This window comes from Rossellomorea oryzaecorticis (assembly GCF_038405515.1).
Lineage (GTDB): Bacteria > Bacillota > Bacilli > Bacillales > Bacillaceae_B > Rossellomorea > Rossellomorea oryzaecorticis_A.
Genome location: NZ_JBBYAF010000008.1, coordinates 1 through 106,981 on the forward strand (window position 1 = coordinate 1; position 106,981 = coordinate 106,981).

General features: G+C 42.6%; 106 protein-coding genes and 11 tRNA genes. 29 read left to right on the forward strand and 88 right to left on the reverse strand.

The features are described from left to right. Positions 1–245 precede the first annotated feature (245 nt). Entirely contained in the window at positions 246–1,859 is a 1,614-nt protein-coding gene (locus AAEO50_RS05715) for a long-chain fatty acid--CoA ligase (RefSeq protein ID WP_341981424.1), read from the reverse strand. A 361-nt stretch (positions 1,860–2,220) separates the two neighbouring features. Here AAEO50_RS05715 and AAEO50_RS05720 point away from each other — a divergent pair, with 361 nt between their 5' ends. Beyond that, the gene (locus tag AAEO50_RS05720) at positions 2,221–2,553 is read left to right on the forward strand and encodes a hypothetical protein (RefSeq protein WP_341981426.1); all 333 of its coding nucleotides are present in this window, start codon (positions 2,221–2,223) and stop codon (positions 2,551–2,553) included. A 28-nt stretch (positions 2,554–2,581) separates the two neighbouring features. On the opposite strand, the gene AAEO50_RS05725 is transcribed toward AAEO50_RS05720, so the two are convergent. The 4 genes from AAEO50_RS05725 to AAEO50_RS05740 all read right to left on the reverse strand — a co-directional run bounded on the left by AAEO50_RS05725 (position 2,582) and on the right by AAEO50_RS05740 (position 6,875). Then, positions 2,582–4,078 (reverse strand): coproporphyrinogen III oxidase, encoded by a 1,497-nt coding sequence (locus AAEO50_RS05725; RefSeq protein WP_341981428.1) that lies wholly within the window; start codon positions 4,076–4,078, stop codon positions 2,582–2,584. Positions 4,079–4,222: 144 nt separating this feature from the next. Then, the gene (locus AAEO50_RS05730) at positions 4,223–5,092 is read right to left on the reverse strand and encodes an HAD-IIB family hydrolase (protein ID WP_341981429.1); all 870 of its coding nucleotides are present in this window, start codon (positions 5,090–5,092) and stop codon (positions 4,223–4,225) included. Positions 5,093–5,242: 150 nt separating this feature from the next. After that, complete coding sequence (locus AAEO50_RS05735; protein ID WP_341981431.1) at positions 5,243–5,596, reverse strand: YlbF family regulator; 354 nt, start codon at positions 5,594–5,596, stop codon at positions 5,243–5,245. A 109-nt stretch (positions 5,597–5,705) separates the two neighbouring features. After that, positions 5,706–6,875: a DUF445 domain-containing protein gene (locus tag AAEO50_RS05740; protein WP_341981433.1), complete on the reverse strand. Its 1,170-nt coding sequence runs from the start codon at positions 6,873–6,875 to the stop codon at positions 5,706–5,708. A 93-nt stretch (positions 6,876–6,968) separates the two neighbouring features. Here AAEO50_RS05740 and AAEO50_RS05745 point away from each other — a divergent pair, with 93 nt between their 5' ends. From AAEO50_RS05745 to AAEO50_RS05760, 4 genes are read left to right on the forward strand one after another with little or no spacing between them, the layout of a single operon-like run. Next, positions 6,969–8,306 (forward strand): YheC/YheD family protein, encoded by a 1,338-nt coding sequence (locus AAEO50_RS05745; protein WP_341981436.1) that lies wholly within the window; start codon positions 6,969–6,971, stop codon positions 8,304–8,306. A gap of 1 nt (position 8,307) precedes the next feature. Continuing rightward, complete coding sequence (locus AAEO50_RS05750) at positions 8,308–9,399, forward strand: YheC/YheD family protein (protein ID WP_341981438.1); 1,092 nt, start codon at positions 8,308–8,310, stop codon at positions 9,397–9,399. Further along, positions 9,400–10,773 carry a YheC/YheD family protein gene (locus AAEO50_RS05755; protein WP_341981440.1) on the forward strand — a complete coding sequence of 458 codons (1,374 nt, stop codon included), beginning with the start codon at positions 9,400–9,402 and terminating at the stop codon, positions 10,771–10,773. Beyond that, positions 10,770–11,969: a YheC/YheD family protein gene (locus tag AAEO50_RS05760; RefSeq protein WP_341981441.1), complete on the forward strand. Its 1,200-nt coding sequence runs from the start codon at positions 10,770–10,772 to the stop codon at positions 11,967–11,969. Before AAEO50_RS05755 ends, AAEO50_RS05760 begins: the two co-directional genes overlap by 4 nt. 22 nt (positions 11,970–11,991) lie before the next feature. Here AAEO50_RS05760 and AAEO50_RS05765 read toward each other — a convergent pair whose 3' ends face one another. Further along, complete coding sequence (locus tag AAEO50_RS05765) at positions 11,992–12,390, reverse strand: ferritin-like domain-containing protein (RefSeq protein ID WP_341981442.1); 399 nt, start codon at positions 12,388–12,390, stop codon at positions 11,992–11,994. 125 nt (positions 12,391–12,515) lie between these two features. Between AAEO50_RS05765 and AAEO50_RS05770 the strand changes: the two genes are divergently transcribed. Both AAEO50_RS05770 and AAEO50_RS05775 read left to right on the forward strand, forming a co-directional pair. Continuing rightward, positions 12,516–12,725, forward strand: coding sequence for a YheE family protein (locus tag AAEO50_RS05770; protein WP_341981627.1), 210 nt, complete (start codon positions 12,516–12,518; stop codon positions 12,723–12,725). 188 nt (positions 12,726–12,913) lie between these two features. Continuing rightward, positions 12,914–13,108, forward strand: coding sequence for a hypothetical protein (locus AAEO50_RS05775; protein ID WP_341981445.1), 195 nt, complete (start codon positions 12,914–12,916; stop codon positions 13,106–13,108). A gap of 111 nt (positions 13,109–13,219) precedes the next feature. Here the strand turns inward: AAEO50_RS05775 and AAEO50_RS05780 are convergent, their stop codons facing one another. Continuing rightward, entirely contained in the window at positions 13,220–13,480 is a 261-nt protein-coding gene (locus AAEO50_RS05780; protein ID WP_341981447.1) for a metal-sensitive transcriptional regulator, read from the reverse strand. A gap of 209 nt (positions 13,481–13,689) precedes the next feature. Between AAEO50_RS05780 and AAEO50_RS05785 the strand changes: the two genes are divergently transcribed. Together AAEO50_RS05785 and AAEO50_RS05790 are read left to right on the forward strand one after the other, a co-directional pair. Beyond that, positions 13,690–14,604 (forward strand): PucR family transcriptional regulator, encoded by a 915-nt coding sequence (locus AAEO50_RS05785; RefSeq protein ID WP_341981449.1) that lies wholly within the window; start codon positions 13,690–13,692, stop codon positions 14,602–14,604. A gap of 99 nt (positions 14,605–14,703) precedes the next feature. Further along, positions 14,704–15,801 (forward strand): sn-glycerol-3-phosphate ABC transporter ATP-binding protein UgpC, encoded by a 1,098-nt coding sequence (locus AAEO50_RS05790; RefSeq protein WP_341981451.1) that lies wholly within the window; start codon positions 14,704–14,706, stop codon positions 15,799–15,801. 60 nt (positions 15,802–15,861) lie between these two features. On the opposite strand, the gene AAEO50_RS05795 is transcribed toward AAEO50_RS05790, so the two are convergent. Further along, entirely contained in the window at positions 15,862–16,125 is a 264-nt protein-coding gene (locus AAEO50_RS05795) for a hypothetical protein (RefSeq protein WP_341981454.1), read from the reverse strand. A gap of 266 nt (positions 16,126–16,391) precedes the next feature. Between AAEO50_RS05795 and AAEO50_RS05800 the strand changes: the two genes are divergently transcribed. Further along, positions 16,392–16,604: an alpha/beta-type small acid-soluble spore protein gene (locus AAEO50_RS05800; protein ID WP_341981456.1), complete on the forward strand. Its 213-nt coding sequence runs from the start codon at positions 16,392–16,394 to the stop codon at positions 16,602–16,604. A gap of 174 nt (positions 16,605–16,778) precedes the next feature. Here the strand turns inward: AAEO50_RS05800 and fumC are convergent, their stop codons facing one another. The 7 genes from fumC to AAEO50_RS05835 all read right to left on the reverse strand — a co-directional run bounded on the left by fumC (position 16,779) and on the right by AAEO50_RS05835 (position 22,458). Further along, the gene (gene fumC, locus AAEO50_RS05805; RefSeq protein WP_341981458.1) at positions 16,779–18,164 is read right to left on the reverse strand and encodes a class II fumarate hydratase; all 1,386 of its coding nucleotides are present in this window, start codon (positions 18,162–18,164) and stop codon (positions 16,779–16,781) included. Positions 18,165–18,244: 80 nt separating this feature from the next. Next, on the reverse strand, positions 18,245–19,267 hold the full coding sequence (locus AAEO50_RS05810; RefSeq protein WP_341981461.1) for an ABC transporter permease subunit: 1,023 nt from the start codon (positions 19,265–19,267) through the stop codon (positions 18,245–18,247). Then, entirely contained in the window at positions 19,260–19,640 is a 381-nt protein-coding gene (locus AAEO50_RS05815) for a hypothetical protein (RefSeq protein WP_341981463.1), read from the reverse strand. The genes AAEO50_RS05810 and AAEO50_RS05815 overlap by 8 nt, the downstream gene beginning before the upstream one ends. After that, positions 19,637–20,104, reverse strand: coding sequence for a hypothetical protein (locus AAEO50_RS05820; protein ID WP_341981465.1), 468 nt, complete (start codon positions 20,102–20,104; stop codon positions 19,637–19,639). The genes AAEO50_RS05815 and AAEO50_RS05820 overlap by 4 nt, the downstream gene beginning before the upstream one ends. 103 nt (positions 20,105–20,207) lie before the next feature. Further along, positions 20,208–20,942 carry an amino acid ABC transporter ATP-binding protein gene (locus AAEO50_RS05825; protein WP_341981467.1) on the reverse strand — a complete coding sequence of 245 codons (735 nt, stop codon included), beginning with the start codon at positions 20,940–20,942 and terminating at the stop codon, positions 20,208–20,210. Positions 20,943–20,960: 18 nt separating this feature from the next. Continuing rightward, positions 20,961–21,665, reverse strand: a complete 705-nt coding sequence (locus AAEO50_RS05830; RefSeq protein ID WP_175988174.1) for an amino acid ABC transporter permease — start codon at positions 21,663–21,665, stop codon at positions 20,961–20,963. Beyond that, entirely contained in the window at positions 21,649–22,458 is an 810-nt protein-coding gene (locus tag AAEO50_RS05835; RefSeq protein ID WP_341981471.1) for an amino acid ABC transporter substrate-binding protein, read from the reverse strand. The genes AAEO50_RS05830 and AAEO50_RS05835 overlap by 17 nt, the downstream gene beginning before the upstream one ends. 203 nt (positions 22,459–22,661) lie before the next feature. Between AAEO50_RS05835 and AAEO50_RS05840 the strand changes: the two genes are divergently transcribed. Beyond that, the gene (locus AAEO50_RS05840) at positions 22,662–23,273 is read left to right on the forward strand and encodes an NAD(P)-dependent oxidoreductase (protein WP_341981472.1); all 612 of its coding nucleotides are present in this window, start codon (positions 22,662–22,664) and stop codon (positions 23,271–23,273) included. Between the two features lie 69 nt (positions 23,274–23,342). On the opposite strand, the gene AAEO50_RS05845 is transcribed toward AAEO50_RS05840, so the two are convergent. The 10 genes from AAEO50_RS05845 to yfcC all read right to left on the reverse strand — a co-directional run bounded on the left by AAEO50_RS05845 (position 23,343) and on the right by yfcC (position 34,884). Next, positions 23,343–25,361 carry an ABC transporter ATP-binding protein gene (locus AAEO50_RS05845; RefSeq protein WP_341981474.1) on the reverse strand — a complete coding sequence of 673 codons (2,019 nt, stop codon included), beginning with the start codon at positions 25,359–25,361 and terminating at the stop codon, positions 23,343–23,345. Beyond that, a complete protein-coding gene (locus AAEO50_RS05850; protein WP_341981477.1) occupies positions 25,358–27,115 on the reverse strand; it encodes an ABC transporter ATP-binding protein in 1,758 nt (585 codons plus the stop codon). Before AAEO50_RS05850 ends, AAEO50_RS05845 begins: the two co-directional genes overlap by 4 nt. Positions 27,116–27,960: 845 nt before the next feature. Continuing rightward, positions 27,961–28,275, reverse strand: coding sequence for a YbjQ family protein (locus tag AAEO50_RS05855; protein WP_341981479.1), 315 nt, complete (start codon positions 28,273–28,275; stop codon positions 27,961–27,963). Further along, entirely contained in the window at positions 28,276–28,485 is a 210-nt protein-coding gene (locus AAEO50_RS05860) for a sigmaY antisigma factor component (protein ID WP_341981481.1), read from the reverse strand. After that, the gene (locus AAEO50_RS05865) at positions 28,482–28,808 is read right to left on the reverse strand and encodes a YxlC family protein (RefSeq protein ID WP_341981483.1); all 327 of its coding nucleotides are present in this window, start codon (positions 28,806–28,808) and stop codon (positions 28,482–28,484) included. The genes AAEO50_RS05860 and AAEO50_RS05865 overlap by 4 nt, the downstream gene beginning before the upstream one ends. Beyond that, positions 28,798–29,325: an RNA polymerase sigma factor SigY gene (sigY, locus tag AAEO50_RS05870; protein WP_341981485.1), complete on the reverse strand. Its 528-nt coding sequence runs from the start codon at positions 29,323–29,325 to the stop codon at positions 28,798–28,800. The genes AAEO50_RS05865 and sigY overlap by 11 nt, the downstream gene beginning before the upstream one ends. A 417-nt stretch (positions 29,326–29,742) precedes the next feature. Continuing rightward, positions 29,743–31,011: an MFS transporter gene (locus AAEO50_RS05875; RefSeq protein ID WP_341981487.1), complete on the reverse strand. Its 1,269-nt coding sequence runs from the start codon at positions 31,009–31,011 to the stop codon at positions 29,743–29,745. Between the two features lie 120 nt (positions 31,012–31,131). Then, positions 31,132–31,971, reverse strand: a complete 840-nt coding sequence (locus tag AAEO50_RS05880; RefSeq protein WP_341981489.1) for a hypothetical protein — start codon at positions 31,969–31,971, stop codon at positions 31,132–31,134. Between the two features lie 106 nt (positions 31,972–32,077). Next, positions 32,078–33,253: a beta-aspartyl-peptidase gene (gene iadA / locus AAEO50_RS05885; protein WP_341981491.1), complete on the reverse strand. Its 1,176-nt coding sequence runs from the start codon at positions 33,251–33,253 to the stop codon at positions 32,078–32,080. Positions 33,254–33,381: 128 nt separating this feature from the next. After that, complete coding sequence (gene yfcC, locus AAEO50_RS05890; RefSeq protein ID WP_341981493.1) at positions 33,382–34,884, reverse strand: putative basic amino acid antiporter YfcC; 1,503 nt, start codon at positions 34,882–34,884, stop codon at positions 33,382–33,384. A 171-nt stretch (positions 34,885–35,055) separates the two neighbouring features. Between yfcC and AAEO50_RS05895 the strand changes: the two genes are divergently transcribed. Next, positions 35,056–37,098 carry a sigma-54 interaction domain-containing protein gene (locus AAEO50_RS05895; RefSeq protein WP_341981495.1) on the forward strand — a complete coding sequence of 681 codons (2,043 nt, stop codon included), beginning with the start codon at positions 35,056–35,058 and terminating at the stop codon, positions 37,096–37,098. Positions 37,099–37,465: 367 nt separating this feature from the next. Continuing rightward, positions 37,466–37,996, forward strand: coding sequence for a universal stress protein (locus tag AAEO50_RS05900; protein ID WP_341981497.1), 531 nt, complete (start codon positions 37,466–37,468; stop codon positions 37,994–37,996). Between the two features lie 30 nt (positions 37,997–38,026). Here the strand turns inward: AAEO50_RS05900 and AAEO50_RS05905 are convergent, their stop codons facing one another. Next, a complete protein-coding gene (locus AAEO50_RS05905; RefSeq protein ID WP_341981499.1) occupies positions 38,027–38,503 on the reverse strand; it encodes a helix-turn-helix transcriptional regulator in 477 nt (158 codons plus the stop codon). A 169-nt stretch (positions 38,504–38,672) separates the two neighbouring features. Continuing rightward, complete coding sequence (locus AAEO50_RS05910; protein ID WP_341981501.1) at positions 38,673–39,917, reverse strand: dicarboxylate/amino acid:cation symporter; 1,245 nt, start codon at positions 39,915–39,917, stop codon at positions 38,673–38,675. A 364-nt stretch (positions 39,918–40,281) separates the two neighbouring features. Here AAEO50_RS05910 and AAEO50_RS05915 point away from each other — a divergent pair, with 364 nt between their 5' ends. After that, positions 40,282–40,710, forward strand: a complete 429-nt coding sequence (locus AAEO50_RS05915; RefSeq protein ID WP_341981503.1) for a phosphatase — start codon at positions 40,282–40,284, stop codon at positions 40,708–40,710. Between the two features lie 118 nt (positions 40,711–40,828). Here the strand turns inward: AAEO50_RS05915 and splB are convergent, their stop codons facing one another. From splB to AAEO50_RS05930, 3 genes are all read right to left on the reverse strand, one after another. After that, entirely contained in the window at positions 40,829–41,857 is a 1,029-nt protein-coding gene (gene splB / locus AAEO50_RS05920; protein WP_341981505.1) for a spore photoproduct lyase, read from the reverse strand. An 11-nt stretch (positions 41,858–41,868) separates the two neighbouring features. After that, positions 41,869–42,114: a transcriptional regulator SplA domain-containing protein gene (locus AAEO50_RS05925; protein WP_341981507.1), complete on the reverse strand. Its 246-nt coding sequence runs from the start codon at positions 42,112–42,114 to the stop codon at positions 41,869–41,871. Between the two features lie 169 nt (positions 42,115–42,283). Further along, positions 42,284–43,207 (reverse strand): phosphotransferase enzyme family protein, encoded by a 924-nt coding sequence (locus AAEO50_RS05930; RefSeq protein WP_341981509.1) that lies wholly within the window; start codon positions 43,205–43,207, stop codon positions 42,284–42,286. 66 nt (positions 43,208–43,273) lie between these two features. Between AAEO50_RS05930 and AAEO50_RS05935 the strand changes: the two genes are divergently transcribed. Next, positions 43,274–44,176 (forward strand): aldo/keto reductase family oxidoreductase, encoded by a 903-nt coding sequence (locus AAEO50_RS05935; RefSeq protein WP_341981511.1) that lies wholly within the window; start codon positions 43,274–43,276, stop codon positions 44,174–44,176. A 45-nt stretch (positions 44,177–44,221) separates the two neighbouring features. Here the strand turns inward: AAEO50_RS05935 and AAEO50_RS05940 are convergent, their stop codons facing one another. Next, positions 44,222–44,410, reverse strand: a complete 189-nt coding sequence (locus AAEO50_RS05940; RefSeq protein WP_341981513.1) for a Fur-regulated basic protein FbpA — start codon at positions 44,408–44,410, stop codon at positions 44,222–44,224. Positions 44,411–44,559: 149 nt separating this feature from the next. After that, a complete protein-coding gene (locus AAEO50_RS05945; protein WP_341981515.1) occupies positions 44,560–44,889 on the reverse strand; it encodes a hypothetical protein in 330 nt (109 codons plus the stop codon). Between the two features lie 229 nt (positions 44,890–45,118). On the opposite strand from AAEO50_RS05945, the gene AAEO50_RS05950 reads away from it, so the two are divergent. The 3 genes from AAEO50_RS05950 to AAEO50_RS05960 all read left to right on the forward strand — a co-directional run bounded on the left by AAEO50_RS05950 (position 45,119) and on the right by AAEO50_RS05960 (position 48,126). Next, entirely contained in the window at positions 45,119–46,405 is a 1,287-nt protein-coding gene (locus tag AAEO50_RS05950) for a GntP family permease (RefSeq protein WP_341981518.1), read from the forward strand. A 133-nt stretch (positions 46,406–46,538) separates the two neighbouring features. Beyond that, the gene (locus tag AAEO50_RS05955; RefSeq protein ID WP_341981520.1) at positions 46,539–47,315 is read left to right on the forward strand and encodes a 3-hydroxybutyrate dehydrogenase; all 777 of its coding nucleotides are present in this window, start codon (positions 46,539–46,541) and stop codon (positions 47,313–47,315) included. 175 nt (positions 47,316–47,490) lie between these two features. Next, positions 47,491–48,126, forward strand: a complete 636-nt coding sequence (locus AAEO50_RS05960; protein WP_341981522.1) for a YitT family protein — start codon at positions 47,491–47,493, stop codon at positions 48,124–48,126. A 60-nt stretch (positions 48,127–48,186) separates the two neighbouring features. On the opposite strand, the gene AAEO50_RS05965 is transcribed toward AAEO50_RS05960, so the two are convergent. The 4 genes from AAEO50_RS05965 to AAEO50_RS05980 all read right to left on the reverse strand — a co-directional run bounded on the left by AAEO50_RS05965 (position 48,187) and on the right by AAEO50_RS05980 (position 52,462). Beyond that, complete coding sequence (locus tag AAEO50_RS05965; protein WP_341981524.1) at positions 48,187–48,531, reverse strand: hypothetical protein; 345 nt, start codon at positions 48,529–48,531, stop codon at positions 48,187–48,189. Between the two features lie 372 nt (positions 48,532–48,903). Beyond that, complete coding sequence (locus AAEO50_RS05970; protein WP_341981526.1) at positions 48,904–50,316, reverse strand: SpoVR family protein; 1,413 nt, start codon at positions 50,314–50,316, stop codon at positions 48,904–48,906. A 451-nt stretch (positions 50,317–50,767) separates the two neighbouring features. Continuing rightward, positions 50,768–51,949 carry an MFS transporter gene (locus AAEO50_RS05975; protein WP_341981527.1) on the reverse strand — a complete coding sequence of 394 codons (1,182 nt, stop codon included), beginning with the start codon at positions 51,947–51,949 and terminating at the stop codon, positions 50,768–50,770. A gap of 201 nt (positions 51,950–52,150) precedes the next feature. Then, positions 52,151–52,462, reverse strand: a complete 312-nt coding sequence (locus AAEO50_RS05980) for a DUF3889 domain-containing protein (protein ID WP_341981529.1) — start codon at positions 52,460–52,462, stop codon at positions 52,151–52,153. A gap of 167 nt (positions 52,463–52,629) precedes the next feature. Between AAEO50_RS05980 and AAEO50_RS05985 the strand changes: the two genes are divergently transcribed. Beyond that, positions 52,630–52,884: a YhdB family protein gene (locus tag AAEO50_RS05985; RefSeq protein WP_341981531.1), complete on the forward strand. Its 255-nt coding sequence runs from the start codon at positions 52,630–52,632 to the stop codon at positions 52,882–52,884. 335 nt (positions 52,885–53,219) lie between these two features. Here the strand turns inward: AAEO50_RS05985 and AAEO50_RS05990 are convergent, their stop codons facing one another. The 7 genes from AAEO50_RS05990 to AAEO50_RS06020 all read right to left on the reverse strand — a co-directional run bounded on the left by AAEO50_RS05990 (position 53,220) and on the right by AAEO50_RS06020 (position 60,653). Beyond that, positions 53,220–53,762, reverse strand: coding sequence for an NADPH-dependent FMN reductase (locus tag AAEO50_RS05990; RefSeq protein ID WP_341981533.1), 543 nt, complete (start codon positions 53,760–53,762; stop codon positions 53,220–53,222). Between the two features lie 23 nt (positions 53,763–53,785). Continuing rightward, the gene (locus AAEO50_RS05995) at positions 53,786–54,421 is read right to left on the reverse strand and encodes a response regulator transcription factor (protein WP_341981535.1); all 636 of its coding nucleotides are present in this window, start codon (positions 54,419–54,421) and stop codon (positions 53,786–53,788) included. A 10-nt stretch (positions 54,422–54,431) separates the two neighbouring features. Beyond that, positions 54,432–55,547 (reverse strand): GAF domain-containing sensor histidine kinase, encoded by a 1,116-nt coding sequence (locus AAEO50_RS06000; protein ID WP_425383158.1) that lies wholly within the window; start codon positions 55,545–55,547, stop codon positions 54,432–54,434. Between the two features lie 188 nt (positions 55,548–55,735). Continuing rightward, on the reverse strand, positions 55,736–56,458 hold the full coding sequence (locus tag AAEO50_RS06005; protein WP_341981538.1) for an SDR family oxidoreductase: 723 nt from the start codon (positions 56,456–56,458) through the stop codon (positions 55,736–55,738). Between the two features lie 141 nt (positions 56,459–56,599). Then, positions 56,600–58,333, reverse strand: coding sequence for a phospho-sugar mutase (locus AAEO50_RS06010; protein WP_341981540.1), 1,734 nt, complete (start codon positions 58,331–58,333; stop codon positions 56,600–56,602). 160 nt (positions 58,334–58,493) lie between these two features. Next, positions 58,494–58,967, reverse strand: a complete 474-nt coding sequence (locus tag AAEO50_RS06015; protein ID WP_341981542.1) for a hypothetical protein — start codon at positions 58,965–58,967, stop codon at positions 58,494–58,496. Between the two features lie 144 nt (positions 58,968–59,111). Further along, positions 59,112–60,653, reverse strand: coding sequence for a bifunctional GNAT family N-acetyltransferase/carbon-nitrogen hydrolase family protein (locus AAEO50_RS06020; protein WP_341981544.1), 1,542 nt, complete (start codon positions 60,651–60,653; stop codon positions 59,112–59,114). A gap of 300 nt (positions 60,654–60,953) precedes the next feature. On the opposite strand from AAEO50_RS06020, the gene AAEO50_RS06025 reads away from it, so the two are divergent. Beyond that, positions 60,954–61,379, forward strand: coding sequence for a disulfide oxidoreductase (locus AAEO50_RS06025; protein WP_341981546.1), 426 nt, complete (start codon positions 60,954–60,956; stop codon positions 61,377–61,379). 1 nt (position 61,380) lies between these two features. After that, positions 61,381–61,848 carry a thioredoxin family protein gene (locus AAEO50_RS06030; RefSeq protein ID WP_341981548.1) on the forward strand — a complete coding sequence of 156 codons (468 nt, stop codon included), beginning with the start codon at positions 61,381–61,383 and terminating at the stop codon, positions 61,846–61,848. A 498-nt stretch (positions 61,849–62,346) separates the two neighbouring features. On the opposite strand, the gene AAEO50_RS06035 is transcribed toward AAEO50_RS06030, so the two are convergent. Next, entirely contained in the window at positions 62,347–62,742 is a 396-nt protein-coding gene (locus AAEO50_RS06035; RefSeq protein ID WP_341981550.1) for a YhcU family protein, read from the reverse strand. A 176-nt stretch (positions 62,743–62,918) separates the two neighbouring features. Here AAEO50_RS06035 and AAEO50_RS06040 point away from each other — a divergent pair, with 176 nt between their 5' ends. Further along, on the forward strand, positions 62,919–63,803 hold the full coding sequence (locus AAEO50_RS06040) for an RluA family pseudouridine synthase (RefSeq protein ID WP_341981552.1): 885 nt from the start codon (positions 62,919–62,921) through the stop codon (positions 63,801–63,803). A gap of 62 nt (positions 63,804–63,865) precedes the next feature. On the opposite strand, the gene wrbA is transcribed toward AAEO50_RS06040, so the two are convergent. The 7 genes from wrbA to AAEO50_RS06075 form a co-directional block, all read right to left on the reverse strand. After that, positions 63,866–64,480, reverse strand: coding sequence for an NAD(P)H:quinone oxidoreductase (gene wrbA / locus AAEO50_RS06045; RefSeq protein ID WP_341981554.1), 615 nt, complete (start codon positions 64,478–64,480; stop codon positions 63,866–63,868). Between the two features lie 405 nt (positions 64,481–64,885). Then, positions 64,886–65,716: an aldo/keto reductase gene (locus AAEO50_RS06050; protein WP_341981556.1), complete on the reverse strand. Its 831-nt coding sequence runs from the start codon at positions 65,714–65,716 to the stop codon at positions 64,886–64,888. A 94-nt stretch (positions 65,717–65,810) separates the two neighbouring features. Continuing rightward, entirely contained in the window at positions 65,811–66,782 is a 972-nt protein-coding gene (locus AAEO50_RS06055) for a sensor domain-containing diguanylate cyclase (protein WP_341981558.1), read from the reverse strand. A gap of 142 nt (positions 66,783–66,924) precedes the next feature. Continuing rightward, entirely contained in the window at positions 66,925–69,195 is a 2,271-nt protein-coding gene (helD, locus tag AAEO50_RS06060; RefSeq protein ID WP_341981560.1) for an RNA polymerase recycling motor HelD, read from the reverse strand. A gap of 546 nt (positions 69,196–69,741) precedes the next feature. Then, positions 69,742–70,677, reverse strand: coding sequence for an alpha-L-glutamate ligase (locus AAEO50_RS06065; protein ID WP_341981562.1), 936 nt, complete (start codon positions 70,675–70,677; stop codon positions 69,742–69,744). A gap of 92 nt (positions 70,678–70,769) precedes the next feature. After that, positions 70,770–71,231, reverse strand: coding sequence for a large conductance mechanosensitive channel protein MscL (gene mscL / locus AAEO50_RS06070; RefSeq protein WP_341981564.1), 462 nt, complete (start codon positions 71,229–71,231; stop codon positions 70,770–70,772). Positions 71,232–71,541: 310 nt separating this feature from the next. Beyond that, positions 71,542–72,501, reverse strand: a complete 960-nt coding sequence (locus AAEO50_RS06075; RefSeq protein ID WP_341981566.1) for a LacI family DNA-binding transcriptional regulator — start codon at positions 72,499–72,501, stop codon at positions 71,542–71,544. 125 nt (positions 72,502–72,626) lie between these two features. On the opposite strand from AAEO50_RS06075, the gene AAEO50_RS06080 reads away from it, so the two are divergent. Further along, positions 72,627–72,767, forward strand: coding sequence for a hypothetical protein (locus tag AAEO50_RS06080; protein ID WP_341981568.1), 141 nt, complete (start codon positions 72,627–72,629; stop codon positions 72,765–72,767). 37 nt (positions 72,768–72,804) lie between these two features. Here AAEO50_RS06080 and AAEO50_RS06085 read toward each other — a convergent pair whose 3' ends face one another. Beyond that, on the reverse strand, positions 72,805–73,128 hold the full coding sequence (locus tag AAEO50_RS06085; protein WP_341981570.1) for a helix-turn-helix domain-containing protein: 324 nt from the start codon (positions 73,126–73,128) through the stop codon (positions 72,805–72,807). A gap of 151 nt (positions 73,129–73,279) precedes the next feature. Between AAEO50_RS06085 and AAEO50_RS06090 the strand changes: the two genes are divergently transcribed. Further along, positions 73,280–73,891 carry a nitroreductase family protein gene (locus AAEO50_RS06090; RefSeq protein ID WP_341981572.1) on the forward strand — a complete coding sequence of 204 codons (612 nt, stop codon included), beginning with the start codon at positions 73,280–73,282 and terminating at the stop codon, positions 73,889–73,891. A 49-nt stretch (positions 73,892–73,940) separates the two neighbouring features. Here the strand turns inward: AAEO50_RS06090 and AAEO50_RS06095 are convergent, their stop codons facing one another. After that, positions 73,941–75,587 carry a M20/M25/M40 family metallo-hydrolase gene (locus AAEO50_RS06095; RefSeq protein WP_341981574.1) on the reverse strand — a complete coding sequence of 549 codons (1,647 nt, stop codon included), beginning with the start codon at positions 75,585–75,587 and terminating at the stop codon, positions 73,941–73,943. Positions 75,588–75,777: 190 nt separating this feature from the next. On the opposite strand from AAEO50_RS06095, the gene AAEO50_RS06100 reads away from it, so the two are divergent. Next, a complete protein-coding gene (locus tag AAEO50_RS06100; protein ID WP_341981575.1) occupies positions 75,778–77,079 on the forward strand; it encodes an NCS2 family permease in 1,302 nt (433 codons plus the stop codon). A gap of 230 nt (positions 77,080–77,309) precedes the next feature. Here AAEO50_RS06100 and AAEO50_RS06105 read toward each other — a convergent pair whose 3' ends face one another. Together AAEO50_RS06105 and AAEO50_RS06110 are read right to left on the reverse strand one after the other, a co-directional pair. Beyond that, entirely contained in the window at positions 77,310–77,864 is a 555-nt protein-coding gene (locus tag AAEO50_RS06105; RefSeq protein ID WP_341981577.1) for a histidine phosphatase family protein, read from the reverse strand. 571 nt (positions 77,865–78,435) lie between these two features. Next, complete coding sequence (locus AAEO50_RS06110; protein WP_341981579.1) at positions 78,436–79,479, reverse strand: tetratricopeptide repeat protein; 1,044 nt, start codon at positions 79,477–79,479, stop codon at positions 78,436–78,438. 309 nt (positions 79,480–79,788) lie between these two features. Between AAEO50_RS06110 and AAEO50_RS06115 the strand changes: the two genes are divergently transcribed. The 3 genes from AAEO50_RS06115 to AAEO50_RS06125 all read left to right on the forward strand — a co-directional run bounded on the left by AAEO50_RS06115 (position 79,789) and on the right by AAEO50_RS06125 (position 81,883). Then, positions 79,789–80,739, forward strand: a complete 951-nt coding sequence (locus tag AAEO50_RS06115) for an L-lactate dehydrogenase (protein ID WP_341981581.1) — start codon at positions 79,789–79,791, stop codon at positions 80,737–80,739. Positions 80,740–80,815: 76 nt separating this feature from the next. Beyond that, positions 80,816–81,211 (forward strand): hypothetical protein, encoded by a 396-nt coding sequence (locus AAEO50_RS06120; protein WP_341981583.1) that lies wholly within the window; start codon positions 80,816–80,818, stop codon positions 81,209–81,211. 9 nt (positions 81,212–81,220) lie between these two features. After that, on the forward strand, positions 81,221–81,883 hold the full coding sequence (locus AAEO50_RS06125; protein WP_341981629.1) for an SIMPL domain-containing protein: 663 nt from the start codon (positions 81,221–81,223) through the stop codon (positions 81,881–81,883). Positions 81,884–81,944: 61 nt separating this feature from the next. Here the strand turns inward: AAEO50_RS06125 and proC are convergent, their stop codons facing one another. The 13 genes from proC to queG form a co-directional block, all read right to left on the reverse strand. Further along, positions 81,945–82,751 carry a pyrroline-5-carboxylate reductase gene (gene proC / locus AAEO50_RS06130; protein WP_341981585.1) on the reverse strand — a complete coding sequence of 269 codons (807 nt, stop codon included), beginning with the start codon at positions 82,749–82,751 and terminating at the stop codon, positions 81,945–81,947. Positions 82,752–82,952: 201 nt separating this feature from the next. After that, positions 82,953–83,156: a hypothetical protein gene (locus AAEO50_RS06135; RefSeq protein ID WP_341981587.1), complete on the reverse strand. Its 204-nt coding sequence runs from the start codon at positions 83,154–83,156 to the stop codon at positions 82,953–82,955. A 6-nt stretch (positions 83,157–83,162) separates the two neighbouring features. Next, entirely contained in the window at positions 83,163–84,179 is a 1,017-nt protein-coding gene (locus tag AAEO50_RS06140) for a phosphotransferase enzyme family protein (protein WP_341981589.1), read from the reverse strand. A 35-nt stretch (positions 84,180–84,214) separates the two neighbouring features. Continuing rightward, positions 84,215–84,514 carry a YciI family protein gene (locus AAEO50_RS06145; protein ID WP_341981591.1) on the reverse strand — a complete coding sequence of 100 codons (300 nt, stop codon included), beginning with the start codon at positions 84,512–84,514 and terminating at the stop codon, positions 84,215–84,217. A gap of 180 nt (positions 84,515–84,694) precedes the next feature. Further along, positions 84,695–85,186: an STAS domain-containing protein gene (locus AAEO50_RS06150; RefSeq protein WP_341981593.1), complete on the reverse strand. Its 492-nt coding sequence runs from the start codon at positions 85,184–85,186 to the stop codon at positions 84,695–84,697. A 135-nt stretch (positions 85,187–85,321) separates the two neighbouring features. Then, positions 85,322–86,482, reverse strand: a complete 1,161-nt coding sequence (yhbH, locus tag AAEO50_RS06155) for a sporulation protein YhbH (RefSeq protein ID WP_425383159.1) — start codon at positions 86,480–86,482, stop codon at positions 85,322–85,324. A 375-nt stretch (positions 86,483–86,857) separates the two neighbouring features. Beyond that, the gene (locus AAEO50_RS06160; protein WP_341981597.1) at positions 86,858–87,028 is read right to left on the reverse strand and encodes a multidrug ABC transporter ATPase; all 171 of its coding nucleotides are present in this window, start codon (positions 87,026–87,028) and stop codon (positions 86,858–86,860) included. Positions 87,029–87,113: 85 nt separating this feature from the next. Next, positions 87,114–87,308, reverse strand: a complete 195-nt coding sequence (locus AAEO50_RS06165; protein WP_341981599.1) for a hypothetical protein — start codon at positions 87,306–87,308, stop codon at positions 87,114–87,116. Between the two features lie 100 nt (positions 87,309–87,408). Next, positions 87,409–89,304 (reverse strand): PrkA family serine protein kinase, encoded by a 1,896-nt coding sequence (locus AAEO50_RS06170; RefSeq protein WP_341981602.1) that lies wholly within the window; start codon positions 89,302–89,304, stop codon positions 87,409–87,411. Between the two features lie 585 nt (positions 89,305–89,889). Then, positions 89,890–90,639 (reverse strand): oxygen-insensitive NADPH nitroreductase, encoded by a 750-nt coding sequence (gene nfsA / locus AAEO50_RS06175; RefSeq protein ID WP_341981604.1) that lies wholly within the window; start codon positions 90,637–90,639, stop codon positions 89,890–89,892. A 91-nt stretch (positions 90,640–90,730) separates the two neighbouring features. Then, a complete protein-coding gene (gene trmL, locus AAEO50_RS06180) occupies positions 90,731–91,219 on the reverse strand; it encodes a tRNA (uridine(34)/cytosine(34)/5-carboxymethylaminomethyluridine(34)-2'-O)-methyltransferase TrmL (protein ID WP_341981606.1) in 489 nt (162 codons plus the stop codon). A 64-nt stretch (positions 91,220–91,283) separates the two neighbouring features. Beyond that, positions 91,284–92,156 carry an amidase domain-containing protein gene (locus AAEO50_RS06185; protein WP_341981631.1) on the reverse strand — a complete coding sequence of 291 codons (873 nt, stop codon included), beginning with the start codon at positions 92,154–92,156 and terminating at the stop codon, positions 91,284–91,286. 90 nt (positions 92,157–92,246) lie between these two features. Continuing rightward, positions 92,247–93,389 (reverse strand): tRNA epoxyqueuosine(34) reductase QueG, encoded by a 1,143-nt coding sequence (queG, locus tag AAEO50_RS06190; protein ID WP_341981608.1) that lies wholly within the window; start codon positions 93,387–93,389, stop codon positions 92,247–92,249. Between the two features lie 106 nt (positions 93,390–93,495). On the opposite strand from queG, the gene AAEO50_RS06195 reads away from it, so the two are divergent. Then, positions 93,496–94,167 (forward strand): B3/B4 domain-containing protein, encoded by a 672-nt coding sequence (locus AAEO50_RS06195; RefSeq protein WP_341981633.1) that lies wholly within the window; start codon positions 93,496–93,498, stop codon positions 94,165–94,167. Positions 94,168–94,451: 284 nt separating this feature from the next. Here the strand turns inward: AAEO50_RS06195 and AAEO50_RS06200 are convergent, their stop codons facing one another. The 20 genes from AAEO50_RS06200 to AAEO50_RS06295 form a co-directional block, all read right to left on the reverse strand. Next, positions 94,452–95,420, reverse strand: a complete 969-nt coding sequence (locus AAEO50_RS06200) for a sugar phosphate isomerase/epimerase (protein ID WP_341981610.1) — start codon at positions 95,418–95,420, stop codon at positions 94,452–94,454. Between the two features lie 12 nt (positions 95,421–95,432). Beyond that, positions 95,433–96,473, reverse strand: coding sequence for a Gfo/Idh/MocA family oxidoreductase (locus AAEO50_RS06205; RefSeq protein WP_341981612.1), 1,041 nt, complete (start codon positions 96,471–96,473; stop codon positions 95,433–95,435). A 16-nt stretch (positions 96,474–96,489) separates the two neighbouring features. After that, the gene (locus AAEO50_RS06210) at positions 96,490–97,515 is read right to left on the reverse strand and encodes a Gfo/Idh/MocA family oxidoreductase (RefSeq protein WP_341981614.1); all 1,026 of its coding nucleotides are present in this window, start codon (positions 97,513–97,515) and stop codon (positions 96,490–96,492) included. Positions 97,516–97,528: 13 nt separating this feature from the next. Then, a complete protein-coding gene (locus AAEO50_RS06215; protein ID WP_341981615.1) occupies positions 97,529–98,254 on the reverse strand; it encodes a ThuA domain-containing protein in 726 nt (241 codons plus the stop codon). 13 nt (positions 98,255–98,267) lie between these two features. Further along, the gene (locus tag AAEO50_RS06220; RefSeq protein ID WP_341981618.1) at positions 98,268–99,845 is read right to left on the reverse strand and encodes a response regulator transcription factor; all 1,578 of its coding nucleotides are present in this window, start codon (positions 99,843–99,845) and stop codon (positions 98,268–98,270) included. Further along, positions 99,826–101,637, reverse strand: coding sequence for a sensor histidine kinase (locus AAEO50_RS06225; protein ID WP_341981619.1), 1,812 nt, complete (start codon positions 101,635–101,637; stop codon positions 99,826–99,828). The genes AAEO50_RS06220 and AAEO50_RS06225 overlap by 20 nt, the downstream gene beginning before the upstream one ends. A 452-nt stretch (positions 101,638–102,089) precedes the next feature. Then, the gene (locus AAEO50_RS06230) at positions 102,090–103,367 is read right to left on the reverse strand and encodes an ABC transporter substrate-binding protein (protein WP_341981621.1); all 1,278 of its coding nucleotides are present in this window, start codon (positions 103,365–103,367) and stop codon (positions 102,090–102,092) included. 70 nt (positions 103,368–103,437) lie between these two features. After that, positions 103,438–104,265 carry a carbohydrate ABC transporter permease gene (locus AAEO50_RS06235; protein ID WP_341981623.1) on the reverse strand — a complete coding sequence of 276 codons (828 nt, stop codon included), beginning with the start codon at positions 104,263–104,265 and terminating at the stop codon, positions 103,438–103,440. Further along, positions 104,265–105,161, reverse strand: coding sequence for a carbohydrate ABC transporter permease (locus AAEO50_RS06240; RefSeq protein ID WP_425383160.1), 897 nt, complete (start codon positions 105,159–105,161; stop codon positions 104,265–104,267). Before AAEO50_RS06240 ends, AAEO50_RS06235 begins: the two co-directional genes overlap by 1 nt. Before the next feature lie 725 nt (positions 105,162–105,886). Then, positions 105,887–105,960 (reverse strand) — tRNA-Gly (locus AAEO50_RS06245). A gap of 3 nt (positions 105,961–105,963) precedes the next feature. Next, positions 105,964–106,047: transfer RNA gene (locus tag AAEO50_RS06250), tRNA-Leu, on the reverse strand. Positions 106,048–106,054: 7 nt separating this feature from the next. Next, positions 106,055–106,128: transfer RNA gene (locus AAEO50_RS06255), tRNA-Cys, on the reverse strand. A gap of 7 nt (positions 106,129–106,135) precedes the next feature. After that, a tRNA-Gly gene (locus tag AAEO50_RS06260) sits at positions 106,136–106,210 on the reverse strand. A 7-nt stretch (positions 106,211–106,217) separates the two neighbouring features. Beyond that, positions 106,218–106,289 (reverse strand) — tRNA-Gln (locus AAEO50_RS06265). Between the two features lie 39 nt (positions 106,290–106,328). Further along, a tRNA-His gene (locus AAEO50_RS06270) sits at positions 106,329–106,404 on the reverse strand. Positions 106,405–106,420: 16 nt separating this feature from the next. After that, positions 106,421–106,494: transfer RNA gene (locus AAEO50_RS06275), tRNA-Trp, on the reverse strand. Positions 106,495–106,596: 102 nt separating this feature from the next. Continuing rightward, a tRNA-Tyr gene (locus AAEO50_RS06280) sits at positions 106,597–106,680 on the reverse strand. Positions 106,681–106,690: 10 nt separating this feature from the next. After that, a tRNA-Thr gene (locus tag AAEO50_RS06285) sits at positions 106,691–106,766 on the reverse strand. Positions 106,767–106,781: 15 nt separating this feature from the next. After that, positions 106,782–106,857 (reverse strand) — tRNA-Phe (locus AAEO50_RS06290). A 29-nt stretch (positions 106,858–106,886) separates the two neighbouring features. Continuing rightward, positions 106,887–106,963, reverse strand: a tRNA-Asp gene (locus tag AAEO50_RS06295). Positions 106,964–106,981: the final 18 nt, after the last annotated feature.

A 106,981-nucleotide genomic window follows, 5' to 3' on the forward strand; every position in this document is an offset into this window, starting at 1 on the left:
CTTTGCTCAGAGGCGGGTGGCATAAGGCGAATCGGCCACGAAGGCGTTCTTTGCCTTCTTGGTCGGTTTGACTTATGACATGTGCCTCTAAGCCCTGCAGCTGGACTGGTCTCACATCAGTCACTTCTCCCGCAGGAGTCTTCGTCTTGCACTCCAATCATCAGCTAGAACCACCGAAAATCTTAAATAGTTTCTGTAACCAATTGAAAAGAGGTCAGCCTCGTAATAGGTTGACCTCTCTGGAGTCAAAGCTGTTTGATTTTGTCTTGCACTTGATCACGCAGCGTCCTTTTTAAGAATTTGCCTACGGATGTTTTCGGGATTTCTTTCATGAATATGACTTCGTCCGGGATCCACCACTTGGCGAACTGCGGCTTCAGGAAGTCGAGTATTTCATCTTTTGTCACTTTCCCGCGCGAGGATTCTTTTAACACGACACAGGCAACCGGGCGTTCCTGCCATTCTTCATGGGGTACGGCGACCACTGCGGCTTCAAAGATATCTTCATGGGCCATAAGAGCATTTTCAAGATCGACTGATGAAATCCATTCCCCGCCGGATTTAATCAAATCCTTCGTTCTGTCCACAATCTTGATATAGCCTTCTTCATCGATTGTCACAACATCACCTGTATAGAGCCAACCGTCACGGAAGGCATCCTGACTGCGTTCATCCTGGTAATACTCTGAGGCAATCCATGGGCCCCTGAGCGTCAATTCTCCCATTTCCTTACCGTCCCATGCCACTTCCCCGTCTTTACCGATGATCTTCATTTCCAATCCTGGAACAAGGAGGCCCTGTTTCGCTTTCAAATCAAGTTTTTCTTCACTTGACATGTCATCGTGATAGCTCTTTGAAGCAGCGATGACAGCAAGGGGGCTTGTTTCTGTCATCCCGTAGGCATGCATGAACTTGATACCGAACTTTTCTTCAAATGCTTTAATCATCCCCCTAGGGGCAGCAGAACCTCCGCACAGTACAGAACGCAGGCTTGAAAGATCATATGAATTCTGTTCCATTTCATTCAACAGCCCCAGCCAAATGGTTGGAACACCCGCCGTGATGGTCACTTTCTCATCCTGCATCAAACGCGCGAGAATTCCCGGAGTGAAATACGGACCCGGCAGCACTTGTGTCGTACCAAACCATACAGAGGCAAATGGCAGTCCCCACGCATTCACATGGAACATCGGCACTACCGGGAGAGCAACGTCCCTTTCACAGACTCCCGTAGTATCAGCAAGACCAAGCGCCATCGCGTGAAGCACGATTCCACGATGAGAGTAGACGACCCCTTTTGGATTTCCGGTTGTTGCAGAAGTGTAACACATCCCTGCAGGAGAGTTTTCATCCAGATCTGTTCTGAATGAAAAAGTTGGATCTCCTTTTTCCAATAATTCTTCATAGTGATATACATTTTCTAATGATGTATCCGGCAGGTCCCCATCTGTCATAACGATGAAGGCTTCGACACCTGGAATGCTGTCTTTAATCTTATCGACCAGCGGCAGTATATCAGAGTCTATGAGGAGCACTTTATCCCCGGCATGGTTGATAATGTAGCTGATATGCTGTGGAGATAGCCGGATATTGATTGTATGGAGAACGGCTCCGCTGCACGGGATCGCGAAATAGGCTTCAAGGTGGCGGTGATGGTTCCAGGCGAGTGTACCGACCTTGTCCCCTTCTCCCACACCCAATGAACTCAAGGCACTTGCAAGCCTTCTCGTCCGCTCGCCCCACTGTTTGTACGTGAAGCGATGAATCCCCGACTCCGTGCGGGAAACAATCTCTTTCTTCGGAAAATATTTTTCAGCTCTTTCAATCATTTGGGTTAAAAGCAGAGGTGTTTGCATCATATTCTATCTCTCCCCTCGAATAGTAAACGCTTTCATTTTGTATCTATAGTTAGTATTCTCTTTTTCTCTGATTTCTCCTTTAAGTTTATTGAAAATTTACACTACTTAAGGTTACACTAAAAGAACTGGTGAAAAAGACGTCACTTTAAACACCCCTGTTGATTTCCCTGCAAAACTTCGCTTTCCGCGGGCGGTTGGTAAGCCTCCTCGTCGCTCCTGCGGGGTCTCACCTAACACGCTTCTCCCGCAGGAGTCTTCGTCTTGCACTCCAATCAACAGCTGGAACGAGCTTAGACAACAAGCTTCACTAGTGTCACAAAGAAAGGAATTTATTATGAGTCTCTCTTCTAAGTATCATTTTATGTGGGTTGTAGTGGTCGGAATCGTGACGTCCATTTTGTGGGGTGTTCATTTTTCTTCCTCTCCTGCTGTTTTCATTCTTATGCTGATTGCATGGATCGGCACAGCCATTTATATGCCAAGTACAGGTACAAAGCTTCCGGTATTGCGAAAATTCAAGATTGATGTTTTTTGGATGCTTCTTGCTTTGTGTGTCAGCTACCTCTTTATAGCAATACCGAATCCTGCCCCATATCAAACAGTCGACCGCTCTACTTTTTTCATTCTCCTGATTTTGGCCGTTTGTTGGAAAATTTGGCGTGGACTCCGGGAGATTAAAAAAAGCAGTTCATGAGACGGACGCTCATGAACTGCTTTTTTTGTTATGAAAATAATCCGTCGAGAATTTTGATTTTCTTCTCTGTGTATTCTTTGAACCCAAGATTGTATGCGCTCGGTTCTTTCGGATTTGCGAAATGGGTGATCTTGCCCGTCTTTGGGTCGATGAATTTACTTGCAGCACCGCATCCGATGCCGATAATTGTCTGAACTTCTTCCATGATCATGATGTTGTAGATACTGTCTTGCCCGGGTAGTGCGTATCCGACATTTTCGAGGTTGCCCAGGATATTTTTCTGGCGATAGAGGTAGTATGGCTCATAGCCGTGCTCGCTTGTCCATTCCTCGGCCAGAGTCATCATCCGTTCGATTTCAAGCCTGTCGGCTACTTTATACTTTTCTTTATTCTTGGTCATTTCGGATGCCCGTTTAAAAGATAATGTATGGACAGTCAAAGATTCCGGCATTAGTTTTTCCGTTTCATCCAACGAATGCTGAAGCTCAGGAAGTTCTTCATTCGGCAGGCCGATAATCAGATCCATGTTGATATTATTCATTCCCATCTGACGCGCAAGATGAAACTTATCAATGGTTTCTTCGACTGTATGATGACGCCCGATGGCCTTCAGGGTTTCCTGTGTATAGGATTGAGGATTGATGGATATCCGGTCAATATTCCATTTATTCAAAACCTCGAGCTTCTCCACAGAGATCGTATCCGGCCGGCCGGCTTCCACCGTCACTTCCCTGACCTTATCAACACCGGGGAAGGATCGGTACATCTCTTCATAAAGCGCATCCATTTCCTCTGCCGTAATCGAAGTCGGCGTGCCTCCTCCATAATAAATGGTCGTGATTTTGACCCCTTTTTCCTTCATCCAGCGGCCCATCTCCTGTATTTCATAATGAAGTCCTGCAAGGAAGGAATCAACACGGCCTTGTTTTCCTAGAATCGCATACGCCGGAAATGTACAGTAGGCACATTTCGTCGGACAGAAAGGAATTCCAATATAAATGCTGACCTCATTTTGCACCTCATAGAGATCTGGGACGACGGATAACTGCCGGTCTACAATGTTCTGCATGAGCTGTATTTTCTCTTCTGAAATCAGATACTCTTCCTTCAGCTTCGCATGAACTTCTTGTTTCGGTGTTCCAAGCTGGTTCTGTTTGTGAATGAGCTTAGTCGGACGAATCCCCGTGAGTATCCCCCATTTTTGTCTGATTCCAGTCAAATCCTGAAGTACATTGAGATAGACATGGGACAACGCAGTCTTCAGCTGACGGAATCGTTCCTTCTCCGTTTCATACGGAAGCCAGTCCCGTGAATACTCTGATTCCAGCTCTTTCTGACTCGAAGGATCCACTAAACTAGCTCTCGCTTCAATTCGTTCATCTGCTTTTATATCTATATGAACCTTCAATTCAAACTCTTCACAATCCGTAAAATGAATCGTCGTCTCTTCAAAAAATAAATTCGCTATCAATCGCAGCGGCCGTTCGAAACGATCGTCTTCCACTCCTGTTATTAAAACTTTCACGTTTGTAATCACCTTTCAATAAAACTAACTTTTATTAGTGTACAGAAAGGGATGAAAATGGTCAATGAGCGGCGGGGTTGTATGGATATTGTCAAAAATCAAAAAAACCGCACCCTCTACAACGAGAAGGTGCGGGGTTACACGTTATGATTTAATCACGTTCATTTTTTTCAGGAACGGAATCGGGTGCTGCTTTCTAAAGAGCTCCATGATGAAATAAGGGAGACCTTTAAGATCCTGGCTTCTTGTTATCCAGTCTGCATGTGCCTTAACCTCCGGAGGTGCCTCACCCATCGCGACACCCAGCCCGCAGCATCTGATGGCATCGACGTCATCAATTCCCGCACCGACCATGACTATCTGATCCTTTTTGATTCCAAGTCTCTCTGACAAATACATGAGACCCCGGAGCTTAGAAACCCCTTTAGGAACAATATCGAGGGTATGATCTGAGGTTGGAATCGCATCCACCTCTTCATACATTCCTTTTAAGGCGGCAACGATATCCCATACATCCTCCCTATGCTCCAGAAGCACAGAGATTTTCGGAACGGCCAGCGGATTTTCCAGCAGATGTTCGCTTACCACGTTTACGTATTGCTTGCTGTATAAAAAGCGGGAATCCCGTTCCCATGATAAAGTAGATGTCAGTTTTGACTGATTACTGGCTTTCCCGACAATACTCTGTTTTTCATGAGACAGCTGAACCTGGCTTGAGAATCCCTCCAGGAACTGCGTGATTTCATACGTAATATTTTCAGCGATTTTTCTGACATATAGAGGCCGATCACGTTCAGCTGCGATATACGAACCGCCATGGGTGATGATTGGTCCTTCGATCTTAAGGGCTTTTGCAACCTTTCTGGCAGAAGCAAAGTTTCTGCTTGTTACAAGAGTGACGTGCACCCCTTTATTTTGAACGTACTCAATCGCTTCCTTTGTTTCCTTTGCAATTTTTCCGTTTTCGTTTACTACAGAGCCATCGATATTAAGAGCCATCATTCTATAAATCATTGGTGTCCCCCCTAAATGTTGTCTACTTCCTTTCTATACTTTTATGAAGCGAAGTAGACAAATATGACAAGGGGGGAGGATTTGGGGTCAACCCTCAAAAAATAAAAAAGGTACCCGGATCATATCCGGATACCTTTTTTGCCACTGAAACTATTTCTGCATAGAACCGTATAGTTCTTCAAGCGGCTTCATGATAACTTTATTCAAGTCATTGATCACCATGCTCATGCGCTGTTCAGCTTCCATAAGCTTAGCGATTTTTTCGTGCTGCTGCACAAGTTGTGCAGTTTTTTGAGCTTGTTCCACTTCTTCTTGAGAGATTTCCTCACCGCTCATTTGTTTTTGTTGAAGCGTCATTTGAATGTTTCTGAAGTTTTCAAACATCTTGCTTGCTGATTCATCGTTGTTTACTTCGTCATACATTCTTTTCAGTTCTAAGAATTCGTCGCTTTGTCTAAGCGCACTTTCCAGTTCGTTTGCTTGATCGTATAAATTAATAGCCAAAATACGTACCTCCTAATATTTTTCACTCTTTGTTTCCCCCACAACTATAACAAACTATGAAGCAGAATTCTAGGAAGTTCCCTTATACGGTATCAGCCTTACCCTCAACCTAAGTGAATACCATGACAAATATACTTTGGATCAGCCCGATGACTCCTCCGAGCAGGGCCCCGAGGTAGGTGATCATCTTGAATTCCCGCCGTGAAATTCCAAGGACCAATTCTTCAAGCCTTGCTACCGAAAATGATTCGACTTGCTCCTGAACGATTTTCTGTAAATGAAGCTTCGTCATCAGATTAGGAATCTTGTTCGCAAGAAGGATCGTTCCTTTTCCCACCCACTTAGGAAGCAAGGTTTCCGTGAACGAATGCTGATGTGGAGACAGCCAGTGAGATAATGATTTGGAAAGGTGACCATCAATGTTTACGATTTTGATTAATGATATATGGAGCTGTGACATCATATCTTCTTCCGGCAGTTTATCGATTACGTCTTCGATTTTCATGAGCTTAAGCTTCGCCCATTCTTTCCTCAGCAGGTTGTGAAGAATTTCCTGGGTGCCTTCATGCTTGATGAATTTGACAATTTCCGGCTGTACCTTATCAGCAACAGACGTGTTGCCGAGGAACATTCCAAGAAAATTGCCGAGCGTGCCCCGTTCTTTTAGAAAATCATCGATCATGACCTTCACTTTCGCTTTTCCTTCCGGACTGGTAAAGTAGCTCTCAGCCCGCCCTGCAATCAGATCGACCAGCTGCGGAATCGCCGCTTCGATTTTTTCCTGCCACTTTTCAGGCAAAGCTTCTTCAATACGCTTTGCACTGTATTCCAATTTTGCACGTGAGACTTTCTCTTCAATCCAATCTTTCAACCACTGATTCAACACTTCGGATGAAACAGGTATTTGCAGCAGCTCCAGCCATTCATTGACCGTTTTTTCAGAATTGAAAACGGGTTCGGTTTCTTCTTTAAGCCACTGGGTGACATCTCTTTGAAATTCTTCATTCATGATTTTCTTCTGAAGACTTTCAGGGGTGATTAAATGATCCACCACCATATTGCCGAGCTGCTCAGCCAGTTCCTTCCTCCGTTTCGGTATGAGTCCCGGTGTGAAAGGTACTTTGAATCTTCCAATATAGTAAGCCTTATAAGGCCTGAATAACATCTTGATAGCGAGTGTATTGGTTACGCCGCCTATAAGGGCGCCAATCACTACCATAAACACAATGAGCACGAAAGCATTCAGCATAATGGCACCTTCCTTTTCTGCTTTGAACATTTTGCCTATCTTTACATACAATGCTATATAAACATTAGCCCAATAAACAATTATAAAGTTAACTCATCCCCATATGCAAACGAGGAATGTCCAATGATGTATAAATGCTCTTTCATCAGTTTTCAGAATCCTGGCGATATCAATGAATTGATCTTACCCCAACCCCTCTATCATAAATTTGATTTAACGGGGCAAGTGAGCCTGAAAGCCGGAGCTTCTTCCCTTAATGTCAGCTGTTCTCCTTCCAGCGCCGGAAACTCTCAAATCACACTGAAGAGCAGGGACCCGGTCTTCACCTCCATACCTAAGATTGAAAATGTCCTTCTGGAAATAGACCATGATCAAAATCTCATCTCCATTGGGCCTATAACCGCTTTATTGATTGATCACTGTGACGAGGATAAATTGAATACACACTCTTTAATGGAATATTTTACAGAGTGCCAGCGTTGGTTTCAACAAAAAGGGGGGCTTTTTTATCTGCTTCCGGTCACCTCATTATTAAAAAATGAGTGGGTAGGTTTCGTGTTCGATCAAAATAGCTGGCAGAAGAGGGCTGTTCCTCTTCCTCATGTTATTTACAATCGCAGTCATTCCCGTAAAATCGAAAAACACCGACTTTATGAATCCGCCTTGAAAAGGATGGAAGATCTCTCCGTCCATTTATTTAATTCTTCCTTTCTTTCTAAGGATCTCGTCTATTCTCATTTAAGGAATTGTTCACAGCTTAGGCCACATTTACCCGAAACGGTGCAGGGAATCGATCAAGTGGATGAAATGCTGGCTATTTATAAAGATATCTTTGTAAAAGGAGTCAATGGCAGTAAAGGACGTTATATACTACGCATCCAAAAGAGGGAAAAGGATATTCTCGTCTATCAAAATTCCTTTTCTCCTAAACGTACTCTCACTTTCCAAACTTATTCATCACTCTACAGACAGCTTCAATCCTGGTGCCATTCTTCACCTTATATCGTTCAGCAGACAATCCCTTTCATGACGGTAAAGGAGCAGCCGATTGACTTCCGCTTTTTATGTCATAAAAACCATAAAGGGAATTGGACGGTGACTTCAGCAGTAGCCCGGATCGCTTCTGAAAAGCAATTTGTAGCCAATATCGATCAGGGAGGACGAATCGAATCCCCCCTTTCAATTCTTACGTCACTTTTCCCTGATGGAGACAGTCGCCTTATATTCACAAACATGAAGGCATTATCACTGTCAGCTTCTTCTTTCCTGGCACAGAATCTCGAAGGGCATTACGCCGAGTTTGGTATTGATATCGGGGTCGACTCAGCCGGTAAACCCTGGGTCATCGAAATCAACTCCAAACCCTCCAAAAGGACATTTATTGATAATGAACGTGTCAGGCCTTCAGTAAAGTCCCTTTACGAATACACCATCAACATTTGGAATCAGAAGGAGGATTAGCATGAATTTTTCGTTGGGAATCATGACGCTGAATCCTGATCCATCACAGCCATATTTTAATGAAATAGCAAGACATTCCGTCTCCTATCCAATCGATTTGCATCTATTTTCACCTAAAGACATCTCTCAGACTAACGAAACGGTCGAAGGGTTAATATTCAATGGAAAAAGCGGTAATTGGGAAAAAGAGACCTTTGACATTCCTGTTTATATTTATGACCGGACCTTCTATGATAAAAGCTTTCAATCCAGACAAGCGAAGGCTGTCGTCCATTGGCTGAAAAACCTGCCGCATATTCAATTCCTAGGATACGGACTTCCAAATAAATGGCATCTGTATGAAAAATTAATAGACTCCCCTCTTTCATCCTACATTCCGGAAACGTTCTTACTGAAAAATCACTTTCACTTATTTAACTTACTAATCAAGCATAAAGATATCATTATAAAACCAGTGGATGGAGCCCATGGATTCGCTGTTTATCATTTAAATCTCTCAAAGAGTGAAGTGACGGTCCGGACAACCAAAAATCAACAAATCCTAAAACAATCGTTCCCTTTGAAAAGCTCCTTTTTGAAGTGGAGCGAGAGACTGCTTGAACAGTACACCTTCATTGCGCAGAAAAGAATTCATAACAGAACGGATGGTGATACACCTTTTGATATTAGAATTCTGATGAATAAGAATAAAAACGGAGAATGGCGGGAATTTCAGCGGGCGGTCCGCGAAGGGTCAGAAGGTGGAATATTAACAAACATAAGCAGAGGAGGATCCTACTTTTCGCAAGATGATTGGGAACGCCGGCACCCTAAAGCAGATTGGACGTTCATTAAGAATGAATTGAATGATATCTTGGCTGGACTGCCTCATGTACTTGAACAGTATTTTTCTCCGTTATTCGAGCTTGGGATCGATGTCATCCTTGACCGCGACAGCTCACTGTGGATTTTAGATATCAATTCGAAGCCCGGGCATAAGATTGTCGAGGCTTTGGGAATTGAAAAGCTGGATGCATTACATCAGTCCCCTCTGGATTATTGTGAACACCTAAACTCACGAGCTCTTCCATTCTTAAGCCGAGGTGATTTTTAGATGTTAAAAACGTATAAAATAGAACAATTTCAAGCAAAAGAATACATCCTATATCTTCCTTCCCGCTGGAAACAGGAAAAATCCGATTTCCCCGGAACTGCTGTGCTCGGAACCAAAAGGCAGGCAGTCATTTGCAAAAGGCATCCGAATGGCAGGAATGTAATCGGCATCAGCTCTGCACTGGCCAAGAGCCTTAATCTCCCAGTGAAGGTGACCTCTCTATCTCTTTTTATGAAAGACGATTGTATCTACCTCGGAGTTTTAATCGGTATTTTCACTTCCGGCTTCACGAACTTCAAACTAAGCCCAGTCGGAGAAAGATCCTATTTCTTCAGGAAGCTATTATCCGTACAGTCTTCTTTAGGTGTCATACCATTCGTCTTTGGGGAACAGCATATCGACTGGGAAAACGGGCTCGTGAAAGGTTATTTTCATTTTGGGGAAGGGTGGGAAATTGAAACCGTCCCCTTTCCAAATGTTATTTATGACAGGCTTCCGAACAGGCGAAGTGAAAAAAGAAAAACGTACAAAGAAATCAAAGATAGACTTCAAAGGCAATATGGGATTCCATGGTATAATCCCGGATTCTTTAATAAACTTGATTTGTTTGAACGACTGGAATCAGATGAAACAGTCAATCATTATCTTCCTGAGACACACTCCTTTCAATCGTTTGAAGAGATTGAAAGGATGCTTTCCCTTTATAAGCACGTCTATCTAAAACCAAAAAACGGAAGCTTGGGTAATGGAATCCACAAACTTACTTTTGACCGCCAGTCACAGGACTATTATTGCCGCTACCGTGATACAGAAGGAAAAAACCGCCTGGTCAGATTCGCTTCACTCGAACGGCTGATGAATTCGGTTTTTAGAAACCGGAGCCTGGATTCATTTCTTGTCCAGCAGGGAATTTCACTTCTAAACGAAGACAGCCGGCCGATAGACTTCCGCATCCATACGAATAAAGACGAAGAAGGCAGCTGGCATGTAAGTGCAATCGCAGGAAAGGTAGCCGGAATCGGAAGCGTCACCTCACACGCCAATAATGGCGGAGTCGTAAAAAGTCTGGCAGAGCTGTTTCCTGACGCCTCTAAAGAAACCGAAGTGAAACATTCACTTGAAGAAGCTGCATTAAAGCTTTCCCATGCGATTGAATGCAACATGGAAGGATATATCGGAGAAATCGGCTTTGATCTGGGGATAGATGAAGACGGCCGGGTCTGGATGTTCGAAGCAAATTCCAAACCGGGAAGGGCCATCTTTTCCCACCCCCATTTAAGAAGTTTTGACATATTGACGAGGAAACTCGCTTTATCATTCGGAGTCTTCCTATCTCGACAAGCCCTTCAGCACCCCGAGGAAATGATGCCATGAACATTTTATACGATGTGTCCAGAAAGATTTTTTTTCACAGGGAGGAATCCCTCACTGCCGTTCCATTTGCTAGGGATTCTTTCCTCCTTTCTTCTAAGGGAACAGAAGATGCTTACACCTTTAACATCCAGTCCGATGAAAAACGTCTGTCTGTCCCGCTTATCGGCATCGTTGCAAGCAAAGTTCAAAATAAGTATAAAGGTAATTTTGAACTATTCCGTTCCATACAGGAGGATATCGGTGAACAGGGGGGCATGTGCTTTGTGTTTTCCCCCGACGATGCCGCCGGGGATACCATTCATGGAATCATCTTCAACGAACACGTAAAAAAGTGGGTGAAGTGTGACTTCCCGATTCCCAACGTAATCTATAACCGAATTCCATCATGGGCAGCAGAACAAAATATCGAATATACGCAATTCAAACAGTTCATAAAGACACACCATATTCCATATTTCAATCCCCACTTTTTTAATAAATGGGAAGTTCACCAAATACTTTCACAATGCAGCGAACTGAAGGATTATTTACCCTCAACGGCTCTTGTAGAGGATGAAGCAGGCTTCACGAACTTTCTAGAACGGCATAAAAAAATCTATGTCAAACCATCTTTTGCTTCACAGGGCAGAGGCATCAGGCTGATCGAAATGGAAGCAAACGGCACCATCATATGTAAGAGTATTAAGAAAATCGAAAAGTTCACGTCCCTTTCGCGGTTTCTTTATTCCTATCAGGAATGGTTTCACGGTGACCAGAACCTTATCATGCAGAAGGCGATTCCCTGTAAGACCCTGAATGATCACCGGTATGATTTTCGGATCCTGGTCCTGCATTCCGGCGAAGATTTCAAGCTAATGGGGGTCGGCGTACGAATTTCACATCGCCAGGAAGTGACTACCCACGTCCCTGCAGGGGGTAAAATCATTTCACTTAAGGAGGTCGCAACAGCTCAGACAAAGAAAGAAATACTGCCGATTGTGAAGTCATGCGGCAGAGAGCTGGAAAGGGCTTTCGGTTATATAGGAGAATTCTCCGTTGATCTTGCCCCGAGGGAAGAAGGAGGATTTGTCCTTTTTGAAGTCAATTCAAAACCGATGACATTCGACGAAGAGGATATTGAAATGAAGAGGCGATGGCAGCTTGTCCGTACATTCCTGACACTTTCCCAACAACAAAAAAAGGTTGACCGCTTGTAAGGGACCAAGCTCAACCTTTCTATTATCTTAAGGAATTATATATCGTGGAAAAGCGTGTAGAGTGCTCCATCTCATCGGTCATCGCAATGAACAAGGGATTATAGGCCTGCTGATTCGGCATCTCCAATAACATATCCCTGTAGAACTCTGCCGCCTCCAATTCATCCTTCAGAGCACGCAGAACCCCCTCTTTGAACGTGGTATATTCAATCTTTTCTTTCTTATGCTCATAGTACTCCCCTGTATATAAATAATGAAGATACTGAAACATCTCATAATGTTCCTTCTCATCCTTCTTGGCATGCTCAATGAATTCGACGTATAACGGATTATTCGTCCTGCTCTGCAAATCTTTATAGAAATAATAGGCTGTCCACTCATCACTGATCGCTTTTTCCAAATCACGAATAAACGAATTCATGCTTTGTCCCTCCTCAGGTCTCTTCACTAAATTCTATTAAACAAAAAAGAAAATTATGATTAGGTAAAAGGAATTTCTACACAGCGGATGATGAAACGTTTACAATGGGAGTTGAGGTGATTAATTTGATACAGCACTTTCAATACAAAAGTATGTATGAAAACACAGAACTGCCGGGTTGGACTTTTTCTTTCTACTGCAGCGGATTAAAATACGAAGGAAATTACCACAAAAACGGAACCATCGAATGGACAAACCATGTTCCTCCTGCAGACAAAGAAGAAGACCTGAAAAAACAATTGCATGAACTTATGTTGTTTCATGTTTACGAATAGTAAAGTTGAGTAGGTTTGATCAGAGGCGAAGCATGATATGAAGGGGACAAAGAAGCTTGGTCGGTTTAACAAACCTTATTTGTTCAATAACCCTCCTGCTCCCAATTCAAACCTCTCACAATAAAAATCTGGATAGATGAATGAACCGAAGCCTCTTTTCGAAAACTAATCACAGGAGGCTGATAAGAATGGCGAAAGATAAAAAAGACTATCAATTTCTTCCTGATACCAATTTTGAAGGAAGAGGCAGTTTGTTCCTTGATGTCGACAGATTTATTAACGAAGGCATGTCAGGCGGGTCTGTTCATATGAGAGATGATTCAACGAATATCGGTGAAGCGACTCTCATCACGGATCACGAGGAACCGCCAGCTCATTCTTGATCAACTTCAATTTGGGGACCTGTTCCTTAACAGGTCCCCCTCAAAGTCACCATGTCTATAATGGAAATCCGCACATAATAAAAAGCTGCCCAACGGCAGCTTTCATCAATTTTATCGGCTTTTGACCAACATGTTAACGGCTTCCTTGATTGCATCTTCTGCTTTTCCGCCTTCAAGTTCTGATTCACGGATACAGGCTTCAAGGTTTTTTGCAACGATTAAACCGATTGTCCGGTCAACTGCCGTGCGTACAGCCGATAGCTGAGTAACGACGTCCTTGCAGTGTTTTTCTTCTTCCATCATTTTCAGGACTCCACGGACTTGTCCTTCCAAGCGCTTCAATCGATTTGTTACTTCTTTATTATATTCCATAATTGGACACCCCATAATGAATTATTCCTTACCTCATAGTATTAGAATTAGGAAGAATTTGCAATGCAGGACACTTTGATTCGCTAAATATTTTCAGTACAATGGTTTTAATACATAGCTCTGAGCGAAGAACCGATTGCGTCGTGAAGAACTCACATCAGGCTGTAAGAGGACCCATTACATAAAATAATTTAGTCATGAGGGATAAAATGTTAACTTCTTTACTTTTAAAATACCCAAATGCAACCGTCCAAAAACACTATCCGTCAGAACTTAACTCTGTGAAAATCTGGTTTACGGAAGAAAATCAAGATGAATTCCTTGGTATTCCTGCAAGCGATATTACACAAGAAGAAATTGAATTATTAAGATGTCTCTTTATAGAATTGACCAATGAAATAAGACTGCTGAATGAGTCTCCACTCTCAAATGAATGGTTTGAATTTCTATATAAAGAAGGACAGGTTCCTTCACATACCGAAAATGAATATCGTGTCATTCAATTCACCATGCACAATCAAGCCGAACTGAATTTAATGAAAGAGGCATTCAAGCATTTATTGCCCCTCCATACCGTCCTGGTCCTCCGGAATGAGAATAAAGGTCTGATTGTAGAAGAAAAGAATGACTTGAATTTAGATGAAGAACAGCTTCGCTCAATTTCCCATGTCATAGAATCTGACTTTTTTGTAAGCCTGTCATTTTTTATTGGACAGTTCCAACCTGTGAATCGTGATTTTCTCAAGTCCTTCCAATATGAGAGTGAAATGTTTTCTTTTTCAGATACCAATCATCGTTCCAACTATATTCAGTCCGTTGTTACCACCCTTCCTTCGTTTATGTTGGAGCATCTCCCAATTGAATGGAAGGAACAGATTTTCAGCAAGACCACACAAGTGTTTACTGAAGACACGGAACTGATTCATACTGTTCGAGCTTTTTTGGAAAATCAATCGAATATCAGTCAAACCGCAAAGAAATTGTTTATGCACCGGAACAGCGTACAGTATCGCATCGAAAAATTCATTGAAAAAACAACGATTGATATTAAAACTTTTCAAGGTGCACTCCTTACCTATCTTGCCGTCCTCGAGTTTGAATCTGACAACCTGCCTAAAAAGTGAACATGAATTTTGTGCAGGTTTACCATACCGTTTTGAATCCGCTTTCTTTACAATGAATTCATAGAATAATACGTTTACAAATCAGGAGGAGAAACGGAAATGGCTGAATTAAAATTAGAGAATATTTATAAAGTCTATGATAATAAAGTAACGGCAGTAAATGATTTCAATCTTCATATCAATGATAAGGAATTTATCGTATTCGTTGGTCCATCGGGCTGCGGTAAGTCAACAACGCTTCGTATGATTGCTGGTTTGGAAGAGATTTCAAAAGGTGATTTCTCCATCGATGGAAAGCGTGTAAACGATGTAGCTCCTAAAGATCGCGATATCGCGATGGTGTTCCAGAACTATGCACTTTATCCGCATATGAGTGTATATGACAATATGGCATTCGGACTTAAGCTTCGTAAATTCGATAAGAAGGAAATCGACCGCCGTGTGCAGGAAGCAGCAAAGATCCTTGGTCTTGAAGCGTTATTAGATCGTAAACCGAAAGCATTATCAGGCGGTCAGCGCCAGCGTGTTGCATTGGGAAGAGCAATCGTTCGTGATGCGAAGGTATTCCTGATGGATGAGCCTTTATCCAACCTTGATGCCAAGCTTCGTGTGCAGATGCGTGCAGAAATCGCAAAGCTGCACCAGCGTCTTCAGACCACTACAATTTATGTAACGCATGACCAGACTGAAGCGATGACAATGGCTACCCGCATTGTTGTCATGAAAGACGGTCTCATCCAGCAGGTCGGATCACCAAAAGAAGTCTATGATAAGCCTGAGAACGTCTTCGTCGGGGGCTTCATCGGATCTCCTGCAATGAACTTCTTCAACGGTAAGATCGAAGATGGTTCATTTGTAATTGGCAAATCAAAAGTGGCAGTGCCGGAAGGAAAGATGAAAGTACTTCGTGACCAAGGTTATGTTGGAAAAGACATCATCCTGGGAGTACGCCCTGAAGATATTCATGATGAGCCTATTTTCATCGAAACAGCCCAAGGTGCCAAGATCACTGCAAAGATTGAAGTATCTGAGTTAACAGGTGCTGAAACAATGCTATATTCTGAAATCGAAGGTCAGGAATTCGTCGCTCGTGTCGACTCCCGTACCGATATCAATGCAGGTCAAACGATTGAACTTGCTTTCGATATGAACAAAGCCCATTTCTTTGATACAGAATCTGAACAAAGAATCCGTTAATCTTTTCCGCAAGATAGAAGACCACACTCCATGGAGTGTGGTCTTCTTTTATGGCATTATTTAAAACTCTGTTAAGTTAATGCTTTTTCCCTCTTCTTCCCCGCACCTGATACACGTAAAGAGGTGCAGACAAGTATCTGTACAGCTGCTGTTCGGAATTCCATCCGCTAGCTGCACATGAATTATATCCATATAAGCACTATATTCATCATAGTAATCATAATATCTTCCTTGATCCAATGTAGAATCCCCACATTTAGGACATAACCCTTTATATTCAACGATTCCATTACATAATGCACAAGCTTTCATGCGTGTCACCATTCTTTCAGCTTAAGTGTATAATGTTATCCTTTTATGATTGAACCTGTTTTATGTAGACAAAATACAGGGAATTGGTCAGGAATAAATTCCCTGATTATGTTTTGCATATATTTTTCCCGGCGAACCATAATACCTAGTAACAAGGTAAAAGCAACTCATAACCTTGGGTTATACCATTATAGATGGTCGCTAATGGAATGCGTGCTGGTGCAACTCCGGCTGACCCAACCAAAAAAAATATAAAACATTTAAGGAGATGACAGATTATGCAACAACAATCTCGCAGCAATTCATCTAACCAATTAGTAGCTCCTGGAGCTCAACAAGCAATCGATCAAATGAAATACGAAATCGCTTCTGAGTTCGGCGTACAATTAGGGCCAGATGCTACATCTCGCGCTAACGGTTCTGTTGGTGGAGAAATCACTAAGCGCCTAGTTCAAATGGCTGAACAACAAATCGGCGGCGGACAATACTAATCAGCAAATTTAATAAGTATGGATAAACCCCTGGCTCTTGTCAGGGGTTTTTTATTGGAGACGTTCCGTACACCGATGTGGATTTCCGTGCAATAGCCCGAACAAGGTAAAAACACCCATTGGCCTTATTATGGCATGTAAAAAAACTGACTCATATTGAGCCAGTTTTTCAGCTTATTTATTGGTCACCATTTTCGCCGGGTTGATCCACTCATCATACTGCTCTTCTGTCAGATACCCGGATTGTATGGCTGCTTCTTTCAGGGTAGATCCACTTTTATGTGCGTTCTTAGCTATTTCGGCTGCTTTTTCATAGCCGATATGAGGATTTAACGCCGTCACGAGCATCAAGGATCGCTGTACGAACTCTTCGATGACTTCCTCATTGGCTTCCAGGCCTTTTACACATTTATCATTGAACGAACGTATCCCATCTGTAAGCAATCGTACAGATTGCAGGAGGTTATAAATAATCACAGGCTTGAATACATTCAATTCAAAATTCCCCTGACTCGCTGCAAATCCGATGGCAGCATCATTACCGAACACCTGGGTGACGACCATTGTGACAGCTTCACTTTGAGTAGGATTTACTTTCCCTGGCATGATCGAACTCCCCGGTTCATTCGCAGGAATCGTGATTTCGCCGATCCCGCTGCGAGGTCCGCTCGACAGCCAGCGAACATCATTAGCAACCTTCATTAAGTCAGCAGCCAGCGCTTTAATAGCACCATGAACATAAACGATTTCATCGTGAGAGGTCAGGGCATGGAACTTATTGTCGGAAGAAACGAAGGCGATGCCGGTCTGTTTCTCCAGTTCCTGCGCAACTCTATCTCCAAACGAAGGATGAGCATTTATTCCTGTCCCCACCGCGGTGCCCCCAATTGCCAAATGTACGAGGTGCCCGAGGCTTCCTTCAATCATATGACGGGATTTTTCCATCATCGCCCTCCAGCCGCTTACCTCCTGTCCCAGGGTCAGGGGAGTTGCATCCTGAAGATGCGTCCGTCCAATTTTAATAATATCCTGAAACTTCTCTTCTTTTTCATTGAGTGTCTCGATAAATTGATCGATGACCGGCAGCAGATTCGACGATATTTCTTTATACGCTGCGACATGCATGGCTGTAGGGAAAGTATCGTTTGAGCTTTGCGACATATTCACATCATCATTCGGGTGGACCAACTCATCGCTTCCCTGTTCTTTTAAAATTTCATTGGCACGATAAGCCACGACTTCATTCACATTCATATTGGATTGCGTCCCGCTCCCCGTCTGCCAAACCACCAATGGGAAGTGCTCATCCCATTTACCTTCGAGAATCTCATCGCACGCCTGACTGACCGCCTTCATTTTATCTTCCGGGAGTTTCCCAAGTGAGTGATTCGCCGCTGCTGTTGCTTTCTTCAGCTGCGCAAAAGCGTATGTAACCTCGAGCGGCATTCTTTCTGTCCCGATTTGAAAGTTCTCTTTACTCCTTTGCGTCTGAGCTCCCCAGTATTTTTCTTTCGGAACCTTCATTTCTCCGATTGTATCGCGTTCAATCCGATAATCCATTTCTCTTCCTCCCTTAAATATTAGTCTCATTACCATATTTCCACTAAATGACCGGAACTAACCACTTTCATGCAGCTTTCTCATCCGTTTATTGTGTGATTTCGTTTGAAAGTAAATTGATCCTTGTCGATCTGCTCTCTTATGTTTGGCTGATGCAGCTTTTCTTTTTTTATGTTCTTTCGTTTAATGAATCCCGTCTCTCCCAGCATCACGCCTTGAAGGGATCCAGCCATCATATTATAAGCAAGAACTGTAAGAGACAGTGCTGCAAGGGGAGAAAAAATGATCCATGGACCTGTCATGATCTCTACACGAGCGTTTCCTATGTTCCCTGCCCATTCATTGGATAGCGAAAATAAGCGTGATTCCCCTACCATGATCTCTTTTTCAACCCCGCCCCCAAGCAATACTCCCAAAAAGCCCAGATGTGCAAACAATATAAGCACGCTGACATTTCGTTGAAAGAATAACAGGAGTATGCGGGGTAAAAGATTTTTAAGGATATGACGGCGATATAAATACATCCCCCTTGCCCCCAAGGTTTTAGCGCTCAGTACAAATTCTTCCTGAAGTGTCTTTTGTATCTCTTTTGTGAGCACCACCACAATCTGGGGCACACCGATAATTGTAAGCAGTAAGATTTGAATCATTAGATATTTAGCCGGTTCAACCTCTGCGTCTACGACAAACCGAATTGGGAAGAGCAGCATAAAGGCAATAACGGCCATCGGAACATAAATCATGGATTCCACTATTTCTTCGAAAAACCTTAAAAATTTCTTTAAAAATCTTGTAAACACAAAGGAGAACAGTAAAGATAACACGATTTGGAGGAGACTGATGATCAACCCCAACAGAATCGTATATTTCGCTCCCTGTACTACATATGTCCAAATCGGGGTGCCTAACCTGTCGGAACCAAGCGGAGGTAATTCCATGGGAGTAAATGGCGGTCCAACCGTTTTTTCATTTATATGCAGGAAGCTGACAGTTTCAATCCCTTCTTTAAACAATGGCTCATACAAAAAACTGATGATGAGAAGTCCGGCTAGAAAGAGGAACCCTGTCAAGAACTTCGGTTTTTTCCACAAGTACCTAAGCAAAAGTGCCGTCCTCCTTCATTCCAATACTCTTTTTCATACGCTGCTCAATGAGTGTAAAGATCAGGAAGAAGGGAAGGAATATCATCGAACTGATTATGACAAACGTGTAACCCGTCGACCACATCAAAAGGTCCATTATCCCGCGCATGTTAAACAGACGTTCAAGAATGAACAGGTTCGACAGCATAAATGAAAAAATCAGTTTCGATCGATAAAACAAACTGTACACCACGTTTCGAAAACTATGGATCAATAATATATGAAGGGAACTTAATCCTTTTCCCCGTGCGAGTTCAATGTAAGACTTCTGTTCCTCTTCTTTCAACAATAGCACTATCGTCTTTACTAAAAAGACGGCAGGTATCACGGTCAAACAATCAACACCCCTGTCTGCCGGAAATACATGACGACGAGCAGCTGCACTCCGATGATAATAAAGATATCCGGTAACGATTCCATTACATTCACTAATGAAAGAAGGAGCCGGTTTACCATTCCAGATACGCGGGAAATCAGTACGCTGATTAGAAAAGCGATGATCATTGCCAAGACGAGTGAAAAAAAGAATACTTTCATGGAATACACCACTCTTCCAACAATCACATCAGCAAATGCATATTCCTTTCCCATCACGACAAGGGACCACTGATCGGGTTGTGACAAATTCAGAATCACATCATATATCGCCATAGCATAGTCCAGAGGGTAAAACCCAAATGAACCGCTTTCTGCGTTCATATATACATACTGAAATTCAGTATTGAAAAACAGAATAGGCAGTACACTTATGAGTGTCAATCCAGTAAAGACGAGCATCAATCTTCTAATTATCTTCATCGAATCCCCCTTTTCTCTATCTCATAACTCTTCTTTCCAAAATGAGGAAATCCCTTCTTTTAAACAAAAAAAAATGAATGGGAAACCCATTCATCCTGGAGTATTACTGTATTAAATTTAAGAATTGACGGGTTCGATCGTGCTTTGGATTCCCAAATACTTCCTGCGGCGTGCCTGCCTCCACAATGTGTCCGCCGTCCATGAAGATGACTTTATCTGCAGCTTCTTTTGCAAATCTCATTTCATGGGTGACGACGACCATCGTCATCCCTTCCTCAGCCAGGTCTTTCATGACCTTAAGCACTTCACCCACTAATTCAGGATCAAGTGCAGAAGTCGGTTCATCAAACAGCATGACCTCCGGCTCAATCGCAAGGGCCCTTGCAATCCCGACCCTTTGCTGCTGACCTCCTGATAACTGATACGGATAATAGTCGAGTTTATCTCCGAGACCTACCTTCTCAAGAAGAAGAATTGCTTTTTCTTTCACTTCCGCTTTTTTCTTTCCTTTAACGATGACGGGCCCTTCCATTACATTTTCAAGGGCCGTCATGTGAGGAAACAGATTATATGTCTGAAAGACCATGCCGGTTCTTCTTCTGAGATATAAGATATCAGCAGTTGTTACCTTTTTGGAGAAATCCATACTTTTTTCACCGATGGATACGCTGCCTTCATTCGGTATTTCAAGTGCATTTATACATCTTAGAAACGTGGTTTTACCGGATCCCGAGGGGCCTATCAGCACAATCACTTCCCCTTTTCGGACCTCCACATCCATGCCTTTCAACACTTCCAGGTCATCAAAGCGTTTCTTCAATCCTCTTATTGAAATCATCTTTACCCTCCTTATTCATTATTTAGCTATATAGCGATCTAATCTCGCTTCTATGCGTCCCTGTATGATGGATAAGATAAAACAGATAATCCAGTATAGGAGTGCAGCTTCCATGTACATGAGCAGGAACTCATAGTTCGTTGCTGCAATTTCCTGTGCTTTTCTAAACATTTCTGTTACGAAAATCAACGAGGCAAGCGACGTGTCTTTCACAAGACTGATGAATGAATTGGATAAAGGCGGTATGGACACCCTGGTCGCCTGCGGCAGGATGATCCTCTTAAGCGTCTGTGAATAGCTCATGCCTATGGAATAACCTGCTTCCCACTGCCCCTTCGGAATGGACTGGATCGCAGCCCTCACTATTTCAGAAGAGTACGCTCCCATGTTCAATGAGAACGCAATGACGGCGGCAGGAAATGGTTCCAGCTTAAGGAATTCGATGCCGAGTGAACCGAGACCAAAGAAAATGATGAACAGCTGCACTAGCAGGGGAGTTCCCCTTATAGCGGACACATAGACTCTCGCGATGCCTCTTAAAACGGAAAACCTTGATAGTCTGGCCAATGCAGTGAATACAGCAATGATTAATCCTAAAGTAAACGATATGAGCGTCAGAGGGATAGAATAATACAAAGCTCCCTTGATCATGGGAAGCAGGGAGCTTTGTAAAATATCGAACATTTCTTCAGGATTTTGAAAAATACTACTCAGGAGATACATTCTCACCGAACCACTTGTTGGAGATCTCTTCGTATGTTCCGTCTTCCATCATTTCCTCTAACGCTTTATTGACTTCTTCAACCAGCTTGTCGCTGCCTTTGCGGAACATCAATCCGCTTTGGCCTGCATCTTCAGCTTCGGCTGCAATTTTGATGTTGGCATTCTTTTGTTTATTCATATAATCAAGGATTGAAATTTTATCATTGACTGTCACATCAACACGCCCCTGTTCTAGCAGCTGAATTGATTGAGCAAGCCCGTCGACTCCCTGGATGACAGCGCCATTCTCTTCTGCAATATCTCTGTAATTGCTTGTCAGTGATTGAGCAGAAGTAAGTCCTTTTATATCTTCAAATGATTTCACATCGCTATTATCTTTCGAGACGACAACCACCGCACTTGATTCGATATACGCCTTTGAAAAGTCATACTTCTTTTGTCTGTCTTCACGAATCCCTACTTGATTGGCAATCATATCGAAACGATTAGAATTCAAGCCTTCAAACATTGCATCCCATTGAGTTTCCTTGAATTCAGCCTCAACACCAAGGCGTTTCGCTACTTCTCGCGCGATTTCTACATCAAACCCGGTCAGCTTTCCGGATTCATCATGGAACGTGAAAGGAGGATATGTTCCTTCTGTACCCACTAATAGCTTTCCTTCTTCTTTCACATTATCGTACAGGGACTTTTCTGAATCCCCGTTTCCTTCTTTATCACTGGATTGTCCGCAGGCTGAAAGCACCATTGAAAGAGCAAGCAGCAGAACCATTGTAAATTTCCATTTCTTCATTATCAAAACCCCCACTAATCTTATCGGAATTATTAACTACGAATGTCATCATAAAACGATACCTATCAAAAGTCAATAAGAAAATCTTAATTTCAAGATTAGTTATTCGCAGATTCATACTCCTTTGGTATACTTTTAATCTAACCTGTTGAATGAGCATAAATTGAGATAACAAGAAAGTTTTTTTTTAGGAGGTATGCACAATGAAACTTGCTCTCTTCGGCAGTACCGGCCGGGTCGGTTCTGTTGTATATGAAAAAGCACGAAATGATCACACGATTCATCGTCTTAACAGAAAGCGTAACGGAAAAAAGACCCTTCGGGAGCATGCAGTGACCGGGAATGTCCTCAATGAAAAAGATGTATTTAACACGATTGCAGGCTGTGATGCAGTGATAAGCTGTTTGAATACAGACAAAGAGGATGTGTTGTCGAGAAGTATGCCCATCATCTTAAAAGCGATGAGGCAAAACGGTATCTCCCGCATCATCACATGCGGTACGGCCGGGATACTTAATTCAAGGACGGAACCCCACTTATACCGTTTTCAAACCAATGAATCGAAGAGGAGGAGCTCGGTCGCTGCAGAGGATCATCTCAGGGCCTTTCTAATGCTTCAGGCTTCCGGCCTCGAATGGACCATCGTTTGTCCGACGTATCTTCCTGAAGGCGATCGAATAGGTGAATACCGTATAAAGAGGGACACACTCCCTGAGAATGGCAAAAGTATTTCAATTTATGATACAGGTGATTTTATCTACAATGAATTGATGCAGCCTCAATTCGTACATAATAGAGTCGGAATTTGTTATTAACAGATCATGAAAAAGAGGACCCCTATGAATAAAGCACCTGACCATGAGAGTCAGATGCTTTATCTTGTATTATCCTGCTAAATTTGAAGATGATCCTTGCTGAAGCTGATACATCTGAAAATACCGTCCTCCATTTTTCATGAGTTCGTCATGATTTCCCTTTTCAACGATTTCCCCGCGATCCAATACAAGAATCTGATCTGCATTCTTGATGGTGGATAGCCGGTGAGCGATGATAAAAGTAGTTCTTCCCTTCTTCAATACTTCCATCGCTTCCTGGATCACGGCCTCGGTTTCTGTATCGATGCTCGAAGTTGCTTCATCTAAAATTAGGATCGCCGGGTTAAAGGCAAGCGCACGGGCAAAGGAAATCAACTGACGCTGACCGGAAGAAAGGGTGCTGCCCTTTTCAATAACAGGTTCGTCATAGCCTTTTCCCAGGTTTTTGAATACTTTTTCTGCACCTACCGCCTTCAGCGCTCCTTCTACTGTTTCCCTTGAAATCCTTGGGTCATCAAGACTGACGTTGGATGCAATTGTCCCTGTAAATAAATACGGATCTTGAAGGACGATCCCCATATGTTCACGGATTGTCTGGTATGGAATATCTTTAATATCCTGTCCATCGATCATGATTTTCCCTTCATTGGCATCATAAAAACGGAATAAGAGATTCATGATTGAGCTTTTTCCTGATCCTGTGTGGCCGACAAGAGCTACGGTTTCTCCTTGATTCGCTTCGAACGTTATGTCCTTTAACACATATTCATTTTCTTTGTAGCCGAAGAACACGTGCTCAAAGCTGACGTTTCCTTGATAGCGGGACATTTTATCATCCGCTACCTGTGTCCCGTCCTCATCCAGGAGACTGAAAACCCGCTCACCTGCCACGAGTGCCTGTTCCAGGTTCGCAAGCTGATTGACGATTCCGGTCACAGGCTGGAATAATCGGTTGATATAGTCAACGAAAGCATAGAGAACACCAAGTGTCACCACTGATCCTACACCGATCGATCCTCCCCCGAAATACCAGATGAATGCGACGAACGTTATATTCCTCAATACTCCGACAAGATTGTGAGAAGTCATGGAGTTCAAGCTTAATAGCTTATTTTGATATTTATAATGTGTACCGTTCAACTCTTCAAATTCGCCGCTTGTTTGCTTTTCTCTGCTGAATGCTTGAATGATGTTCATCCCTTGGATCGATTCATTGATCATCGCGTTGATGTCACTGACCTTCGACCGGATGATGTGATTATATTTCGATGCATAGATCCGGTACAAATAAGTCCAGATAACGAGTATCGGGATCAAGATGAGGCAGATTGCAGCCAACTTCACATCCAAAATGAACAGTGCAATGTAAATCCCGATGATATAGATGGTACTCGTGAAGAACGTAGACAACACGGTCACATATAAATCCCGTATGGCTTCCGTATCATTTGTGATCCTTGCAACGACCTTCCCTGCCGGCAGGTTATCAAAATAGCGGATCGGCAGCTTTTGGATATGCTGAAAGATATCGTCACGCATCTTCTGGATGACTCTGTTGGCAGCTTTTTGAAGATAAAACCGCTGACCATACTGGAAGAAGGATGCAACCACCAGCAGCCCAAAATAAAAGGCAAGCAGTTTAATAATCTTTGGGATTTCCGGATTATAAAAGTCTAGCAGCTCATCACCACTCAATTTTTGAGCCGGATACGTTTCAAATTCTTCTCCTTTTGTAATAATCATTTTGCCGTCTGTCACTTTACGCTCACCATTGAATGAAATGGCAGCGGGGATAAAGTAAAACTCCCTTCCGACTTGAAGGACTCTCACTTCTTCCCCCTTTTCTTCTACACTGTTAAAATACTGTTCTCTTTTATACCATTTTCCTTTATACGAGACGGCGTCTTTACCTTTTTCAGTTTCAAACCATGCCGCTTCTATCCCAAGGATATGATCATCGATCATTTTCTTGGCGATGAACGGTCCTGCAAGCTCTGCTGCCACTGAAACGGTCAGCATCAGCAGCGCTGCAATGATAATTTTTTTATATAATAGCGCATAGTCTACAAGTCTTCTTCCGACTTTCATACGCCCACCTCCTCAAGTGAGGAATCTTCAACCTGCTGACGGTCAAATTGCTCTTTATACCAGCCGTCATTCTCAAGAAGTGTCCCATGGACCCCTTCTTCCACCACTTTACCGTCCTCCAACACGATGATCCAATCAGCATGCTGAACTGCGGATAGACGATGAGTCGTGATGATCGTTGTTTTTCCTTCACGTTCATTTCGAATATTTTCAATGATTTTTGCTTCTGTCTTGGCGTCGACCGCTGATAGGGAGTCATCCAGAATAAGAATTTCAGGATTTTTAATGAGTGCCCTCGCAATGGAAATACGCTGTTTTTGGCCCCCGGAAAGTGCAACTCCTTTTTCTCCTACCAGCGTAGATAAACCGTCAGGAAGCATTTCTAAGTCTTTTTTGAAATCGGCAAGCTCAATTGCTTGTTCCAGGTCTGTTTCATCAGCATCATGCCGTCCGAACAAAATATTTTCCTTCACGGTTCTCGAAAACAATACATGGTCCTGAGGAACATATCCGATCCAGCTTCTGACCTGCTCGAGAGTGAGATCTTTTATGGGAACTCCCGCAATCGACAGGGAACCTGATCCCTCAGGGTATTCTCGAAGAAGCTGTTTAATGAATGTTGTCTTTCCGCTTCCTGTCTTCCCGACCACTCCAAGTGTGTGCCCCTTGCCAATTTTCACTTTTAGATTGGTCAGATTCTTCACCTGTGAGGATGGATATTGAAAATCGACTTCCTCGAACGATACATTTTCCGGCGTATCGACAGATTGAGGATGATCCGGATCTTTTACATCCTGAACGTAATCCAGCGTTTCTTGTACACGATCAAGTGAAGCATTCCCCCGCTGCATGATGTTGATCAGTTCACCAATCGCAAACATAGGCCAAATCAACATCCCGAGATAGACATTGAACGATACGAGCTGCCCCAGTGTGATGGACTGATGGAACACGAGATACGCTCCATACCCAAGTCCGATCAAATAACTAAGACCGACGAGTACTTTTATGGTTGGATCAAATAATGAGTCAATTTTTGCTACCTCTATATTCTTTTTGTATACATCTTCTGTCATGTCAGAAAACCGGCCCTCATCCGCTCTTTCCTGGACATAAGCCCTGATTACCCTGACACCTGCAATCGACTCAAGAACTTTATCATTCAAGTCCCCGAAAGAATCCTGAGCTTCTGTAAACCGTTTATGGATTCTTGCTCCGTACACCTTCATCAGTAAAGCCATGATCGGCAAAGGGAGGATGGCGGCGATCGTTAATTTCCAACTGATCAGGAATCCCATTGTAAACAGGATGGTCAGCATAAAGACACTTGAATCAATCAGCGTCAGCACACCAAATCCGGCAGTTACAGAAATCGCCTTTAAGTCATTGGTTGCCCTTGCCATCAAATCTCCCGTACGATTCTTCTCGAAGAAAGTCGGTGTCATTTTTAATAAATGTCCCATATAGTTTGACCGAAGTTTGCGTTCAACGAGAAACGCTCCACCAAATAATTGATACATCCATACGTAGGTCATCGCGTATGAAATGATCGTGATGCCAGCTAATAACCAAAGGTATTTACTCAATACATCCCAGGACATCGAACCGAGATGAATATCATCGATCGCATTTCCGACGAGTTTTGGCGGAATCACATCAAGAATCCCCACAATCGTCAAAAGGAAGATCGCAACACTATACCTTTTCCAATTTTCTTTGAAAAACCATGATAATTTTTTAAAAATACTAAACATCGTTTTACCCCCTTATCTTTCATTCGTTTACTATCCGCCTTCTGTCTCAACTATTGTCATCATCTTTTTCTTTTGTACTTTCAGCATCTTTTTTTCCTCCTAAATGTTTATTGTTTATGTGAACAGGTGCTGTACCTGATAACACCGGCAATTTATGTTTAATACCGCTATTGATTTCCGTGCAAGACTTCGCTTTCCGCGGGCGGTTGGTGAGCCTCCTCGTCGCATGCGCTCCTGCGGGTCAGAAAAGCGGAGGCGGCTCGCCCAGAGGCGACAAGCATAAGACAGGGCAGCCACAAAGGCGGTTTTTGCCTTTTTGGATGGCATGGCTTATGTCTCGAGCCTCTAGCCGCCGGAGCTGGACAAGTCTCACCTAACTCGCTTTTCCCGCAGCAGTCTTCGTCTTGCACTCCAATCAACCGCTAGATCCGGCCAAAATCTACAAGTCCATTTACCAAATAAAAAAGGGCGTTAAAAAGGCTCTAAGGGCAGGGCTGATTTGCATCAGTGGGCCTGCCGGTGCCTTGTTAACGCCCGTAATTGGACATAAAAAAGCACAGATTACCGTCATAACCTGTGCCTGTTATCCGCTTGAATTGTGAATAAGGAGTTACTGGTTATGTGATGATATGAAATTAGTAAAAGCTTCTTTTCCTTTGCCTTGAACTGCATATAGGTTGATCATCACAAACCCTCCATTTCTTCAGTATTATTTATTCCATTAATAACCATACTATAGGTTTTAAATTGTGTCAATTTTATTTTTATTGACAATTTTCTTTATACATTATGTGCGGGCAGGATTCCTGGTGCACCCAATTCACTATATGACTCTACGGCAGTGATTATTCCACTGTAACGGCTGTACCATAGGCAATTATTTCAGAGGCATTCTGCATCACTGCAGATGTTTCCAGCCGCACGGCGATTACCGCATTGGCCCCTTTTCGGGAAGCCTCTTCCTTCATTCTTTCAATCGCCTGATGTCTTGCTTCCTCCATCAATTCACTGTACTCACTGATTTCTCCGCCTATGATCGTTTTTAATCCGGCTATGATATCTTTTCCAATATGCTTGGCTTGTACAGTGCTTCCTCTCACAAATCCTTTTAGTTCCTTGATTTCTTTACCGGGCACAAAATCCGTCGTCACAATAATCATTCAACCCTCTCCCCTTTTCTTAAACCTCTTCCATATCTTCTTGGCAAAAATAAAATAAAAAATCAGCGGCATTGGGGTTTGAATCAGTCCCCATAATCCCCAAAACCAAAAATGATGGCCATTCTTCCTGGCATCTAGAAATAAGTAGATACTTTGAGCAAGAAGGACTGGAATAATGAGCAATAATAGATAAATTTCTTCCTTCGTCATCTCTTCTTCACCTGCTTAAAAAACGTAAAGCCGCTGAAAATGGCTGCCCCAATAAATACAGCACCCTGCAAAAGAAGAAAAAGCATTGGTGATTTTACAAATGTGAGTGAAAGGAGAATCAGCAGACAGCTTGCAATGAACATGAATAGGACCAGGTCCCTTTTCAATCCCGCTTTTATGTCTTTTTGCTGCTGAAGGACGAATTGCTCAAACCATTCCTGAGAGGGTGCAGTATCATCCACTTCATTCTCTATAGGCTCAATCCCGGCCTTAAGGATTTGGTCCAGTTCATGTTCTTTATTTGGCTGTTGTTTATTGTTCATCCAGTTTCAACTCCTTTCGTAACCGCAGAATGCCGTGATGGGTTCTGGACTTAACGGTTCCGGGGGGCAATCCAATCATATTGGAAATTTCTTCATAAGAATAACCGTAATAATGCTTTAGGATAATCGGTATCCTCACCCCATCCTCCAAAGTCGATAGCGCCGCCAGCACATCATTCCATTCTTCATTTCTTGATTCCATACTCCATTTCAAACTGCGGAAGTTGGCTTGTTCTTTCTGCCAGTTCTTCTCTTTTCCCTTTTTTCTTTGAATATCGATATACCGATTGGTTGCGATCGTGATCAGCCAGGAAGAAAACTTGGACTTACTATTGTAGAGATGGATTTTTTCTACTATTTTTGCCATTGTATCCTGTGCAAGCTCTTCAGCCTGATCTTTATTCATCGTCACTTTTATTAAGTACTTTACTAAAAAAGGATAGTGTTGTTTAAATAAGGTAGCAAAGGCTTCGTGGTCCCCTTTTTTTGCACGTTTGATCAGTTCTCTCTCTTCCATCGCATGTTTCCCTTCTATCCGCCAGTGCGTTCAATGATATTACGAATGATATGAAAAAAACGTTCAAATATATTTTATTCTTTTTATTAAATAAAATGAGGCTGATACAAAACTAAAAAACCATACGAACTATTTCAGACTAGTCTCTTAATACCGCTAATGATTTCCGTGCAAGACTTCGCTTTCCGCGGGTAGCCCGTGAGCCTCCTCGTCACTTCGTTCCTGCGGGGTCTCACATTAGCTACTCTTCCCGCAGGAGTCTTCGTCTTGCACTCCAATCAACCGCTAGAAAGAGCTAGATATAAATGTCCATTTAAAGAAATTAAAAACCCAAACTAATTTGCCTCTTAGAATACTAATTAGTTCGGGTTTAACTTATACTAAAACATTTTTGTCCCAGCCGTATTCTTCCACAAACTATCCATTAACAACGGCAGGTTGAATTTCTTCTTCTTTCATGAACTTAGGTAAGATCACACTATAAAAAGCTCCCACTAAGATTAAACAGCCTCCTACGAGCCAATATAGCATTTCGACGGAAACCGCAGTTGGGAAGGTGACAGCGATGATTCCAAGGGTGATGGATTGTGACAGCATCATGAGGGGGTTGATCCACCCCTGTACCCGTCCCATCATTTTTGGATCGATGATACTTGGCAGCCAGCCGCCGATTGCAATATTTACGAGAGGAAGCCCCAAGGCTGCGATAAACACGATCATCATAAAGATCCAGGTGGTCGGTGCAAATGAGGCTGCAACAATGAACGTTCCTGAAATGACAAGTCCTGCAACGATCAATTGATAAAATTTAAATTTCTGTGTGAGCATGGAGGAAACAATACTTCCGATCAAGACCCCTGACCCGAAAGCAATCCCCAATAGGATTGAGTATTCTTCATAAGTATCCGGTGCCAACTTGTATTTCAGAATGAATATCGGAATAACAGAAAATCCCCCGTTTACTATTCCAAAAACACCAAATCCACTAATTAAAGTAAGAAGAAGTTTATTATTCAGGATGTAGACAAGTCCCGACTTGAAGTCCTTCATGACGAATGAGACGTTCAAGTCTTTCCAAGTATGCTTTCCATTCGGCTGGCGCACTTCTTCGGGAATGACACATTTCTTGATCAATATGGCGCTCAGCACAAATGTAACCAAATCAACAAGAAGTGCTCCGTAAATTCCGGCATTCCAATAAACAAAGATCGCGATGGCATTCCCAAGAAGCATGAATAAACTCATCACCATCTGATTCAACCCTGCTGCAGTGGAATAATCATCCTTGGAAAGGACTCCCTGCAGAATGGCTTGCTCTGCTGGAAAAAAGAATTTCTGTACGCCGCTGCGCAGAAACAGCACAGCAAAGATTAAAGGAAGCCATCCGGTATAGACTGCCCCTACCAAGATAACTGTTAAAAGAGCACTGATCGTGTCACAGTGATAGGCAATTTTCTGCCGGTCCATTCTGTCAGCAAGTACCCCCACCAGGAAGAATACCACCAGAGTCGGAAGCGAATACATCATTTCTGTAATCGACGCATACATCGGCTGTTCCGAAAAGCGGTCCAAAAGGTAAAACATAAATGCAGTAAGACCGATCACACTTCCCATATGAGAAGTCAAATTAGCCATGAACAACTTCAAAAAAATTGGATTCTTGAATATTTCAATCATTTTTTTCAAAGGAACCCTTCTCCCATCTTTTTCTACTATATGTTTATCTTACTGCAGTTCCTATGTACCTTCCCGCGTCTCTTGGTGGTTTTTTCCTCCGCCTGAAGTCTGATGGCGCTTCATCCTCCCCTAAAAATGAAGGAAAAGTTCATTCTCGATCTTATTATTCACTGTCTCCCATGATGATTGATCACGTTCAATATGAATCCAATCCACGTTGGCTTTTGTCAAAATAGACTTTTCAAGCTTTACACGATGCGTCAGGTAACTGATAACCCCGTCTAAATCATTGGTTAGATCATGATTCATTCCATATGTCTGTTTTGTGTAGTAGTCTCTCACGAAATTGAACCACTGCTCTGAACGTTCCGCCATTACATGTTCAAATGCTTTTTTGATATCACTCGGCTCCAAGTATATAACCAGAGGACGATACTCCTTCACTTCCTTAAGGAGATCCAGCACGAATGATTCAATGTAGTCTTCCGGCAGGTCATTCCTTGCACTAAGGAACGTAGTCGGATTCTGAAGAAGACTACAATCCAATATGTAAACATTATCCGTGCTGGCAAGTATTTTGCTGAACTGTTCCCATTTATTTTTAATAAGGGCAGTATAAATTACAGGCTCCTTGTTGTAGATATCATCCTGGGAGATTTCATTTATGATACCCTCTGGGAATCCGTTACTTTCTGCCATTTTTGCATAATGAGCCAACACTCCATACTCAGTTCGCTCACAATAAAATTGCAAACCGTTCGCTGACTCACTATTATTTCTTTCAATAGAAGACAACTGCACTTCAGACAGCAAAGCGACTCCCTCATAATCCGCAGGCTGATCCCCGTCCCCTTCTATGTATGCTTTTACAGGGATGCCTTTCTCCTTCAATAATCTTGAAATCATTTGGACTGTAGATGTTTTCCCTGCACCCGGTATCCCTTCCACAATAATAACCCTTCCACTCATCCCCATCTCTCCTTCAACCAATATAATCCATTTTATCATTTGAAATGACTAATGAAAAAAGAATGACATACGAATATGCCATTCTTTTCATACATACAACCATAAACTATGATTCAAACGTACCTTTTACGATTGCCTCTCCTTTCGCTACCATGACTTTACCTTTGGCCAATACCGTCTCTACATTAAATGAATCCTTGTCCAGAAGGACCAAATCTGCATCCTTTCCTGGCTGGACATGTCCTTTATGCTTTAATTTCAGTATCTTTGCAGGGTTGGAGGTGATCACCCTTATAGCAGTTTCAAGAGGGATCCCTTCATTCACAATCGAATCCCTCACCTCCCTATACAAACTCGAGACCTTTCCAATCTGAAGGCCGGCGAGTTCACCTTGATCATCAAATAGCGGCAAACTGGCCTGGCCATCGGATGTAAAGGTGATTTGATCTATCGGTACCCCTGCATCCAGCATACGTTTTAATGCCCTGCTGCATTTAACTTCCCCATCCTCCAGAAACTGAGGGATCGTGCTTGTAGTAAAGTCGACGTATCCTCCCTTTAGAGCATATTCAATTCCAGCCTCAAATAAATGGGAGTTACGATTGATATGGGTCGGATAGAACTGTTTTCTCGGTATATCGGTGGTTTCAATCACTTCTTCGATCAGTTTCAAATGATCCCGGCTGTCACCGACATGGATATTTACGATGCCTGACTTTCCAGAAAGCATCCCTCCTATACGTGCAGCGGAGGCGATCTTCGCAAGTTCATTGACTGTTGGCTGAGAAGACCTATGATCAGCGATCGCAACTTCTCCGACGCCGATGATTCGATCAACCAATATGATATCATCCTCGATTTTTCCAGTAAGAGTCTTAAGAGGCACCTGATATGAGCCGGTCTGGACATAACAAGTGATCCCTTCCTCTTCCAGGGCCCTTGCCTTGGCAATAAGACTTGGCATCGTTCTGGTGGTGCCGTCCGTGCCGATTACACCGATCAATGTCGTGATACCCGAAAGAGTCGATTGGCTTAATTGTATTTCAGGTGTCCGTGTCTTGAAGCTCCCTTCACCCCCGCCGCCTATTATATGTACATGGGAATCGATAAATCCCGGAACCACATATTTCCCTTCCGCATCAATAACCTCAATATCCACGAAATTTTTCGGAAGGTCTATTTTCTTTTCGATAAAACCAATTTTGTCATTCACTATTAAAATATCTCTTTTTCCTAAGTAGTCTGGAGCGTATACTTCTCCGTTTTGAATCAATGTCAGCATGATGTCTGCTCCTTTCGCAACCAATGAAGTTAAAAGTTAAACTATGGTTTCATTCTGGATATACAATGTATTTTGCATGGCCCAACATAAGTCATGAACCATCAGAATGATGGGCCAGCAATATCCCATCAGAAATTAATTAATGATGCTGTGACCACAAAGACCGATGACAGGATGAATAGGATCAGCATGAATTTAATGATGAATTTAACCCATACACCCCAATCCACACGTGCAGCTCCCAGAGTGCCCATTAAGGCGGCAGAGGTAGGAACGAGTATATTCGTCAATCCATCTCCTAATTGGAACGCAAGTACAGCAACTTGACGGGAGACACCTGCTATATCTGCAAGGGGGGCCATCAGGGGCATCGTCAAAGCAGCTTGCCCAGACCCTGAAACAACAAAGAAATTAAAGACTGATTGGAATAAATACATGCACCAGGCAGATATTGCCTGTGGAAAATCCCCGACAACCTGTCCTGCACCGAAAAGAATGGTATTCAGTACAGAAGGTGCATCCGGGGCATCCCCTCCAAGGATAATCACAATCCCTTTCGCCATGCCAACGACTAATGCTGCCGGCAGTAAATCTTTTGCACCGTCAATGAATCCATTGGCTACGTCATCCCATGACATGCTGTTCAGTTTAAATAGAACACCGATGATCCCTGCTGCAATTCCTATCGTAAAGAATTGGGTTGCGATTTCAGGAATATAGTATGCGTGTTCAACTACTCCCCAGATAATCCAAGCGATCCCTGCTGCAACAGTGATGATGACAAGGGAATGCCCTAAAGTGAATGTTGTATTTAAATTCTTCACTTTTCCTTCGTTACGGAAATATTCATCAGAAGTATAGGATAAACTTCTTTTTGGATCTTTTTTGATAGACTTTGCGTACTTCCATGTATATATGATACCCACTAATGTAAACACAGCCCACATCACGATTCGGAAACCTGCCCCGGAAAGTACCGGAACGCCGGATACTCCTTGTGCAATCGCTACCCCAAAAGGATTCATCCAAGATGTTGCAAAACCAATTTGAGTAGCGACATACGTGATCATGATTCCTGTAATTGCATCATATCCAATCGCAATCATAATCGGTACTAGAATCATGGCGAACGCGATGGCCTCTTCTCCCATTCCGAAAACTGCGCCCCCTAAGGAAAAAAGAAAAAACATGATGGGAATGATCAAGGACTCTTTTCCTTTTGTCCGTTCAATCACTTTCAGAATTCCCTCTTCTATCGCTCTTGTCTTCATAATTATTCCGAACGCGCCGCCAATGATCAAAATAAAGGCCACTACACCGACAGCTGACCCCCACTTGTCACCAGATACGAGTCCTTCAAAAACATAATTTAAAAACCCAATTCCGCCTCCCGGCTCAAAAAGACTCGTCCCTTCTCTGATTAAATTACCTTCTTCATCCTTCAGGTAACGGAAGGAATCAGGATCTAAAACGGTTTTGGTTTGTTCTTCCCCGTCTTTCATGTAGGTTAATTCTTCCGTTGCAAATTGTCCTTTCGGTACCACATATGTCAGAATCGCCGCTGCCAGAACGACAAAAAAGACAATGATAAATGTATGCGGCACTTTCCACGCTTTTTGTTCTTTCTCCATAACCAATCCCCCATTTTTCATTATTTTCTTTTTCATTATTACTCTTGCAAGTATTGTGCCAACCATAATTATCTGAAAATACAAACTTTGTATGCTATATTGGTTGTTAAGGGATGGTTAACGATATCAACCATATAACCCCTAAAATAAATTATATAAGGTGAGATTTGGATGAAACACGAATTAATTCTGCTGGCAGGAACTAAAGAAACAGAAAAAGCCCTTAAAAACCAATTACAGTCTGTTTTCAGGGATTTAATCTCGATAAAAAGTTTTGCTTGTGATGAGGGGATTTCTTCCTTCTTCACTAAAAAATTGATTGTTTATTCATCTTCCCTGATTGAAGAAGAAGTTCATGATTATATCGATCACTCTTCCTGTACCATCATCAAAGCAAGAAGGACTGTCAATTATGAATATATTGACCGTATTTTTGAGCTTCCGTACGGTAAGAAAATCCTTTATGTAAATGACTTTGTCAAGACAGCACGTGAAGCTGTTTCCACCTTAAAAAGATTAGGAATCGATCATGTAGACTACATCCCTTATTCCCCCGGTGAAGAAATTGCCTATGATGTTGATACAGCCATCTCCCCAGGGGAAACTGCACTGATCCCTGACTCGATACCAGTGAAGATTGATATCGGAGTACGGTTGATCGACCTTAATACCATCACAAGAATCATTCATCACTTTAAGCTTTCAGAACAAGTAACCTATGATATCACCGACCGGTATACGAAAAAGATTATAGAATTGAGTCAGAGACTTGGAACGATCAATCGAAAAGCCAATACTCTCAATAAGTTTTTGAACAGGGTAGTAGATGGGGTAAATGACGGGATATTGGCTTTTCAGGAACAAGGTGGAGAAATCACTGTTTTCAATGAGGTGCTTGAGCAAATGCTTGGGATGTCGGCATCCAGCGCTAAGGGAAAAAAACTCACTCGCTTGTTCAAGAACATTGAACTCACTCATTTCTTAACCTCTATGGAAGATGAAGATCAGAAGTACTTCACTCTAAGACAAAAAAACGTGATGGTATACCGCTTCCGTATGAAGTCTGAAGGCGTCATTGTAGCCACATTCAAAGACCTGGAAGAAACCATTGAGATGGAAAAGGTGCGCAAACGGGAATTGCAAAGAAGCGGACATATTGCTAAGTATACGTTTAATAGTATTTTAGGCAGCAGTCCCGTCATTTCTGAAACCATTTCAATTGCCCGTAAACTCGCCAGGAGTGAGCTTCCTGTATTAATCATTGGAGAGACAGGGACAGGGAAAGAATTATTCTCAAGCGCCATGCATAATGAATCATCAAGATGTACGAGCCCGTATCTTGCTGTAAACTGCAGTGCTCTATCTGAGGACCTGCTCGAGAGTGAACTCTTTGGTTACGTAGAAGGAGCATTCACCGGAGCTTTAAAAGGCGGAAAAAAAGGATTATTCGAACAGGCTGACGGCGGGACATTATTTCTCGATGAAATCGGTGATATCAGCATGAAGCTTCAAACCCGTTTGCTGAGAGTGCTTGAGGAAATGGAAGTCAGAAGGATTGGGGGGAACAAAAATATCCCAATAGATGTACGAATCATTACAGCTACCAATAAAGACTTGGCTAAACTCATCGCAGAAGGAACGTTCCGGGAAGATCTCTACCATCGATTGAAAATATTATCTTTAACGCTGCCGAGCTTACGTGAACGTGCTGAAGATATTCCTGAGTTGATTAAATACTTTCTCCATTCCGAACAAAGCAGAATAACCCAAGTTGATCAAGAATTGTTGTCTGTGTTAAGTCAGGCAAAATGGACAGGAAATGTCAGGGAACTAAAAAACACACTGCTGTACATGATGACCATCTCCGAGGGAGACCGATTAACAACTGATTTATTACCCAAAAACGATCATAATTTTTTGAAAAACGATCACACTAAGAATATTAAAGCATTTTCCTTAACACAAACAGAAGAATATCGTAACATCCTTTCTGTATTGACCGGATGGTATAAAGAAGGAAAAAGAGCAAGCAGAGAAAAACTTTCTTCTGACTTAAAAGGTACTTCCACTCCTCTGACAATCCAGCAAATCAGGACCCGACTAAGTGAACTTCAAAAGCTTGGCTATGTTGTCGTTTACAGAGGAAGAAAAGGCACTGAAATAACGGAAGCCGGATCAAAATGGGTAAAAGATAAGGAAGAATGTTTCAAGTAGAAAGCAACCGGGTAACAATACACTAACCGGTTGTAAAAAGTTCAAAAACATACTATTGATAACTATAAGTCGAGGTGAATCACATGTTACGTACAATCCTAATGGTCATTGGTGCAATTGTAGTAATTGGCTGGATTATCAGCATGCTATAATAATTAATTTTAAATTAAATAGCTATTATACGTTTTATAAGCAAGTAATAAAGAAAGAGCAGGATAGATCTTCCCCCTATCCTGCTCTTTCTTTGGTTATTTATAAAAAAATAAAAAAACTAATAAGCAGAGGAAGTTTACTGCGATTTATCACAAGTGATTAAATAGTAATAAAAACGGGTAAATAAAATATATCCTACAAATGAGGTGATCATATGTATAAGCACATACTAGTAGCTTATGACGAAACTGACGGCAGTAAAAAAGCTTTAGATGAAGCGTTAAAATTAACTAAATTATCACCAGATACAAAACTTACAATCCTTTATGTTTCAGAAGAAAAAGGGACAACAGAAACACGTGATAACTATACCCCCACTCATGCAATTGCTGATACAGCTCCTGGATTCGATAACCAGTACATGGGGAATTTATCTGCATCCCGCGATGAAAAATTGAACTCTAATAGGGGAGGGGATAATAATCAAGGAATAACGGCACCATCCTCTTCTCACGGGGTATTAAGAAACGTAAAAGAAAAATTAAACCCTTACCAGCTGAACATTAACTATGTTCATTTATCAGGTTCAGAAGCAAAGAGGATTTGTGAATATGCCAAAGAAAACAATGCAGATCTCGTTCTGGTAGGCAACACTGGAAAGTCAAATTTAAAAAAATGGGTGCTAGGCAGCGTCAGCGAAAAAGTTGCTCATAACTGCGAAACAAGTGTAATGCTTGTAAAATAATATAGATTTTAAAAACAGGAGGAACCTTTTTCAAGGTTTCTCCTGCTTTGTTATAGGCTCATTTGAAATTTCATCAAATCGAAAATAAGATTTTTCTTCATCAAAGCTGCTGTAAATCCGATAATCCCCCCGATCCAGTATCCGGTAATGTTTACTGAAAAGATTTTGCTGAAGGACGTACCCTTCATTTTTCTTTATTTCTTTCCACCAAACTTTCCCGCCGAGCGTTTTTTCTTTACGAAAGTCCACTCCCTCACGTGCAATCGTCTCAATTACTTCAAGCGGTTCTCCACCTAAACTCGATGTCAATGTTTCGTTGTCTCTAAACAATGCACAAATAGCAATTACTGCTGTCCAGCTTGCTTCCACCCTTCCTTTTTCAATTTGCACGAGGGTCTTTTTAGACAGACCAATCACATTTGCCATTTTTTCTTGTGTATAATCAGCCTCCGTCCTGATCAATCGTAACTTATCTGAAATGATACGGATAATTTCTTCTTTACTCATGAAAACACCTGCTTTTCTTAACTTAGTGTAATATTACACTAAGTTATTTTCCCTTTTCAAGAAATATCAAACATTCCTACACGGCCCGTTATTAAGTAAATCTCCTTTTATGTTCATTAAACCATAAAAAAAGAAGATAATCGCCGACAAAGCGATTATCTCCTGAGTATTAAACGTCTCCTCTTTGTTCCTTAATTGTACGCTTTTTCTCACTTTCAGAAACAAACAAGGCACACGCTGCATCACCTGAAATATTAATCGATGTTCTTGCCATATCAAGCAAGCGGTCGATACCCAGTATCAGGCCGATTCCTTCCACAGGAAGACCGACAGAACTTAATACCATTGCAAGCAGGATGAGTCCAACACCCGGTACACCGGCTGTACCGATACTTGCAAGAACCGCCGTCAGCACCACTGTGACTAACTGCTCGAGGGTCAGGTCGATCCCATAAACCTGAGCGATGAAGACTGTAGCCACACCTTGCATGATCGCTGTTCCATCCATGTTAATTGTAGCTCCCAAAGGCTGAACAAATGAACTTACTGGTTTGGATACCTTTAATCGTTCCTGTGCCACATCCATCGATATCGGTAATGTAGCATTACTGCTGGAAGTACTGAACGCCACGCTCATGGCAGGACTGAAATTCTTGAAGAACCACAGCGGATTTTTCTTGGCTAGCAATAACACGGTGCTGCCGTAAGTGATGATTGCGTGAATGATCAATGCTGCTAAAACAACGACAAAATACAGCCACATCGCTTTAAGGGCGCTCATCCCCTGGCTGCCGATAGCAGATGCGATAAGCCCGAATGTTCCATACGGAGCAAACTTCATCACTAGCGTCACAAGATACATCATTAAATCATTACCCTGCTCGACCAATTTCAAGATTCCTTTAGTCTTTTCACCGAGTGCCGTCAGACCCAAACCGATGAAAATGGCAAATGCAATGATTTGAAGCATATTCCCTTCCGTCATGGCGGTCAAAGGATTTTTCGGGATAATGTTCATGATCGTCTCCCCTACCGGAGGAGCTTCATCAGATTTGAATTCTTCAGCTTGATTCTTGTCGATCCCCTCAACTAAACCAGGATCTACAATATTGGCCAGTGTTAAACCGATTACAATGGCAATACATGTGGTTACCAGAAAAAACACAATGGTTTTTAATCCTATTCTTCCAAGCTTCTTTGGATCACCGAGACCGGCAGAACCTAAGACGATGGATAAGAATACGATCGGTACGACCAGCATACTGATCAAATTCAAAAATATCTTTCCTAGCGGAGTAAATAAATAAGGATCCAATATATCAAATAAATCTTTTGCAAATATATTTAGAGCCAGACCTACCAAAGCCCCGAGAATCAAGGCAAGGATAATCTTTGTTGTTAAATTGAATTTCATTGATGTACCTCCTCGTCCAAAATATAAACAGCCATTACAAAAATTGCACAAAACAATATACAGATGTTTACCCTCTAATAAAAAATCTAAACCTACAATTTGACGACACTTTTCATTTCGTTTTACAAAGCCTTATGAATTTCCCCTTTTTTATTATACTGATTTATTTAAAAATTAAATTAGTTTCTCCCTAATTTCAATCTTTTCTACTATGTAAAAATCGTTTCGTTACATAAAAAAAGGGATTTATTAAACACTTTTTCCTATTAAATATTTTCCAGAAACTTTCATTGCTATTATTGATTACAGGACAAGATATCGGGTAAATAGTAATAACAGCATGAAAACAGAAAGGAACATAACTATGAATAAAACTGTATACTTTCTTTCAAGCAGCCAGCAGCGCGGTTTGATTGCTGAAGGCTGGGCAGGAAAACTGTCTGTTTCAAACTGGTCTTTCAAAAGTGCCGGGTGGGTTGATGAGAACAATCATGAACTATCCGTCCTTGCAATGAAAGAATTATGTATTGATATTAGTTCATTCCGCCGCACACAAATTGAAATACCTGATTTAACTCAAGCTGCTGTCATTATTAAGATTCACGACACTGAATATGATGAGGACATCCGTTTACCAAATGAATTAGAAGAGAAAGTCATACATTGGAATCTTCCGAATCCAAGGAAGCGTTCTAAGGACCAGGTGGAAGAATGGGCAAGTTATCAGGAAATTTGTGATGAAATAGCTTTAAAAGTAAAAAGCCTTGAAGCAATCCTTCCCCAATTCAACTGAGAGGACTGATGATCATTTCACACCAAATGATATCAGTCCCTTTTTTTATTTCTTTTAAACGTACTCCATAACACTTTTAACATATCCAACGAAAAGCAAACGAAAAGCAGCAGTACCCTTAAGTAAAATACTCCAATTTGGCTTGCGGAAAAAATTTTTCCATATAAGAGAACAATTGGTCTTTCAATTCCTGTTCTTCATCTTTTTGATAAATATATTTTCCGATTCCGTATTTTCCCCACTTGTATCTTCGCTCTTCTTCATTTAATTCGAGCTTCGTCATCGGATAATTTTTTTCGATTACCCGTTTTGCCGGTTTCGTGAATCGGTGCTGAATGAATTCGAAGGTCAAATCTTCCTTGGCTTCTGGAGGAAGGTGCTGATTTAGATGTTCGAACATTTTCCTATACCCTTCCTCCCAACCTTCATGGATGTAGATCGGAGCAACAATGAATCCGAGTGGATACCCTGCACGGGCCACTTTACCGGCAGCCTCCAGACGTTTATCCAGAGGTGACGTGCCCGGCTCGAAATTTTTGATGACATAGTCAGCGTTTATGCTGAATCTGAATCTTGTCTTGCCATTATGCTTGGCATCGAGTAAGTGATCGACGTGATGGAACTTTGTTACAAACCTTAGTTTGCCATGCTCTGATTCACCAAAATGTTCGATTGCGCGCTTGAGGGTATGGGTAAGATGATCCACACCTACGATATCAGAAGTACACGCTGCTTCGAACCTTGTGATTTCCGGTGCCCGTTCAGAAATGTAACGATCTGCAGACTCTAAGATTTCATCTACGTTCACATATGTCCGGATGTACGGCTTACTTCCCATCGTCGTTTGCAAATAGCAATAATGGCAATGACCCATACAGCCGGTGGCAAAAGGAATGGCATATTCTGCAGAAGGTTTCGAGGTATCGAATTTCAATGTTTTCCTCACACCCACCACCAAGGTCGACTTCGCTATTCTGTATTTCTGGAAGTGATTATCCCCCGGAAGGTTTCTCACCTGATTATGAGATGTGGTATAACGTATTTCCACATCCATGCCTTCAAACTTTTCTTTGAGCTTCTTCCCCAATGGATACTCTAATGCACCTGGTTCAAAGTAGACCAGCTGCGGGATAAATGGTTTAACCATGCTGCATCATCCTAAAGATCCCCAAATGATTGATTATATACCTCTTCGGCTTCTGCTTCCGAAGGATATACTGCCAATTCATCTGTTAAAGGATAGTAGGTTTCATATAAAAACAACGCTAACTCATCCGGGTTTTCCGGATTTTTGACGACTGCCGCTTCTTGAACATTTGCAACACTTTGAGTATGGGGATTTCGGTATATAACGTAAACGACGTCTCCCGCAGCATAGGGGAGATTCTGACTGTTTAAATCCATCCTGTTTTCACCTTCTCATTTCATCTTATATAAAGAACCCATTGCCTTCATTTTTTCTCAGATGGTGAAGAATTATAATGGTAAAAGATGTTTCGTGTTTTCTTTCTCTGGGTTAGCCTGAGGAACTCAATTGACAAAACCTGTTCAGCTTAAGAGTTAACAACTTCAGTTAAATGTCGGTAACTATTTCCTCAAATTCTGTTTTGCCTACTAAATCATTAATTCTTCTTACATAACAGGCAGCTTCCTGCTCTAATCCTTGCCGGGAGTAATAAAGCGTATATTGAAGAAGGAATACAATGATCAGCGGCGGCAAACATATTACTTCTGCATCACTTAAATGTTGCCTGCTGGTATATCCATTTAATAATCGGTTAATCTTCCTGGAAGGAAACACGAATTGCCCGTCCATTGCCGAGTCTCTCAAGATGCTTGTGATCAAATATGCGATATCTGCCACACGGGGTGATTGTCTGACTTTCTCGAAATCAATTAAACCGCTGATGATGCCTTCTTCATCCCATAAGACATTACGCAAATGAACATCGCTATGTACAAGCTGGAGAGGCAGTCCCCCAAACAAGGCCTCACAAGGTGCAATCACCTCATACACTCTGCCGGCCCAGTCATTCAATCCATGAATATTGACGGAAAGCCAGCTTTTCAAATTCCCATAAACATCCCAGATAACTGTATTTTCTTTTATTGGACACGCATTTAAAATGAAGTGGTACCATGCCAAGTTTTCACCCAGTGAGAAAAATTGTGCAGAATCCATCACCTTGGAGCTCATAGGTGAAGCACCCTCGAAAGAAGCATATAAAGAGTGATACCCCTCACCCATGGCGATGAATGCTTCTTCGTGCTTTGTTAAAAGAGGGGTTTCAGCTGGAAATCCATTATTCACCAAATACCGTGTGATACGGAACTCTTCCATACGCTCGGTGAATGAGGAATGTTTTCTGTTTTTCAAGTAATAGGTGTTATTGTGAGACGTGACCTTTAATACGGTGGGATGAAGGATTTCTATCGTACTATTCTCAAGATTCCAGTTTGATAAAAGTTCTTTCATTTTCAATTCAATCCACAACATAGTAAGATACAATTTAGTATTACTTATTGTCAGAGACTGCATACTAAAAGGAAATGGGGTTTACATATGGAACGAATAAAAATAAGTCAAGATGTATCATTTTCACGAATCGTACATGGACTGTGGAGACTTTCAGAATGGGATCAATCCAAGGAAGAAACATTGTCATTGATTCAATATAATCTGGAAAACGGCATCACTACATTTGATCACGCGGATATTTATGGATCATACTCATGTGAAGAGATATTCGGGGACGCTCTTTCACTGGAACCTTCTCTCAGGGAGAAGATGGAGATTGTCACTAAATGCGGCATCGTTCTTCCGTCCAAAAATCGTCCTCAAAATAAAACGCATCATTACAATACAAGCAAAAAGCATATCTTGTCTTCTGTGGAACAATCTTTAAAAAATCTGCGTACTGATTACATTGATGTATTACTTATACACCGCCCCGATCCCTTCATGGATGGAGAAGAGGTTGCAGAGGCATTTATTCAGCTCAAGGAACAAGGAAAAGTCCGTCATTTCGGTGTATCCAATTTTAAACACCATCAATGGAATATGCTGCAGTCATTCCTGCCATTCCCGCTAGTGACCAACCAGATCGAATTATCTGCTTATCAGCTTGAAAACTTTGAAGATGGCACACTCAATCTCTGTCAGGAAAAACGGGTCGCCCCTATGGCATGGTCGCCGCTGGCAGGCGGGAATATTTTCGCTTCTCAAGAGGAGAAAGCTGTCCGCCTTCGTGAAACGTTAAAGAGAATCCAGGGAGAAGTCGGTGCAGAAGGAATTGATTCCATTCTCTATGCCTGGCTGTTGAACCACCCGGCAAAGATCATGCCGATAGTAGGTTCAGGTAAAAAAGATCGAATACAAAGAGCAATTGACTCTCTTAACCTTGAATTGAATCATGATCAGTGGTTTGAAATACTTCAAAGCTCCATGGGACATGATGTTCCTTAAAAAAATTCACTAAAAAAGACGATCCTTTTTGAAGGTTCGTCTTTTTTAACTGATTAAGTCATTATTACTTACATAATACTCGATATATACTTCCTGAAGTTCACTCATTGATAACTCATAAAGCTGTTTGCCAAAATATTTATAAACACCTATTCTCAAAAGCTGTTGTATATAAAAGTCTTTTTTCATTTCAGGTGAATTCAGATTTGTTGTTTTACTTTCTTGGTGCAGCATTTTTTCATCCCTCCATTTGAGGATATACCCCAATTCAAGATAATGTTAAACCAACGGCCATATTTTCCAGAATTTACTTTTATTAATCAGCCCTCAATGGTTCGAAATAAAAAAAGCCCAGGTTCATTATACCTGAGCTGTTACTACTCTTAATTCTGTTGAAGCTGCTTTTTCCTATCACGCTTTATGAAGAAATCAAGCGCTACCCAGAAAACGACTGATACGATTGCAAAATAGGCAATAGCAAAATAGATATCTTCCGTTTTCCATTCAAGCTTGGGAATTATAAGACCTAAACTGCCTGATACTACATAATAAACTCCAATCAACTGTAGATAGAGCTTTCTTGGTGCTTCTATATTCTCCAGATAGCCTTTTCCTGCTTTTCCAAAGAAAATAGCTATTCCTCTCAAAATAATATAAGCAGAAAAGGCTATGATAAGAGCTACAACAAACTCTTGGTTAAATACGTCTGCCATATACTTTCTCCTTTCCGACCATCCGCTTCTCACTATACATCCCTAACCCATGGGGAATGGATGATAGTGTAATCCTTTTTAAAGGATAAACCCATTATTAGTAATTTTCAAGTAAATACTTCTTATATTTTGGACAATTTCTTGTCTTTTTTATTTGTGATCATTAATAACTCACATAAAGCATGACACTATTGGGAGAATAAGTACAAATGATTATCCGAGGTGAATTATGACTAGCATTATTATTGGATTACTCCTGCTAATGTTTCTGGCGTACTTAGGCTGGTCCATCATATGGATTGCCCCATTGGTCGCAGGATTGGTTGCGCTCATGAGCGGTCTTGATCTACTGCCTGCATATACAGAGACCTATATGACCGGCTTTGTTGATTTTGCGAAAGAATGGTTCCCCGTTTTCCTATTTGGAGCGATTTTTGGAAAGCTTATGGAGGATGTAGGGGCTGCACAATCAGTAGCTTATAAAATCACGAACATTATCGGTAAAGACCGGGCGATTCTCGGGGTGCTGATTGCGGCAGCTGTATTAACTTACGGGGGTGTAAGTTTATTCGTTGTCGTATTTGCCATCTACCCATTGGCCATTGCGATGTTCAGGGAAGCGGATATTACCCGCAAGCTGCTTCCGCCCACTTTTGTGCTGGGCGCTTTTACATTTACAATGACTGCCCTGCCGGGTACGCCGCAGATTCAAAACCTGATTCCAATGGAATACTTTAAAACGACACCGACAGCTGCTCCCATCATCGGGATTGTCGGTGGACTTATCATGGCGGCAGGCGGGTATTTTTATTTAAGATGGCGTCAGAGTATGTTTACGAAAAAAGGGGATACTTTCACAGAGCCTAAAGGAGGAAATGAAGTAAAGGAAATCAATCAGGAAGAGCTTCCTAATTTCTATTTATCTTTTTTACCCCTTCTGATTGTGGTAGTCACCCTGAACGTTTTTGATTGGAATATACTTACTTCGTTAATGGTTGGTATCCTTTCGATTCTTCTGATTAACATTAAACATTTCAAGAAATTCATCCCTTCCATCAATGGAGGTGCCAAAGGATCGGTCATGGCAGTCATCAATACAAGTGCCGCTGTCGGGTTTGGGGCTGTGGTTACAGCTGCTCCCGGTTTTAAGACACTTACTAACCTGATACTGGGCATTAAAGGGAATCCGGTTATTTCAGAAGCGATTGCCGTCCAGGTCCTCGCTGCTATCACCGGTTCCGCTTCCGGAGGTATGGGGATCGCACTCGAAGCGTTAGGAGATAAATATTATGAGTTGTCACAGACATCAGGGATCAGTGCCGAAGCCTTTCACAGAATCGCTTCCATCTCTTCCGGAGCATCCATCCTTCCCCACAACGGAGCACTCCTGACGTTATTCGCTGTGACCGGACTGACCCATAAAGACTCTTATCTCGATGTAGCAGTAGTCGGTTTATTGATTCCGACCATAGCTGAAATTGTGTCTATCATTTTAGCGAATATGGGAATTTATTAATCAAGTTCTCTTTTCGGATAATTTGTTGGTTTATCCATAAGAAAAACCAGAGATTTGGTAGTTTAAACGTATACCGATTGAGTAAACAGCTGTTAGTTAAAAATCTTATTATGTATATCGGAGGAATTTGATTATGGTAAATGAAAAAGTTGTATTCATCACCGGGGCTGCCCGCGGAATCGGATTTGAAATCGGTGAACATTTTGCCCAAAACGGTGCGAAGGTTGTTTTATCTGATATCAACCAGGAGGGACTTGATGAAGCAGTTGAGGAATTAAAGGGCAGAGGATTTGATGCTATTGGAATCAAGTGCGATGTGACAAGTGAAGACGATGTCAAAGCAGGAATCGATAAAACGGTTGAGCATTATGGACGAATTGATGTATTGATTAATAATGCCGGCATACAGCATGTCGCACCCATCGAAGAATTTCCCATTGAGAAGTTCGAGCTGCTTATTAAAATCATGCTGACTGCCCCATTTATCGCGACAAAATTTGCTTTTCCCCATATGAAAAAGCAAAGATTCGGCCGCATCATCAATATGGCCTCTATTAACGGGCTAATAGGGTTTGCCGGGAAGGCTGCTTATAACAGCGCCAAGCATGGTGTCATTGGTCTGACAAAGGTGTCTGCTCTTGAAGGTGCAGAACACGGCATTACAGTAAATGCTATGTGTCCGGGGTATGTGGATACACCTCTCGTCCGCAACCAGCTGCAGGACATCTCATCTACCAGAGGAGTGCCCCTGGAAAAGGTGCTTGAAGAAGTCATTTATCCTCTGGTACCTCAAAAGCGTTTGCTATCTGTCGAAGAAATCGCTGATTATTCAATGTTCCTGGCAAGTGACAAAGCAAAAGGTGTGACAGGTCAGGCGGTCGTTTTGGATGGCGGGTACACCGCACAATAAAAATTAGGGCGCTTCCAATAAGTGCCGACTAGTGAATCGGATCAGAATGCTGATCCGATTTTTTGTGTGCAACCGGAGGACGTAAACAAAACTAGGAAAACTGTCTGTTTTCACATAACTGTTTTCATTGTAAAATACTGTATAGATATAGATTGGTTCAGGAATAGGAGAAGCTATGAAAATTCATTGGCAATTAAGCTATTTCATAATTGGATTACTCATTTTCAGCTATGGCATCAGTTTGTCGATCAGGGTGCAGTATCTGGGGATCCACCCTTGGGATGTGTTGAACATTGCGTTGTTTGAAAAAATCGGGCTGACGATAGGAACGTGGAATATTATCATCGGAGCTGCCATGATTATCGGGACACTCCTCTTAAAGGGGAAATACGTCCGGGTTGGGACGATCATCAATGGAGTCATGGTAGGTGTGCTCGTGGACTTTTTTCTTTTCTTTAACTTGATTCCTCCTCAAACGAACTTATTCTTCGATATTGTTCTTCTCCTTTCAGCAATAGTCTTGATGGGGATTGGCGGAGGATTGTACTCTGCGGCCCACCTGGGGACGGGACCGAGAGATGGTTTCATGCTGACGATTTCAGACCGGACGGGACTCTCTATCAGCTCTGTAAGAATCATCTGTGAATGCTGTATCTTGCTGATCGGACTTCTGCTTGGCGGCCCTGTCTTTATCTTTACATTTGTTTATACTTTCATCCAGAGTCCCATTTTCCAGAAGACCTTTCTATCTTTCACACGCATGCTGGAAACACGATTTCCCGAGTCTGGCCGGAGTATGAAAGCCGGTTGATTCCATATGAAAGCAGTAAAAAGAACAAGCAGCCGCGGCTTGTTCTTCCGTTCGAATACTCTATGTCATTTCACAGGCGACCAAACCGTATTGCTGATATGGATCGAGTTGTTTTATAAATTGAAACAGCTCCTGCACCTTATCGTCTCCCATATCCCTTTTATAATAGTTCTCAAGCAGCGCTAGGATTTCATTTGGATACATAGGGCACGTATGACTTCCCCAATCCGTCTGTTTCCCTTCAATACGTTTATAGTAAATATCGTCCAACACCGAAAAAAACAAATCATATCCTTTAGGAAAAAATCCGCTTATTCGTTTAGGATAATTATGATTCCAGTCGCCTCCCTCATAATGAAATGTCTCATCGGTCAGGTCCCCAATAAACACTTCAACATCTGCCATATCTTTATCCCCCTTATCCCAATCTTGATTACTATTATATATAAGCCTGTCCATGTGATTTAGAACACGAAATGGAGCCATTTTTCTGAGACCCGCCCAGATTGCATTAATGCTTCAACTTGAAGTCTAAAAAAGGATGCTGACTTTACATTTCTTGTTAAAGTCAGCATAATTGAAAATAATGAAGCATAAATTCAAAAAAGTCAGCATATATTTAAATTTTTCAGCATATATCACAAAAAGTCAGCATAAAACGAAAAAAGTCAGCATAAATGAAAATCTGTTCAAAAAGATTTACCCACAGAATACTAATAACGATCATAGTAAAAGAAAAAACCGATCCCTTCAAAAAGAAATCGGTTTTCCACTGAATTACAGATACTTTCTCTGTACACTCCGGCCATCGTATGTGAATAGCATATCGCGGTTTTCGACATGAGTTTCAATATGAACCGGCCTTCCCCATAGACGGTGAAGATATGGCAGCACTTTTTCCAAATACTTGATATCAAGCTCCACGTCTTCGTACCAGTGCTTAAGATAAAGCTCCCCGCTCTTCATATAGTCCCCATCATTGACTGTTATATATGGAAACCCGCCATTAACCCTCATGCCAACAAGCTGGTCCCGTACAGCAGTCCATTCTTTATCTACAATCTTATAATCCTTTCCTTGCTTCTGGAAGAGATACATATCCTCTCTCATCACAAGATCTTTCGTTAAATAATTGCGTAAGAAAGATATGTCAGATTCAATTTCCCGGACCTCGAACATTTTATCTTTTCCTGAATTTGGTTTCACGCCCCGTTTCTTCATTTCTTCCGTCGGATTGTCATATCGCTCTTCAATATCTTCAAAAATCTTCAGCCCAAGGTAATACGGATTGATTCCTGTACGGGATGGCTGTACGACTCCGGCATTCAGCTTCGCAAATTCAATCGCTTCACCGCTCGTAAGATCCATTTCACGGATAATCCGCTGATGCCAATAAGAAGCCCACCCTTCATTCATAATCTTGGTTTCAAGCTGCGGCCAGAAATACAGCATCTCTTCCCTCATCATTGTCAGGATGTCCCTTTGCCAATCTGTCAATTCACGGCTGTATTGCTCGATGAAAAGAAGGATATCCTTCTCTGGCTGCGGCGGAAACTTCTTCTTCACCTTTTTGGTCTGACGATTTTTCGGTTTCTCATCAAGCGACCATAAATCATCATATGGAGTGACTGGATTCACCTCTTCTTCCACCCACTCCACATCATCCATCGTCCATGAAAGCTTCGGTCTCATTAAGGAAGGATCAATATGTTCATCAATGGCAAGGACTGCATCGAGAAAATTCTCCACTTCCCGCTTCCCATGTTCATTTTCATATCTTCTAACACGGTCGGCTGTTGCGGACATGCTTTCAACCATATCACGCTTTGTATTTTGAAATCTGACGTTGTTCTTAAAGAAGTCGCAATGCGCCAATACATGCGCAACGATCAACTTATTTTGAATCAATGAGTTGGAATCCAATAGAAATGCGTAGCATGGATTTGAATTGATGACTAGCTCATAAATTTTACTCAGTCCCAGATCATATTGTAGCTTCATTTTGTGAAACTGTTTCCCGAAGCTCCAATGTGAGAAACGAGTCGGCATCCCGTAGGCACCAAATGTATAAATAATGTCAGCAGGACATATTTCGTATCTCATCGGATAAAAGTCGAGGCCGAATCCGGTAGCTATTTCAGTAATTTCACCAATCGCTTTCTGCAGTTGCTTTTGTTCCTCTTGGTTCATGGTCATCCCCCTCTTTATACTCTTATCACAATGTATGAGAAGAAGAGCTGATTCATGAGAAGAAAAGGAGTCTGTATTTACTGATTAAGATATCAGGTAGTGTTGGGTTTTAAACACCGCAGTTGATTTCCGTGCAAGACTTCGCTTTCCGCGGGCGGCCCGTGAGCCTCCTCGGTCGTACCTCCCTGCGGGCAGAAAAGCGGAGGTGGCTCGTTCAGAGGCGACAAGCATAAGACAGGGCAGCCATAAAGGCGCTCTTTGCCTTTTTGGATGGCATGGCTTATGTCTCGAGCCTCTAGCCTCCGGAACTGGACAGGTCTCACATTGGCCACTTCTCCCGCAGGAGTCTTCGTCTTGCACTCCAATCAACTGCTGGATTCTTATCATTCTAAATACAACACCAATCTAAAAAAACTGTACCCGTTAGTAACGGATACAGCCTTTTCCTCATTTATTCTTTCCTAAGGGAAATTACTGGAATCAATGTCAGTAAGAGCAGGATTGCCGAAATCGTAAAAATGATTTGTACACTAGTGATTTCCAACAACAGCCCCACCCCTAAAGAGGAAAGTCCGAATAAAAGGGTTGTCAATGCTCCTTGTGCGGCATATACCTTCCCTATCTCTTCATGAGGTGTACTCTCCTGCAGATATGTTTGCAGAATGATGGTTTTTATCTGATCGAATGCACCGAAGATCAGAGATAGAAGCAGTGCAAGCAGGGCCGCTTTGTTCCAGGCAAAAATCACTGTCACAATGGATGTCACGATCATGCACAGGGGCAGCCAATCATGCCGGCTTTTTGAAAAAAAGCCGTGCAGTTTGAAAACAAGAAAAGAAGCAATCACCAAACCGACGAAAAAGCTGCTGTTGATGAATCCCCACCATGCTTCACTTCGCTGCAGGACGATGTCCACATAAAGATAAAGAACGGCAGCAATCCAAACGGCTCCGGCTGTAGATTCCAACCCGTAAATGAAGAATATATTTCTAAGCCGTTTACTGCTCCTCACTTCAGACCAGCCTTCCCCGAATTGTTCCCACCAATATTTCTTCTGTTGAATCGTGGTGACGGGGATGACCGGCAGCTTCAGCATATAAAGCGTACTCGCAAGAAACAGCAGAATGACAAGGATGAATAAGAGGCTTTCATTCAATAATGCCAGCAATACCCCGCCAAGAGCCCAGGTGGAAAATTGAATGGTTTGATCGACAGTCGACAGAAATCCATTCGCCCCCATCAATTCTTCCCGCTTCACAATAAATGGAATATAAGCGTTTCTAGCTGGCAGCGCCCATCCGTCCAAGAAAGAAATCACACTTGCGGCCGCTAAGTAGATCCACACATTTCCTAATGAATATAAAACTAAAACCAAAAAAATAATCAGCAGTACTGTCTTTGCCAGCTGTGAATATGCTATTAACGATTTCATTTGAGAACGATTTAATAACAGGGGTGCCATCACGCTGCTGATAAATCTTGAAAATGTAATCACTAAAGGTACGGCAGTCAGAAACACAGGCGATCCTGTGATCGTATGAATAAGGGAAATCAATGCCACGATGTAAAGAATATCCCCCATATTCGCCAGTGCCTGCCCGATCCAAAGATGTTGAAATGATTTAGAAGCCATGTCTTTTTCCTCCCAATATTCAATTTATTTGTAAGGTAAAAGACAGATCACATTGGATGAAGGCTCCTCTCTCAATTCATATTGATTTTATTTTATCAAACAATTCTGACGGTGAACACCTGTCATTTATGTATCAACAACTCGGTAAAAATAAAAACTGACTCAATTCGCTTATTACGATTTAAGCCAGCCGCTGTGAATTTATTTTTGCTCCTCAACAGAAATGTTGAGTGTCTTCTCATTATTGATATCATGTACCACTTTCACAATAACTTTTTTCTCTTCGTTATTATCCTGTACCGTGAATTCAAAAGAATCCGCAAGCTTATTTTCGTCCATTTTTTGACGGCCCTGATACTTATATTCCTTTAAAGGCTGCCCGGGGTAATCTTCTTTTATAACAGCCGTGGCGATGCGCCCGAACTTTTCATAATCCGACGGCTGTTGTGCCTGGACATTACTTGTAAATAAAAGAAAAAAGACTGCCATCAGCATCATTATTGACTGTTTCATCTAATCACCTCTTATGTCTTCTTACTAAATAGGGTGATGTAAAAAGATAAAAATATTCACCCAATAGAAGGAAAGTCAGTGCAAGCAAGAGTACCAAGTTTTTCAGAGAAAATAATGTGGGATTTCTTCACACAATAAGATTACCCCCTTCAGAAGGAGGGAAAAAAGTGAACAAAGTCGATTATGACCGGGCCCTGTACTACACCCACCGATCGGAATGGGATAACCTGCTCATTCTGATGGTTAGGACGAAAGATGACCTTCTTTCGAAGAGGATTGAACACTTCTTGCACGCCTATCACTTTTCAAAGGATTACACCGTTGTCGAACGGAACCTTTACACTTTATTGCGATATATAGAACATGCAAATTATACCTTCAGTGTCGAGCAACCACTTGAGGAAACATTTGCAGAAATGTAAAAAGAGAATTCCACCTAACCGTGCTGATTCAGCAGATTTATCTGCTGAATCAGCTTTTAGTATTTGCATACAGTCGGCTTTTATGTGAAAATCGGCATTTTTATGGTAAGCAGAACACTATTGGACATTTTTTGGATTTTACGGACGAGAATTTCATTTTGCGGACGATCCCTGAGATTTCCTGACGATAAAACGGAAATGCGGACATCTTTTAGCGATTTGCCGACAATTCTACAAGAATCGACATTAACGACCTCTTCCACAACCAACCTGCCGAACACAGAACACACCAAAAGAAAAGAAACCGACACCATGCGTCAGTTTCAATCATCCAATTATTTAGCAGGCGCATCCTTCTGCACAATCTCCGCCGCCTTTACATAGACCTTCAATTCCTGAATCATATCATCAACCAGCTTTGCCGGCTCTTCCAACAACCCGTCATTGTCATAATCAAAGCAGTGCGGATCGAGGACAAGCTGTTTTGGGATAACATTTGCATAGACGCCGCGTGCCACTATCCTGAGGTTATTCAGACAGTTGATCCCGCCTTTTCCCCCTCCGGCACACGCGAGCAGCGCCACTGGTTTATGCGCAAATTGCTCACTGCTCAGAAAGTCCAGCGCATTCTTCAAAGCGCCGCTCATGCCGCTGTGATATTCCGGCGAAGCTAATATGACCGCATCGGCATTTTTCACTTTTTGTTTCAGGGACTTCACCGATTGAAGATCCGCCTGCTCCTGTTCACCTGTATAAAGAGGCAGGGACCCATCACTAAGATCAATCAAGTCAGCATTATAGGTTCTTGCGATGAATCGTGCTGCTATTCCGGTACGCCCTCGTTTTCGCGGGCTGCCATTTATAATCATGATGTTCATTATTTAAAACGTCCTTTCTATTTTCAAGCCAAATTATGTTTTACGGCATAAAGTGCCGCTTGTGTACGATCAGATACCTCAAGCTTTGAGAAAATGTTGGAGATATGTGTTTTCACCGTTTTTTCCGTGATATATAAGCTTAAAGCAATTTCTTTATTACTCTTCCCTTTTGTCAACTCGGCCAAAACATCTTTTTCCCTTTTTGTAAGAGTATGGATTTTATGAGGGGGATCTTGTTTTGAGATTCTGGTCAGTAAGTGATTGGTTGCTTTTGGGTGAAGGGAGTTTTCACCGGATAACAGCTTCCGGATGCTGTTGACCAGCTCATCCGGTTCAATATCCTTTAATTGATAACCTGCGGCGCCTGCTTCGATTGCCGGGATTACATGGTTTTGATCGGAAAAACTCGTCAGCATGAGAACCTGAATGGAAGCGCCATGCTTCTTTTTGATTTCTTTGGTTGCTTCAATCCCGTCCATAATTGGCATCATGAGGTCCATCAGGATCAGGTCAGGCTGCAGGCGTTCTGCCAGCTGGACAGCTTCTGCACCATTTTTCGCTTCTCCTATGATTTCTATATCCTTTTGGGTTTTCAAAAAGAAAACCAAACCCCTTCTTACTACGTGATGATCGTCTGCAATCAAGATACGAATCGTCATACCGGTCCTCCTAATACGGTATTTTCACCGTTAATTTTGTTCCTTTTCCCAGTGCACTCTTTAAATGAAATGTTCCTCCCAGGCTCTTCACCCGTTCTTTCATGCTTTCAATTCCGATGGTTGGCAATGGCTGATCCTCATCGTATTGAAAACCGTAGCCTTTATCTTCAATCATAAGAGCGACCCTATTGCTCTCGTCTTTTAATAGATAGCTGATATTCTTAATCCCTGAATGCTTTTTACAGTTATTCAGTGCTTCCTGACTGACCCTCCACAGGACTTCTTCCACTTTAGAGCTTAACGAGATGACTCCTTCAACCCTTGCTTCCAAGGTTAATCCAAGCATGTCAGAGTATCCTTTTGCCGCTTCCACTAAGCCATTCTCCAGTCCATGCGGCCGCAGCTGCCAAATTAGGGCACGCATTTCGGATAATGCTTCCTGGGCAAGAGTCTGCACTGTCTTAAACGTGTCCTTCACATCTTCTTCACTTGTCATCTCTGCACCGCCTCTGGCAGTCAGCGTAAGCGAAAATAGCAACTGATTCACAGAGTCATGCAGATCTCTTGCCAGCCTGTTTCTTTCTGCCAGCAGGGCGATTTCCTGTTCTTTTTTTGTGAGGGCGATCCGCTTGATTGCAGATCCTATTTGAAAAGCAACCGATTCAAGCAGTGCCAATTCATCCTTGGAAAAATGCGTTTTATGAGGAGCCGCTACATTTAACAACCCATAGGCTTCCTCACCGGATTGCAATGGTACCGTCGCATGATAGGTGATATGGTCGGTGTTGCCCCTTTTCTCCTCGATTGCTTTTTCAATTCTTTGACATTCAATGATGTTCGAGGCTTTCGTCAGCTTGCCTTTGCGAAAACGGTTGACGCACCAGCACCCGCCATTATGCATCAGTTCACATTCATTGTTTTCCAGTGATTCCGGCAGATTTTCATACGAGGCAAGCTGATGCTTCCCGCCCTCTTCGATGAAAAAAATCCATCCCGTCGTAAAGCTTGTGCCTTTGATCAATTTCTTCAGGGCACCATGGAGCATATCAGACTGCTCCGTTTCGTTATTCAAGAATTCGGCAATTTCTTTCAAAAGCTCGATATTTGAAAGTGCCTCCTCATTCATGGTCATCGCCCTCTCTGTTCTCTTACTATTATTATACAGCTTTATATGGATTTCGATATTCTCAGAAAGAAGGAATTTTCCTGCGACTTTTGGTTGAAAACATTTGTTCTTTTTTTGAAGGACAAAATGGAGGGTCCAAAACTCTCTACAAAAAAAGAGAGGGGCAGGATTCCCCCTCTCAGCAGAAGTTATGCAATTGGATAGTCCTGTGCAAACGGATGAATCTTGATTTCATCGATCAGCATGTGTTTCGGAGCTGAAGCCATGTAAATGACTGATTTTGCGATATCTTCTACTTTCAGCCAGTCTTCTTTCTCAGGAAGCCCCTGCTTGGAGTCTGCAAAGTAGGTATCCACCATCCCCGGATTGATTGTACCGACTCTGATTCCGTACTCCCTTACTTCCTGAGCAAGTGAACCGCAGAAGCCCTGGACGGCATATTTGGTGGCTACATATGCCGAACCGTTAGGAATGGTGTATCGGGCGACATCGGAAGAAATCGTGATGATCGTTCCGAATTTCTGTTCTTTCATATGTGGAAGTACGGCTTTTGAGCATAGGAAGACACCTTGAACATTTACCTCAAAGATTTTCTTCCATTCATCTGCCGTCACTTCTTCTGTCGGTTTGAAAAAGCCTACTCCGGCGTTATTGACGAGTATATCTATTTTTCCGTAAGCCGATAGTGTTTCATCAACGATTTTTTGGACGTCCTCTTCTTTCGACACATCCGCTTGAATGGAAATGACATGTTCAAAACCGCTTGATTTCAGTTCTTGAGCTGCTTTATGTATATCTTCAGAACGTCCGACCAGCGAAAGTTTCGTGCTTTCTTTTGAAAACTGTTGTGCAATTTCACGTCCAATCCCCCTGGACGCCCCGGTAATGATCGCTACTTGATCATTTAACATATTTCATTCTCCTTTTCACTCTTTGATGACTTTATATTTCTATCATCTCTTCCCCGGAAGTTGTTATACTCTGCGTTATCCTGAAAAGAGACGAGGCCCGTCCCTCACTGCTTCACAACAACAAGAGACAGACCATAGCAATTACTGAATGATGGTTTCTACTTTCTTCATTAAATCTTCTGTCAAGGAAGCTAATTTTTCATCGCTTTCCTTCTGAGTTTTGCCGATGACACTGAAATAGAACTTTATTTTCGGCTCAGTCCCTGATGGACGAAGGCATACCCATGAACCGTCTTCAAGGAAATATTTTAATACATTCGATGCTGGAAGCGTGATTGCCGTTTCCGTTCCTGTAGCAAGTTCGACTTTTTTGCTCGATTTATAATCTTCTGCTGATAACACTTTCAGGCCTGACACTTCAGCCAGGGGCTCTTCTCTGAACTTCTTCAGGATCCCTTGTATCTGCTCCGCTCCTTCTTTCCCTTTCAGCGTCAGGCTCTTCAAGCCTTCTTGATAGTAGCCGTGGCGCTCAAACAGATCGTTCAGGACGTCAACAAGGGTTTTTCCTTGTTTCTTATAATAGGCGGCAGCTTCTGCAGCCATCAAGACCGCTTGAACCGCATCTTTATCTCGTGCGAAGTCTCCGATTAGATAGCCGTAACTTTCTTCATATCCGAACAGGAATGTATATTCACCCGATTCTTCATACTTCTTTATTTTTTCTCCTATGAATTTGAAACCTGTCAAGACATCTTCTACGGACGCACCATAATGTTCGGCCACTTTTCTTCCTAACTCAGAGGTAACAATCGTTTTGAATACACGTCCATTGGCAGGGATCATGTTCTTTTCCTGCTTGCGTGAAAGAATGTAATTCAAGAGAACAGCGCCTGTCTGGTTGCCGGTAAGCAGCACGTATTCCCCGTCGTCCCCCTTCACCGCCACTCCCAAGCGGTCGGCATCCGGGTCTGTTGCAATCAAGATATCGGCATCCATTTCTTTTCCGTCACGTATTGCCAATTCGAAAGCCTCTTTATCCTCTGGATTCGGAGATTTAACAGTCGAAAACTCAGGGTCAGGCTTTGCTTGCTCTTTTACAATATGGACTTGTTCATAACCCAGGGCCTTCAATCCTCTGTCAGCCATCTCGAGAGCCGTACCGTGTAAAGGTGAGAACACAATTTTCAAATCAACTTCTCTGCTGATTTGAGGCGTTTCTGAAATGGAGATCAAGTGATCAAGATAAGATTGGTGTATTTCTTCGCCAATCATTTTTATCAAACCTTGTGACTTCAATTCCTCTTCGGATTTGATTTCTATTTCAAGTTCGTTTTCCACTTCGTTCACTTTTTCGATTACTGCGTCTGCAATATGTGGAGGCAATTGGGCCCCGTCTTCACCGTATACTTTATATCCATTATACTCAGGGGGATTATGACTTGCCGTGACCACGATTCCTGAGAATGCGTTTAAATACCGTAGTGCAAATGACAGCTCCGGGGTAGGGGCAAGTTCATCGAATACATAGGTTTGAATGCCGTGTGTCGCAAGTGTCTTGGCTGCTTCCATTGCAAATTCGGGAGATTTATGGCGGGAATCATATGCGATGGCCACGCCTCTCCTTTTTGCTTCAGTACCTTCTTCTTCTATATAACGGGCCAAACCTTCAGAGGCTTTGCGAACCGTGTATATGTTCATGCGATTGGTTCCAGGACCAATCTCCCCTCTCATTCCTCCAGTCCCGAATTCAAGGTTTTTATAGAATGCATCCTCCAGTGCTTTTTCATCGTCTTTCATTGATACTAAAAGGTCATTGATTTCACGATCGATATGTAGGTAGTCACTCCATTTTTTCCAAGCTGTTTCCCAACTCATTACGATCCCCTCCTAATGCTGTATAATAATTAATTCTACCATAGTTACCCGTTTTCCTTTTAAAACCTTCCGTCACAATCCGACAAGATGTAACCGTTCTTATTTTAGCATAATTTCATTATAGCCAGGGGAGGTATTAAGTTGTATTGTTCTATGATAGTTACATTGACAGGGGATCATCATCCTTATCGAACCAGGCCTGAAAACCATAAAGAATCATGGCAAATGCAACAAATAGAATGAACCTTTCAAATGGGTTGATGTTTACCAGTGTATAAATGCCCAAAACATCTTGTAAAACATAATGAATAGGAAACAAAGCAAACATAAAATCAGCAATCACATTTGTCACTGCATATCTCCAGAAACGTCCAAAAGTAAAATGGAATATCCACAGGGTGATGACAGGAAATGCCCCAAAGACACCAGACACAAAAGCAGGTTCCAAGGAAGGGATGATTGAAACATTTATCTCCCAATGGTTCTGATTTTCAGCCACGAGATTATAAACGATCATGATGAAAGAGGCAAGGAGTGAAACTGGAATAAATCGCTTAACAACTTCTTTTTTTAAAAAGAACAATGAAAACCAGGGGGCAATTAGAATGAACCATAGTATAAGTTTATTGAGCATCATAGACCCTCCTTTAACTATCCTGAGTTAATTTATTGTTTTTCATGGAATCATGAATTATTCAGCATTCCATTATTATACTGCGCTCCGCCTACAAAAAAGACCCAAGGAAAAAGTCTGATTCCTTGAGTCTTTCAATGTTTACTATTTCTTATAATTCACTCCATACACGTCATGACGGCGGTCTTTAAGCTGGCGGACCGTTCCGGACTGGCGCTGGCGGCGCAGCACTTCCAAATCGACGTCGCCGATCATGACCATCTCGATATTCGGGTTGGTTTCTCCGACAATCCCATCGCGCGCAAATTCAAAGTCGGACGGTGCAAAAATCCCTGATTGCGCGTATTGGATATCCATGTTCTCCGTTTGCGGCAGGTTTCCAACTGTACCCGAAATAACCGTGTAGATTTGATTTTCAACCGCACGTGCCTGCGCACAGTATCTTACACGAAGATAGCCTTGGCGGTCTTCCGTACAGAAAGGAGTAAAGATAATCTTTGCCCCTTTGTCCGTCGCAATGCGGGCAAGCTCAGGAAACTCAATGTCGTAGCAGATTTGAATGGCAATTTTTCCGCAGTCGGTATCAAACACCCTGACTGAATCTCCAGGGCTGATTCCCCACCATTTCCGTTCATTTGGTGTGATGTGAATTTTATATTGTTTCTCGATGGTCCCATCCCGGCGGAATAAGTACGCAATGTTATAAATTTCGTCATCCTCTTCCTTTACAAAATGCGATCCCCCGATGATATTGACATTGTAGCGAACCGCCAAGTCTGTAAAGAGTTCAATGTATTCCTCTGTGAAATCAGTCAGCTTTCTCACAGCAAGGCTTGGCGATTTGATATTCAGGTATGACATAAGCTGGGTTGTGAAAATTTCAGGGAACACAACAAAGTCAGATTTCGCATCAGAAGCCACATCGGTAAAATATTCTACCTGATTCGCAAATTCTTCAAACGAGTTGATTTTGCGCATCATATATTGAACGACGCAGATCCGTACTGGATAACTCGTTTTGAAATGCCGTTTGCTTGATGGACGATAATCAACATTGTTCCACTCCATCAAAGTAGCATACTTTTGCGAGCGCTTGTCATCCGGAAGATAATTCGGATTGATACGCATCAATGTAAATCCGTTTAGTAATTGGAAAGACAAAACAGGGTCATAGATTTTGTGGCGGCCCACCGCATCGACGTATTCCCTTGGTGACATTTCATCAGAGTGCTTATAATAATTCGGGATCCGCCCTCCAATGATGATGCTTTTAAGATTCCATTGGCGTGCAAGGTCCTTACGTGCTTCATACAAACGGTGCCCCACCTTCATGCGGCGGTAATCCGGGTGGACCATCACTTCGATTCCATACAAGTTATAGCCGTCCGGATTATGGTTCGTTATGTATCCGTTGTCTGTTACATCATCCCAGGTATGACGATCATCATACTCGTCAAAGTTGATAATCAAGCTCGAGCAGGATGCGATGATATCGCCATCAAGTTCTGCCACAAGCTGACCATCCGGGAATACATCCAAATGACTTTCCAAATGTTCTACCTTCCACGGCTCCATGCCGGGGAAACAGACTTCCTGCATGCTGATTATATGCTTAACGTCCTTATGTTCCATTGGACGTATGATCATTTTTTTCTCAAATTGAGATAAATCCAATTTTTCTGCCAACGTGAATCACTCCTTTATACACTGTTTTCATACCCTTAGCATGCACGGGTGAAACGAAGTTCATGAGTGCATGCCAACAAAGTTTGAATGGCAATCTATATTATTTTACCAAAAGAAAGAAACATTTTTGAAGGATTTTGAACCGGCAGGCGCAGATGATTTGCTCATCCCCTGAATAAAACTTACTATATAGATGGAGCACTACATAAAATTGTTGAAAAACGATCAACTTTTCATAACAGACTTGAGAGAGTTACCGTTATAATAGAAAGAGAAAATACGTGAAGAAAGGATTTCATTATGAATAAAAAAGCAGATTCCCTTCTCTTTCTGGGATGGGCCGCTTCACTTACAGCCACACTCGGCAGCTTGTTTTTTTCAGAAGTGATGAAATATGAACCATGCGAGTTATGCTGGTATCAGCGCATACTGATGTATCCAATGGTCATACTGCTGGGGGTTGCTTATGTCCGTAAAGATTTCAAAGCTGCTATATACTCTTTGATTTTATCCGGAATCGGACTTGCTATCTCCCTTTATCATTATTCTCTGCAGAAAATCTCATTTCTTTCCGAAAGCGCTCCTTCATGCGGGCGTGTGCCGTGTACAGGCGAATATATAAATTGGATGGGATTCATGACGATTCCGTTCCTGGCACTTTTAGGATTCATTATTATCTTCATTGCAAGTCTACTAACGCTTAAAGCATTAAAGGAGGACCATTAGATTGAAGAAAATCATTATCTTTTTAGCCGTTGTCGTCGGACTGTTTGCGGCGATCGCCATAGTGACAAACATGCAAAACAGTCAAAAAGCAGAAGGAAACAAGTTCAAAAAGGATAAGCTTCACCCTGCTACCGTGGAATTAATGGATGACCCCAATTATCAAAATGTCATCCTTCCGGAAGAACTTGATAAGAAGCTTGAAAATAAAGAAGATGTGACGGTATATTTCTACAGCTCCACATGCCCGCATTGTAAAGAAACGACACCTGTACTTGCCCCCCTTGCTGAAGAAATGGGAGTGGATATGGTCCAATACAATGTACTGGAATTCGAACAGGGCTGGACGGACTATCAAATCGAAGCCACACCTACCCTTGTTCACTTCAAAAACGGTGAAGAAGTCGACCGGATCGTCGGAAGCCAGCCTGAAGAAGAATTCAGAAGCTTCTTTGAGAGAAATGTGAAATAAATTGATACGGATACGGCCCTACCTCGCTGATAATAGAAGTGAGGTAGGGCCGTTTTTGAAGCAACTTGTTGATTTAAAGTGGCTCCAGCTGTTGATTGTAGTGCAAGACGAAGACTCCTATTAGAAAAGCGGAAGGGCTTTGCTCAGAGGCGTGTGGCATAAGACGAATCGGCCTGGAAGGCGTTCTTTGCCTTCTTGGTCGGTTTGGCTTATGACATGTGCCTCTAAGCCCTGTAGCTGGACATTTCAAACCCCTGATGAGCTTTGCGACGAGGAGGCTCACCGGCCGCCCGCGGAAAGCGAAGTCTTGCACGGAAATCAACAGCGGTGTTTAAAATAACTAGCCAAAAAAAGAGGAGCCGACTCAAATCGTCGGCCCCTGTCAATGAGGAGGAATTTCAAGAGAAGATACGCTGTATCCTCAAATTAAATTGATTACTTGATATATTCCCCGATGATTAAGAAATAAACTCATTAATCTAATTTTCTAAACAATCACTAAATTAACAACTGATTGGCAGCCTTTGAATAGACACTCAGCGAGTGTTTGCATTCAGATTCATCTGTGAATTGATCAAAAGACAACGGAAAGAAGAGCCCGAAACCTTGGAGTATCTGAACATTGTGGTAGAACATATCCTCATAAACCTCATCCCGCACTCCACATTCCACAATCGATATAAGCGTCTGCAGACTTGAGATCACCTGGAAAGCTTCCTTCAATGTACCGCAATATTCAAAGTTTCTATTCGTAGTATGTAAGATTTCCATATCTTCAAATTGCTCAATTTCTTCGTCTGTGAAATAATCAGGGAAAATAGTACAATACATATGACTGATTAATTCCTGGATTTTATTGTCCTGTTCATGCGTTGCAGCTAGTAATACCTTCACCAAATAACCCACCTTTGTAATGGTTGTAATCTCTCTGTAATAGATACATTTAGAATAACATAGATAAGAACCATCAAGTGTGGTAATTATACCCATGAATTTGGTAAAACAGGTGCTTGAATGGTAGTAAATACCCATTAATGTATAAGATTTTTGTCATTTAAAGGAGCTTTTTGATGAAAACAATGAGAAAAGGTTCACTCTATCAAGTGGTGATACCAGCAAATTGGAAAAATGTAACGATAGAGCACATCCTTAAGAATCAGTGGCAAGCCCCGAAAAAACTTATTCACTCCATGAGAATGGATAAGGATATCAAAATAAATGGAGAATACTTCCCTTGGGATAACCCCTTATCTACCGGCGATCTTCTGCAAATTAATTTATTCAAAAAAGTAGACTATGATGTTCCTCCATCGTATGGTGATTTGCATGTCTTGTATGAAGACGATCATCTAATTGTTGTAAATAAACCAGCCGGGATCGATACCCACCCCAACCATTCGGATGATACGGGTACACTTGCGAACTTGATTGCTTTTCACTTTCAATCAAAGGGGGAGCATTGCCGGGTGATGCATATCCACAGGCTTGACCGCGATACTTCGGGAGCGGTCATTTTCGCCAAACACCCGTTAAGTAAAGCCATTCTTGACCGGCTGCTGATTGAGCGTAAAGTGAAAAGAACTTATCTGGCACTCGTTCACGGCAGGGTCAAGCAGAAGAATGGCACCATTTCAGAGCCAATCGGCCGTGACCGTCATCATAATACAAGGAGAAGAGTGTCTCCTTCAGGTCAGGAAGCAGTCACTCACTATAAAGTATTAGAATTCAGAGATAATATGACTCTTACCGAAGTGGTGCTCGATACAGGACGGACCCACCAGATCCGGGTTCATATGAGTCACATCGGACATCCGCTCGCAGGCGATACTTTATACGGAGGCAAGCCCTTATTCAACCGTCAGGCCCTGCATGCTGCGTGGATTTCATTTCCGCACCCAATGACTGGTGAAAGGATTGAGTGTGAGGCTGAGTGTTTGGATGATATAGGGTTGTAAATCTGTATTCAATCCAATAAAAAGAGTACCCGGCTGTGAGCCGGGTACTCTTTTTTCACATATTATTTTAATCCGTTTTTAATCGCTTCCGCTACTTGAATCGTACGGCGTGTCTGATGTTTTACAGCAGGCTCTACACTTTCCACCATATTGCCTTCCTGGTCAACCGTTACACTGGTTCCGTAAGGATTCCCTCCGGTAGCAAACGATGATTCATCCGTGTAGCCAGGTGCTGCAATGATCGCACCCCAGTGCATCATTGTCGTGTATAGTGCCAGAACTGTCTGCTCCTGACCGCCATGTGAGTTACTTGCAGATGATGTTGCGCTCACTACTTTGTTCGCCAATTTCCCCTGGAACCAAAGGCCCCCTGTTGTATCCAAGAAAGATTTCACCTGGGAAGGAACATTCCCGAAGCGGGTCGGAACATTGAAAAGGTATGCATCTGCCCACTCTAAATCGTCAAGAGTGACGACCGGAACACTGTCTTTAGTTTCATTATAATGCTTTTCCCATGCTGGATTTGAAGAGATCGCTGCTTCTGGAGCCGTTTCTTCAAAACGTAGTAATTTCACTTCCGCTCCTGCTTCCTTCGCTGCTTCTTCAGCCCACTTTGCCATTTGATAGTTCGTACCAGTAGAGCTGTAATACATGATTGCTAATTTTACGTTAGACATAATAATTATCTCTCCTTTTTTATATAAAAAATTGATGATGCACATAAGTAAGTATGCTGGTAAGCTGTAATACATAAACCTTCGTTTTCATTTACATACCAAGCAGGCATTGAATCTCAATGCTTCTTGCAGCTTCCTGCAGTTAAATAATTCTTCATTCACTAAAAACTTCCTCTTTTATCTCTTCCCAAAGGAAACCAAAATAAAACGTTTCAAATTCATTTATTGTTTATTTGAATATCTTGAAATTGAGACATTGATGTAAAAAAATATATCTCAGTGCCATTTATTTTGATTTCGAGATAATTGTATCTTACCAACTCCTCACCTGTCAACATTTAAAATAAATTCGCAAACAAAGGCCCGTCCCTCATCGCTTTAAAGCAGTGGGACGGGCTTTTCAAATTAAAAGTCGAAATTGTCGGGATCTGGGCCGAAGCGTTCGTCTTGATTTATGTCGTTGATTTGGTTCATCTCATCTGTGGATAGTTCGAAATTGAATAAATCTGCGTTTTCTTTGATACGGTTTGCATGAACCGATTTCGGGATGATCACGACATCGTTTTGCAGGTGCCAGCGCAGGATGACTTGTGCGGAAGACTTTCCATGCTTTTCAGCAATTTGTTTCAAGGCAGGTTCATCAAGGACTCTGCCCTGTGCAATTGGAGACCATGCTTCCACAGCAATATTTTCTTCCTGACAGAATGTCCGGAGTTTTTCCTGATTCAAACGGGGGTGACACTCGATTTGGTTAATTACCGGTTTTTCATTACTGTTGTTCATCAAGTCTTCAAGATGATGCTGATGGAAGTTACTCACCCCGATTGATTTCACCAATCCTTCACTATACAGTCTTTCGAGGGCTTTCCATGTATCATTGTATTTCCCTTCAACAGGCCAGTGGATCAAATAAAGATCCATATAATCCATATCCAGTTTCTTTAAACTCGTTTCGAAGGCTTTCAGGGTAGTATCATAGCCTTGATCACTATTCCATACCTTTGAAGTAATGAAGAGATCTTCTCTTCTTGCCCCGCTCTCCTTGACCCCTTCACCGACACTTTCCTCGTTCTTATAAACCGCGGCCGTGTCGACTGAAAGATACCCTGAATCAATCGCCGTCTTCACAGCTTCAACCGTTTCACGGGGATCCTTCATTTGGAAGACGCCAAGTCCGACGTAAGGAATTTCTATTCCATTATGTAACGTTTTTTTACTTTGTAAATTCTTTAACATTTAGCATCCCTCCTTCCTGTATTTTACTAAAACAAAAAGTGAAAAGGCGAATGATATGATTTCACAAATAATTCAAGGCCCCTCCCTCACTGCTTTAATGCACTGAAGAACGGGCCTTGTTATGGTGATGTTTTTGCCTGTACATTTGCTGGTCGGCTTTTTTAAAGAGTTCTTCCATCATTCCGCAGGATGAGTCCTCATGGCCATAACCGATTGACATACTTATATTGAAATTCGCGTTGTTTTGGTTATAGGTATAGATGTTCGATTGAATACGATGAACTAGTTCATCAAGGAATTCCGGTGTGCTGTACTCAATTAGTATTGCAAACTCATCCCCGCCTATTCTGGAGACTGAAATATTTTCAGTTGAGATCAACTGTAGGATGCCTGCTGTTTCTACAAGTAACCAGTCTCCCTTTTTATGACCCCAGCGGTCATTTATCATTTTAAGGTTATCCAGATCACAGATGACCAGGCCTGCAGGAATGTCTTCACAGTGGTTAAATTTCTGCATTTGAGTCTCAAAGTATTCACGATTAAACAGCTGAGTCAACGAATCATGCGTCGCCTTATATTCCAGTTCGTTCTGAAGGGCTACCTTATCATCCACATTGCGTATGATTCCCTGTATCGCAGTCAATTCCCCATTTTCATAAATCGGTGTTACAAATTCCTCAAAGCAAATATACGCTCCCTCATCATTCTTCCACCTCTGTCTGACCGGCTTCGTATAATCAAGCTTCCCGGATATTTTTCGCAGAAGAATCGAATAATCATCTGGATGAATTCGATCAAAGGCAGTTAAAGGATTTTTCTTGCTTTCTTCTATTAAATTATCACCTAATACTTTTTCAATGGAAGGACTCAAATATTTATATTCAAAATCAGGCTTTATTTCAAAATGATAGATGATATCTTGAGAACGTTCTACAAGCTGATAGATGCTCTCCATATTGGCTATCTTTTGTTTATAATGTACAACCACTTTCCATACAAAGACAATCAGAATCAAGACCGCCACCGCACCTGCTGCAAGCAGCATAATAGATACCGCAGAGAACATAGAAAGCAAGCTCCTTCACTCAAAGTCAGATAATGCCAAAACTCTTTGCCTCTATTATACTACAAAACCATGACAAATTACCTATAATATGTAAGACCCGTCCCTCAGTACATGTAAGCACTGAAGGACAGGCCTTAAACTTTTACCTGTTGATGAATTGGTTCATGTTTTTTCCAATGAAGGAAAGTTTGTGAAGCGGACGGGTCATCGCAACGTATTGCAGCTTGATGTCCAGTTCGTTCTGACTGCTGAATATTTCGTCGATGACCGTAATCATGACGACATCAAATTCCAGTCCTTTTGATAAATAGGAAGGGACCACGACGATTCTGTCCTTTGGTATTGACTCCTGCTCCTCCAATAGCTTCACTTTCCCGGGCATTTGCTCATCGAGGATTTTATAGATCATTTTACAATCCTTCATGCTTTTCCCGATGACGGCAAATGTTTGGAATCCTTCTTCTCTACCTTGAGATACCTTGTCTCTGATTATGACTGAAAGCTCCTCTCTCTTCTTATACGTATAAGAATCAGGGGCTTCCCCGTGACGGACAACCGGCTTCACCTTTGGAAATTCATAAGGCAGGAGGCTCAGAAGCTTATTCGCTTCTTCCATGATTTCAATCGTCGTACGGTAGCTTTTTTGAAGCTCAGTATATGTGGCTCTCGGAAATACTTCCTTGAAGACGGGATCCCATGCTTGAAGCCCCCTGTAGGAATGAATGCCTTGAGCGAGATCCCCTACCAAGGTAAACATATCGGTTTCTAACGCCCTTTTCAGTGCATATAGCTGCATATAACTGTAATCCTGTGCTTCATCGATTACGATGTTTTTTGCTTTATAGAACTTGTCGATTCCGAACAGATGAGTCTGCAAGTATAGGAGCGGTGCAAGGTCCTCCAGCTCGTATTTCTTCTTCATCAGGAGATTCACCGAATAGAAGCAAAGATCCTCCGCCTGACTCATATCCAGCTCGCCATGCGAGTACTTCACCAGCCGTTCCGGATTTGAAAAGAGCTCTGAATAATACTGTTCCAGATTTTTCTTTTCAAACTGCTTCATATACTGGGAAACACTTGTCCTGACTGCCTTCTTCACTTCTTCGAGCCTTTCAGCCTTCTTATCCAGTGCTTTGGAAATATACTCTTTCCGGTTAGCGGCACCCGTACGCTGATAAAGTGCTTTCTCAATCTTCCCGTCAAAGAAGGTCTCCACTTTCTCGATCATTTGCTTCTTATTCGTACGTACATAGCTCTGCAATAAGGATTTCAGCTTCTCAAGTCTGCGGTAGACAGGCATATAAGTATATTCTTCTTTGAAAAGATACGTGAATTTCTTTGCTGAGTAGAGTTTGTATTTGTCCACATAGAAGTCTTCGGATGGGTAGAACCTTTTTTCGATTTCTTCAAGATAGTGATCGAGGATTTTTCTGAAGGTTTTTGATCCCTTGAACCCAGAAATCCATGAAGCCTGTTGGACCGCCGAATCACGATTCTGCTCAATCAGCCTGATCAGCTTGTCATCTTCAACCAGCTTCAACTTCTTTTCGAGACAGGTCATGACATAATCGGAAAAAGTCGTCTGCCTCACTCTTTCCACGCCAAGCTCGGGCAATGCTTCCGAGATGTAATCGATGAAGAGATTACTCGGAGCAAGAATCATCAGCTGCCTCGGATCAAAATGCTGTTTGTAATTATAAATAAAGTAGGAAATCCGGTGAAGGGCTATGGTTGTTTTCCCGCTGCCTGCCGCACCCTGCACAATAATCGGTCTGTTCAGGTCGGCCCGGATGATCCTGTTTTGTTCTTCTTGAATGGTGGAAATGATTTCGGTTAGTCGATTGCTGGAACTCTTGGCTAAAGAATCCTGAAGCAGCTCATCTGTCGTGGTCAGGTCGATGTCCCTGATCTCTTCAAGATCCCCGTCCTCAATCATATACTGGCGCTTTAAGGAAAGATCCCCCGCATACGTTTCACCCTCTGCCTCGTATGAGACATCACCAATCCTTCCTTCATAATAAAGATTAGCAATCGGCGAACGCCAGTCTACGATGATTTGTTCCTGGTTTTCACGTTGATACAAGGATGTCTTTCCGATGTAGTGCTTCTCTGTTTTGTCTGAACCCTCATTTTTAAAATCGATTCGGGCAAAATACGGTTTATTCTTTGCTTTCAGAAGAGATTCCAATTCTTCTTTCGACATTTCGAAAAAGCTCGAGTTTGTCAGGATGTCGATGTAGGCCGCACTCGACTCTCCCCAATCGACATCTCCAAATGCTTTTTCCATATTTTCTTTGTACTTCTCTTTGCTTGACTGCGATGTTTCAATCACCACGTCAATATACCTTTTTGTGAATTCCAGTCGTTCAGATTCATTTGAAAAATCGGGGTGTAATGCTGATTCCTTCGTCATAGCTTTCTCCTTTCGAATGTGGTTTTACGCAATGGAGAAATAAACGTCTTAATCATGCCGCCGGGGTAACGACTCCCGTGCGGTCTAACACGTTAAATGAGAACTATAGAAATCTGTAAAAATTATGTAGGCGTTTGGGAGCAGAAATATATATTATCAGATAATTGGTAAAAGTTCAATAAGAAATGCTGCGGTGGCTCGCCCAGCCCCGACAAGCAAGAGTTAATGACCTGGACACCAGATATGTACGGATAAAGTTCAAATTGAGGTCAGTTTGATACTCGATTTGACAGTTCTTCCAAAATATAAAGTGAAAAATTCATTCCCCTCCTTAAATTCAACAGGAATCTTCGAGTTTCGGACCATAATCTTCGAGTTTGTGCCAATAATCTTTTAGTTTCCACTGAAAATCTTCGAGTTTTCTCCGATAATCTTCGAGTTTCCCAAGTAATTCATCCGTTTTTCCAATTCACTTCCAATAAACCGTCTATCTGAAGCACAAAAAATCCCCTCTATAAAGAGGGGCCGCCACAATCCACATGTACTTTATTCAACCTTGTCCAATTCTTCTCCCAAGTACTTTGCAAGCTCAAGCATGCCAAATTTCCCTGCAGCCTGTTCAGCATCCTTGTTATAATTGGTATTCGTATTCACATCATACGTATACAAAGATCCGTCAGCATCCTTGATGAATTCTATACCGGCGACATCAATTTTATTTTCACGAAGGAAGGATTGATAGTCAGAAATGATTCCGTCATCGAAATCATCGATCACCCGGAACTTCGGTGCTTCTTCTTTCTCTCCCACCGGACAAAATAATTCATCGATTTGACAGGCATCAGCTGGACATAGTTCAAAGCCCTCGGATGTATCTACGCGGACGGCATATAGAAACTTCCCGCCGACAAACTCACATCTGGTGATGGACGAGTCAGGTGATTGAATATATTCCTGAATTAACGTTGTACCGTCTAATGGTTCCTCAAAAGAATCACTGTAAACATACTCCTTCAGCGCTTCTACTGAATGAAATAACTGTACGCCCAGTCCTTTACCGGCACGGTTGTGCTTTGTGATGAACGGCAGCGTGCCAAGCTTTTCGGCAGCCTGAATAATGTGTTCTTTTCCGACCGCAGCAATGGTCTTAGGTGTTTTGATTCCAGCTGCATTCAATGACATATATTGATTCACTTTACTGACTTCTAAACGGAGTGCACGGGTCCCATTCAAAACCTTTCGATCATGCCGTTCCAGCCAGGACAGAACACTTTCCGTCAGTTCCGGTGCATAACGATGGTTTCGTGTATGGGATGACGCACTGATTCTATTATAGAATACCCCTTGTGGAGGAGCTGCTGTTAAATCGACAACCCCTTGGTCGAGGAACCATTCTTCATATGGAAGCTCGAGTTCATCCAACCGATTTGCCAGATGGTTGGTCCATTCACTATTTTCATGGATCACGTAAATTTTTTTCATTGCGATTCCCTCATTCATAGTAAGATACTAATTCTGACTTAAATACAAAGTAATCCTACTATAAAAGTAGGATTATTGTCAAAATCGAGTATTCATTTCACTTGCCGTTTATTCTTAATGTGTATTTTCATACCGCTTTTGGTGATGGAGGGCTGTGCTGAATCTTTCAACTGGAGCGGCTCACTCGCCTTCTCCACCTTTAACAGATCTCTAATTTCCTGCAGGACTTCAAGATTTGTCGTCTGTTTGACTTTATACTGCTCCTCCCCTCCCTTTAAGCGGTTGAAGAGTTTGATCATAAGAAAAATACTGGCGGCAACGAGGATGAAATCGACTGTAGTCTGAATGAACTTTCCTATTTCAATCACCTCAGCTTTCACTTTGAATGTCAGTCCTTCAAAATTGATCCCGCCGAAAAGAATGCCGACAAAGGGCATCATGATATCTTGAACGAGGGATTCTACCATCTTCCCAAACGCAGCTCCGATAATCACCGCTATGGCAAGATCGAAGACATTCCCCCTTGAAATGAACTGCTTAAATTCTCTCCACATCATCCCTTCACCTGCCGTTTCATTATTAAATCATATGGCTGAAACCAGGCAGGTATGAGGACAATCTGAGGTTCGAACTTGAACCTCAGCCTAAAAAATATGAGCCGGCCCTATCCGGACCGGCTCGCTATTGTGCTTTTACATAATATACTTTCTTACGATTGCAAAAAGAAGGAATAAGGCAACAACAAACATGACGATGACCAGGATTTTTTCTTCTTTATTACCAAGCATACTAATTCGCCTCCCTGTAATTTACCCATTACCCAGTGTAATATAGTTTTACCCCGGATTCAGCTTCCAACACTTACTACACCGTTTTACGCTCGTGCAGAGAGGTTTCAAGAATGACGGGGGAGAGATGATCTTCCTCAAAAAACAGTCGAAACGCTTCCTCCCCCAGCTGTCTGATCGGCATGTCAAACGAAGTAATATCAAAGACATCCGATATGGGATGATTATCAAAACTTAAGATTGCCAGTTCATCAGGAACGACGATGCCCTTCCTGCCTGCTTGAGATACGATCCCGGCGGACACCTGATCACTTGTCACGATGAGTGCGGAAGGCTTATCCTTCAAAGCCTCCCACTGTCCAACGACATCCCTTCCGTCCTTTAGGTGGATGCATTCATTGAAAATCCAGTCTTCCCGCACCTCATTCCCGGCTGCTTCAGCAGCATCATAGAATCCCCGAACCCGTTCCTCACTATTTGTTCCAAAAGTCCGATGAAGACATAACCCAATGTCAGTATGGCCTTTTGAATGCAGGTAGTCCATTCCGGTTCGGACCGCTTCATAATGGTTGATAAATACTTTTTTCGCCACCCCATGAAGGTTTTCACAAAAAACGACATTCAACCCTTCCATGAATGAATGGAGCGTATCGAGAGAATTAGCCCTTGAAGTGATGATGAGACCATCTACCTCTTTCATTTGGAGGCGGTGGAACGCATCCAGTTCTGCATCTTTCTCATAATCGGTCTGAAAGATTTTCAGGTGATACCCATGTTTCAATGCTTCTCCAGCGATTCCCTCCAGTATTTCACCAAAGTATGGAAGATTCAAGAAAGGAAGAACAACCCCTATACAATACGTTTTACCTTTGGATAAGTAGACGGCATTAGCATTTTTTATGTAATTCAGTTCTTTTACGGCGGCCAGAACTTTTTGTCTCTTTTCTTCTATTACATAAGGGTGATCATTTAAGACCCTAGATACGGTTGAAACCGAGACACCGGCCAGCTGGGCTATTTTACGAATGTTAGTCATGATATCCTCCCCTCTTTTCAAAAGAAATTTTTTCTTCAGTAAGTGCTTGCTCTGAAACGCGTTTCACAGATTATAGTCAAGATAAGGTTAATCCATAAATACAAGAACGACAAGGAGGATGCGTTATGCTTGGTATTTTGTATCTCCCCATTCTTTGTTTCATCATTGTAGGGGGCAGTTATTTGGCATTAAAGCCTATTGATTTTTTCACGCAGACAGATGCAGGTGACCCGTTCGAACCTTTGTTCAAAAGACATAATATGTAATGCTTAAATAACTGCTTTCCTGCGGGAGAGCAGTTTTTCAATGCTGATCGGACTGATTCATCCAATTCTCCGCCCATGTGCCAACTGCCTCAAGAACCAGTTGAAGATCTCTCCCTTTTTGTGTCAGGCTGTATATGATTTTCACCGGCTTTTCATCCCCGCATTCCCGCTGGATAAGCCCGCATCCTTCCAGTTCTTTCAATCTCTCAGCAAGAACCTTCTGACTAATATTTGGGATTCGCTCATTAAGATCTTTAAAACGGCAGCTTCCGTCAAATAATACTTTTATAATCATTCCGATCCAGCGTTTTCCCAATAGGGAGAAAGCTGCTTCGTATTTAGGACAAATGGTTGATTTCATGATGGTACACACTTCCTTTAAGCCTCAATGCTTGACGCAAAAAAATACGTCCGTTATAGTGGTCATGTTATTAAAGTTACTTACAAAAAGTAAGCATCATCCAAATATAACCTATATTATAGCACTTTTCTCACATCAAGGAGGCAATATCATGGCAAACTTCTTTCAAGTGGCAGAGGAACGCCGCTCAACGAAAGTGTACAACCCAGAGGTTGAAATTCCTCGTGAAGAATTGGTTGAGATTCTTGAAACTGCAGGAAGGGCACCTTCTGCATGGAACCTGCAGCATTGGAAATTCCTTGTATTTGATCAGAAGGATGTTCAGGAGCGCTTGCTTCCGATTGCATATAATCAGCAGCAAGTCGTCGATGCGTCAGCAGTTGTTGCAGTACTGGGCGACCTGGAGGCCGATAAAAATATCGACCCCGTTCTCGACCCCTCAGTAAAAAAAGGCGAGATGACACCTGAACTGAAAGAGATCCTGACAAAGCAGATAAAGGGTGCCTACAGCCGGGATCAATATCCAAGAGATGCCGCATTCAGCAACGCATCACTTGCAGCCATGCAGTTAATGCTGGCAGCCAAAGCAAAAGGATGGGACACTTGTCCGATCGGCGGCTTTAATCCCTCTGCACTTGTATCAGATTTCAATATTTCAGATCGCTACTTGCCAATCATGCTAATCACCATCGGCAAGCCGCTTAAGGAAGCAAGAAAAACTGACCGCCTCGATATCCGCAATTTAATTGATTGGGCGGAATAAAAGGAAAAGCCACATCCATTAGCGATGTGGCTTTTGATTTGAATAAGAATTATATATTTATTAAATCCTTTGTCACCCTTTGGATAATCTCAGGCAGAACAGTAAACGTATAAGGCTTATATACTCGTTCTGTCCATTGATGTCCGTCTTTTCCGTAGACACCAATGTTAATGGAAGGAATATTCAGCTTCCGGATCGTATCGATCGGCACCGGATACAGGTTGTCAATCATCGGAAGATTCTTCTTAATAACCTCGATGTCTTCATCCTCTTCATGAAGCGATAGAAAGCTTCCATCTGCAAGATAAGGAAAGAACCGTTTCACTACGAACTCTTCCCCCGTCTCCCGGGAAATTTCATTCAGACAGCAGCCCAGCACTTCCTTCACTTTCTTTCCATACTCATTCTCTTCATTCAAATAGTTATGAGGCAGAAATGGCGGAGCGAAGAAGATGATGACTCTCGGTGTCCGATCAGGATCGAGGTGCTGCAGTGCTTCAACCATTTTGTAGGCAATCGTCCTTCGATCCTCCCCTTCATGGCCGCGATACACTTCCTCCATGACAGGCTCCGGATCAAGACCTCTCTCCTTCAGCCAGAAGATGTATTCCCTTAACGTCAGGACATCCACCTTCCAGGATAGCTCCCGTTTAGGAAAGCTGTGATAGCTCCGGTAATTTTCATACTGCTCATGGCTGCGTTTTTCAAGTTGCGCCACCGCTTTCATCGCTGCTTTTTTCATTTCATATAATACATCACGTGCAGTTTTTTCATATACAAAGTAGTTGAAATAAATCGACGTGCTTAAAGGAGTCTGCACATTATATGCTGTCTTGTCGTCTTTGAAATAAAGGCAGGACGGCGGCAGGGTGAATTCACCGGGTATTTTTTCGACAAAATCAAGGTTCTGATTGATTTCCAGGTTGATTTTTGAAGCAATTGCCGTTGGATCGATGGAGGTCAGTACATCCCCGACATGTGCTTCTCTTCCATAAATATAAAAGCCAGGCAAAAATTTGCCCGCTGCTCCGGTATAAATATATCTCTTACAATCCCCGTCATATATCGGGGAAATAAAGTCTGTATTGATGGCGGCCAAATAGTCAAGCCCTTCACTCTTCAAGCGGTCGAGCTCGTTTAAAGCAGCAATCAGTCCGGCATGCTCACTTTCTTCATCACCATTGAATAAGAACAATAGATTTCCCTTAGGAGGCTGACTTTGTTCGGAAAAATGAAGCATATTAGCCAGATGAACGGCGATGCCGCTTTGCATATCAAGGGCTCCTCTTCCAAACAGCCAATTCCCCGAAAGGGCATCTTCCCTCACTCTTTCTTCCCCTTCATAATCCATAAAGAATTTCTGCAGGAAATCCGGGTCATGGGCCATTTCCTGAAGGGCCCCGTAATCATCTGTGCCGACCGTGTCGTAATGGGCATGGAATAATAAGGTCTTTGCCGATTCTCCATCCAGGAGGGCAAATACATTCTTCCGGTCAACCCCGTCATTCGGAACTTCTTGCATCCAGACTTTATCAGGATTCTTTTGAAAGTAAGGAAACGAACGGATGATTTCATATATATACTGAGCTTTTAGGCTTTCCCCTTCTGTGCCATTATAGCTTTTCAGAGCGACTAAAGATCGTGTGATGTGTTCAATCTGCTCGGAGATCGATTTGTTTTTCAACTGTAGATGCACGTTAGGACCGCTCCTTTCTATATAAATATTCTCTATAATTGATAACATCTTAACGAAAAAGCAACCGTTTTGGAAGGGGTTTCAAAATTATTTTTTATTATTTTTTTGGATTAACTATTGAATTCAGCTCTAATACCGAATATTATATTAGTTGTGTGTTTTTAATGTTCGTTTTTATGGAGGTATCACAATGTTTAAATTACAAGAGAACGGCACTACTCCTAAAACAGAAGTACTCGCGGGATTAACGACGTTCCTGACGATGGTGTATATCGTGATCGTCAACCCGATTATTTTGGCGGATGCCGGTGTACCGTTTGACCAAGTTTTCTTGGCCACGATTATTTCAGCCGTCGTCGGTACATTATGGATGGCGTTGTTCGCAAACTACCCGATAGCGATTGCTCCAGGTATGGGATTGAATGCTTACTTTACTTACTCGGTGGTAGGTGCGAATGAGGATATTTCGTACGTTGTTGCATTTTCTGCCGTATTTGTTGCTGGTATTATATTTGTTATCCTTTCACTTACCCCTTTCAGGGCAAAATTGATTGAAGCGATTCCGGAAAATTTAAAGCATGGTATCACGGCAGGAATCGGATTATTTATCGCATTCATCGGATTACGCCTGACAGGTTTGATCGAAGCTCATCCAACCAATTTGGTGCAGCTTGGGGATCTGCACTCATCGTCTGCACTTCTGGCACTTGCCGGGCTTGCTGTGACACTTGTGCTGATGGTGATGAATGTCCACGGGGCGTTATTCATAGGGATGATCGTTACCGCATTGATCGCCTATTTTACAGGTGAACTTTCTTTTGATAAAGGATTCTTTGCCATCCCTCATCTTCCTGAAGGCATCATCATCAGCAATCCGCTAACCGCGTTTGCAGATGTTGTTCAATACGGATTGTATGCAGTAGTCTTCTCCTTTTTACTCGTGACGATTTTCGATACAACCGGTACGATGATCGGGGTTGCCCAGCAGGCAGGATTGATGAAAGGCAACAAGATGCCAAGAGCACGTGAAGCACTGCTTGCAGACTCTGTGGCGACGACAATCGGGGCTATGTTCGGTACAAGCCCGACATCCGCCTATATCGAGTCTTCTGCTGGTGTTTCCGCCGGCGGCAGAACCGGCCTGACGACATTGACCGTATCGATCCTATTTATTGCCGCTGCCTTTTTCGGTCCGCTTGTCAGCGCACTTTCAGGGATATCTGCCATTACAGCCCCTGCGCTGATCATCGTCGGCAGCTTAATGATGGGGAGCATCTCTCATATTAAGTGGGATCAGCTTGATGAAGCGTTCCCTGCATTCCTGATCATCCTGAGCATGCCTCTCACATCAAGCATTGCAACCGGGATAGCACTTGGATTCATCTCTTACCCATTGTTAAAAGCATTCAAAGGGCAATGGAAGCAGGTACATCCGCTTGTTTATATTTTTGCGGTATTATTCTTCTATCAACTGGCATTTCTGCCGCATTAAAGAAAAGCGCAAGCGCCTTGTTCAGCCCCGACAAGCGTTGGAGGGCCGCCCGGTGAAGTCGTTCTTTGACTTCAGTGGGTGGACCGAAACGTCTCGAGGGGCTAGGCGCTGGAGCTGGACCATTCTCGAATTATATTTATACTTTTGCAGTTATAAAGAAAATCGCCCGGAATTTCCCCGGGCGATTTTCTTTATAGCTTTGATTAGGAATTCACGACTCAGGCTTTGCCTCACTCCCACACTCTCTCCACTTCAACCAGTACTTTTCCATCGAAGGTCATCTTATAAATATCAGGCATTTCGAGACCCTTCCAAAAATCGAGATTGTAACGGTCATCAAAATGATTCATGATCAGTACCATGATGTTGCCGTGTGTCCCTACTGCTACACTTTTTCCTGCGTATTTATCTAACATGTTGAGGAAGCAACGTACTCCTCTTTTCTGCGCTTGAAGGTTGGATTCACCACCCGGAAAAGAAAAATGAGGTTCTCTCCACACTTTCCCGATCGCCTGAGAAAAGTCTTCGACAGGTTCTCTGGAAAGTGTCCTTTCCTTCATATCTTCATAAATATCAATCTTCAGTTTATGTATCGAGGCGGTTCCCTCCACCGTTTCCACCGCCCGTTTATAGGGGCTTGAGCATACTGCATCAATATTCTTATCCTTCAGGAGTGCTGTCACCCTTATAGCGTCACGCGCCCCTTTTTCAGAAAGCGGTCTCTCCAATTCTTCCGGAGTATAAACAGAGTGGGCATGTCTGACGAAATAAATACATGTATTCATCGTTTCACTTCTTTTCTTAAAAGCTTGTATAGCAATGGGAGCATTGCTGAGCTGTTTTTTGTCTTTTTTTTCGTTTATGGCACTTTGGGCATTCAACTTCTTTTGAATTGAGGTCAATTCCTTTATTGCCGTGCAGCCATCTTAAAGCCCATCATAATGCCGATGATAACTAATATGAAAGCTCTGTTAAACACCGCTGTTGATTTCCGTGCAAGACTTCGCTTTCCGCGGGCGGCCGGTGAACCTCCTCGTCGCTCTGCTCCTGCGGGTCAGAAAAGCGGAGGCGGCTCGTTCAGCCCCGACAAGCATAAGATGAATGGGCCGGGAAGGCGTCTTTTGCCTTCTTGGCCCATTTAGCTTATGACCTCGAGGGGCTAGCCGCAAGAGTTGGACAAGTCTCACCTGTCTCGCTTTTCCCGCAGGAGTCTTCGTCTTGCACTCCAACCAACAGCTGGAATAGGTTAAAAACAAAATTAAACTTTAACACAGCCAATATGAAAGCAGCATCCAAAAAACCTTTTCCTTACTATCAATACTTCATACGAAATTTCAGAAAAAAGGTTTCATTTATTTACTGATCCCAAATCTTATCAAGCTGTCCTGCATAAAACATAATCGCTTTTCGATAAGATTGTATCGTTGCATCCCCAGACGTCTCAGCCAAAAGAGTAAGAAGGATCTCCATTGCATCACTATGTTCATTTAAATTATGCAAAGTCATGCTATAAAAGAGTTTGAGTGCATTATTCGCAGGAAATCTTTCTATTCCCTTCCTCAAAACCTGTTTGGCATTTTCATATTTCCCTAATGTGCGGTACGTGCTTCCTAGTCCCAAATAAGCACCTTGAAGTTCACCTTCATTTAAACCGAGTTGCAATGCTTTTTTATAGTAAGGTATGGCTTCAAGTTCCTTTCCGAGGGTATCATGACTCCATGCACATTGATATTGAACCCTTCCATTATCAGGTGAATCTTGTATCAAATTTTTAAAAAGATCAATCGAAGCCTGTATATCTCCCTCTTCTCTCAGTTTAACACCTTCTTTGATCCTCTCTTCAATTGTTCCATGTCTGCTTTGTTTAGGGCTATACTCAACGAGCCATGAATCATGCCAGACTCCCTCATGCAGTTCATTATTAGGCAGGATTTTTATTTTTCTGTACCCGCATTTTTCATAACACCTTATCGCCCTTTCATTCCATACCATCGGATCCATGACAAGGCGGTCGACTCCCAATGTGCCGATCAAATATTTCTGCAATGCATTGATCAGCATGGTGCCGACTCCGCGGTTCCAGTAGTCCGGTTCCCCGATAAATTGATCGGTTCCATAGATTTCTTCATTGGAATGATTGTATCCGTATTTGCTCCGTTCTTCTTCTTCAATCGGATAATATTGGACGTATCCAATCTCTTTCCCTTCAAAAAGGAACATGTACCGGAATGCTTCATCACTTTGAACGAAAAACTTTTCTTCAACCATTTCAATTGTAAATGGACAGTCCCTGCCTTCATAATATTGAAGCACTTCAGGATCGGACAGCCATTTCGCCAATATGTACTTATCGTCCTCTTTAAGCGGACGAATCTCTATATCTCCATTACAGATTTCCATCTCTCATACCCCCATCCTTCTATTACTATTCACCTCCACCCGCCGGAAATCCTCCAATCCTTTAGTCGAGTGAGGGACGGGCTTTTAGCGCTGGATTGTAATAAAGGATTTTTCATACTTTTACTGACGCAAGGAATTTTTGACAATCAGGTGAAAATGAATGATATTTTGATTGTTTAGGTATTTTTTTAAATGGATAGAAGTAGAATAAGCCAAGTATTCATGTTATCATTAGTTTGTGAATTATTTCACATTTTTTTCGAACAAGTTCCATTAAAAACTTCTATTACGTTAGGTGTGTGAGGAAGAATGACAATCAAATGCACAAACAAAGTGGCCCTTATTGGAACCGGGTTTGTCGGTTCAAGTTATGCTTTTGCCCTATTGAATCAAGGAATTGCCCACGAACTCGTATTGATAGATATGAACAAAGAAAAAGCGGATGGAGATGCACGCGACCTTAATCATGGACTTGCTTTTGCTTCTCCAATGAAGATTCACGCTGGTGATTACAGTGATTGCAAGGACGCAGATATCGTGGTGATCACAGCCGGAGCAAATCAAAAGCCCGGTGAAACACGGCTTGACTTAGTAGGAAAAAACATTAAAATCTTTAAAAGCATCGTCGAGCAGGTAATGGCCAGCGGATTTAATGGTATCTTCCTTGTCGCAACTAACCCTGTGGATATATTAACGTATGCAACCTGGAAATTTTCTGGTTTGCCTAAAGAACGAGTCATCGGTTCAGGGACGATTCTGGATACAGCCAGACTCCGTTATCTTGTAGGTGAACATTTCGACATTGATACCCGTAATATTCATGCTTACATTTTGGGCGAGCATGGTGATACCGAGTTTCCTGTATGGAGTCATACAACGGTCGGGGCGAGTCATTTAAGTGAATTGATTGATATGGATAAAGAAGACGTTCAAGAGAAATTGGATGAAATCTTCATCAATGTAAGGGATGCCGCTTATCATATCATAGAACGGAAGGGTGCCACATATTATGGAATCGCCATGGGTCTGGCACGGATCACGAAAGCGATTTTCAACAATGAAAACAGTATCTTGACCGTTTCTTCACTGCTTGACGGCCAATATAACCAGAAGGACATTTATATAGGGGTTCCTGCAGTCATCAACCGTGAAGGAATCCGCCAAGTAGTAGAGCTTCCATTAAATGAAAAAGAGCAAGGTCAATTCAGACATTCTGCCGAGACGTTAAAAGAGGTCATGCAGACAGCCTTCGGGGACTGAGCACAAGACATAGACACGCACGCAGAGGAAACCTCCTCATAAACTATTGAGAATTCGTTTATGAGGAGGTTCTTCTATGTACGACGATAGACAGTTATTCCCTGGATTTCCTGGAGGCGGCGGTTTTCCGGGTGGTGGCCCCGGCGGCGGTTTCCCAGGAGGCGGCCCACCGAGCGCAACTCCGCCTGGAGGACAGCAAGGAGGAGGTAATCAGCCTCCACCGGGGCCGCCGCCAAGCTTCACGCCCCAGATGACAACCATGCAGGGCGGACCAAGCGTATTCGCTGTAGACCCCGGGGCGATCCGCCGCTGTTTATTCCGATACACTTATATATGGCTGCAAAGAGATCAGTTTTGGTTCTATCCGATATTTATTGGCCGCCGTTCGATTGCAGGCTGGAGATGGATCGGCTGGAGATGGGTATATTTCGGCATCGATTTAGATAATATCCAATCCTTTACGTGTGTGTAGGCGATGAATATGTATTCCTATCCTTCCTATTTTCGTACAAATCCCGAAGTCAGATCTAGAAAGATTACAGTCACTGGAGAACATACGATGTATGTAGATCCTGATCAGGCGATTGTATCACTTGGAGTCGTTACCCAAGATGAAGATTTGGAAGAAGCTCAAAGACAAAACCGGGAGATATCAAACCGGGTTGTACAATCACTGGTGGACAATGGGATACCAAAAATGGACATCCAAACCTCCACCTATCAAATTTTCCCCAAATATAATTACGAAGATGGAAAGCAGATCTTCACGGGTTATGAGATAAGGCATGTTTTCCGCGTCACGGTTAATGACATCGAATCTCTCGGAAAAATAATTGACGACGCCATAAAAAGCGGGGCAAATCGGGTAGAAAATATTCAGTTTGTAAACTCTGATCCTGCAAAGACTTACCAACAGGCACTTGCAGCGGCTTATAAAAAGGCCTATGAAAAAGCACTTACCCTGTCTAATCAATCAGGGCAGCAATTGGATCCGCATCCCAAATCCATTACAGAACATTCGGGCGCAGCGGTGATTCCTTTTGCTTCCACATCTCTCGTTCAAGCAGCAGAAGATAGCACAAGCCTGCAGCCCGGCCAGATCGGAGTAACGGCTTCCCTCACAGCAGAATACCGAAGCTATTAAACGAAAGGCCCGTCCCTCACCGCTTTAAAGCAGTAGAGGAACGGACCTTTGATTTTGCATTTTATTCGCCCAGTGATTTTGATTTACTTCCGCATGCTTCCATGGCGGATAAGATTGCTCCCCTGAATCCATTTTTCTCAAGCGCTGAAACTGCTTCAATGGTGGCTCCGCCCGGGGAGCAGACAGCGTCTTTCAGTTCTCCGGGATGCTTGCCTGTTTCAATCACCATTTTGGCTGCACCAAGTACAGCTTGAGCTGCCAGCTCATACGCTTGATTTCTCGGTATGCCCTGAAGAACTGCACCGTCTGCGAGAGCCTCGAGGAACATAAACACATAAGCAGGTGAAGATCCACTTACTGCAGGAATCGCATCCATCAGGCTTTCTTCCACCCGTTCTGCTTTGCCGAAGCTTCGTAAAATGATAGAAACCTCATCCAATTCTTTTTCTGTTAATTGTTCATTCACACAATAAGCCGTCATCCCCTCCCCTACTAATGAAGGCGTATTCGGCATCGTGCGGACTATCTTTATACTTTTGCCGAACTGAGCTTCCATCCATTCCAGCGTGATTCCCGCAGCAATCGTCACAACAATCGCGCCTTCTTTCACGGTACCTTTTACTTGTGAAATAACCTCTTTATATTGATCTGGTTTAATGGAAAGAAACAATATATCCGAGAAGCCTGCAACAGCCAGATTATCAGCTGTACATTCAACCTGAAATTCTTTGGACACTTCCCTTCTTGTTGTATCTGATTTCGCACTGGTCATGACTGCTCGTTTATCTACAATCCCAGCCTGCAGTATTCCACCTAAAATGGCCTGTGCCATATTTCCGCACCCAATGAAACCTATCGTTTTCTTCATAATGCTTCACCTCTGTCATTAACTATCATCTTTAGAATCATAACAAACTTTTTCACCTGAGTGAATAATAGAGAAATCGGAAATGACCACCTTTCCCCGCACCGCACTTGTACTTGCCCAATTATGAAGCTCCCTCCAAAAACCTTTTCAACAAAAAAAGACCTGAAGAAATCCAAGATTCCTCAAGTCCTCAATCCTTCTTTATTCAGTCAATTTTCCACAATGCGGACAAAGTGTTTTTGTATAATCTTCCGGAAGTTTTTTATGACAGCGAGGACAGGTTTTCACATACTGCGGATGATCGAACAAATCCTGAGACAATCCATAACCGCTTTTAAACGTTCTCATTGTCAGACGGACCAGCAGCCCGATCACCAAACCCGTTACTAACAGCGCCCAGATCATACTCCCTTATTCCCCTGCTTTTCGCAGAATCGCCTTGAAATCAAGGCTGACCATTGGTTCATCGTTCATCAGCCTATCTCTCAGACCTGTCAGTAACGATTCCTCAATCTCTGATAAATTGGTCAGGTCCCACTTCTTGTGGAAAACCGTGTAAAGTGTGAAATCCCGCAATAATAAAAAGGACGGCATATGCTCGATCCATCCTTCTTCCAGCGAATACTCTTCCAAATATCCGCGCAGAAAAGCCGTTAAAAAGGATTCACCAAATTCAGAACGCACCTCCAGCTTCTCCTTTCTGTGTTTCCACCACACAGAATAATAAAGAGGAATCGCTATATCACTCAGGAAGAAAAACTGCATGCTGTCATCGAAATCAAACACATGAATCTCGCCATCATGATAAAAAAAGTTCCCCGGATGAATATCTGAATGGATGACCCCAAAGTTTTCAGGAGTCTCTTCCAGTTTCTGAATTTCTTTCTTGTTCCGCTCTGCTTTTTCAATTATAAGGGAATCGTCTGAGGAAAGATATTTCGAATAGTGCATGATATCATCTTCATCCCATCTTGCCCTCACGAACTCTCCTGCTTCATATGTCTTTGTTATCCGATGCATTTTGCCGGTGGTTTTCCCCCACTCTTTAAACAAATCTTCATTGAACAGGTCATCCTTGACGCTTACCGGCTTGCCGGGAGCCTTATTGAATAAGCACACATAAAAACAGGTATCCCCTGTGTCCAGTACTTCAACCAATCTGCCTTCCGCCGATTGATTGACAAGCGGCACATTGACTCCTTTATCATGTAAATAATTCATCCAGCCGAACTCCGCTTCCACATCTTTTCGGGAGCGGTGGGAACTGTGGGTCAATCTCAATATAAACGGTATTCCTCCCTTGTGGACTTCATACACATAGTTTTCAAAATCCCCCAGCTTCTTTGCATGTGAAGCATCACACCCATACTTTGCCGCCGCTGCCTCAAGAAGCTCTAAACTGAACAGTTTTTCTATCCATTGTTCCATCTTTTATTCTCCTTATCCAGTAGTGAGTGATCTCCTTATTCTTTCAATAAAGCTACACGGTATGGAAACAGTTCTCCGGTCATGATTCCTTCATTTACTGCAGGATCTTTCCTCATGAACTCCTCTGCCTCTGATTCAGTTTCAGCTTCAAATACCACGATCCCAAATGCATTTTCTTCTTCGTTCAATGTTCTTCCCGCCAAAATGACCACACCGCGATCTCTGTAGTCCTTTAAACGTGCAAAATGGTCCGAAACGACTTTTTCATCTTCAGTCGTCCAATTCTCTTTTTTATGTAATCGCGGAATCAGTTTCAAAAAGTAGATATATTCCATATCAGCCCTCTTTTTCTTTAATTTTTGTCCTACTATAAATATACTACTTTTTCTCACGGGATTCCTTTTATTACGGCACTGTTACTGTTTCGTACCTATTCAGCCGATTGAATTCATCAACATTTTCAAACCAAAGACTTCAAAAACGGACAAAAAAAACAGCCCCTGAAGGCTGGTCTCTTATTTTTTGATACTCTGAAATATTAATCCTCTTTGATTCATTAAATATTGAAGAGCGGTTTTAAACGTCAGGAAGCTTTTCACTTCCAAGATCTGCTGTACTCCGGAATTTACGATAATCTGAGTAAGGGATGGGGTGAATCCAACAAAGAGAACCTCTATACCCATCAAGGAAATAGCTTTTGCCAGATTATCGACATACGTGCCGAATACATCCATTTCACAAATTTCTCTTTCTGAAATAGCTGAGAAGTCTATGATGATTGTATTAATATCTTCTTGATAAGAAACATTTAGGATTCTGGTGATAATCATCTCAAATCGTTCAGGTGAAAGGCGCCCGGTTATCGGTACGAGAATGGTTTCCGGAACGATGGATGGGATGATTGGTGCTGAAATATCCCTGATTAATTCCTCTGATTCTTCCAGTTGTTTTTTAAGTTGAGAAATTTCCTCTTTCAGCTCATGGATTTGCGTTAATTCGTTTGTCATTCTAAACCTCACCATATTAAATTATTTTATACCCTTATTTTAGCACCAATCTTCACTGAAAGAGTATCATTTTTTCAAGTACCAGCACATTCCCGGACAAACAAATAAAAAACCAGCCTCATCGGCTGGTTTTTATCACGCAAATGCTTTTTCTTCTTCTTTCTTGAAGAAGCTTCTCATGGCATGGAATACATCGGCTTTTTGCTTGAGGATATAGTAACGGAAGTCTTCATTCTTGATGTTTTTGTAAGCGGACATGAGGGTTGAGTGACGGTTATACTGGTTTACTTCACCGTATCCGAACATGCTGGATACTTTCATTAATTCTTCAACAAGCTTGACGCAGCGGACATTGTCGGACGTTAGATTGTCGCCATCCGAGAAATGAAAGGGGTAAATATTATATCTTCCGGGATTGTATTTTTCATCAATGAGTTCCAACGCTTTACGGTAAGCAGATGAACAGATCGTCCCTCCGCTTTCCCCTTTTGAGAAGAAATGTTCCTCAGAAACGACTTTCGCTTCAGTATGGTGGGCGATGAACTCTATTTCCACAGTTTCATATTTTGTCCTTAAGAATCGTGTCATCCAGAAGAAGAAGCTTCTCGCCATGTATTTCTCCCATACGCCCATACTTCCGCTCGTATCCATCATCGCTAACACAACGGCTTTTGATTCTGGCTTCAATACTTCATTCCAGGTTCGGAACTTCAAATCTTCCGTTATGATCGGATGAAAGCTCGGTGCGCCTTTCATGGCATTCCTCTTAAATGCAGACATCATCGTTTTCTTCTTATCTATATTTCCCATAAGCCCTGTTTTACGAATATCATTGAATTCAATGTGTTCCACGGTTTGGACATCCTGCTCTTTCTTTCTCAGGTTAGGAAGTTCCAACTGACTAAATAATGCCTCTTCAATTTCCATGAGAGACACTTCGGCTTCATAATAATCTTCTCCTGCTTTATCTCCTGCTCCTTGACCTTTACCGGGTCCTTTCTGCTGCTGAGAGCCGTCTCTCGCGATCACATCTCCAACCTGACTGTCGCCGTCGCCTTGCCCTGCATGTTTATTTTTATCATAGTTGTAACGGATTTTATATTCATCTAATGAACGAATCGGGATTTTGACGACATCACGGCCATTGGACATAATGATGTTTTCTTCGGTGATCAAATCAGGTAAATTATTTCTTATCGCATCCTGTACTTTTTCTTGATGCCTTTGCTGATCATCGTGACCTTTGCGGTGGAGGGCCCAATCTTCCTTGGAAATGACAAACTGATGATTATCCATTTGACTCAAACTATTCCCCTCCTTAAAAAATTTTTTCACATTTTTTCTTTACGCTGCATACACTATGTTGACTGCCTAAACTAGTACTTCTTCCCCTAAATGAATGAATCGGGGATTACTCTATCCTATGCAGAAGTATCGATAAATTTACAAATAATTTCGACAATTGAACGATCTTTTCAGATTTGGACGAGCCTATTTTTTTCCTGTAAATGAATACTATGATATGTATACAGTTATGCCTGACAATATGTAAGTTTGGCAGGAGAATATTTATTACATATTTGTAAATCACCCGCTGAGGATCTATTATAGATTCTCAGCGGGCATTTCTTTTTTTTCAAAAAAAATAACCAGGCGATTTCACCTGATTACCTACTCTTCTTCATATTGAGCCGGATCTTGTGTTCGATTGTTGTTCTTCAACTCTCCGCTGGAACGCAATTTTTCCATTTGCTTGCCTAGCTTGATCAATTCCTCCATATTGGAGGCCATGCTTCCGTTAAAAGGTTCTGCTTCTTCTCGAGACTGAGGTTTAGAAGACATCCCCTTCACCCACTTTCGTTTGAATAATGGGTCCGACTCTCTATCTACAGCTTATTATATTCTGATTTTTCTGTCAATAGATGTGTTATTTATCTCTTTCTTTATATTGAACGGGATCCGGCTGTTTATCGTCTTCTTTCAGCTCATCATTCGTACGGAGCCTGTCCATCTGTTTTCCAAGCTGCTCCATCTCTTGCATATCGTGTGCCATCGAGCCGTTGTCAGGTTCATAGTTTTTATCCAGTTCTTGCTTTTTATTAACTTCATGTTTCTTGGTCATTTTATCATCACCTCTTACCTTTTACATTTCCCCTCTCTTTTCTTTAGTAAACAACAAAGAACGGGGTGTGCTATCACACCCCGTTCTTGATATCCTTTTGTTAACGATTTAGCAGGCTTCCTACATAGCGGAGCAGTTCATTGGCTGACGTTGAGTTATATCCGTGCTCATCGATTAGGCGGGCAACGACTTCGTTGACCTTTTTGAGCTGCTGTTCATCCGGCGTTTTGGTGGAGGTTGTGATTTTCACTACATCCTTCAGGTCGGCAAACAGCTTCTTCTGGATTGCTTCACGCAGACGGTCATGTGAATTGTAATCAAATCGCTTCCCTTTACGGGCATAAGCTGAGATACGAATCAGGATTTCTTCACGGAATGCTTTCTTCGCATTTTCTGAAATACCGATCTGCTCTTCAATTGAGCGCATCAACTTTTCATCCGGATTGATTTCTTCACCTGTCAATGGATCATGCAGTTTTGCTTTGTTGCAATATGCCTCGACATTATCCAGGTAATTATCCATAAGCGTTTTAGCCGACTCTTCATATGAATACACAAAGGCTTTCTGTACTTCTTTTTTCGCGATATCATCATATTCTTTACGGGCAATCGAAATGAAATTCAAATATCTTTCACGCAGCTCATTTGTGATCGACGGATGCTGATCGAGCCCTTCCTTCAGTGCCCTTAGAACATCCAGCGCGTTAATGGTCGGTATCTCTTTACGAATGATCGTAGATGAAATCCGATTGATTACATAACGCGGATCGATACCGCTCATTCCCTCGTCCTGATACTCTTTCTTCATTTCATCCACATCGGCAGAGTTAAAGCCTTCGACGCTTTCTCCGTCATATAGGCGCATCTTCTTGATCAGATCAATGTCACCGCGCTTCGGTTCTTTTAATCGAGTCAAGATGGTGAACATTGCAGCCACCCGTAATGTATGAGGCGCAACGTGGACATTCGATACATCGCTTTCCCCGATCATTTTTTCATAAATCTTCTCTTCTTGGGTCACTTTCAGATTATATGGAACCGGCATCACGATAATACGCGAATGCAATGCCTCATTTTTCTTATTGGAAATAAAGGAGCGATACTCCGTTTCATTCGTATGGGCCACAATCAGCTCATCTGCCGATATCAGCGCAAATCGTCCAGCTTTGAAATTCCCTTCCTGAGTTAGGGATAATAAATGCCATAAGAATTTCTCATCACATTTAAGCATTTCCTGGAATTCCATCAAACCGCGGTTCGCTTTATTCAACTCGCCATCGAAACGGTAAGCACGCGGATCGGATTCCGACCCGAATTCGGCAATCGTCGAGAAGTCAATGCTTCCCGTCAAATCAGCAATATCCTGTGACTTTGGATCAGATGGACTGAACGTCCCGATCCCGACACGTTTGTCTTCTGAGAAAAAGACTCTTTCTACCTGAACATCTTCAATTCTGCCCTGGTATTCTTTTTCAAGCCGCATTGTATTTAACGGTGAAAGATTCCCTTCAATCCGAATTCCGTATGCTTGATGGAAGTCCTCCCGTAAATGCTGTGGAATCAAGTGAAGCGGATCCTCGTGCATCGGACAGCCTTTAATGGCAAAAATGGCTCCTCGGTCTGTTCGGGAATACTGTTCCAAACCGCGTTTCAGCATGGATACAAGCGTCGATTTACCACCACTGACCGGTCCCATCAAAAGCAGGATTCTCTTTCTCACGTCTAATCGTTTAGCAGCAGGATGGAAATATTCTTCCACCAGTCTTTCAAGCGCCTCTTCCAAGCCAAATAATTGATTGCTGAAGAATTTATATCGTCGTTTCCCATCTACTTCTTCGACTCCAGCATCCTTGATCATATTATAGACTCTAGAGTGAGCTGATTGACCAATCCAAGGCTTTTCCTTCAACAACTCCAGATACTGAGCAAACGTCCCTTCCCATTTCAGTTTTACTTCTTCTTCTCTGTACTGTTCAACCCTTTTTAAAATATCCATATGGACCTCCCCCTGTCGCTTAATGAGAGACGATTAATATACTGTATGCGCTTGTTCACTCTAACATGTTAAGAAGATGTATTTCGTTCTGATTTACTCGGGAGATGCCGCAGCGAATTTGACAAGATCCCCGTCCTTATATAAAAGAACTATTATTTCAGGGATGATACTTTTCTATTCTTAAAGGAAGTTAATGAATTTGTCACAAAAATATTCCTCTTTCATTCACAACTTTGAAAAAATAGGCTATACTAAAGACAGACTGTGGAATATGAAACTGGAGGTTACCAACTATGGGTACTTTAATGATTTTAGGTGTGACTGCGGCGTTCTTAACAGCTATCTTCACTGCTGGTTATAACGACAAGCCAGGTTCTAACTAATTAGTTGTCAGAAAAGCAGAAGTGCCTTGTTCAGCCCCGACAACGCTCTAGGACCGACCGGTGAAGTCGCTCTTTGACTTCAGTGGGCGGACCGAAACGTCTCGAGGGGCTAGGCGCTGCCGCTGGACAAAAAACCCCGGAAAAGCTTGTGCTTTTCCGGGGTTTTTTGGATTGTTCAGCTAATCACCGCAGTTGATTCATACTACCGCTTATCAAACCCGCGCTTCTCCACGAACTCCTTCATATACATCCTCTTCTTACCTGACAGCATTTTTGCCATCTGTTCTGTCCAGCGGTCGGATCGCTTGCCGCCTGTACGTTCATGATAGTAGGAAGAAATCGTTTCATCATAGCGGTCTAATTCCGCTTTCATCCCGGCCTCATCAGACATATATGCATCTTCGTGATACACTGCATTCAGCGGCAGGCGAGGCTTGACGCTGGAATCTGCAGCTGGATGCCCGACAGCCAGACCGAATAACGGGATCACGCGATGCGGCAGTTGGAGCACTTCGCTCACTGCTTCCAAGTCGTTTCGAATTCCTCCTATATAGCAGATCCCCATTCCCATCGATTCAGCTGCAATCGAAGCGTTCTGTGCAGCCAATGACGCATCGATCATCGCGACCATGAATTTCTCTGTGCTCTCTAAAGAAGAAATCACGTCTGCATCCTCCCACTTCCCGATGTTTTCATGGCGATATAAGTCGGCACAGAATACGAAAAAGTGGCCATTCTCTTCTACATAGCTCTGACCCCCCGCGAGCTCGGCAAGTTTTTTCTTTTTAGCGGGATCCTTCACCCCGATGATGGTGTATGCCTGAATATAGCTCGAGGTACTTGCTGCTTGGGCACTTTGGACAATGGTATGAATCTGTTCGTCCGTCAATGGTTCATTTTTAAAACTTCTGATCGAACGGTGATTCAAGATGGTTTCAATCGTCTGGTTCATATATGTATATCTCCTTTTCACTTGGCTCTTCCTATAGTATAAGCCAAATGAAAAAAGGAATGAAAATCATATGATTCTCATTCCTTCCTTATTACTTAGGCAATTCTCTATGAAGACCTGGGTAGTTGCGCTGCCTTAATGCTTCGTAGATCAATATGGCTACCGTATTGGACAGGTTCAACGAACGGACATTTTCATTCATCGGGATCCGGAGTGCACGGTCCAGATTATTTTGGATCACGTCATCAGGCAATCCTGATGTTTCCCTGCCGAAAATAAAGTAGTAGTCTTTATCCTCCACACTGTAATCAAAATGAGAATGCGGGGTTTTTCCATATTTGGTTAAGTAGAAAAATTCTCCGCCTTCGTTCTTCTCAAAGAATTCATCAAGAGAATCATAATAAACGATATTTACAAACTGCCAGTAGTCTAGTCCTGCCCTGCGCAGCATTTTATCGTCCGTCGAAAAACCAAGTGGACGGATCAGATGCAGCGTTGTATCTGTCGCTGCACATGTTCTCGCAATATTTCCTGTATTTGCTGGAATTTCTGGTTGATATAATACAACATGTACTCCCATGTATGTCACCTCATTCATAAAACTCTATGTGACATTATACCATTTATCTGCGGGAGGACAATACTTAACGGTCATCCACAATCGTATAAAACTTATACTTGATGTTCGGAGTATAGGCAGTGGAGTCTTCATACTTCCAATATCTCATCCTGCTGTTGAATGTGTGGGCATTCACTAATGGCATTGCGTCGGCATCTCTTCCTGTCACAATCGTTGTGTGATCAAAACGGCCGTCTCCCTCAAAATCATAGCAGATGACATCGCCAAGTTTCAGTTTATGCGGACCTTCCACTTCTCTTGCACGAAGGCCGATGGTTGACGCGGGCAAATGCAGCCTCATCGCGTTTGCTACCGTCCAGCTGTAGCTCCAATTGTTATTTCTCATCCACCAGCCTTTTCCCTGTGATGGGTACCCTCTCATCGGGGCATTTCCTGCATGAAGGCACTGAGAAATATAGTTCGTACAGTCATTCTCAAACTTCCTGTAAGCAGGGTTGAACGTGTTCCACCATTTCTCTGCATACTGAACAGCTTTTAAACGGTCATACTTAAACGAGAGATTTCCTCCCCTTTTTTCTTCAGGAATTTCTTCCTTTATGTCGAGACCATCGACGACAGCAGACACTTCTTCATCATTGTATATGCGTCGGTCATAATAGACCGCTCTCCGACTTTCTACTTCTTCCTCTAAATATATAAAAGAACCATGCTTCATTAAGTATTTATAATGAACATCATAGAGGACAGTCTGGGTATCATCGGGCATTCTTGAAATTTCTTTCACTTTGCCGGACGCTTCGACTTTCACGATTTCTGCATTCCGTTTCTCACAGGATTCTTTTTTTCTTTTTACTTTATCATGCTGAAATTGGGTTTGCCCGCGCGTTGTATACTCACTGATCACATGTTGGATGTCATCCATCAGTAGTTTTCTGATCATCGCCTTCCCTCCTCTTTTCATTTCTATGAGGAACATGCATTTTTCACAACAAAAAAGGATAAATCCAACTCTTAATTGGACTTATCCTTATCCCGCGTCAGGGGCAAGCAGCCGAAGACCTTTGTCGATCTCAGCGAGCACGTCTTCGTCTTTTTCAATTGTTTTCTGCTTCACTAATGCTTTTTCTGCTTCAGTTCCGCCTATTTTCCCTAAGGCCCATGCAGACGTCCCGCGAATCACCGGCCGGACATCGTTAGCCATCACTTCAATCAAATCTTCTATCGCTGTCTCGTCCTTATAATGAGCGAGCGCAATGATCGCATTCCGCTGAATCGGCTTCTTGCCTCTCCATGAACCTGAAACATGCCCGTACTTTTCTTTAAATTCACGGTTGCTGATCGTAAGAAGGGGTTTCAACAACGGCTTCGCAATTTCCGGGTCGGGCTCCATTTCTTCATGAAAATGAAAGTCCTTCCCTTTATTTTCAGGACAGACGGTTTGACAGGTATCACAGCCATACAACCGATTTCCGAGCTTGACACGGTATTCATCTGCAAGGAAACCTTTTGTCTGGGTCAAAAACGCGATGCATTTCTGCGCATCAAGCTGTCCGCCTTCGACCAGGGCTCCAGTCGGACATACGTCGACACATTTATTGCATGTCCCGCACTGATCTTCCATCGGTTCATCCGGTGCAAATGGCAGGTTTGTAACCATTTCACCCAGGTATACATACGAACCGAACTCGGGTGTGATGATGGAACAATTTTTACCGCTCCAGCCGATCCCGGCACGTTCTGCCACTGCCCGGTCAACCAGCTCACCTGTATCCACCATTGATTTAAAGCGTGCCTCTGGAACACGCGAAACAATATATTCTTCTAATTTAGCAAGACGGTCCCGCAGCACATGATGGTAATCGGTTCCCCATGAAGCTCTGCAGAAAATCCCGCGCCTTTCCCCCCGTTTGCTTTGAGGGGCATCCTTCATTCTGGAAGGGTAGGCAAGTGCAATGGCGATGATCGATTTAGGACCATCGAATATGAGTGAAGGGTCGACCCGCTTCTCTATGTCCTTTTCTTCAAAGCCTGATTGATACCCGAGCATTTCCTGCCTCAACAGCCTGTTTTTCATTTCAGAAAACGTGTCCGATGTCGTGAAGCCGATCTTATCAATCCCTATTTCTTTACTGTAGTCGATGATATCCTGTTTTAACTGATCGAAATCCATTGCAGCAGCCTCCTTTCCATTTATATAAAAACATATGAATTCGTCAAAAATGATTACAGCCGAGTATTATGATAAACTATTTGAAACGAAATGTGGAGGAAAAATAATGGAAATCACAATCGATTCTTCAATCTCTTCAACCATTCCGGATTTTAAAATAGGCATCATCCACTATCATGATATCGAAGTCGGCGATTCTCCTCAAATGCTGAAAGGGAGACTTCAGCTCTTTCAGGAATCAATCTTCTTTGATCTTCAGGACAAAAATGTAACCGATATCGCCGGGGTGGCCGAGTGGCGGGATGTATTCAAAAAAACCGGCAAAGACCCGAACCGTTATCGTCATTCGGCCGAAGCCCTTTTCCGCCGTATAAAAAAGCAGAACTATCTTGCCCCGATCAACTCGGCAATCGATTCCAACAACTTTTTCTCCTTACAGTATGAAGTGCCGATTGGAATTTATGATCTTGACCGGCTTAAGGGAGATAGCATCAAATTAAGAGTGGGAACGCCAGGGGAAACCTATACGGGTCTGAACGGTCGTGAAAATTCCCTGGAAAACTTGCTCGTGGCTGCCGATGATAGAGGTGCTTTTGGAAGTCCATTCGTCGATTCCGATCGTGCCCCAGTGGGAAATGCAACGAAGAACGCAGTGCAAATCATCTTCTTAAAGCCTTCCCTTCCTGAAGAAGAAGGTGAAAAACTGACGAAATCGCTGATGGAGATGTTTATAGGGATTCACGGCGGTGAAGGAACATATGAAGTCGTAAGCGGATGATTTTTGAAATTGAAAGCCGGAATCTCTGTCAGAAAGCAGGGATTCCGGCTTTATTTGTCTAAAAAGAGTGCTGAGGGTGGACAAAAACTTTTTACTCTACGAGAATTGGTGATTATTTTATGAGTTTTACGCATTAATCTACGTGAAAAGGCCATTATACTATGAGAAATCGGCAACAATCTATGAGAAAACAGAATTAATCTCTCGTTTTAACAAATATTGCAAACATTATCAACTTTTCAAAAAAAGGACCCCAAAAGGTCCTCTCCCCGATCTCAAAATCCCTATACCCACCACATATCCGCAGGCTGCTCCTCGATCAAAATCGATTTCAGATTTTTGACTGCACGCCCGAAGCCTTCTTCAATCGACATGATCGGATCTTCATGTTCGATGCTTACCACGTAATCGTATCCGAATGTGCGCAGGGCACTCATCATATCGGACCATTCCTGAAGACTGTGGCCGCAGCCTACCGACCTGAACGACCACGCACGGGTCTGGATGCTTCCATAAGGCTGCATATCAGTCAGACCATACATGTTAACGTTATCCTGATCAATGTATGTATCTTTTGCATGGAAGTGATGGATCGCATTCTCTTTCCCTAGGATTTTAATTGCCGCTACCGGGTCGATTCCCTGCCACCACAGGTGACTTGGATCCAGGTTGGCACCGATTGCTTCACATGTTTCCTCACGCAGCTTCAAGAGCGTGTATGGCGTATGAACAAGGAATCCTCCGTGCAGCTCGAGACCGATTTTCACATTATGCTCCTCTGCAAGCTGGCCCATGTTCTTCCAATATGGAATCAACTTCTCTTCCCATTGCCATTTTAAAATATCGCCATACTCGTTTGGCCACGGCGAGACAGGCCAGTTGGGATGCTTGGCACCCTCATGATCGCCCGCTGTTCCTGAGAAGCAGTTTACAACGGGCACGTTCATCAATCCGGCGAGCTTGATGGTCTTCTCAAGTGCTGCATGTGATTCTTCTGCAAATGCCGTATCCGGTGAGATCGGGTTGCCGTGACAGCTGAAGGCACTGATTTCGAGGCCGCGCGATCTCACCTTCTGTAAGTATTCATTTCGTTTTTCTTCACTTTCCAAAAGGGCGTCGAGGTCGCAATGAGCATTTCCAGGATAGCCCCCAGTTCCGATTTCGACAGCACTCAAACCGGCTTCTTTCACATAATCAAGCATTTCATCAAGATTTTTCTGAGAAAATAATACGGTAAATACACCTAATTTCATCTATGCTTCCCCCTATTTCAATATGATGCTTTGACGTGTTTCACTGCTTTTATAAATGGCATCGACGATTTGCGATACAGCCATTGCTTCTTTAGGCTTCACAATCAGCTCTTCAACGCCGAGACAGCTGTTGATGAAATTCTCTGCCTGTGGAAGACTCGGATCGTCTTCACCTGGGATCCAGTCAGCCTCGCTGTTCAGGAGCATTCCGTGCTTCATTTGATTGATGTGCAGCGGAAACAGATCGACACCGCCCGTTTCACCGGATATGCTCAAGCTTTCTTCATCGCTCTTCACATTGGCGGACCAGGATGTTTCAAAGAGCATCGATGCACCGTTGTCAAACTTAATATAAGCTGTCACGTGATCATCGACTTCAAAGTTCTCGCGGTCGAAGTCTCCCCATTGATTGACTTCTCCAGGCATTCTGCTCAGCTTGTTATAGGCAGTCCCTGTCACCTCGACAGGCTTCGGATTCCCAAGAAGCCAGAGTGACAGGTCCAGGAAGTGGCAGCCGTAATCGATGAGACTCCCCCCGCCCTGAAGCTCCTTGTTCGTGAATACGCCCCAGCCAGGCACCTTGCGCCGGCGGATCGCTCTTGCCCTTGCCACGATCGGCTCGCCGATTTCGTTTGCTGTGATGAATCGTTTCGCAGCCCTGGAATCTTTCATGAACCGATAGTGATAGGCAATCGCCAGTACTTTTCCCGATTCATCTGCCGCGTCGATCATTGCCTGGCATTCTTCAGGCGTCATTGCCATAGGTTTTTCACAGAACACATGGAGTCCGGCTTGCAGGGCTGTAATCGAAATTTCAGCGTGAAATTTATTCGGGGTACAGATCGTGACGGCATCGACATGAGCGAACATGTCGCGATAATCACTGTATACGTTTGGAATATCGAACTTCTCAGCCACGGTCCGGGCAGTCAATGCATTAATATCACTGACCGCTTCAATCGTGACCGTATTGGCCAATTTTTTATACGCAGGGATATGGCGGTTTTGTGCGATTCCGCCGACCCCGATGATCCCCATACGGAGCTTTGACATGATGCATCACCTCAGGTTACAGTTTTACGATTGTTTTTGTTTCATTTGAATCAAGTGCAGACAACACGACCTGCAGGGACTTCAATCCTTCACTTCCACTCACAGGCGGTTCGGTGTCCTTCAGCACGGACTGGACGTATTGATCAATCACACGTGAACTCGTCTGACCGCCGTCTTCATTCGTCTGGATGCCGCCAAGTTCATATCTCACCACTTCACCTGTCGCGTACTGAACAACAAGTGAATGAACCGGATCATCCTCTAAACGAAGGATCGCTTTTTCTCCATAGATAATCGTTGAATTGTCCTCTTTTGATACATACGACCAGCTGGCAGCAAGAGTCCCGATCGTCCCGCTTTCTGTCTTCAGTACACAGACCGCTGTATCATCCACATCGGCATTCTCCTTTGCACTCGTTTCTACAAAAGCTCCGACCTCCACGAATTCTTCACCCAGCACGTAGCGGAGCAAGTCGGTCTTATGTACTCCGAGGTCTCCCATCGCACCGATAAACGCCTCATCTTTCTTAAAGAACCAGCTGTCTTTCCCATCGGCACTCCATCCCTCGGGACCGCCGTGGCCGAATGCTGTACGGAAGCTGTAGATCTTTCCTGCTTCACCTTTTTCAATTAACTCCTTTGCTTTCTGGTGCGAAGGAACAAAGCGCTGATTATGAGCAATCATCAATTTCTTGCTGTTTTTTTCAGCTGCTGCAATCATATTTTCCGCTTCTTCGGTTGATGTCGCCATCGGCTTTTCACATAACACATGCTTCCCTGCGTTCAGTGCGGCAATCGAGATGGGGGCATGCAAATAATTCGGTGTACAAACGCTTACAGCTTCGACTTCATGGTTAGAAAGCAGCTCCTTATAACTTGTATAAGCTTCAGCTCCATACTTCTCCGCTGTCTTTTTAACGCGTTCTTCCACAATGTCACATACCGCAACGATTTCAACTTCTTTGTTGCTTGCATATTCAGGCAGATGGCGATGCTGGGCGATACTTCCACAACCGATGACACCAATTTTTAATTTACTCATTTTAATTCCTCCTTTAGTTAGCTCCCTTAATCTCTTCCAACGGCTTTGCGTTCCCGTATACGGGTCTCTTGCGTGCTACAGGCTTTGCCCATTCCACTGCATTGATGATCACTTGTTGGACTTCACGGTTGTAATAAGTCGGGTATGTTTCATGCCCTGGACGGAAATAAAAGATCTTTCCATTCCCGCGCAAATAGGTACATCCGCTCCTGAATACTTCGCCGCCTTCGAACCAGCTCACCATCACCAGTTGATCAGGTGCCGGGATGTCAAAATGCTCCCCGTACATTTCCTCTTTTTCAAGTTCAATATATTCCCCCAGTCCCGCAGTGATCGGGTGACTCGGGTCGACAATCCAGATGCGTTCTTTTTCATCGGCTTCTCTCCATTTCAGGTCACACGATGTTCCCATCAGTTCTTTGAAAATTTTAGAGAAATGGCCGGAATGGAGGACAATCAGTCCCATCCCGTCAAGGACGCGCTGCTTCACTTTTTCAACTACATCATCCGAAACTTCATCATGGGCGATGTGCCCCCACCAAAGGAGGACATCCGTTGAATTCAAAACCTCATCTGTCAGTCCGTGCTGCTCTTCATCCAATGTTGCGGTCCTGACGCTGAAGGATTCCTCACCCAGGAATGACGCAATCGTTCCGTGGATCCCTTCAGGATACACCTCGCGCACCTTTTCGCTTTTTTGTTCATGACGATTTTCATTCCATACTGTAACGTTAACCATGATTTGACCTCCATCAGTTTTGTTTTAGAAGAGACTGCCTGAATTCATTAGGCGTAATACCAACTTGCTTTTTGAATACTTTGCTGAAATACTTCTCATTTCCATACCCAACCCCATAGGCTACTTCATATATTTTGAGATATGGATTTTCTAATAGTTTCATAGCTTTCTTCATACGGATATTCGTTAAATAATCCGTGATCGTCAGCTTGTATTCCTGTTTGAACTTCCTTGAAATATATTCCCTGCTCAGAAAAAATGTATCGGCTATTTCCTGCAAGGTCACATCCTCCTGATAATGCTGATTCAAGTATTCTTCGATTCTCTGCATATTGTTTTTCTCTTTCTGATACTTCTTCGTTGTTAATGTTTCGACCAGGTCTTTAAATTCTTTCATCTTTTCTTCTTTGAACTTTTGAAGTGAAAATTCCCCGCCTTCACTCCAATAATCCACTCCCTGGTAAAAAGAAGACCGACTCTCAATCTCATATTCTTTCAACCAATTATTTCGAAGCAGTTCAAATTGATTTTCCCAAACCTGAATCTGCTCCATTGAGAGCGCATGCCTGGTTTCTAAAGCCTGAAAGATTTGATGAAGTGAGGATTCAACCCCGGCAGGACTCCCTGTACGAATCGTCCATTTCAGATCATTTGAATAGTCGAGTAAGTGCAGAAGCGGTATAGGTTTAGCTTCTTTGGCCGTTATGATTCTATCCGGATCCCTTAAGTCATGCTTTAAATATACTTCCAAAGAGGAAGCATAAGCCTCCCTCATGTTCAGTGATTTTTCACCTAGAGAGATTTTTATGCAGATCTTGCTGAATTGATAGATCAACGAATAAAGTTCATCCAGTAAAAACATCATGTTCTTATCGTTCCAGAAGAGAATGACAAGCTCTTCGTCTTTATGGATATTTCTGAAACAAACCCCATCATTATGCTTTTTCAGCAGCTCATTACAAATATTCGTCAGCGTAAAGAAGGCAAGTTCTTTATCTCCTTGAAACGATTTCATGACGATTGGCTTGATTGGCATGAGGGCAACAGTCTTTTGTTTTTTACTAAACCGCACCCCAAATTCATTTTCAATCTTCTCTTCTGCCGTATCGTGGAGACCTTGATCATTGCACAGGTTCGAAAACATCCTGTCCCAATAAAGAGGCTTCACTTCATTGATTACCCGGCTTTCCTCCACGAGGGATCTTCGTGAACGTGCCTGTTCCTTCCATTCCTTGACTGCTTTCTCCAAGGTTTCATTCAATACATCCGGTTCAATCGGCTTGAGAATATAATCAAAGCTCTTATAAAAAATCGCATTCCTCATATATTCAAAGTCATCATACCCGCTTACAACAATCGTTTTGCTTTTGATATCGGAAGCGTGCAGCCACTTTAAGAGACTGATACCGTCAAGCTTCGGCATCCTCATATCTGTAAAAATAATTTCCGGCCGGTGTTCGATGATCAGTTTCTTCGCCTGCTCCCCGTCCTCTGCCTCAAGGATGGTATGAATCCCGAATCGATCCCACTCCGCTAATAAAAGTAACCCTTCACGCACGTGTGTTTCATCGTCAATGATGATTGCTTTCATCCGCTTCACCTTCCATCTTTATTGGCAGCTTCATAGTAACCATAAATCCACCTTCCACATGGTTTTCAAGCAGTAAAGAGGCTTCATTATCATAATATAGCTTCAAGCGTACAAATACGTTCTTCAATCCAATGTTCGTTGAATCCCCGATTTTATTTAAGGCTGCCGCTTTAAAATGTTCATATACTTCCTTCAATCTTTCTTCTGACACGCCGACGCCATTATCCCGTATGGTAATGACGAGCTCATCGCCTTCTCGTTTACAGATGAGATCTACTTTGCCGATTCCATCACGAATATCAAAGCCATGCTTGAAGTAATTTTCAATGATCGGTTGAAGAATCATCTTGGGTACGTATGCTTCACTTACACATTCATCCACTTCAATGATGTAGTCGAGATTTTCCCCGAACCGTTCCTTTTGGAGAAGTAGAAAAGCTTTTGTATAACTGATTTCCTTATCAAGCGGCACCATATCTTCTTCCATATTCATTCCGTACCTCATGATTTTTGACAGATACGTAATGAGCGTATAGACCTGCGGAACTTTATTCTTTAACGCAACCGTTCCGATGGATTGAAGCGCGTTGTATAAAAAGTGGGGGTTGATTTGTGACTGCAGCACTTTTAATTGATTGTTTTTATTCTCAAGCTCAAGCTTATATTCCCGATTGATCAGTGTGTTGATCCGTTCGATCATCTGTTGAAACCTGAACCCCAGCAAACCGATTTCATCAGAACCGAATGACGGGAACTCAACATTCATATTCCCTTTTTCTACTTGCTGGATATTACGAAGAAGCACACGTATCGGCGACGTGATTTTAAATGACACGAAAAGCGTGGCAAGTACGACCAGCGTCAAACCGAGAATTCCAAATAGAATATTGATCTTCGCAACACTGAAGGCGCTTTCGTAAAGGTTCGCATAACTGACCCGTTTCGCAAGGATCCATCCTCCTGATGAAAGTGGAAGCTGATCATACATGATCACCCCATTGAACTCATCTTCTTTCCACTCCAGCACCCCGGCGAGTTCTTTTCCCTCAACGATCCGCTCTATCCACTTCTGGTTATTCTTATCATCCGATACATCAAGGTCCGAGCTGTAAATCATTCCTCCATGTGGTGTCAGAATATAGAATTCTTCCGTTTCGCTTGTATAGAGATTACGGCTTAAATCAATGATTTTCTCGGGTGATATCTCAAGGGATATGTAAGCAAGAACCTCATCATCCGGGATGTTCCTTAAGGCCCTGTGGAACGTGATGATATTTCTGGAACGCTTGATTTCATTTTCCTTCTGTGGATATGTCGGTTCAATATACATATTGTAGGGACTCCGCTGCGCCCTTAGAAATGCTTCTTCGTTCGCGTCCTTCCGTTTACTCGAGAAAACGACGGTAGAACGTTTCGTAGCTGAGATCACCCTGTCTTCTTCCGCAAAAGAAATCTTGACCCCATTGATTGTATCCCCTGTGTATAAAATCGTTTGTACCACATTCTTTACAATTCCGATCGTCAGGTAATCATTCCCCTGACCAGGGTTTCTCATATAGTTTATAAAATCAGGATTGTTATATAGAGATAAAGTCAAATCATTCAATTCATTGATATAACTCTCTAAATTAACTTTTCCCTGATATAACAAATTCCTGCTCTCTGAAACTACCTGATCTTCAATCGAATTCTTCGTGTACAAATATGTAATCACAATTGAGCTGCCAAAAGGTACAATGGTCGTTATCAAAAGGAGAACAATCAGTTTATTGCGGATACTGTTCTTTAACATGAGGAAAGGTACCTCCACATTTTGCTTATCCCTAGTATAATACCTACTTGTACATACATGAAGAGTTTTTTCGAAATAATGAAATTTTTCTAAAAAGGAGCTCTCTTTAAACACCGCTGTTGATTTCCTTGCAAGACTTCGCTTTCCGCGGGTGACCCGTGAGCCTCCTCGGTCGTACCTCCCTGCGGGTAGAAAAGCGGAAGGGCTTTGTTCAGAGGCGGGAGGCATAAGGCGAATCGGCCACGAAGGCGTTCTTTGCCTTCTTGGACGAGTTGACTTATGACATGTGCCTCTAAGCCCCGGAGCTGGACAAGTCTCACATTGGCCACTTCTCCCGCAGGAGTTCGTCTTGCACTCCAATCAACAGCTAGAACCAGTTTATATCTCCTGGAATTTACCTATAGAATACACAGAAAGCATGCCTTTTCAGACATGCTTCCGCTTATTCTGTTTTACTTCAAGTTATCCCAGGATTGCTGGAATCTCTCTAGTAAAGTATCATAGTCGATTTTTCCTGCAGCATATTCCTGGATTGCAGCAGCAAATTCTTTGTTTGCTCCATCCGGCCATCTGAACCAAGTCCAAGGAATCGTTTTTTCTTCTTTAGAATAGTCAAGGATTGACGTACCAAGGTCACCTAGTCCTGCAGGCTCGATATTATCAAATGCCGGGATGAAAGCAAATTCTTCAGTGATATAACGTTTTCCTGTTTCAGAAGAAACCATCCAGTTTAAGAACGTTTTTGCTTCTTCAAGGTGCTCTGAGTTTTTGTTTAACACCCAGTTATTCGGTACACCGACAGGAAGACTGTTTGCACTCTCTTCATTATTTACTGCAATAGGAAGGAAGCCCATGTTGATTTCAGGATTGATCTCAGTGATCATATTCTCCGTCCAGTTACCCTGCTGAAGCATCGCTGTCTCACCAGAAGCGAAAAGCGTTACCTGCGTGTTGTAATCGGTTGTTAATGGATTGTCATTAGCATATTTAAGCTCAGTATCAAGTACTTCCTTGAATTGCTTGAACTTTTCATTACCGACGATTTTTTCAGAACCATCATATAATCCTGCGATGAATGCTTCAGGATCATCCTGCTGCGCGAAAGGAATATTCAGTAAATGCTGCCCGATAATCCACCATTCGCCGTAACCCGCTGAGAACGGTGTGATTCCTTCTTTTTCTAGCTTTTTAGACGCATCCTTCAATTCATCGATCGTTTTTGGAGCTTCTTTGATGCCTGCTTTCTCAAATAAATCTTTATTGTACACAAATCCATATCCTTCAAGGTTTACCGGCATACCATACAGCTTGCCGTCTTCAGCAGTCATCGGAACTTTACCGATGGGAAGAACATGGTCCACCCACGGCTCACCAGAAAGATCAGCCAATTTCTCTTGCCAAAGCTCTAACTCTTTAAAACCACCGTTATTGAAAATGTCAGGCTCTTCACCGGAGGCAAATTTCGCTTTAAGCGCAGCTCCATAATCGGCTCCGCCGCCAACAGTTTCAAGTTTAACCTTAATGTTTGGGTGTTCTGCTTCAAATTCCTTGATCATCTCTTGAAGCTGATCGGCAATTTCCACTTTAAATTGGAACAAGTTAAGAGTGACGACATCATCTCCCGACTTTGAATCCCCGTCGCCTCCTGATGAAGTGTCCTTGGATGAACAACCGGCAATGATACCAAAAACTAAAATCAAAGACGTGAATAATAATACAATACGTTTCATAACTGGATTTACCCCCTTGATATAATCTTATTGTATATAAAGTTCTGCATGGAATACAGAACCTTTATATCTACTTAATGGACCCTGAAGCAATTCCTTTGATGATATGTTTCTGTAAGAACAGGAAGAAAACGATGATCGGCGCTATGCCCAGCACTAATGCCGCCAGTCCCATATCCCACTGCTTTGTATACTGTGCAAAGAATGAACTTGCAGCAAGCGGAATCGTCCGCAGCTCAGCATCCTGTAAAACAAGGAGAGGAAGCAGGTAGTCATTCCAAATCCAAAGAGTATTTAAAATGATGACTGTAACAGTGATCGGTTTAAGGAGGGGAAATACAATTCTCCAAAACACCCCAAACTGGCTGCACCCGTCAATCATTGCAGACTCCTCAATTTCAACCGGGACTGTTTTCACGAATCCATGATAAAGGAATAGAGAAAGAGGAACCCCGAATCCAAAGTACATGATGACAAGCCCCGGTATGCTGTTCGTGAGATTCAATGCGCCTCCAAGTTTCATAAGAGGAATCATCACTGTCTGAAACGGGATGACCATCGCAGATACGAAGATAACAAAGAGAATCTTGCTGAACTTGCCCGGTGTACGCACCATCTTCCAAGCAGCCATCGAACTGATAATGACTAAACCAATATTACTGGCTACAGTGATGACAAGAGAATTCCAGAATGCCCTTGGAAAGTTGATGATCTCCCACACCTTGGCATAATTCGAAAACATGAATTCTTTAGGCCACGCTGCAGCATCAATGAGAATGGCCGCAAACGGTTTGACAGAATTGATGAATACAAAGTAAAAAGGAATCAGGAAAAGGATACCAAGCGCAATCCCGATAATCTCAAGTACAAACGTCTTTTTTGTATACCGATTGCCCATTATGCCTCAACCTCCTTCTTCTTCGTCATCATCACTTGGAAGGTCGTAAAAATCGCTACGACAACAAAGAATAGAATTGACTTTGCCGTTCCCAGGCCATACCGGTTATTCTGGAATGCTTCCTGGTAGATGTTGATCGCAACAGACTGAGTCGAATTGAAAGGACCACCGCCAGTCAATGAGATGTTCAAATCAAATATCTTGAAGGCCATCGAAATCGTCAGGAAGAAACAAATCGTGAAAGCAGGAAGAATCAATGGAATAATTATCTTTGTCAACAGCGTCCAATTTGATGCCCCGTCAATCTTAGCAGCTTCCAACAATGAGTTATCCACCCCTTGCAAGGCCGCTACATAGATGACCATCATATAGCCGCTGATCTGCCAGGCAAACACAATGACAATCCCCCAGAAAGCCGTCTTTTCATCCCCCAGCCACGGCATTTTAAAGAACGCGATATCCGTCATGTTCCCAACAGAAGCAAATCCTTTTACGAAAATGAACTGCCAGATGAACCCTAATAATAATCCGCCAATGACATTTGGAATAAAAAACACCGTTCTTAGAATATTACGTGTTTTAAGTGCAGCATTTAAAAGCAATGCAAAACCAAAACCAATTAAGTTACTGATAATAACCGCGGCAAACATGAATTTCGTCGTAAACATAAATGAATTTAAGAACGTTTTGTCATTCGTAAAAATCTGTTTATAATTCTCAAAACCCACCCACTCGACAACAGAACTGACTCCATTCCAAGAAGTGAAAGAATAATAGACTCCCATTAAAAAGGGAAGAATCTGAATCACAAGGAAAAAGAGTAGTGCAGGTCCTACAAATGCAGCGTACGTCAACAAACTCTTATATTTAAATTTCCTTTTTGACACTGCCTTGATCTGTGCTTGGGTACTTACCGGTCCGGTCTTTATCGTTGGTTCCACACGTCTCACCACCCCTTTTTATGTAACCGCTTTCTTACATTATAAGGTGAAGTGGTTTTTATTTAGGTCAACAAAATTGACAAAGAAGGTGCAATATTTTGACTAGTTGAATTATTGATTGATTGTTGGATTTGGATATATGGCTTTTGATCATCCTGGAAGTGGGTTTTATGGGATGGAAGTGGGCTGGTTTTTCGATTGGCTTTTAAGGAGTAGAGTGGTGTGTGGAGTTGAAGATGGTTATTTTCTAACGAGAAGGTGGATGACGGTAACCAAAACAATTTGCATTGCTATTTAGCTGAAAAGTAGCTGAAAAGGCCTTAAATATAACAAAAGCGGAACAAAATTCTATAGTTTGACTTTCCCTTGGTGTAAATATCCCCTTGTGACAGACAGAATTCCAGTCATACTTGAGTAATCGCTCCAGTTTGTTACTAATTGCGCCGGAATCTCATTTATTGCGCAACTTTTTCGATAATTGCGCCGGAATTTTATTTATTGCGCCACATTCCGGATTATTGCGCTACTTAGAATTATTATAAAAAAGAATTGTCTCCCTGCAACTTGCTTGCTCCCACGAAATCACAGATCAATTCTTTACAATTTCAACAAGATCCTCTGGAACAAAGAAATGACAAAAAAGACTTCCTCACAACGAGAAAGTCTAAAGTATGTATGATTGGAGCGGGTGAAGGGAATCGAACCCTCATCATCAGCTTGGAAGGCTGAGGTTTTACCACTAAACTACACCCGCGAATGGTACCGGTGGCCGGGATCGAACCGGCACTCCAGAGGAACACGATTTTGAGTCGTGCGCGTCTGCCAATTCCGCCACACCGGCATTATTATGGAGGCGCCAACCGGATTTGAACCGGTGATAAAGGTTTTGCAGACCTCTGCCTTACCACTTGGCTATGGCGCCTTATAAATGGAGCGGAAGACGGGATTCGAACCCGCGACCCCCACCTTGGCAAGGTGGTGTTCTACCACTGAACTACTTCCGCAAATAAACTGGGCTAGCTGGATTCGAACCAACGCATGTCGCAGTCAAAGTGCGATGCCTTACCGCTTGGCTATAGCCCATTGATAATATATGTCACAGAATTGAAAATGTGACTATAATGGGGCGACTGATGGGAATCGAACCCACGAATGCCGGAACCACAATCCGGTGCGTTAACCACTTCGCCACAATCGCCATACTAAAATTAAATTGGCAGGGGCAGTAGGAATCGAACCCACACCAAAGGTTTTGGAGACCTTCGTTCTACCGTTAAACTATGCCCCTATGAAATATATTTTACACTTCGCTTGTAAGCTTAATGCTCAGCAATGCTGCACAATGTTTAAGGATGCTTATTTTACTACGCTGCCGCTTCGTAAAAAAGCTTGGTGGAGGGGGGCAGATTCGAACTGCCGAACCCGAAGGAGCGGATTTACAGTCCGCCGCGTTTAGCCACTTCGCTACCCCTCCATCTCTTGAGTGGTGCCGGCAAGAGGACTTGAACCCCCAACCTACTGATTACAAGTCAGTTGCTCTACCAGTTGAGCTACACCGGCACTAGGTGAAATAGATGGTGGCTCAGGACGGAATCGAACCGCCGACACATGGATTTTCAGTCCATTGCTCTACCAACTGAGCTACTGAGCCTTATTAATTTTAAGACCATTCAAGAAAAATGGCGGTCTGGACGGGACTCGAACCCGCGACCTCCTGCGTGACAGGCAGGCATTCTAACCAACTGAACTACCAGACCAGAGATTTTTGCGAAAGC

What these genes read in the sequence shown, in the direction of transcription:
- AAEO50_RS06120 (WP_341981583.1), top strand. Translation starts at nt 80,816, where the DNA reads ATGTACGACGATAGACAGTTATTCCCTGGATTTCCTGGAGGCGGCGGT.
- helD (WP_341981560.1), bottom strand. Translation starts at nt 69,195, where the DNA reads ATGACGAAGGAATCAGCATTACACCCCGATTTTTCAAATGAATCTGAA.
- AAEO50_RS05845 (WP_341981474.1), bottom strand. Translation starts at nt 25,361, where the DNA reads ATGAAAGTCGGAAGAAGACTTGTAGACTATGCGCTATTATATAAAAAA.
- AAEO50_RS05850 (WP_341981477.1), bottom strand. Translation starts at nt 27,115, where the DNA reads ATGTTTAGTATTTTTAAAAAATTATCATGGTTTTTCAAAGAAAATTGG.
- AAEO50_RS06165 (WP_341981599.1), bottom strand. Translation starts at nt 87,308, where the DNA reads ATGACCAAGAAACATGAAGTTAATAAAAAGCAAGAACTGGATAAAAAC.
- AAEO50_RS05980 (WP_341981529.1), bottom strand. Translation starts at nt 52,462, where the DNA reads ATGAAACAGTCAATAATGATGCTGATGGCAGTCTTTTTTCTTTTATTT.
- AAEO50_RS05825 (WP_341981467.1), bottom strand. Translation starts at nt 20,942, where the DNA reads ATGATTTCAATAAGAGGATTGAAGAAACGCTTTGATGACCTGGAAGTG.
- AAEO50_RS05790 (WP_341981451.1), top strand. Translation starts at nt 14,704, where the DNA reads ATGGCTGAATTAAAATTAGAGAATATTTATAAAGTCTATGATAATAAA.
- AAEO50_RS06210 (WP_341981614.1), bottom strand. Translation starts at nt 97,515, where the DNA reads ATGAGTAAATTAAAAATTGGTGTCATCGGTTGTGGAAGTATCGCCCAG.
- AAEO50_RS05740 (WP_341981433.1), bottom strand. Translation starts at nt 6,875, where the DNA reads ATGTTCAAAGCAGAAAAGGAAGGTGCCATTATGCTGAATGCTTTCGTG.
- AAEO50_RS05895 (WP_341981495.1), top strand. Translation starts at nt 35,056, where the DNA reads ATGAAACACGAATTAATTCTGCTGGCAGGAACTAAAGAAACAGAAAAA.
- AAEO50_RS06085 (WP_341981570.1), bottom strand. Translation starts at nt 73,128, where the DNA reads ATGAAATCAACCATTTGTCCTAAATACGAAGCAGCTTTCTCCCTATTG.
- AAEO50_RS06065 (WP_341981562.1), bottom strand. Translation starts at nt 70,677, where the DNA reads ATGAAAAAAATTTACGTGATCCATGAAAATAGTGAATGGACCAACCAT.
- AAEO50_RS06015 (WP_341981542.1), bottom strand. Translation starts at nt 58,967, where the DNA reads ATGCTCAATAAACTTATACTATGGTTCATTCTAATTGCCCCCTGGTTT.
- AAEO50_RS05730 (WP_341981429.1), bottom strand. Translation starts at nt 5,092, where the DNA reads ATGATTTATAGAATGATGGCTCTTAATATCGATGGCTCTGTAGTAAAC.
- AAEO50_RS06090 (WP_341981572.1), top strand. Translation starts at nt 73,280, where the DNA reads ATGGCAAACTTCTTTCAAGTGGCAGAGGAACGCCGCTCAACGAAAGTG.
- AAEO50_RS05925 (WP_341981507.1), bottom strand. Translation starts at nt 42,114, where the DNA reads ATGGATTTAAACAGTCAGAATCTCCCCTATGCTGCGGGAGACGTCGTT.
- AAEO50_RS06005 (WP_341981538.1), bottom strand. Translation starts at nt 56,458, where the DNA reads ATGTTAAATGATCAAGTAGCGATCATTACCGGGGCGTCCAGGGGGATT.
- AAEO50_RS05915 (WP_341981503.1), top strand. Translation starts at nt 40,282, where the DNA reads ATGAATAAAACTGTATACTTTCTTTCAAGCAGCCAGCAGCGCGGTTTG.
- AAEO50_RS06000 (WP_425383158.1), bottom strand. Translation starts at nt 55,547, where the DNA reads ATGAATGAGGAGGCACTTTCAAATATCGAGCTTTTGAAAGAAATTGCC.
- AAEO50_RS06220 (WP_341981618.1), bottom strand. Translation starts at nt 99,845, where the DNA reads ATGAAAGCAATCATCATTGACGATGAAACACACGTGCGTGAAGGGTTA.
- AAEO50_RS05865 (WP_341981483.1), bottom strand. Translation starts at nt 28,808, where the DNA reads ATGAACAATAAACAACAGCCAAATAAAGAACATGAACTGGACCAAATC.
- AAEO50_RS06105 (WP_341981577.1), bottom strand. Translation starts at nt 77,864, where the DNA reads ATGAATACATGTATTTATTTCGTCAGACATGCCCACTCTGTTTATACT.
- mscL (WP_341981564.1), bottom strand. Translation starts at nt 71,231, where the DNA reads ATGTGGAGAGAATTTAAGCAGTTCATTTCAAGGGGGAATGTCTTCGAT.
- trmL (WP_341981606.1), bottom strand. Translation starts at nt 91,219, where the DNA reads ATGGGAGTACATGTTGTATTATATCAACCAGAAATTCCAGCAAATACA.
- AAEO50_RS05965 (WP_341981524.1), bottom strand. Translation starts at nt 48,531, where the DNA reads ATGGCAGATGTTGAAGTGTTTATTGGGGACCTGACCGATGAGACATTT.
- AAEO50_RS06150 (WP_341981593.1), bottom strand. Translation starts at nt 85,186, where the DNA reads ATGACAAACGAATTAACGCAAATCCATGAGCTGAAAGAGGAAATTTCT.
- AAEO50_RS05935 (WP_341981511.1), top strand. Translation starts at nt 43,274, where the DNA reads ATGGAACGAATAAAAATAAGTCAAGATGTATCATTTTCACGAATCGTA.
- AAEO50_RS06235 (WP_341981623.1), bottom strand. Translation starts at nt 104,265, where the DNA reads ATGGGCAATCGGTATACAAAAAAGACGTTTGTACTTGAGATTATCGGG.
- AAEO50_RS06080 (WP_341981568.1), top strand. Translation starts at nt 72,627, where the DNA reads ATGCTTGGTATTTTGTATCTCCCCATTCTTTGTTTCATCATTGTAGGG.
- nfsA (WP_341981604.1), bottom strand. Translation starts at nt 90,639, where the DNA reads ATGAACCAGACGATTGAAACCATCTTGAATCACCGTTCGATCAGAAGT.
- AAEO50_RS06215 (WP_341981615.1), bottom strand. Translation starts at nt 98,254, where the DNA reads ATGGTTAACGTTACAGTATGGAATGAAAATCGTCATGAACAAAAAAGC.
- iadA (WP_341981491.1), bottom strand. Translation starts at nt 33,253, where the DNA reads ATGCTGACATTGATTCAAAACGGAGAAGTATACGCTCCAGACTACTTA.
- AAEO50_RS05760 (WP_341981441.1), top strand. Translation starts at nt 10,770, where the DNA reads ATGAACATTTTATACGATGTGTCCAGAAAGATTTTTTTTCACAGGGAG.
- AAEO50_RS05975 (WP_341981527.1), bottom strand. Translation starts at nt 51,949, where the DNA reads ATGGCTTCTAAATCATTTCAACATCTTTGGATCGGGCAGGCACTGGCG.
- AAEO50_RS06050 (WP_341981556.1), bottom strand. Translation starts at nt 65,716, where the DNA reads ATGTTAAAGAATTTACAAAGTAAAAAAACGTTACATAATGGAATAGAA.
- AAEO50_RS05840 (WP_341981472.1), top strand. Translation starts at nt 22,662, where the DNA reads ATGAAACTTGCTCTCTTCGGCAGTACCGGCCGGGTCGGTTCTGTTGTA.
- sigY (WP_341981485.1), bottom strand. Translation starts at nt 29,325, where the DNA reads ATGGAAGAGAGAGAACTGATCAAACGTGCAAAAAAAGGGGACCACGAA.
- AAEO50_RS06075 (WP_341981566.1), bottom strand. Translation starts at nt 72,501, where the DNA reads ATGACTAACATTCGTAAAATAGCCCAGCTGGCCGGTGTCTCGGTTTCA.
- AAEO50_RS05900 (WP_341981497.1), top strand. Translation starts at nt 37,466, where the DNA reads ATGTATAAGCACATACTAGTAGCTTATGACGAAACTGACGGCAGTAAA.
- splB (WP_341981505.1), bottom strand. Translation starts at nt 41,857, where the DNA reads ATGGTTAAACCATTTATCCCGCAGCTGGTCTACTTTGAACCAGGTGCA.
- AAEO50_RS05950 (WP_341981518.1), top strand. Translation starts at nt 45,119, where the DNA reads ATGACTAGCATTATTATTGGATTACTCCTGCTAATGTTTCTGGCGTAC.
- AAEO50_RS06160 (WP_341981597.1), bottom strand. Translation starts at nt 87,028, where the DNA reads ATGTCTTCTAAACCTCAGTCTCGAGAAGAAGCAGAACCTTTTAACGGA.
- AAEO50_RS05720 (WP_341981426.1), top strand. Translation starts at nt 2,221, where the DNA reads ATGTGGGTTGTAGTGGTCGGAATCGTGACGTCCATTTTGTGGGGTGTT.
- AAEO50_RS05990 (WP_341981533.1), bottom strand. Translation starts at nt 53,762, where the DNA reads ATGAACATCATGATTATAAATGGCAGCCCGCGAAAACGAGGGCGTACC.
- AAEO50_RS05715 (WP_341981424.1), bottom strand. Translation starts at nt 1,859, where the DNA reads ATGATGCAAACACCTCTGCTTTTAACCCAAATGATTGAAAGAGCTGAA.
- AAEO50_RS06110 (WP_341981579.1), bottom strand. Translation starts at nt 79,479, where the DNA reads ATGGAAATCTGTAATGGAGATATAGAGATTCGTCCGCTTAAAGAGGAC.
- AAEO50_RS06145 (WP_341981591.1), bottom strand. Translation starts at nt 84,514, where the DNA reads ATGGAATATATCTACTTTTTGAAACTGATTCCGCGATTACATAAAAAA.
- AAEO50_RS06115 (WP_341981581.1), top strand. Translation starts at nt 79,789, where the DNA reads ATGACAATCAAATGCACAAACAAAGTGGCCCTTATTGGAACCGGGTTT.
- AAEO50_RS06200 (WP_341981610.1), bottom strand. Translation starts at nt 95,420, where the DNA reads ATGAAATTAGGTGTATTTACCGTATTATTTTCTCAGAAAAATCTTGAT.
- AAEO50_RS05910 (WP_341981501.1), bottom strand. Translation starts at nt 39,917, where the DNA reads ATGAAATTCAATTTAACAACAAAGATTATCCTTGCCTTGATTCTCGGG.
- AAEO50_RS06170 (WP_341981602.1), bottom strand. Translation starts at nt 89,304, where the DNA reads ATGGATATTTTAAAAAGGGTTGAACAGTACAGAGAAGAAGAAGTAAAA.
- AAEO50_RS06230 (WP_341981621.1), bottom strand. Translation starts at nt 103,367, where the DNA reads ATGAAACGTATTGTATTATTATTCACGTCTTTGATTTTAGTTTTTGGT.
- AAEO50_RS05830 (WP_175988174.1), bottom strand. Translation starts at nt 21,665, where the DNA reads ATGTATCTCCTGAGTAGTATTTTTCAAAATCCTGAAGAAATGTTCGAT.
- AAEO50_RS05780 (WP_341981447.1), bottom strand. Translation starts at nt 13,480, where the DNA reads ATGGAATATAATAAAGAAGTAACAAATCGATTGAAGCGCTTGGAAGGA.
- AAEO50_RS05960 (WP_341981522.1), top strand. Translation starts at nt 47,491, where the DNA reads ATGAAAATTCATTGGCAATTAAGCTATTTCATAATTGGATTACTCATT.
- AAEO50_RS05930 (WP_341981509.1), bottom strand. Translation starts at nt 43,207, where the DNA reads ATGTTGTGGATTGAATTGAAAATGAAAGAACTTTTATCAAACTGGAAT.
- AAEO50_RS05765 (WP_341981442.1), bottom strand. Translation starts at nt 12,390, where the DNA reads ATGAATTCGTTTATTCGTGATTTGGAAAAAGCGATCAGTGATGAGTGG.
- AAEO50_RS05905 (WP_341981499.1), bottom strand. Translation starts at nt 38,503, where the DNA reads ATGAGTAAAGAAGAAATTATCCGTATCATTTCAGATAAGTTACGATTG.
- AAEO50_RS05835 (WP_341981471.1), bottom strand. Translation starts at nt 22,458, where the DNA reads ATGAAGAAATGGAAATTTACAATGGTTCTGCTGCTTGCTCTTTCAATG.
- AAEO50_RS06010 (WP_341981540.1), bottom strand. Translation starts at nt 58,333, where the DNA reads ATGAGTTGGGAAACAGCTTGGAAAAAATGGAGTGACTACCTACATATC.
- AAEO50_RS05880 (WP_341981489.1), bottom strand. Translation starts at nt 31,971, where the DNA reads ATGAGTGGAAGGGTTATTATTGTGGAAGGGATACCGGGTGCAGGGAAA.
- AAEO50_RS05855 (WP_341981479.1), bottom strand. Translation starts at nt 28,275, where the DNA reads ATGATTATTGTGACGACGGATTTTGTGCCCGGTAAAGAAATCAAGGAA.
- AAEO50_RS05970 (WP_341981526.1), bottom strand. Translation starts at nt 50,316, where the DNA reads ATGAACCAAGAGGAACAAAAGCAACTGCAGAAAGCGATTGGTGAAATT.
- proC (WP_341981585.1), bottom strand. Translation starts at nt 82,751, where the DNA reads ATGAAGAAAACGATAGGTTTCATTGGGTGCGGAAATATGGCACAGGCC.
- AAEO50_RS05955 (WP_341981520.1), top strand. Translation starts at nt 46,539, where the DNA reads ATGGTAAATGAAAAAGTTGTATTCATCACCGGGGCTGCCCGCGGAATC.
- AAEO50_RS05945 (WP_341981515.1), bottom strand. Translation starts at nt 44,889, where the DNA reads ATGGCAGACGTATTTAACCAAGAGTTTGTTGTAGCTCTTATCATAGCC.
- AAEO50_RS06135 (WP_341981587.1), bottom strand. Translation starts at nt 83,156, where the DNA reads ATGATCTGGGCGCTGTTAGTAACGGGTTTGGTGATCGGGCTGCTGGTC.
- AAEO50_RS05750 (WP_341981438.1), top strand. Translation starts at nt 8,308, where the DNA reads ATGAATTTTTCGTTGGGAATCATGACGCTGAATCCTGATCCATCACAG.
- fumC (WP_341981458.1), bottom strand. Translation starts at nt 18,164, where the DNA reads ATGGATTATCGGATTGAACGCGATACAATCGGAGAAATGAAGGTTCCG.
- AAEO50_RS06040 (WP_341981552.1), top strand. Translation starts at nt 62,919, where the DNA reads ATGAAAACAATGAGAAAAGGTTCACTCTATCAAGTGGTGATACCAGCA.
- AAEO50_RS05785 (WP_341981449.1), top strand. Translation starts at nt 13,690, where the DNA reads ATGTTAACTTCTTTACTTTTAAAATACCCAAATGCAACCGTCCAAAAA.
- yhbH (WP_425383159.1), bottom strand. Translation starts at nt 86,482, where the DNA reads ATGGATAATCATCAGTTTGTCATTTCCAAGGAAGATTGGGCCCTCCAC.
- AAEO50_RS06055 (WP_341981558.1), bottom strand. Translation starts at nt 66,782, where the DNA reads ATGTTCTCTGCGGTATCTATTATGCTGCTTGCAGCAGGTGCGGTGGCG.
- AAEO50_RS05755 (WP_341981440.1), top strand. Translation starts at nt 9,400, where the DNA reads ATGTTAAAAACGTATAAAATAGAACAATTTCAAGCAAAAGAATACATC.
- yfcC (WP_341981493.1), bottom strand. Translation starts at nt 34,884, where the DNA reads ATGGAGAAAGAACAAAAAGCGTGGAAAGTGCCGCATACATTTATCATT.
- queG (WP_341981608.1), bottom strand. Translation starts at nt 93,389, where the DNA reads ATGGATTTCGATCAGTTAAAACAGGATATCATCGACTACAGTAAAGAA.
- AAEO50_RS06125 (WP_341981629.1), top strand. Translation starts at nt 81,221, where the DNA reads ATGTATTCCTATCCTTCCTATTTTCGTACAAATCCCGAAGTCAGATCT.
- AAEO50_RS06025 (WP_341981546.1), top strand. Translation starts at nt 60,954, where the DNA reads ATGAATAAAAAAGCAGATTCCCTTCTCTTTCTGGGATGGGCCGCTTCA.
- AAEO50_RS05795 (WP_341981454.1), bottom strand. Translation starts at nt 16,125, where the DNA reads ATGGTGACACGCATGAAAGCTTGTGCATTATGTAATGGAATCGTTGAA.
- AAEO50_RS05820 (WP_341981465.1), bottom strand. Translation starts at nt 20,104, where the DNA reads ATGAAGATAATTAGAAGATTGATGCTCGTCTTTACTGGATTGACACTC.
- AAEO50_RS06195 (WP_341981633.1), top strand. Translation starts at nt 93,496, where the DNA reads ATGGAAATCACAATCGATTCTTCAATCTCTTCAACCATTCCGGATTTT.
- AAEO50_RS06225 (WP_341981619.1), bottom strand. Translation starts at nt 101,637, where the DNA reads ATGTTAAAGAACAGTATCCGCAATAAACTGATTGTTCTCCTTTTGATA.
- AAEO50_RS06100 (WP_341981575.1), top strand. Translation starts at nt 75,778, where the DNA reads ATGTTTAAATTACAAGAGAACGGCACTACTCCTAAAACAGAAGTACTC.
- AAEO50_RS05860 (WP_341981481.1), bottom strand. Translation starts at nt 28,485, where the DNA reads ATGACGAAGGAAGAAATTTATCTATTATTGCTCATTATTCCAGTCCTT.
- AAEO50_RS06205 (WP_341981612.1), bottom strand. Translation starts at nt 96,473, where the DNA reads ATGTCAAAGCTCCGTATGGGGATCATCGGGGTCGGCGGAATCGCACAA.
- AAEO50_RS05995 (WP_341981535.1), bottom strand. Translation starts at nt 54,421, where the DNA reads ATGACGATTCGTATCTTGATTGCAGACGATCATCACGTAGTAAGAAGG.
- AAEO50_RS05800 (WP_341981456.1), top strand. Translation starts at nt 16,392, where the DNA reads ATGCAACAACAATCTCGCAGCAATTCATCTAACCAATTAGTAGCTCCT.
- AAEO50_RS05745 (WP_341981436.1), top strand. Translation starts at nt 6,969, where the DNA reads ATGATGTATAAATGCTCTTTCATCAGTTTTCAGAATCCTGGCGATATC.
- AAEO50_RS05940 (WP_341981513.1), bottom strand. Translation starts at nt 44,410, where the DNA reads ATGCTGCACCAAGAAAGTAAAACAACAAATCTGAATTCACCTGAAATG.
- wrbA (WP_341981554.1), bottom strand. Translation starts at nt 64,480, where the DNA reads ATGTCTAACGTAAAATTAGCAATCATGTATTACAGCTCTACTGGTACG.
- AAEO50_RS06140 (WP_341981589.1), bottom strand. Translation starts at nt 84,179, where the DNA reads ATGGAACAATGGATAGAAAAACTGTTCAGTTTAGAGCTTCTTGAGGCA.
- AAEO50_RS05775 (WP_341981445.1), top strand. Translation starts at nt 12,914, where the DNA reads ATGGCGAAAGATAAAAAAGACTATCAATTTCTTCCTGATACCAATTTT.